Here is a 115,343-nt window from a genome sequence, read left to right on the forward strand (position 1 = left end):
ACCTGTTTCGGTGCTATGCGCAAAATCAATGGTGTGTGCATTGATGGGAAAAGGGCTTGCTGCAATATAATTATCGAACAGCTCAGCATGGTGCGCCAGCGTGTATAAGGTGAATGCCCCACCGTATTCCCATCCCAGGAGGGTGCGGTCTGCTGTTGTTCTGTAGTGACGGTCCACGAACGGGATTGCTTCCCTCTTCAGAAATTCAACAAGGCGGGCCGCCCGTTCGCCGCCGGGTTGCAGTTCGTCGAACCGGTCAGGGTTCTCCATGGATAATCCGATAACGATGGATGCCGGCATTTGATGCTGTTCTGCCATACGTTCAACCAGATTGTGTGTGAAAGGAAAGTACCATTGACCTTCCAGAAGAAACACCACGGGATAAGATTTGTCTGTTTTGCCGTATTCTTCCGGCACTGAAATCAGGATCTCGATCTTTCGGTCAAGAACTTCTGACTTTAGCAAATGTCCACCACCAAGCGATAACAATCGGTGTCGTTCACTTTGGCTTGCATGGGAAGAATATGCCAGAAAGATGATAGAAGCACAAAGTGCCAGAAAGGGTCGAATCTGTCGCTGCATGGTAGTTTCCTTGATCTGGGAAGGGGAACAGGAAATGTCACTAATATTTGAACTGAAGTGTACAGATCGGTACACCTTTTGGCAAGGCTGTATTTTGCACTTCACGAAACTGTGAAGATGACCCGGGTGGTGAGAAGTTTTGATCTTGATGTCAGGAGTTGGATGGTGGGCAGGTACGTTGATCAAGGGCGCATTTTACCAGATCAAGTGCCTTCTGGTTCGTCTCAGCCTGTTGTTTGCGTATGGTGGCGGCGCGGTTCTGGCGGCTTGCTTCAAAGAGTAGTTTTTGAATAAATTGTGTATCCCCAACAACGGCCCTTAAATTTGGTACGAGGAAAACTTCCCCGGTTTCGTCCTGCATAACGGTAAGAAATTTACCATTACCAGAGGTCCAGTCACCTGCACTGCTCCGGATATAGCTGAATTGACCGTCTGCCTGTTCTTTCATTGTTGCGACTGTTTGCAGGGCTTCACGTACCGACTGATCACTGATCAGGGAAAGCCTGCCGGTGGATACAAGCTCTTCCCAGGCACCCATGCGAACATCAGCGGTGGGGTAAGCGCCCCACGGCGCCAGTCGTTTGGATTGTTCGGCCAGATTGGCTTCTGATACACTATCGTCAATCAGTACAGTCGCGAGTGCATTTATATTTTTGTGGATGTGGGCGTGAAACTCGGCAGACTCTTCAAGTGATTCCGCATTATGTCGAAGATCACCGGATAGCCGCTCGAGATATGCAATTTCCAGTGCCGCGTCTTTGCGGGTGTCATTCCAGTCTGTGACCTGCATCCCAAGAAATATACCGGTGATGACGACAAGAACGTCCAGTCCCACGGCGAACCAGTTCTGGTCCTTCACGTGCTCAATAAAACGGCGTAAGATCACAGGCTGTCTCCCTCCCTGATGTGGGAGGGATAGTATCACAGATTTATCCCGTTTACCCTGCTATTGTTTGCTGTCCTGCTCTGGTGTAGTGCTCGTGCGAAGGCTTGGGATATAGGTTTGCAGTACTGCATCTTCTATCTCCTGTGTCTGAGCGCGGTAGCGATTGACAAACACAAGGGTCATCAGTCCTTCGTCGGGGAAACGGCGGAAACGCGTGATAAAACCCGCAACCTGACCAGTATGCCACTGCGTTTTAAGCCCTTTATAAGGCTCCAGCGACCATCCCATGGCATAAGTCCATGAATTTGTACCGGTTGGAACGTCGGCGACCGTCCACATCAGTTCCTTGGATTTTTCTGACAGGACTTCATCACCATAAAGCGCTGCGTCCCACTTGGCCAGGTCAGCCGCGGAAGACAATAGTCCCCCGGCGGCGAGTGTGGACGATGTCTCCGTAGGGCGACGGTTGATTAACTGATCAACTTTATTAACCCAGTAGCCGCTTGCCCGGTGCGGGATGATTGCTTCTGGATCGGCCATGCGAGTCTGGTTCATTCCGAGGGGTTTGAAAATGCGGTCTTCAAGCACCTGCCCCAGGGGCTTTCCTTCAATACGTTCGACAATCATGCTGATCAGAAAATAGCCGGTGTTGCTGTAATACCAACCTTCACCCGGTTGAAAGTCCATTGGCCGGGAATGGGCAATCTTGATGATTTCTTCTGGAGTTAGACGAAAGCCGTACACATCATAACTTCGGATTTCTTCATAGTCCGGGATGCCGGATGTGTGGGTCATCAGCTGGTAGGGTGTAATGCCCAGCCATTCGCTAGGCACGAAAGGCAAATACTTTTGAATTGGGTCATGCAGGCCCAGCTTGCCTTCTTCCATCAGCATTAAGGCGGCGACAACAATAAACTGTTTGCTGACGGAGCCAATTTCAAAAACATTATCCTTCGATACAGGTACATTCAGTTCCACATTCGCCATGCCGTAGGTGCGCAGATCAATCATCTTGCCGCGCGACGCAACGGCTACCAACGCGCCGGGGATTGTGTGTTTAGCCAACAAGGATTCAACTGTTTCATCCAGCTTTTGCAGGTCTTCGGCTGAAGGTGTTGGAATGTCCTGATCAGCAAGTGCCTGCGGGGCAGCAAATAGTGCCAGTTGGCCAAGAAGAAGACTGCATACCCAGAATGACTTGTAACCGTAAGATAAAAATGACCTAAGGTTGCCCTGAAAAGCTTTCATGATATTCCCCCATAACATCGCTCGCAGCATGTCCTTGTGCAGTGATTAATAAGTAAAGCATTACTATATCGTTTTGGCGAGATAATGAAACTACTAAGTGTACCCAAAATCCTGAATACTTTCAGTTAGTTGGCGGGTACACTCGTTCGTTTGTTCCAAATAGCAGCGGCCTCCTCACGGGTTGTGGCAGGTGCAGTGCTGGCACCACATTTGTCTTCATCCAGGCACTCGGCCCACCAAATACGCAGGTCCGGATCGCCGTCTAAGTTGGAGACAAGCTGGCAGGTGCTACCACAAAAGGGGCAAGGCAGGCATACGGGAGTTGTCATGGATATATCCTTCGTTTGCTGAAATTCCACTTGGTAGGACGGTCTGCAGCCCCGAGACCGTAAATTTTTTGATGTTTTGTGCGTTCTCTGAGGATTTCAGGGACTAAATGCGCCTGAATGTGGTTGCATTTGTCAGACCATACGCTGATGTTTAGAGAAACAGAAAGAAAGGGTGGGTATGTTAGGGTTTGCAAAATATAACAGGTTTGGTGTCGCTTTACGCATGGGGGTGTCAGCCGGGATGTTGATACTGTCCTCCCAAGTCGTGGCTGATCAGGCGACGGAATACCCTGCCGCGTTCAGTAAGGCTGTGGACAAGATATTTGCCCCTTTTGACCGCACTGATGCACCGGGGTGTGCCGTGGGTGTTATGAAAGATGGCGAGTTCCTGCATAAGGGAGCATACGGGATGGCCAGTCTGGAACTGGGCGTGCCGCTGACACCGGATTCAGTATTTCGTATTGCATCTGTTTCTAAGCAGTTTACTGCTGCGGCCGTTCTTCTGCTGGCTGATGATGGTGTCATTGATCTTGACGAGGACATCAGGCGTTATCTGCCAGACTTGCCCGACTATGCCCATACAGTAACCGTTCGGTCAATGTTAGGGCATACAAGCGGCATGAGCCGCTATGACCATATATCAGGGTCGTACGAAGGTGAAAAGCAGCCAAGTGCTGTTGATTTGCGGTCGCCGCTTGGACGTCCGTTTCGTTTGGGAAATGAAGACTATTTAACCAACGATGAATTTTATGATGTGGTGAAAAAGCTTGGTCTGATCCATGAGCCGGACACCAGGTTTGAATATAATAATGTTGCCTATTTTCTATTGTCCAAACTGGTTGAAAAAGTCTCTGGGAAAACTCTGCGTACGTTCGCGGATGAACGGATATTCGGTCCTTTGGGCATGTCTGAGACTTTTTACAGTGATGATGCCGTGGAGATTATCAAGAACCGTGCACAAGGGTATAAGCCAAAAGAAGGCGGTGGGTATATCAATGATATGACCAATCTATTTGTCGTCGGTGACGGGGGTGTGCACACAAGCATCAATGATTTCATCAAGTGGGACAGAAATTTTATAGACCCAAAACTGGGCAAAGACCCGGCCGCCTTCAAAGCCTTGATGAACACCCCGACCAGTCAGCATAAAGCACGGGGTGCACTGTATGCTTATGGCCAGTTCAGAATTGAAACGGATAGTAACGTTCGTTACGAACACAGTGGGGGCTGGCTTGGCTTTACCAGCTATTATCGCAGGATTGAGGACGAAGGCTTTTCCCTGGTAACACTGTGCAATAATGCCCAGCAAGAGGGGCTATATGAAGCGATTGATGCGGTGGTAGATCTATACTTCTCTGATAAACCCGCCGGATAAAAAAGGGGCACACTGTGCCCCTTCGTATGTTCCCCAGTGACGCTGGCGGCTTAGTATGTTTCGCCGCCACGCAGGATCGCAACACCGGACAGCGCGCCTGTTGGTGCACCATCTTTCAACAGGAAGTCACCGTTCACAAGAACATGGACTGTACCCTCTGATAATTCTTTCGGTGCTTCGTAGGTGGCTTTTACCTTGATTTTATCGCGGTCAAAGACGGCAATATCAGCCGCCTGACCAACTTTCAGATAGCCACGGTTCTCAAGGCCCAGGAAATCAGCAGCCAGTCCGGACATGGAGCGCACGGCAAAGGCCATGGAAATCATGTTGTCTTCAATCACATATTCATACAGTTTCTTGGTAAAGGCACCATACGTGCGTGGATGTGCTGATGCCTGATCAGGGTGTGGTGGGCGGCCATCCGTGCAGGTCATCATCCAGGATTGTTTGGCCAGATACCGGGTGTTGTTATCGTCATATAGTTCAAGATTCATCACAGCGGTTTTCTTTTCGCGGATGAGCTGTCTGACAGCTTCCTGCACACTTAGCCCCATGTTTTGAGCGGCAATATCCAGTGTCAGGCCGTTAATGTCAGGAGAAGGGTCAACAAGCTTAATTTTCGATGCGCCGCCACGAATGGCCAGCATTTCCATTGTTTGAACATCAAGCTGTTTGATAATTTCAGGGTCTTCGAAGCGTTTCATGATCGCATCGTAACCGCCAGCAGCAGCCCAGCGGGGCAGGGCATAAGCACTTAGCGAGCTGCGGGTTGCATTGTAGACATGCTGTGCGCCAGCCACATCAACACCGCGTGCCCGGGCTTCATTAATCAGGGCTGCTCCTTCGTTTGCACGGCCGTAATTCTGGATGCCCTGTGCATTAAAGTGCGAGAAAATGACCCGTGTTCCAGAACGCTCGCCAATCTCGATCCCTTCCTTGATAGAAGCCAGATACCCTATGCCTTTGTAGGCGGCGCCTAAATCACGGTCATGGGTATCATAGATGCCTCCGTATGGTGCAGCGACTGACGCCAGCGCAACAACCTCGTCGGTGCTGGAATAAGAGCCAGGAACGTAGAAAAGACCACTAGACAGGCCAAAAGCTCCTTCGTCCATGCCGGTTTTGACCAGACTTTTCATCTGTTTCAGTTCGGTATCAGTCGGTGCACGATCAGCATCGCCCATAACTGTACGCCTAATGGTGTTATGACCAACATAGGAAAAGAGATTGGGGCCGAAACCGGTTTTTTTCAGGCTGTCATACCGTTTTTTGATGTGCGGTGTGCCAAACCCATCCAAACCCAACGACGTTGTCGTGATACCCTGATAGATATAGGGCAAGCCTTCGCGGGCATAGTCTTCTTCTGGCGTGTTATGGGAGTGCATGTCGATGAAACCAGGCGTTACCATCAGCCCGGTAGCGTCGATAGTCGTTGTCGCATCGAAGCTTTTATCGCTTGCGGTACCAATATAGACGATTGTCCCATCCTTGATGGCGATATTGGCTGTATAGGGCTTGCCGCCGGTGCCGTCGTACAAAAGGCCCCCGGTTATGACTGTATCTACTTTCTCTGTGGATGGAGCAGTTCCCTGACCAGTGTCACATGCCGCAAGTGCAAGGCAGGCCATACCCAGAAAACCGACTTTCTTTACAAAATGTATCCCCCACATAGAAAAACTCTCCTTTAAACCCTGAAAATAACGTAGATATACGGTACCACCGTCAACAATAGAGCCGGTGAATATTGTCTTCAAATTGATTGTTTTAATGCTTACATAGGGTGGGTTTATAGTAAGCGTCGATATGGTGGCTGTGGGTGGTAAGTCACCATGATAAATGATGGGGTGCAAATACGGGGGCCGCAATGTTTGGTACACTATTTACAGCGTTGATGATGGGGGTCTTGGTCGGTGGGTTAAGCTATGCACTATTTTGGTGGGCGCACCGTGTTGGTTTAACTGATGATGACGGTACTGTAAAAAAACGCCCAAAACGGAATGAAGAAACGGGCAAAAAACAGGATCGGAAAACCGGGGACTACACCATTGATAAGTGGCTTTCTTTTGGGGGTGGGTATTATGGGGTGGTAGCCCTTTTGACCTTTATCCTTATTGAGCTTGAGCAGGCTATTGAATTTCTGACAGATTGGGATGCCATTGTACGGTATTTTTCTACTTTTGGAATCAATACCCTTGTCCAGTTTCTGATCAATCAGATTCAAAACTTTGTGCAGGCAATTATTTGGCCTGTTGAGTATATCCAAGAATATCAGCCACTTGAGTGGGCAATATTATTTGCTGTCACGTACGGTGCCTTTCGCATTGCGCAGGCGTATGCGAAACAGAAAAATCATCAAACAGGGTAATGTTTATCACCTTGGAATAGGCTGCGGGGCCGGCCTTTTTCTAACCGAACGCTAATGATTACGGCGTCATCAGTATTTCAAGATACTTGGGGTCAAGGGTTGATTTTGATCCCGCCAGGTAGATGTGGGATGCGTCAACTGTTGCGACTGGTATAACTGCTTGCTCTGAGTGTCCGAGATTTTTCAGATTATTGTTTACTTCCTTCATGTCACTGACAATAAAGTCAATGCGCCCATGCAGCAGCAGCGATTCAAAGCCTTCGGCTTTTGCTTCTGCTAGTTGGAGGATATTTTCCTCCTTAAAGCCAAATTTGGATAGCATGTCACACTGGGCAGATTCCGTTTCACACACAACGGTATATTTACCGCTGATGATGCTGTCATGGTCCAGGTTTTGGAATTCTTCTGTATTGCGCGCAATCAGCTTGTAGTCAGTGATAAGGAGTGGATGAAGCCAGTGAAAGTGCTCTTCCCGTTCAGGTGACCTGATCAAGCCAATAATAAGCCCGTTTTGCTGGGTTTCGGCATCGCGTAAGATGCGGCGCCAAGGCTGTATTTTTATCTCGTACGGCACATCTTTGGAGCGAAGAAATTGTTTACTGGTTTTAACAATTTCACCAAATCTGGAAGCACTGCCATCGTGAGTTGTGAGAGACACAGTCGAATCAAGGAACAGCACAACAGGCGTTTTAGGGGCCGCAGACGCAGAATACGCCCCTAAAAAAGATGCTACAAATAGAAGTCCTAGCGAGAAATACCGTTTTCTAATCATTATGTGCAGGTCTGAACTGTCGCGTATTAATTGAAATCATTATAGTTAATAGATAGTAAACATGACTTTTACACAGTTTTGCCCAGCCTTTCAAGAAAACTGTGCTCTTAGGTCCTTCAGCGCGGAACCGAGCGTGTGAGCTTTTAGCATTCAAGAAAATTGTACCAATAGCAGATATCAACCCGTGATAGAATAAACAAGGAATAGTAAAGGTAAAGTCTAGTTAAGGTATTGCATAAAACATTCCGTAAAGATTGATTTTTGCGATATTCAACCTAGATTTCATTTTACTATGATTGGGTACAATGATTACTATTTTCAATCGTACAATAATGTTCATAGGGCTGTTTGCTCTTTGGCGCTAGCGTCGCTTATAATGTTGACGTCCCTGGCTTCTGCCAATGATGGCCCTGCTTATTCTGGGGGTGGCAGCAAGGCTGTATGCCTGACAGCGCGTAAATTCACCGATATTCCAGCTGTCCTTGAAGTTGTTCGGGAAGAACTTCTCAGAGAGGGATACTGTATCAACTTTATTGAGATCAGTATGGCCCGTGAAAGAGTGCTGCTGGAGCGGTTGGAACTTGATGTTGCGTTTGCACGAGAGCCGGACCTGCTACCGGCCGACAGACTTGATATGTCACAGGTAAAGCCCCACTGGTTATCTTTCAATGAATTGTTAATCTGCGGAACGTATGTGGAATGTGGTCTGGAAGTTTTGCCAGAACTGGATGTCGGATGGGTAAGCGAGAATAAATGGGCTGTTGAGTATATTGACCAGGCCCAGTCCGGCGTCAGTGTACCCAGTCATAGCCAACTGGTTGGTCTGTTTGATCGGTTTCGGGTGGACGCAGTGCTGACATCATCTGCGCGCTATATGGTAAGAGAGCAGCGGTTCACCAGGCCGCATACCTTCAAAAAGCTGAAACGCAAAGATGTGTTCATCTGGACCCAAACCAAAAGCCCAAGGCTGGTGGATGCGATGCGGCGCGTAGCGGTTCGGCTAAAGTCACGGGTGGAAGAAATGTATCCCGAATTAACCACCAATTAGAAACACCCAAAAAAATATAGACTGGCTTGGCTTATCTTATCTTAATATTCGAACCCGGTGGCTTGGAAATCTCAGTGTAACCGTTGTCCCTACGCTTAACTCGCTTGACAGGGAGACGCTTCCATCATGGAACTTCATTAATTTATCCACAATAGAAAGTCCCAGCCCCATGCCCTGATAGGTTCTGACCATAGAGGTTTCAACCTGTGAGAAAGGCTTGAGAATGGTATCAATTTTATCAGGCTCGATACCAATGCCGCAATCTATAATGCTCAGAAGAAGGTCGCCTTTGTCATCAACTGCAAGCTTGATGGTGATAGTGGAATCTTTGGGAGAGAATTTACTGGAATTACCAAGAAGGTTTAACAGTATCTGGCGAAATGCCTTGGCATCAAAATATAAATCAACATCGCCAACACTATTCTCTATGATGATTTCATGGTCGGCATAGGATGAGTTACGCTTGAACAGTGTGATAGCGCTTTCAGTGTCTTCCAGAACATCACGCCACTGTTCCTCTGATGTATATTCCCCAGTTTCTATGCGGGTTAGATCCAGAATGTCGTTAATGATACGAAGCAAGTGTTCCCCGCTTGATTTAATCAGTTCCGGGTATTCATCGGACGTTTCTTTGCTTCCTTTTTTCTCTGCTTCATCAGCCATGATTGTTGAAAATCCGATGATGGCATTTAGCGGGGTACGCAGTTCATGGCTCATGTTGGCCAGAAAATGTGACTTGGCATCATTGGCTGCTTCAGCGCGTTCCTTAGCCAGATATAGTTCATGCGTGCGCTGTTGTACCCGGTCTTCCAGGTCTGTTTTGGCGGTGGCTAATTTTAGATTTGCAATCTTTAGCTGGCGGCTGACCCGGAAAATCAGCAGGGCACCGATAATAGCTAATATGAAGACCGCTGCGATACCCAATAGCCAGTTGCGCTGCAGATTAATCAGTCGCTCTTTGGTTGCCAGACCGGCTCGCTGCTCTTCCAGTGTATTTGCCTGATCGGCGATGCGCGCTGTGTTCTCTGCGATAATTTTTCTTTGTTCAGCTGCTTCTTGCTGTGCTGCTGCTGCCGCGCGTTCAGACCTTTCTTGTGACTGCTGAATAGCGGTCAGGTTTTCAGTAGCCTCTGCGACGGCCCTTGCCCCGTCTTCTAGTTGCTGTTGCAAGATTGCTGCGGCTTGTTGTTGGCGGTTAAGCTTTTGCGTACTTTCTGCCAGTTTCTCTTCAAGTTCAGCTTTTTCCTGTTCGATGGCTCTTGTGGATGCCAGGGCTGCTTCTGACTGTTGCCGCAGGCTTTCAATGATTGCCCGTTGTTCTTTCAATTGATTACGCTGTAATGTCTGCTGACTTTTCAGCATTTCCAGATCGTTTTCAATTTCCTTATAGACTTCGGCAACATCCAGTTCAGTCCCCCCTAATCTGAGCAGACTGCGATCCAGTTGCAGATATTCATAGATAATGTTGGTTCGGTTGATCGTAAATCGTACAGTATCGTTGGGGCCACGATACAGATTGATCATGTAGCTTAATGTTTCGTCGCTCTCATCTGTTACAATAAGTGTATTGGTCCGTCTGGTGCGGGCGGCGATGGATTGCAAGTCAACCGGAGGCGACGGCGCGATATAAAGAATATGAAATCTGCTTAAATCTTCATTCGGGCTAGTAGCTGATACGCTGACAGGTCGCCCTTTTTCCTGATGGTTTTGCAAAGAAGACTGTAGCTGAACCACTATATCGGGGGCATTGCCAACGATTCCTATTTCAAATTGTTCAATGTCAGCATCGTTTTGCCAGGTAACATAGGAAATAAATTTAACAAGCAGAGCAGCTTTAATCTGGGCGACATCATATTGCTGGGCCTTCAAGGGTAGTGGAAGGCTGGTGGCTAATGTCAGTAGGAAAATTGCAAAGGAAACCAGTCGAATAGTTGTGCAGAAGCGCCGTGCGAAAATTACCCGCGGAAAGTCAATATTCAACTTGTTACCAGTTTGCGACAGCACGTGTATGGCTTTGCCTCAGTTAATTACAATTCATCCTGCTTTTCTTTGTAAAGTACTTACGCAGAGTTAAGCAACTATGAACAATTTTATCAAAATTACTATTCTTTATCGCTGACGCTGAATCTTAGAATAGAAATCTGAAACCTAGACGCATCATCCGCCGCGGCGCTGGTGTACCACGTTCAAGCCCTGCAATTTCGCTGTAAGTTACATAGGACTTAGCGAAAATATTGGACACTTCGAAAAAGACTTCAGCAGAATCTGTCACCGAATAATTGATATGACCGTTCCAGACACTGAAGCTATCTAGACTGATGCGCTCAAACGCGCCGTCACCGACCGGTAGCAGTGATGGAATGCTGCTTCTGAAAAAGCCGTTTACGTTCAAATTCCAGCGATTGTGATTATAATTCAGTGCCCAAAACGCTATGTTTTTTGGAACAGCAATATCATCATATTTCAAGAGGTGAGTGAAGCCAGCGCTGATATCCAGCCCACTTGCAAGACGACCAACGACTTCAAGTTCAAGCCCTCTGTGTGATTGCTTGTGCACATTTTGTGGCTGAAAGGAATTGAAGCCAGGAAGGATTTCTTCAACCAGCACATTTTGAATGCTGTCTTGAATGCGGTTGGTAAAAAAGGTTGCTGTGACTTTGATATTCTCAAATCGGTGCGAGGCAGAGAATTCAAAACTGTTGTTGGTTTCGGGTTGCAGGTCTGGATTGCCGACAATCGAGGAGGAGATCTCGGACCTTTGCTCAGAAATTGTTGGAGCACGGAATGCTTGCCCGAACAAGGCCTTGATAACAGTCTCAGAGAAAGGCTGGAAGACTACGCCGCCCCTGAAAGTTATTTTGCTGCCTGTATCTTCGTAAGAATCGTAACGAATGCCACTGGTCAGGGATAGTTTTTCCGCTATGGCGAATTCGTCCTGCAGATACATGTGGAAAACATTTCGGGCGTATTTTTCTAACAGGTAAATTTCTTCCCCGGTAAAGGGGGCGCCGGGGCCACCATAAAAGCCGACTGCCAGACCCGGCTCAGAAAGTGGAATAACATCAGCACCGTTGCTGTTCAGTGTTGCTAAGCCGTCGAAGTTGCCCTGAAAAGAAACTCTGCCAGTTGACTGCCTATGGACCGAGGAGCCAAAAGAAACCACATGTCTGTCAGACGGTGTCCATGTCAGATTAAGACCGGTTTCAATTTCTTTTGATGCCCGAGTATTACCGCCTATGAAGGCAAGATTTGCACCATTGGACCAAATATTTGCGGCAGAGAAATCCGCCGGGAACAGTCGTGTTGTGAAGGAATAGCGTATCCGGTGATAGGTTGCGTACGCTTCCGCATTCAAGGCATCATTGATATCCGCAACGTAACTGGCGCGCAGGAAAAGATTTTTCGTCTTTGTTCGTAGGTGATCATCAATGTAATTCAGACCACCACCCGAGACAAATCCCTTTTTATTACGGTAAAAATAGTCCGCAGTCAGGGTCAGACCCCCCGCGGCGGCTCTGCCCGATAGGTCCATCTCCGAGATCGGGTCCCGTGTCTGAAAGTTTTCCCCGAAAAAGTCATAAAAAGGATCGTATGTTTCCCCGCGGGTCTTACCGTAACGGGCTGAGGTCGTGATGGTGGTTTTACCGATCGGCTGACCCCAAAATACACCAGCATCATACGTGCCGTGATCCCCTATGATACCGTATATTTCGTTGCCGGTTGTTTTGGGCACGAGGTTAATGACACCGGACTGGGCATTGGACCCATAGAGAGCCGAACCGGGGCCGCGAATAACCTCAACCCTTTCGATGAAATTTAGGTTGATTTCGGGTGTTGTCTCGAACACGCCACCACCGACGGGGTCATTCATCCGCATACCGTCCAGCAGTACCAGCACATCTGGAGAAACACTGCCTGTTCGGCGCCCCCGGAAAACGGCACTGCGCGATATATGGTCTGTCCGGTTTGTATAGACACCGGGCACATAGTTTAACAGGTCTTCCAGCTTGTGTACCCCAAGCCTGCGAATGTCTGTTTCGCTAAAGACGGTGACAGTAGAGGGGGCTTCCGTGATTTTTTGCGTACGGCGTGTGGCAATGGAGACCTGAATTTCCATCAATTCTTCAATGGATAAATCAAGAAGCGATTCTGTCGCCCCTTTGGCAAGCGGTGTCTCTAACGCGTGAACAGCAGCCCCTGAAACCACGGTAGCAATAACACCGAGGGCAGACATATATCCAAACCATGTTGCAGCGATCGTTCGGGCCATAACATTCTCTTTGCCAGTCCCCATGTGCAGCATTGTCAGTATGGGCTTTGTGAAGAAAAAATTCAACGGGAATATGACATGACTACCGGTAAACTATACAAAAGCGATAGGAAATATCTCCTTCACTTCAGGTTAGATATACTAATGGTAATCGCACCTTGTAAAAAAGCTGACGCGACCTAGATTCTGACATGTATTTGCCACGATTGCTTTGTAGCGATCCTGCGCGTAGCCTCAATAATGGCAATCGGGCCAGTTTTCCGGTATCCTTTATTGTGGCTGTTTTTGTTACAGCACGCGTGCTGTGACAGTATTTTGTGCTCTGATCTACAGATTCAGAAGCGTTCTTATCCAAGCCGCTCGCTGTTGCGTTTCTTTCATGACCCCGGCCGGCAAAAAAAATTCCGAGACTGTTTTATGACCGTATCTACCCAACGTATCCGACAAAAACTTGGCATCTTTTTCCTCCTGATCGGAGGATGGAGCACTATTCTATCTGCCCAGCAGGCACTGCCCGTAGACGTTGCGACGCCGCTGACGGACTCTGTCACTGAATATAATGAATATACGGGGCGTTTCGAAGCACCGCAGGCCGTTGATATTCGTGCCCGTGTTTCTGGCTATATTCAGGAAATCAGGTTTCGGGACGGTCAGGATGTAGAAAAAGGGGACGTCCTTGTTGTGATTGACCCCCGGCCTTATCGGGCTGTTGTTGCTCAGGCGCGTGCTGATGAAAGCCACGCTGCTGCTATGAAAAAACTTGCGGAACTGGAAGTGGTCCGGGGCGAAAGTCTGGCCAGAACAGATAATATCCCGGTCGACGAGTTGGACCGCCGCCGTGCCAATCTGGAGGCTGCCAATGCTACGCTTGAGGCTGCTCGCGCTCGTCTGGTACTGGCCGAACTGGATTTGGAATATACCGAGGTAAAGGCACCATTTGACGGGCGCCTGTCCCGCAAGCTTGTTGATGTTGGGGCGCTCGTATCTGGTGGATCATCCCAGTCTATGCCTTTGGTGAATATCGTCAGCAAGGGCCAGGTGCATTTTTGGTTTGATGCCCCCGAGGCAGATTACATCCGTTTCATTCGTCTTGATTCTGCCGGGGAACGAGTTTCTGCCCGCTTTGAACAAAAAAAGGTCTTTGTCCGCCTGATGGATGAAGACGAATGGACACGGGAAGGGGTTCTGGATTTTATCGACAACCGGATTAGTGAAGGCGCGGGTACCATGCGCGGCCGTGCCGTATTTGATAATGCGGGCGAGCTGCTTCTTCCCGGTACGTTTGGGCGTTTGCGGCTGCCAGCTTATGGGCCGCATGAAGTTATGCTTCTGCCGGATAGTGCAATTGTGTCGGATCAGGGACGCAAGCTTGTTTATATTGTCGGCGCGAACAATATCGTAGGTGTTCGTGTTGTGGAAACTGGACCGCTGGCCAAAGGGATGCGGATAATCCGGTCGGGCATCTCCCCAGATCAGGAGGTGATTGTCGGCGGCGGTGCACGTATTCGGCCTGGGATGCAGGTATCGCCTACGCGCATAACGCTGTCCACTGATCCCCAAACCGGTTCGTAAGGAAACAGCCCATGCGATTTTTCCAGAACTTTATCGACCGGCCAATCCTTGCGACGGTTATCTCGATCCTGATTATCATTGTGGGCGGGGTGAGCTATTTTAGCCTGCCTGTATCCCAGTATCCAGATGTAGCCCCGCCGACAATCCAGATTACAGCCAACTACCCAGGGGCATCTGCCGAGGTGGTTGCAGATACAGTCGCCACCCCGATCGAGCAGGAAATCAATGGTGTTGAAGGCATGCTGTATATGCTGTCGCAGGCCACGGGGGATGGCAGGCTAACCATTACTGTAACCTTTGAGACAGGCACCGATCTGGATAGCGCACAGGTGCTGGTCCAGAACCGGGTGGCGATTGCTGAACCCAGGTTACCTGAATCCGTCCGGCGGCTCGGAGTTGTGACACGTAAGAACTCCCCCGATCTGATGATGGTTATTCACTTAAGCTCGCCCGATGGCAGCCGGGACCAGCTGTATATTTCCAATTATGCCAAAACCCAGATTGTTGACCGATTGGCGCGGATTGAAGGTGTGGGCGAAGCGCGTATCTTTGCGGAGCGTTCCTATTCCATGCGCGTTTGGCTTGACCCGGACAAGATTGCTGCACGGGGTCTGACTGCAGGCGAAGTTGTGAGTGCCCTGCGCCGGAATAATTTACAGGTCGCCTCTGGCGTTGTGAACCAGTTACCGGTGGAAAATCAGGGGGCGTTTGAATTGGGGGTCAGAACCCTTGGCCGGCTAACTGCGCCAGAGCAATTCCAGGAAATTGTGGTCAAAACGGATGATGAAGGACGCATTACACGGGTTGGTGACATTGCCCGCGTCGAACTGGGGGCACAGGACTTTTCCAACAATGGCTATTTGGGGACTGTTCCGGCATTGCCGGTAGCTATATTCCAGCGGCCTGGCTCTAACGCGCTGGAGACAGCAGCATCCCTGATCCAAACCATGCAGGAGCTGTCAGAGGATTTCCCGATTGGTGTGGAATATACCATTGCCTATAATCCCACGGAGTATATCGCAAAGTCCGTCGATGCGGTTTATGCCACTATTTTTGAGGCAGTCTTTCTGGTTGTCTTGGTGATCATGGTGTTTTTGCAGTCGTGGCGGGCTTCGCTTATTCCTGTCATTGCCATACCGATTTCCCTGATCGGGACATTTGCGGTTATGGCTGCCTTTGGTTTTTCCATTAATAATCTGACGCTGTTTGGTCTTGTTCTGGCGGTTGGAATTGTGGTCGATGACGCCATTGTGGTTGTTGAGAATGTGGAACGCTATCTGAAGCAGGGGATGTCCGCCCGTGAAGCGGCGCGCAAAACCTTGACCGAGGTCGGTGGCGCCCTGATTGCGATTGCGCTTGTTCTGGTAGCGGTCTTCCTGCCGGCAGCGTTTATCGAAGGCATCAGTGGTCAGTTCTACCGTCAGTTCGCGCTGACTATTGCAACGGCGACGGTAATTTCTGCTGTCGTGTCCCTGACATTGTCGCCGGCGCTGTCTGCCTTACTTCTAAAAGGGCATGCGGACGGAGTTTCTGATGCCGATGATGGTGAGGACGAGGCTGTGGCACATTCCAGCAGTCAATCAATCTTCGGCAGATTATCAGACCGGTTTAATGCGGGTTTTGACCGTTTGGCTGATTGGTATGGTGCGCTTACGCGCCGTATTTTGAAACGATTGTTCCTGGTTGGCAGCGTGTATGTTGCCCTGATCGTTGCGACAGGTTTGATGTTTGTGCGGGTTCCTGCGGGCTTCATTCCGCAGCAGGATCTGGGGTATTTCATAACGGTAATACAGTTGCCTCCTGGGTCGTCGTTAAGTCGTACCGATGAAGTTGTTCGCCGCGCTGTAAAACTCATTGTCGACCACCCGGCGATTGATAATGCGGCTGCTTTTGCGGGCTTTGATGGCGCTACCTTCACAAACGCCCCGAATGCAGGGGCAATTTTCTCGCCCATGAAACCATTTGAGGAACGTCTGAAAGAAGGCTGGACCATCGAGAAAGTTATGGCTGATATTCAGGGGCAGTTATTTGGCATCAAAGAGGCAATGATCTTCGCGGTTCAGCCACCTCCTGTTGCCGGAATTGGTAGTGCCGGTGGCTGGAAACTCTATGTGCAGGACCGAAACGGGCGGGGGTCAGTTGCGCTTGCGCAGCAAACCTTTGCGATGATGGGTGCAGGATCACAAAACCCTGTGCTGCAGCGCCCTTTCACCCTGTTTAATACATCAACACCGCAAATCTTTGCTGATATTGACAGGGCCAAGGCAGAAATGCTGGGTGTATCGTCTGACCGGGTTTTTGAAACACTGGAGGTGTATCTCGGCTCTGCTTTCGTTAATGATTTTAATTTCCTTGGCAGAACCTACAGGGTTACAGCACGGGCAGATAGCGAATTTCGGGATGAACCGGAAGATATTGCGCGGCTAAGGACCAGGTCCGATACTGGTGCCATGGTGCCGCTCGGGTCAGTAACCAAATTTGAAAACCAAACGGCGCCTTACCGGGTGTCTCGCTATAATCTTTACCCTGCTGCCGAATTGATCGGGGATGTGTCTGCGGGCCATTCAACCGGGGAGGCTATTCAGGAAATAGAAACGCTGGCAGAAAAAATACTGCCGGACGGGTTTGCGATTGAATGGACTGATCTGGCGTATCAGGAGAAAAATCAGGGCGATACAGGGGTGTTTGTTTTTGTTCTGGCTGTGGTTTTTGTCTTCTTGCTTCTGGCCGCCCTGTACGAAAGCTGGTTGTTGCCATTGGCAGTGATATTGATTGTTCCGATGTGTATTCTGGCCGCGATGATTGGTATTTCTATGCGGGGCATGGACAATAACATTCTCACACAGATTGGTTTGTTGGTTCTTGTAGGACTTGCGGCCAAGAACGCGATCCTGATTGTTGAATTTGCCCGCCAGCTAGAACAGGAAGGACGCTCCCGCGTGGAGGCTGCGATCGAGGCAGCACGCCTGCGCCTGCGCCCTATCTTGATGACGTCTTTCGCCTTTATCTTTGGCGTGGTGCCGCTGGTGATTGCTTCGGGTGCCGGTGCTGAAATGCGACAGGCACTTGGAACAGCAGTTTTCTCAGGAATGCTTGGGGTGACACTGTTCGGTCTGTTGCTTACCCCCGCTTTCTATGTCGTGTGTCGGTCTCTTGCACGTAAGGAAAAAGCCCCAGATAGCTCCGAAGCAGCGGATTAAACGTATCGAGTGATCGAACAACTGTGCTGCCTTATGGCTACGCCATGTAAGACGATAAAGCCCGGCGGGATTTCTGCCGGGCTTTTTTGTATCTGAAGCGGTTGAGGAAATGCGGTGGCATTGATGTCTGCATTAGATGGTTTCTGGTAGATTTCTGGGGAAGGTCAGCGTTACGGTGGTGCCGACATCTTTCGTGGATTTAATCGTGATTGACCCTTCCAGAAGCGCGGTGAATTCGTGGATTAACGGAATACCCAGACCAGTACCGGAATGGTCACGTGCATAGGTAGACTGAACCTGGCCAAAGTGAGCGCTGGCAATCGCGAGTTCTTCCGGGGTCATGCCGATACCCGTATCCTCAATCTCGATTAAATATTCAGTATCAACATTTGTCCCGCTGATACGCACTGCGCCGCCTTGGTCGGTGAATTTGATGGCATTGGACAGCACATTCAGCAGAATTTGGCGCAATATTTTTTTGTCTGTGTACATCAGCATTTTGTCTAGCGAGCAGGAAACATGCAGCTCTTTTTTGCTTGCGCTTGGCTCAAGTGTTGCCACACATTCTTCAATTTCTGCGTCCACCTCAAATTCTTCCGGGCGTGTCTGCCACTTGCCGGCTTCGATTTTCGAGAGGTCGAGAATATCGTTGATTATAGAAAGCAGATGGACGCCGCTTTCATGAATATGTTCGATATATTCTTTGTTTCGCTTGTTGGTGATGGGCTCGAAAATACCAAGACGCATCATGTCGCTGAAACCAATAATGGCATTCAGCGGGGTGCGTATTTCGTGGCTCATATTGGCCAGAAATTCTGATTTTGCCTGATTGGCTTTGTCAATATCAGATACAAAGCGGCTAGCACGTTTGAAGAATATTGCGAAGGCAGCGCTGGCAACCCCGAAGATCAACAGAAAGGGAATGGCGGTATCCATTAGAATTTCCGTTCCTGGGGTTCTTGGCTGCCATGACAGGATATAGGGTAGATCATCCGAATACACAGTTGGGAAGAAAGACCTGTCAATTGGCATATGTACCGCAGAAGGTATTTCGGTTGATGTGTGTAAATGAACATCATGAATGGAAAGCCTGTCGCCGAATGCCTGCAGGTTATCGGGCCGCATTTCCCGTATAAAGATCAGTACGGGGCGTCGTTCTGGTTTGGGCAGGGGCTCGGATTTTTCCAGAAGGTTCTGGACCATGCCGATGCCGAGTATAAAGAAACGTCCATCTTTCAGTACAAGAGCAGAGCCGGACTTGGAGCTACTATTGTCTACGGCTTCAAATGTTTGCAGGTAAGTAAGTAGATCAGGCAGAATCAGATTGGCGTCATATAGTGAAGGGTCTTCAAAATACTGGAAAAAAATCGTGTCATTCTCGTCGAGAATAATCACCCCATCAATGAAGTCGATACCATTGACGGTTTCGCCTATAGTGACTTTTGCCCACTCTAAGTTGGGTTTGTTGTAGAGATTTTCATAAGCGTCTGCCCACCAGCTATTGTCTTCTGCAATCAGGGCCAGGCTGCGTCCCAAATCCCCAACCTGTGCCTCAAGCACGCGTGCATCGGATCGGATAACTTCTTCGTCAGCGCGACCAACGGCCTCTTGCAAAATATACACAAACCCTGCAGCACAAATTAACAGGATGCTGACTACAGGTATGGTGAGTTGCCTTATGTACACAAAGCTCTCCCTAAATCCACGGCTCGTATGTGCAGTGGCTTGGTGTTTGTTCTGATGGATATCGCACGACCAGAACTAGAGAACCCCCATACTTATTTACTACCCTTAAATAGTTAACTTTGTCCTAAATTGCCCCACGTCATGTGGTAGTTTCAATAGGGTGTATTCAGAAAAGTTCAGCATGTCTGCAGGCTATATTAGGCTTACAAAATAACATTATATAACAACATACTATGGTATATTTACGCTTATTTATGTATGGGGGTCAGGCTTTGTGGTTTGCCGTAGAAGAAACCCTGAAGATAGTCAGCGCCCAGTTCTTTTACGGTTGCAGCTTCTTTGTAGGTTTCTATGCCTTCAGCGATTACTTTAATGCCTAGTGTATGGGCTATCTGTATCAGATATTTCACGATTGTTTCTTTGAAGATATCCTGCTCAATGCCGTGGATCAGGTCCATGTCAATTTTGATGTAATCGGGCCGCAGTTTGTCCAGCAGGTTCAGCCCGGACCAGCCAGAACCGATGTCATCAAGGGCGACACCAAACCCTGCCTGCCGGTAAAAGGCGATAATACCTTTTAGGTGGTTAATGTCTTTTGCCTGATGTGTTTCGGTAACTTCGAAGATAATATCTTCGGGTTTATAACCCAGTTCATATATCGCTCGCTGGGTTGTGCGCAGGCAGTAAGCCGGGTCGTATATTGCACTTGGATTGAAGTTGATGAAAATTTTGCCTTTCAGGTTTGCTTCCGAGGCACAGGTTACAGCGGACCGGCGTGCTGCCAGATCTAATGGAAACAGGAGACCTGCATGCTCTGCTTCTGTGAAGACGGCATGGGGCGGGATTATACCACCGGTGTCATCCCGTAATCTGAACAAGGCTTCATGTGCGAAGACATTTGTATCATTTTCTGCATGGACTATTGGTTGATACCAGCTTTCATAACTATTCTTTTCCAGTGCTTCAATAAGCCATACCCCTTTGTATCTGTGCACCAATACATCAACGAGGGCGACCCGGTTTACATCTTCAGGGGTGATTGTGTCCTGTTCTACACTGGTTGTGATAACTTTAGTTTCGCCCAGTTCAGGCCCTTCAAGGGTACCCGGAAGGTTGACGAGAAAAGCATCCAGTGAGCTTCTGGGCACGTTAATTGTTATAATTTTGGGAGAATGAACTGTAAAATCCAGTTCTGTCTCGGTCGCTAGACTGGAAAGTTTCTCTGTGGTGCCTTCAAGGGCGCCGAAAAACCAGAATTTGGTTGTAGCAAAGAAATAGTCGTCGATAGTTTCACACTCTGTACACTGCATGATATGCTCCTTCAGGTGTGATACGAACTTCTGGTAAGTGTGGATTACCTAAAATATTTTGAAAGCAAAGACTGTGTGTTTATAATGCTGCATGGTTGGGCTTGTTTCAACCGACACGACACATTAAATATGTGCGTATCTTAATTGTCCCTGAAAGGTCTCAATGACTCTCCTTCTTTTCTATTTATTTTTGGCGCTGCTTGTTTCGTGTTTCTGCTCGGTCGCGGAAGCGGTTCTTTTGTCTGTACGGCCATCTTTTGTGACTGCCCTCAAAAAGCAGGGTAAGGCGAGCGCACAAACGCTGGAGCATCTGATCGAGAATTTGGACCGTCCACTGGCGGCTATTCTGACGGCTAATACCATTGCCCATACTATTGGTGCAGCTGGCGTCGGTGCGCAGGCTGCTGTGGTTTTTGGTAATGAATACCTGGGTATCACCTCGGCTGTATTGACGTTGTTAATTCTTGTGCTGTCGGAAATTATTCCGAAAACACTGGGTGCGACTTACTGGCAGCAGTTGGCGCCGGTTTTCGCACCGATGATTAATGGCCTTACAAAGCTATTGCTGCCGTTTGTCTGGATGTCGGAAAAATTAACCCGTGTGCTATCGCGCGGTAGTGACGAAGGCTTCACATTCAGCAGAGCAGAAATGCAGGCGATGGCAGAAATCGGTGCCCGTGAAGGCTTGCTGGACAGCAAGGAAGAGAAGATTGTCAGCAATCTGATGCGGCTCAGAAAACTGTCTATCCGGGTTATTATGACCCCGCGCACCGTGGTTTTTTCAGTACCGGCAAATATGACGGTGCAGGATTTTTTCAACGACCACGCGACCCAACCTTTTTCCCGTATTCCGCTCTATGATGAAAGCCGGGATGAAGTAGATGGTTATGTGTTGCGGGCTGACCTTCTGATGGCACAGGCACGGGATGAGTTTGCTAAGCCGCTGTCTTCGTTCAAGCGTCCATTTCTGATGATTTCCACCCATGCGTCTGTGTCTGAAACTTTCGACAGGCTGTTGCACGAACGGTCCCACATTGCGCTGGTGATTGATGAATATGGAACGATGCAGGGAATTGTAACCCTTGAAGATGTGCTGGAAACCCTGATCGGGCTTGAAATCACAGACGAACTGGATGCAGTTGAAGATATGCAGAAGCTGGCAAACCGCCGATGGCGCGACCGCATGTCTGCAATGGGAATCGACCCGGATAGCCTGAAATCCTGAGGGGCGAAGGATAAGTAACCAGCGAAGCGATCGTTAAATTGCGCGGCCAAGGCTCAAGAGCTCATTCAGGCCGTGCAAAATTTCCTTATGCTTGGGAATGAAACGGAAGAATTTTTCGATACTGTCTTTGACCGTTTGCGTTGCTTCCATCGCTTCGTCCGTGTCTTCGACAGATCGCAGATGATCGATCTGATATTGTTCGTTTACATACGCCATCTCGGCACCTGTAATCACAATAGAAAAGCGGCTTTCGTTGGCGCGTTCAGTGTTATCAAGAATACGGTGCATTTCATCGCCGTGTAGCTCTTGGCTGAGCTCCCCCATAAGTCCGTCTACCAGTTCCAGAAGATGCCGTATTTTGGCGTATCGCCTGTGATCCGTTTCCAGCATAACGGCTTTTGCTCTGAAAGCTGTGTGGATGGTGTCAGTGAAGGTGGTCCACTCTGCTACCCATTCTGAGTTTTGAAGGTCAAGATTCATGATTATCCCCCTTTTGCAGCGACGTGCCGGGACAAACTATATCATAAATAAAGGAGGCTCTCAATTCGGAGCAATCAACGGGAGAGGGGGAGTGAAGACCTGATAGTCTTCACTCATTTTCTTCAGTCTGCCAGTAGCAGACGCAAATATCTGTGTATTATTTTAGTTCCAGGTTTTCGGCAGATGATTTGCCGCGAGCCTTATCAACAACAACTTCGTAAGAAACTTTGTCATTGTCATTCAGACCGTTCAGACCTGAACGCTCTACTGCGCTGATGTGTACAAATACATCCTGGCCGCCATCATCAGGTGCGATGAAACCAAAACCTTTAGTTGGATTGAACCATTTTACTGTTCCTGTAGCCATGTTATTTTTCCCTTCATATATAAAATAACGATTAGTGATAGTTATAGGCAGAATACTATGGGCTAGTAGTCTGCGTACGTTGTGTGTTTGCATTGCTGAGAATGCGCATTAGTCCGCTTGTTGTGTTGTCGGCCTGGGCCGGTTTCCTTCTGTCGGTCTCTGACCGTGTCTTTTTAGGGTGACCCCGTTTTGCGCCATTACTATGGGGCTTTCGGTGTGCTTTCTTGCCAGATACTGATATGTTTTCGCCCTGATCCCCGCTAGGGTCGCTAGCCTGTGATCTCTTTTGCGAATTGTCTTTTGATTTGCTGCGTGCTTTTGACCTGTTAGCACTTTTCATCTGCTTCGGCGTTTTCTGTCGATTTTCTTCAGACGTTTTAGAGGGGTTTCTCCTCTCGTCCGAAGATGGGTCAAGATTTTTGCCGATCAGTTTTTCAATATCCCGCAGCAGTTTGATCTCATCAGAAGCGCACAGGGAAATGGCAATACCACTTCGGCCTGCTCGGGCGGTCCGTCCAATTCGGTGGACATAGGATTCCGGTACGTTAGGCAGTTCAAAATTGATAACGTGCGAAACGCCGTCAATATCAATGCCGCGGGCTGCAATATCTGTCGCAACAAGAATTTTTGTCGTGCCAGCCTTAAAACTTGCGAGCGCTTTTTCCCGCTGGGACTGGCTTTTATTGCCGTGAATAGCAAGTGCGCTAAGGCCTACTCCTTCGAGGTGTTTGGCCACTTTGTTCGCACCGTGCTTGGTCCGGGTGAAAACGACCGCGCGTTCAATATCCTTTGCCGACAATATGTCGCACAAGACCGCGCGTTTTTCTGCTTTTTCCACACGTCGGATGCTTTGTTCAATCCGTTCGATTGGCCGTGATGCAGGCGCGACAGATATCTCGGTTGGTTTCTGCATAAAGTCCTTGGCCAGTGAGCGAATTTGATCCGGCATTGTCGCCGACATTAAAACGGTTTGTCGCTTAGAGGGCAGAGCCTTCATGATCCGGCGAACAGACGGCAGAAAGCCCATATCCATCATTTGGTCTGCTTCGTCAGCGATGACAATCTGGGTTGCGCTCAGGTCGATGGCATTTGTGCTCATATGGTCCAAAAGCCTGCCAGGCGTTGCCACCAGAATATCTAGACCACGTGCGCAGGCTTTGATTTGGGGGCCGGGCTTGGTGCCGCCTACAACAACGGCTGTTCTGACCTGCATAAACTTACTATAGGTATGAATATTATCAGCAATCTGTGCGGCCAATTCACGCGTCGGGGTGATAATCAGTGCACGGCAGCATTTGCTTTGCGGGCGCATGGGGGCCGTTGCAATCTTATTTAGGATTGGCAATACAAAGGAAGCAGTTTTACCGGTGCCAGTCTGGGCAATGCCGATAACATCCTGATCTGCCTTACAGGCAGGTATGACCTTTGTTTGAATGGGGGTTGGTGTTGTGTATCCTGCTTCCAATATGGCTTTCAGGATTGGCTCGGCCAAGCCGAGGGTATTAAATGATGTCAATCAATCTCTTCAATCAGCCGTCTGTCATTAACAGCTCATACTGTAATAGCGGCGTTATTTTTTCGGAGCCTGCGTAGATAAACTGCCGTTTGTTATTGTGCCATTTGTTGGCTATTCAGGGCAGTAATCATGGGATCAGTGACGAGAACATTTTTGCCGCTGATTGGTATCATCTACACGCGGCGAGTGCTGCACACAAAACACACATTGTGCGTAATAGCAAGCAGAAAACATTTCCTTTGCCAGTTACGGTGCAAGCTTATACAGTGCTCACAGAGTATAAATTTGCACGATGAAAACTGGAAATTATTTTCAGTACAATGAGTTAGCTGTTGGCTGTTGGCCAATTGAAGGCTTGCTTTCACTGGGGGCAAATTTTTGAAAATTACGTTCAGGTTGGGAGAAGACGATGATGCGTCTGTGGGTTTTGTGCATGCTTTTTGCGGGATTACTGTCCAGTTTTTCGGTACGGGCTGATTCTGTTGAGGTCGACGATATGGACAAACTTTCTGTCCCTATTTCGGCAGCAGAAATAGATGCTTTGGTGGAACGGGCTTTGGTGGAATTTAACGTTCCGGGCATCGCGCTTGGCATTATCAAAGACGGACGTATCATCCATAATAAAGGATACGGTGTCCGCAATCTTGAAACTGGTGCACCGGTGACGGCGGACACACTGTTTCAAATCGCGTCTAACAGTAAATCCATGACAGCAACCGCGCTTGGGCTATTGGTCGCTGACGGCAAGATTGACTGGAATGACCCTGTTAGTAAGCATCTACCGAAATTTCGGCTGGAAGATGAATGGGTCACCCGCAATTTTACAATATTGGACATGCTGACCCACCGCAGTGGTTTGCCGCTTGGCGCGGGGGATTTGCTGTTTTTCCCGGATCCCACGGATGATATTGACCGTGTGTACCGCGCGCTGGCAACCATTCCCGCGGTTTCCAGTTTCCGCAGCAAATATGATTACGACAATCAGCTATATACACTGGCGGGGCAAATCATTGAATCTGTGTCTGGCATGACCTACGCCGAGTTTATCGAAACCCGTATCCTGACGCCTATGGGCCATCCGCAGTGCAAGGGCACGTGGGCAAATGTCCCAAAGGGCGCAAACTGGGCCACACCCTATACGTGGACGGGTTCCCAATATGTTGAAAATGATCCGAAAACAACCACACTTTCTGCGTCAGCAGGCGGCGTGAACTGCACCACAGGCGGTGTTTTGTCGTGGCTGCAAACACAGATGAATAAGGGTAAGGCGCCCAATGGCACCACGATCTATTCGGCTGATTTGCAGAAGGAATTATGGACGCCACGGACAATCATTACCTCTGGTCTTAAGGATGAACCTTCGCTCCGGATCAGTACGACTATGTATGCGCTTGGCTGGCGCATTGCAGAATATCAAGGCAAGCAAACAATCGGGCATACGGGCGGCCTGAACGGTATGAAGACATTAATGTCAATTATGCCGGAATATAACCTGGGTATTGTGATCCTGACCAATCAGGCAAGCGGCTTTGCCCGCCCGGCGATTTTATCGACCCTGCAGGAAGCTTTCACCGGGATAAAAGCACCACAAACCTTTGATGATTTTGTCCGGGATTCACAGCAAAACTCTTCCGGGGCAGAGGAAGAAATGGCGGCTGCGTGGGCTTCCCGCAATAGCGCGCTGAAACCCAGTTTACAGGCAGACGCCTACACCGGGCTTTACCGGGATGAATGGTACGGTGACATTCAGATTGAAGACCAGGCAGGGACAATGCGGTTCCGGTCAACATGGGGGCCGCGCCTGAAAGGCGACATGCGTCACTTCGAAGGGGACACATGGATTGTTGTGTGGGACGATAGAACCATGAAGGCCGATGCAAAGCTGACTTTCGTCATTAAGGACGGCCTTGTGACGGGTATTCGCATGCTGCCTTTTGACCCAAGGACGGATTTCAGCTTTGATTTCCAGCATTTGAATTTGCGGCCTGTCCGATAAGTGGGGGCTCTTTTCCTGAAAAGCAGTATAGGTATAGGCAGAGACTATTATGAAGCCATTGGTGTTGTTTGATGTTGACGGTACGCTCGCTGATATAGCGCACAGACGCCATTTTGTGCAGAACGGCAAGAAAGATTGGCGTGCCTTTTTCAAACATATGGGGGACGATACCCCCAATGCGCCTGTGGTTGGTCTCTATCAGGCATTGCAGGCGTCGGACCGGTACGATCTGGTTATTGTCTCTGCCCGCCCTGACAATTACCGCGAGTTGACGGAGCAGTGGCTGGTCTGGAACGGTATTTCCTTTGATCGCCTGATTATGCGCAAGGAAACTGACAACAGACCCGATACAGAGGTAAAGAAAGATATTCTTGATATGCTGTTGGCTGAGGGACGGGAGATCGCGTTTGTGGTCGATGACCGTGACTGCGTCGTAGACATGTGGCGTCAGAACGGTATCGCCTGTCTGCAGTGCGCACCCGGCGCTTTTTAACGCACCGTCTCTGTCCCGGCATCAGGGTCTATGGACTTTCGCAAACTTTTTGCAACATTGGTGCTGACGGTGTGGTCGGGACAGCCAGACACAGGGATTATGCCGCCCATACGCGGTTCGGGCGAGGGAAATACTAACATTTTTCAGCCCGTATTTTCCATAAGGGGTATGGCTCCAGAAGCTGTGATGGGCATTGGAAGCAAGTCGTAACTTGTTTCACACTCTGTATTGTCGAATAGACTGATAGTTTACCGGTTTTACCGGTGAATACGCCCTGTTTGACGTCCGCATGGGAATTCTTTTTACATTTATTGAATAATTCGATAATACCTATTGAATATATTCGCTATTCAAAAACATGAAACAGGCTCAAAGAGAATTACAGGCCCTTTGTAAGGTATAGGTATGAGCCGTTTTTCATATGTCGATGATTCCATAGGATTTGAGGATGAGGATTATTCCTCTGACCGTTTCCGTTTGTCGTGGCCGCTGAACGAAGTTGCGCTTTTCTCTGCGCTGAACAGTTATATGACGGTTGATGATATTGCAGAAGAATATGGTGTCTCCACGGACGATGTGATTGAGCTGTGTGAACGCTACCAGCTTGATTGGGATTGACCTTGTACCTGGGGCCAGAACATGGCCAGCAACCACTGACATTTGCAGCCGTGGCCCAGCCATCCCTGAACCTTGATCCAGTAATACTCCGTGATTTTCTCTCGCCACAAGAATGTAGCCTTATGCAAGAAGGTGCGTTTGCAGAAGGCATGAAGGCAGCAAAACTTGCGGGTGGTACGGCTTTAAAGTCGGTTAGATCAGCAGAAAGTTGCTGGATTGATCTGGAAGCGTACGCTTGGTTCGAACGCAAAATGCTGCGGGCCTTGTCTGAAATTACCCGAACATATTTTCCTTTTGAAATTGACGGTTTTGCTGAAGGCATTCAGGTCCTGCGCTATGAGGGGGCTGCTGTGACCGATGGGGCGGCTAGCCAGCCCGGTGATTTTTATGATTGGCACAGCGATGTTGGCAGCAGTGGTTCGACCCGGTCAAGAAAACTGACATTTGTGATCCAGCTTAGTGACCCATCCGATTATTCTGGCGGGCAACTGGAGGTAAATACCACCGGTGATGCGTGCCCTTTACCAACGGAGCAGGGTACACTTGTAGCCTTTCCGGCTTTTGCCCTGCACCGTGTTACACCGGTCACCCAGGGGACGCGATGGTCCCTGGCCCTTTGGGCGCATGGTCCGGCATTTAGGTAGGGACGAACAAACTAGTTATTGAAATCTATTGTTCTTTAGTTATCCCTATCTTGAGAAAATCATCAGCCCATCCATCGAAGCCCCCAATGGCCATTTTATATTCAAGTATGATATCAACATCATAAGATGGAATTTGGGTGCGATGGAAAGTCATTTTTCCTTCCCATGCTTTGACGCCAGTTGCAGGGCCTTTAAATTTGGCACCTGATAAGCAACTAATCGTATTGAGGATATTATTCTCAAAAAACTCTGTGGAGGTATTCCCCATCACCCATTGGCAAAACCGCTGCGGTCTTGGGTCAGTTTCACTGGTAACACACCACTTGACAGAATCAACAAGCCATCTGCCATGACGGCCATATTTGAGCTCAATGGTTTCTCCAGCATCTAGAGTTTGCGCGATTTCTTCAATTGGAGTGCAGAAGTCATTTCTCTGAAAGGTGGATTGATCTTTTGTGCACGCTGTCGTTGCCACAGCCACAGCCAACATCAAGCCTGTTTTCAGCATTGATAATTCCCTCTTTCAAGATTGATTGATGCTAATATTTATCTTTGGTTGAGTCCAGACAGTTTCTTGGTATGAAAAAGCAGCGCAAAGGGTGGGCAGGATTAACACCGCGGTGATACCTGCCGAGAAAGCAGACGTGAATGGGGCCACCAGATACTATGCCCGGAAGACAGTGCTCATAACCCTCTGTTGACGCCGGTTGGCTTCACAAACTGTTGTACAGTATGTGAGTTGACCGATCGGTACACCTTCTTATATCCAGTGAAGACAAACCCGTCTAAACACTTGAAATCAGTATATAGGAAGTACCCATGACAAATTTTACCACATACACGATTGACACAGCACCAGTGAAGGCGAAGCCTTTTCTTGAGGGGGCGAAGAATGTGTACGGCTTTGTGCCAAACCTTCTTGGCACAATGGCAGAGGCACCAGCCCTTTTGGAAGGATATCTGACACTTGCAGGTATTTTTGACAAAACCAGCCTGACTGAGACGGAGCGTCAGATCATTCTGATGACGAACAATCGGTTGAACGGCTGTACTTACTGTATGGCGGCGCACACTACAATTTCGCAAATGGCGAACGTGCCAGCAGATGTTATTGATGCCCTGCGCAGCAACACCCCAATTGCGGACGCTAAACTGGAAGCGCTTCGTGTATTTGCTGGTGTGGTAACAGAAACGCGCGGCTGGCCCGAAGAGACTGACATCGAGGCATTTCTTGCCGCAGGCTATACCCGCCAGACGGTGCTGGAGGTCATTCTGGGCACTAGCGTGAAGGTCATGTCCAACTATACAAACCATGTGGCAGAGACCAAACTTGATGATGCTTTTGCCCCGAATGCCTGGTCGGAAGCTAATCTGGTAGCCGCAGAATAATCCGCATTTTTACTGTTTGCCAGCTATGTTCGGATTTCTGAGTTGTACCGAGTAACAGAAATTGGAATGTAGCTGGCATCTCTCCCTCCCTACAGGTGCCTAATCTTTCTTGTCTCGTCTCTCCGTTTCTATCTTTTCCTCGTAAATCTTAGCCGAGTTTATCATCCCTATCCGCTAAGTGTGAATAGTGTCGTCCCAAGAGAAGATGCGCAGACACGCGCGCGGTGGCCCTTGCTGTGCAAAGCAGCATATGGGCGGACAATAACATAATCGGACAGCGAGGAACGATATGCAAATAACGGTAAACGGCAGAAGTATTTCTATCAACGAGGGGCTAGATGGGGAGATGCCTCTTTTGTGGTTTGTGCGTGATTTCGTGCAGCTTACAGGGACAAAGTTTGGTTGCGGTATTGGTCAGTGCGGTGCCTGCACGCTGCATGTAAACGGAGATGCCGTACGGTCATGCAGCTACCCGGTGTCTGCCCTGTCTGAGGGGGACGCGGTCACAACAATCGAAGGCATTGCGGACGGGGAAAAACTGCACCCGGTGCAGCAGGCGTGGAAAGAATTTGACGTGCCTCAGTGCGGTTACTGTCAGGCAGGACAGATGATGGCCGCCATTGATTTGCTGAAACAATATCCAAACCCCACTGATGAAATTATTGATCAGAACCACGATAACCTGTGCCGCTGCGGTACGTATGACCGTATTCGCAAGGCGATCCACCGGGCAGCTGACCTGATGGCAGGTAAGGGGTAATGCACATGACAAAAGCACAAACCCGGGGCGGGATCACACGCCGTTCTGCCATACGTGTGTTCATTGGGGGCGGCGCGCTAATAGCGGCTGCGCCGTCGCTGACCTTGGCGGCGCCGAGCTCATCTGACAGGGCAATGACAATCCGCGATCTGTTTGGCGGTGACATTGGCCCAATGGTGATTATTCATCAGGATAATATAGTCACGCTGGAGGCCCCGATCCCGGATATGGGAACAGGGGTTGAAATGGCGCTTCCGATGATCCTTGCAGAGGAACTGGATGTCGATTGGCAGCAGGTTAAAATCGAGCGTTTCAAAGCTAACTCTGTCCCGAATGCAGAGGGGCAGCGGATTCAAAATTATGTACACCAAGGGTCTGGCGGTAGTGCATCGGTTCGTACCGCCTGGCCGCAACTACGCAAATGTGGTGTGATCACCCGGCGGATCATCCTTACCGCCGCTGCGGTGAAACTCGGCGTACCCTATGACCAGCTGTCAACTGATAAGGGGTTTGTTGTTACAGGCGGCAAACGGTTTCCGTATGCCGATTTTATTGACGATGCGTTGATGCAGGACGCGGGGCTGGTCAAACAGAAATTCACGGCGGTAGATAATCCGCATGAAGTGCCTACCTACGAGATAGATATCGACGGGGATTTCTGGGCGGTAAAGCCGCGACAGGAATATGCTGTAATCGGGAAGGACGTTGCCTCCCCGCGGCTTGAAACATTACTGCGCGGCGAAGAGACGTTTGGCATTGATCATAATCTTCCCGGCCAGCTTTATGCGTCAATCGAGCGCTGCCCCTATATCGGTGGTGACGTAAAGTCATTCCGTGCAGAGGAGGCAAAAGCCCTCGCCGGTGTTGTTGACGTGATTGCAGTGCCCGCGGTGACTGCACCGGACAGCGACTATGAATTCAACACGCCCGGTGTTGCTGTACTCGCGACTAGTTACTGGGCAGCCTATAAAGCCAGACAGCTGTTAAAGATTGAATGGGACAAGGGCCCGCAGACCCACGAGAACACAGCCTGGCAGTATGAAAACAGCATCACGGCCTTTGATCAGGATGATAAACGGGATCTGCACAACTCGGGCGATGTGGAAAAGGGGCTAGCGAGTGCGGACAAGGTCCTGGATGTCCAGTATCAGGCCCCGCACTTTGCCCACCTGACGATTGAACCAATGAACTGTGTCGCATCTGTCACGGATGATGGGTGTGTTTTTGGGGCAGGGGTGCAATACCCGAATGGCGCTATCCAGTTTATCAGCGATATTTTCGGTATCCCTGTCGACAATATCACGCATCTGACGTGCAAGCTCGGATGTGGTTTTGGACGCCGGGCGCGCGATGACTATCTGGCGGAGGCTGTGTATCTGTCAAAAACCGTCAAGCGGCCGGTCAAGGTTATCTGGACGCGCGAAGATGATATCCAGCATGATTTTTTCAACCCCATGTCCGTTACACGGATGCGCGGCGGTGTAGACAAAGACGGCACTATCAGTGCGTGGGACTGTCTGTTTTCATCGCAGGGCGGTACAAACATGCAGTCTTTTCCAACGTTGTTGATCCCGAATATGCGGATCAGACACACAAGAAACGCCAGCAAGGCAAAGCTGGGTGCCTGGCGGGGGCCGGGTCATAATCTGGCAGGTTTCTACGCAGAAGGATTTCTGAACGAACTGGCAGAACTGGCGGGGCGCGATCCATACGAGTTCCGGATTGCACTGCTGGGGGGCGACCGTGGCCTGCCCTACACCGGGTGGTATCCGCAGCGGCCTGAAAACCCGACGATCAGCACAAAACGCAACAAAGCGGTTCTGAAAGCAGTGGCTGAAAAAGCAAACTGGAAAGGCGGCAATCCGGCACCAGGTAAAGGCCGGGGCATCGCAAGCCACTATACGTTTGGGGCCTTTGCCGCGATGGTGGTTGATGTAACGGTAGACCAAACCGATGGCACTTTTCAGGTTGACCGTGTTACGGCCGCAATTGATTGCGGGCTGGTGGTGCATCCCTCAGGCGCGCGCGCCCAGATCGAAAGCGGTATCATCGACGGCCTGTCAGCGGCCGTGCACCAGAATATCCAGTTTGACGAAGGGCGGGTAACAACCCGAAATTTCGATGATGTGTATTTGACACGGATGGACACAAGCCCCCGTCATATTGACATCAGCTTTGTCGGCGAGGATGCGGAGCCATTCGGCACGGGCGAGATCGCATTGCCTGCCTTTATCCCGGCGCTTGCAGCCGCACTTTACGACGCAACGGGTGTCCGCATTCGCAAACTGCCCATCGGTGACCAGCTTAAAAAGACATAGGGTGCGTGCGCACACACCCGCCTTGCATTTCAGGGGGTATGCAGGGCGGGAGCAGTTTGTCTTGAAGGATGGTATTTCAGAAGGGTGGGGGTGGTGATCCCTGCTGGACTCGAACCAGCGGCCTACAGATTAGGAATCTGTCGCTCTATCCACCTGAGCTAAGGGACCGTTCAATGACTGCTATAAAGCGCATGCCTTTTAACATGAGCTTGAAAGAGCTTCAATACAAGGAATGGTCGATCTAGTATGGAGCAATAATCTCTTCAAAAATATCAGATTGAAAATCCCTCAGAAGGTTGGGTTCGACATCATTAAGTAGGTTTGTAGGGGTTGTTCTATAAAGCTTGCCATGCTCACTGTATACTAGGGTCTCGCCTTCGACTTCTGCCCATTCCCAATCGGGCAGAATCTTGAGAAAATTGTGTTTATTGTCAGTAAGGACATGCTCATCCCAATAGCAGCCTTTTCCATCACCACTATCGAGCTGACTGTGAGCGATTTTTTGAAGGGAAAGTTCATCGCCACACTTCTTGTGGAAGCTTGATTCGTGATGCCACCGGCCAAGTTCGTTTGTTTGGTCGACGGACCAACCGTCTCTGATCAATCGATGGTAATAGATACCAGGGCATTCATTTCCATAGATTTGGCTGGAAAAATTGCTGTGACCGATTTTGAGTCTGGAGGTTCTTCTGATTTCAAAATGCTCTCGGCTAGAATGGGCGAAAATCTCAATGGTGTTATTATCACTAAAAAGGCCTCCGCCATTCCAGCAATCGCCTTTGCCATAGAGGTCAAGGGCTTTCAGCCACGGAGTACGGGAGACTGCCGTCCATGAGCCCTTGGGTTCACTGCTCCATTTGCCATTCATGGCAAAGTAACTGATATGGCTTCCATCCGGTGAAATATCGGATCGACGCTCATATATGCGTCCTTTTAACCATTGGCCTTTGGTAAAGGTGTCCGTTGCCCGGTCCCAGTGAAAAGTACAAACTCTTTTGGAAGGGCCTCGGCGAAATATAACTGCATCATTAGTGTCGCGAGCAAAGATTGCGTGAAGGCGTGGTGGAAATTCGGTTGTAGCTGTACCTGTTTTGTTTTTCACCTGTTGCGCCTCTCATCAAAATTGGGGAACAGCCCGCCTGATTCTTGAACCGTATCATGGCCGAAGTCACGTTCAAATATTTCCCTGACGGTGCGGGTAAAAGTAGGGGGCAGAGTATTCAAGCAAGAAGTTATGGCTCAGGACTGTGTCACACGTATTTTGGAAAAAGGACCGAAACGGTTATATTTTGTTAAGGGGTAGCACACTATAGTCTGGTTTATGAAGTGGTTCAGATCATACATAGCAGGGTGCCTGTTTGCGGTGATGGTTGCCGGTAGTACCATTTCTGCCGCGCCGTCAGAGACTGAGGAATACGGCTGGATGCCGGACCGGCTGCGCGTTAGCATCGGGACTGTCCCATATATCGTGGACCCCGATAATGACAGCGTTTATTCCCGCATTATTACTGAGGCTTTATCCCGCCTGGATGTGGCCGTGGCAACGCAGTATTTTCCGCTGAAACGGGCGATGCTGAAAATGAAAGCGCAAGAGTTCGACTGTTTTACCGTTGGGTTGCGGGATTCGCCTAACTGGGCAAAGCTGGGCATTGACTACAGCAGCATGCAGTTCATTGGCCCGATCAACACCATTACAATCAAAATGTATGTGCATGAGGACGATCAGTTCCATTCCGTCGAAGACTTCATTGGTGAGTTGGTTGCGGTGGACAGCAGTATTTTAAACTTGCGGGAACTATATCCGCCTGCGGTTCAGTCTTATTCTTTGATCCATACAAAAAGTTTTGTGGAGTCTCTGGAGCTGGTCGCCAAGGGGCGGGCCAAGGCAGCCCTTGTGTATGATATTGAATATCAGGCCCTGCGCAGTTTAAGGCCCGGCTATTTTGGGAAAATCCGGCCGAATGGGTTTGATCTGAAAAGCTATGACGTAGGGTTTGTCTGCAAGAAAGATAAAAGCCTCAGTAAGCATACTGCACACCTGCAAGTCATCCTTGATGACATGAGAGAGACAGGCCAGATTGACCGGATCAGCGGATCGAAATAGGGTACCGGTTCGACTGAGTATTCTATCCCCTATCTGTAGCCGGAGTTTTCCTATGTCTGATACTAGCACGCATGAAGTTTTCAATCAGGTTCCTGTGTACGGGGACATTAACCTGTATGAAAGCGATAGGACGCTGCAGGCTGCGGTAAAAGCCGAAGGCGGCGCCTGGGGGCAGGCAGAAATATCTGCCCTGGGTCAGACATTGGGGACGGTCGACAGTTTCCATCAGGGGCATTTGGCGAATGTCTACACGCCACAGCTTCATAGTTTTGATCAGCGCGGGTATCGCAGTGATCAGGTAGAGTTTCATCCTGCATATCACCAGTTTATGTCCCTGTCGAAAGCCAGCCGCATTCATTGTGGCGCCTTTGATTATCTGGCGGCAGATACAAGGGAAAAGGGTCAGGGCATTGGGACTGTGCGTGCCGCCAAACATTTCATGATGGGACAGGTCGAGGCAGGCCATGTCTGCCCCATTACCATGACCCATGCAGCCATCCCAACCCTGCAGATACAAGAGGAGCTGGCGGATCTGTGGCTGCCCAAGATGCTGTCTACTGAGTATGACCCCGCGTTCAAGCCTGTGGCGGAAAAAGCCGGGGTGACAATCGGCATGGGGATGACGGAAAAGCAAGGCGGTACGGACGTGCGGGCGAACTCCACCACGGCTACCCCAGTTGGGCAATCCGGCCCCGGTAAGCCCTATCACATCACAGGGCACAAATGGTTTATGTCGGCACCGATGTGTGATGCATTTCTGGTGCTGGCGCAGGCAGAAGGGGGCTTGTCTGTGTTTCTTGTCCCCCGGTTTCGGGCAAGTGGTGACATCAATGGTCTTCAATTCCAGCGTCTGAAAAACAAGCTGGGAAATAAATCCAATGCCTCCTCAGAGGTAGAGTTCCGGAACGCAGAAGGATACCTGATCGGTGAAGAGGGCAGGGGTATCGCCAATATTATGACGATGGCCAATTATACGCGGCTTGACTGTGCGCTGGGGTCTGCCGGGCAGATGCGGCAGGCTTTGGCGCGGGCCCACCACCATGTAAGCCACCGCACGGTTTTTCAGAAAAAGCTGATTGATCAACCGATGATGACGTCCCTTATCGCAGACCTTACACTTGAATCAGAAGCAGCAACCCATTTGGCCATGCGCTTAGCCGGGGCCTATGAGGGCCAGTATCGGGGCAGTGAAGACGATACGGCATTCGCCCGCGTAATGACCCCTGTAATCAAATACTGGGTAACCAAACGGGCCCCAGGCTTCGCGTATGAGGCCATGGAATGCCTTGGCGGGAATGGGTATATCGAGGATGGTATTATGGCCCGACTGTACCGTGATCTGCCGGTTAATTCGATTTGGGAAGGATCCGGCAGTGTCATGTGCCTTGATCTGTTGCGGGTGCTGATGCGCGAACCCGGTGCCGTGCAGTCTGTCCTGAAGTGGTTACAGGCTGGAAGAGGTGGTTCGCAGGCATATGATACCGCGCTCGGCGCGCTAGTGGAGATGCTGTCCACGAGCGCGGTGCGGGAAGCAGATGGCCGAATTCTGTGTGAACGTCTTGCAACGCTTGCTGCATCCCGGATCATGGCCGAACGGTCACCGGCGGTGATCGCATCTGCTTATACGGCTACCCGCCTTGATCCACATGGCAAAACTGGTGCGTATGGTGCTTTGCTGGCCACTATTGATGGTCGGGAAATCATCCAGGCAGCATTCGGTACATAAAAACGACAAAATTTGTCATAATTAATATGCGGTGGAATCAATATGTTATCTGCTGCAGATATCTTGCTATCATGGAAAAGCGACTCTTATTGCGGGACTTTTGTCGTAATCGGCCTATATCAAAAGGTATCTGGTGAGGAGTTTTCAACACTAAGATAGCAGGAAAGCACATGTCTTCCTATTACTCCAAAATGAATCAAGTCATTGAGGGGCCAGCCTTTAAAAACGGTGTTTGTAAAGAAGACAGATGGGGGGCTTTTGTTTCTGAACTGCCAAGCCCTCAAAGTCGACAGGTGGCCAATCTATGGAAAAAACTTTGCGCTGAAACGCGGAGCATGCCGAAACGTCATGCCTTGACCTTGCGCAATCTGTGCGGAAATGCGCTTCGTGTTATGGTGATTGACAACCCTATGGATCGTAACGAATGTGTCATCAAACTTTACGGCTCTGAACTGTCGGGCAAGGTAGGGGCCAATCTGACCAACTGGCGGCTTGAAGATACGGCGCTGGACGACGTGCAGGCGGATTTCTGGTTTAAGAATTTTGAAATGTTTCAGGAACCGCGTCCCTATATCAGCATTTACCAGCAACGTGGTTTTGGTGTGGCAGATAAATTATCATACACATTGAACTTGCCGGTGCAGATTGAAGAAGGGCATGTCGCTGGTTTTCTTTATCAGTCCTTATACCGGCTTACCGACTATTACACCGTGAAAGACGGCTCAGCCTCTGACCGGCATAGTGGTGGTTCCAAAGGTGGGGGTAACGATGATCCGTCGATATCTTCCTTCCGAGGGGACGGCGCTGTGGTCAATCTTCGCACGTTTGGGTCGCTGCGCACCTTCCATTAGGATATGTGTCGTCATCAGGGACATATTACGCGCCTTACTAATCACTGCGTCCCGCTCAAAAAAGGAAGTCGCAAAGAAAAGGGCGCCGGAGATATCCAGCGCCCTGTCGTTCTTTTAGGTTACTACGCGATTAGTTGATCGCAGGTACCTCTGCGCCCGGTGTCCAGGGTGCATCCACTGCTTCCAGTGCCTTTTGGAAGGCTGGAACAGTTTCCTGCGACAGAACGTTCAGGCGTTTCTGGACGGAACCGAATGCATCCATGGCGTAGCCAAACTGCTCACGGTGCGTCTTCGTCGGGCCGTACGTGCTGGATGCACCTAACATCGCATGGAAGATACGGCTTTCGATCGTTGCAGGCGTCGCGCCCTTACGTTCGCGGGACTTCTGGCCGCCCAGTGCTTCTTCAATAGCGAACAGTTCAGCACGCATTGCTTCCCACTGGGTGTTCAGTGTGTCATCAGCCACGAACGAACGATCAAGCGCAGTGCGAAGCAGGCCAAGCTGCTTGTGCAGATTACTGATTGTTGCATTCGCACCGGATACAGCCCGCATTGCATTTGCTGTCTTGCGCGCAAAGGCTGCGACTTCCTGTGGGGAAGACCCCTCAAGTGCACCAGAACGCATCACTTCCACATCAAAACTAACGGGACCAGCAAGCTCTGTCACTGCACCGTTTACACGGCTGTATAGAGTTGCCGTATAAGTGCCAGGCGCGGCGAGAGAGCCGGAGTTGCCCAGGAAGTAGTTGTCATTAGACTGACCATTGAGTGCAGAGTGTGCCGGGTACCGCAGGTCCCACGTTACACGGTGAATGCCCTTGGACGTTGGACCGTTCACACGGCGCACAACGTTTCCTTCGCTGTCTTTGATCAGCAGATAGGCAGCAGGCTTGGATTCGCGGTTTTCTGCTTCCAGAACATCCCATGCAGGATAAAGGGTACCCTTGCCGTCTTTTACCAGCTCCTTGTCCGCTTTCACCCGCTTATCTTTTGCAGTCATCAGGCTGTCTTTCAGATAATAGGTCATGGTCGCACCAAACTCAGGGTTTGGAGCTGCGAACTGATCATCGCCCTGACTGTCGCTGTGAAGCGTGCTTGGGATATACCAAGGCGCCGTGCGGGACGGGAACAGCAGAACGTCTTTTTCAAGGTCTTCAGCCGTCATGTCACGCAGTGGCGTATAGTCATCAAGGATGTAAATGCCCCGACCAAAGCTACCTGCAACCAGATCGTTTTCGCGGCGCTGGATTTGAACATCGCGGAACGAGATTGTTGGTACGCCGCCTGTCAGTTCAACCCACTGTTTTCCGCCGTCAAGCGTGAAGAAGAGACCAAATTCGGTACCGATAAACAGCAGGTCTTTGTTCACATGGTCCTGCACAATGCGCCACACCAGATGCTTGTCCGGTAGGTTGGATGCAATGGATTTCCAGGTTTTACCGCGGTCCGTACTTTTGATCAGATACGGTTTATAGTCACCATATTTGTGGTTATCGAGAGCCGCATAAACCGTGTCTTTGTCGAAAAGGTCTGCGCGGATGTCATTGACATAGGCAGTCGCAGGGATGCCTTTGATCTTGCCAATCTCATAGCGTTTCCATGATTGACCGCCGTCCTCGGTTACCTGAATCAGGCCGTCGTCAGTACCAACATACAGAATGTTTTCGTCTACTGCAGATTCTGCGAAGTTTGCGATGGTATTATAGTTGGACATCGCATAGAGATCCCAGCCTGCTTCCTGTGACCATGTGCGGTCCATAACAGGCATGTGCAGACGGTTTTCATTGCGGGTCAGATCCGGTGAAATTGGTGTCCAGCTGTCACCACGATCATCAGAGCGCCATACACGCTGGGAAGCGTGATAGATCCGTTTTGGATCATGCTGCGAGACATTGATCGGGGCATCCCAGTTGAAACGCTCCGCAGGTTCGCCGGGACGTGCCTGTGGCTGAATGATAACGATTTCACCGGTCTTGCGGTCATGGCGTGCAAGGCTGCCCTGCTGCCACTGTGAGTAGAGAATGTCAGGATTGCCAGGTTCGGTTGCCGGCTGGTGACCATCTGCAAACAGGGTCAGGAACCAATCAGAGTTTTTAATGCCTTCCGCACGGTCTGTACGGGATGGGCCACCCTGAGTGGAGTTATCCTGACTACCACCGTAAACATTATAGAAGGGCTTGGCGTCATCGACTGCAATTTTGTAGAACTGGGTCAATGGCAGATTAGCAATGAAGCGCCACTTCTTCATGCTGTCGTTACTTTCGTAAATACCACCGTCCGAACCAATCAGAATGAAATCAGGGTCTGTTGGGTGGAACGCCATGGCGTGATCATCAACGTGCTTGTTTTTATTGTTGATCGGTATCCATGTTTTACCGCCATCGTTGGAAACTTTACTATAGTTGCTGCCGATGTAGACGCGGTCAAAACGGTGTGGATCAGCCCAGATTTCCTGATAGTAGTGTGGGCCGGTACCGCCGGATACTTCATCAGACATCTTAGTCCAGCTGGCACCGCGATCATCAGAACGGTAGAAACCGCCTTTTCGCTCGTCCAGTTCAATCACGGCATATACTACATCCGGGTTAATCGGCGAGATAGCCAGACCGATTTTACCCATGTTGCCTTTTGGCAGGCCATTGGACAGTTTCTGCCATGTCTCGCCACCGTTATCAGACGTATAAATAGCCGTGCCCGGCCCTGTGCCGACATAGGACGCAACAGTTCTTTGACGTTGCCACGTAGCAGCATACAATTTGTCAGGATTGCGGTTATCAATCACCAGGGACGTCACGCCAGTCCATTCGTCAACTTCAAGTGTGTTGCGCCAGGTCTTACCGCCGTCTGTTGTTTTATACAGACCGCGCTGGCCGCCTTTGGACCAAAGCGGACCTTGTGCCGATACCCAGACAGTATTGGAATCGGTAGGGTGTACGATAATGTCCGAGATATGCTCAGACTCTTTCAGGCCCATGTTTTTCCAGGTTTTACCGCCATTGTCTGACCGGTACACACCGTCACCAAAACTGATATGACGACCACCATTGTTTTCACCTGTCCCAACCCAGATAATATTTGGGTTAGATGGGTCCATAGTGACATCGCCTGTTGAATAAACGGCTTCCTTGTCAAACAAAGGGGTCCATGTGGTACCAGCATTTTCTGTTTTCCAGACACCGCCAGAAGACACAGCAACATACCAGGTTGCAGGATCATTTTGATCAACTTCGATATCAGAAATCCGACCTGACATATATGCAGGACCGATATTTCTTAATTTCATCCCACTGAAAGTAGCGCTGGACATCGCATTCTTTGCATCATCGGCGGCAAGGACTGCCGACGGCAAAGAGATGGACGCAGCAAGCGCAAGTGCTGCTATGAGCCTCATAAGCGTCTCCTCGTTTATAGATTTTGTGTAATCCGTACTTGATAACATCCAAAAGAATGAAATAGCAAGTAAATGCGGTTCCTAATGGTTGTAAATGCACAGGTGTTTGGATCATGGGATGGCGGCAAGCATTGTTTCCCCCAAGCGGTCCATATTCCCTGTAATGATTCTCATGAAAAAAATACAAAAGGTGCAAAAACCTCCATGCAATTTAGGAATGTGGGCATTCTGTCCCTCTATAAGAGGACAGCATCTTTTGGTAATCGCCTTACTATAACGCTTTGGGAATAAGTGGAATTTTCTTTTTTGTTAGAAGAAGACAGCATTTTTTTGGAAATATTTAATTGACTGATTGGTCGGTCAATGATCAGATGCTGTGAAATTTATGGAAACTTTTTCCTGAATTTGTGGTGGAGACGGTCGATATTTCGATCAATTTTGAACAAATATATCAATGTACAGCACCGCGGGTGATGAGAGCGCCCATTAAGGTGTAAAACGCTGAACCGATTAGAGAGAGTAGGGGAGAGCAATGAAGAAATATTTGATGTCAGTGTCCGCGATGGCACTGGGAGTTAGTATGTCGTCGGGTGCGGTTCTCGCACAGGATGAAAATTTCAAGCTTGAAGAGATTACAGTAACGGCACAAAAGCGGTCTGAAAGCCTGCAGGATGTGCCGATCGCGGTAACTGCCATTAGTGGTGAGGAACTGCGCAAAGGTAATATTGCCAGTCTGCAGGATGTAGGTAACAGAACACCGGGTATGGTGTTTGCTGCGTTCAGCCCTGGTCAGCCTGAAATCGCAATTCGCGGTATTGGTACCAAAGAAGACGGTGCGTCCGCTTCTGACTCGACAGTAGTATCTATTGACGGTGTTTATATCGCAGCTCGAACGGCTCAGGTTTTCGATATCTTTGATCTTGAGCGGGTCGAGGTTCTGCGCGGACCACAGGGAACTCTGTACGGTAAAAACTCTATCGGTGGGTCTATTAACTTTGTCACTTCAAAACCAAGCGAAGTAACGAAAATCCGTTTCCGCCAGACGGTTGGTAACTACGGCACGCTTGATACAGGCGGTATGCTTTCCGGTGCTATTTCCGATACCCTGTTCGGTAAGATTGCCTTCTCCCGTCGGGACCGCGATGGTTACATTAAAAATGTCCTGCCCGGTGAAAATTTCGGTGAAATGTGGGGCGAACAGGAAACCTTCGCATGGCGCGGCCAGTTGGTTTGGGCACCAAACGATCGGTTTGAAGCTCTGTGGTCTATTGACGGTGCTGATGACAGCATGGGCGCGACTAACCGTGAACCTATTGGTTCTGCAGGTCCACTTCATGATGGTGGCCATGCATCTGACCCTGTTGCAGTCAACGAAGCACTGGGCGGAGCAGGAAGCCCATGGGACACACTGGCAGAAACCGAAGGTTACACAGAGCGTGATGTCTTTGGCACCCATTTGAAGCTTGAGTATCAAATGGACTTTGCAACGCTTACATCGATCACGGCGTACCGCGAAAGTGACTTTGACTGGCTCGAAGATTCTGAAGGCCTGCCACCTTATCCGGGCTTGATTGATCTGACAGGGCAGTCCGGGAACCCAGGTCCTCTGCTTGTAGATGATGCGTCCAAGGGCTTTACCTTCGATATTAACGATAGTGCCATTGAAACGTCCGAGCAGTGGATGCAGGAACTGCGGTTAACGTCTCCGGGCGGCGAAACCTTTGACTGGCTCGTAGGTGCTTTCTTCAGTGATGAGGAAATCGAACGTTCAGAGACATTCTTCTTCCCTACTCTTGGTGGCCCAGATGGCTCTGACGATGAAACATCATACCAAACGCACGAGGGCAAAAGTTGGGCGCTGTATGGTCAGGGAACCTATAATATCTCCGATCAACTGGGTCTGACACTGGGGCTTCGTTACTCCAATGACAAGAAAGACGGTACGGCAGAAGTGGTGCTGGACCGGGGTATTGGTCTCTTGTTGAAACCATTCGATGAAGTTGCCTTCAGCGAATCCTGGAATGACCTGTCCTGGCGTATTGCCCTTGATTATCGGGTCAATGATGACCTTCTTGTTTACGCCAATGTGTCTACTGGCTTCAAAAGTGGTGGTTTCACCGGTTCTGCCTCTACGGCGGCGACAGCTGCGACACCGTTCGGTCCGGAAGAAGCGACAAACTATGAGTTTGGTTTCAAGTCCGACCTTTTTGACAGCAGACTGCGTTTGAACGCGACTATGTTCTACACGGACTATAAAGATCTGCAGGTTACACGCTTCTTCCAGCCAGTGGGCAGCGGCTTTGGTGAATTTATCACTGAAAACGCAGGGGAAGCAGAAATCAAAGGTCTTGAGATCGAATGGACGGCTCTGTTGACCCGTTCGCTCGTATTCGGTGGCTCTTATGCGTATCTTGATGCCAAATACACCAAGTTCCAGGGGACTCCTTCTGCGGCAGATCCTGATGCAAACTTTGACGGTAACCGTCTGCGTCAGGCCCCAAAACATAGTTTCAATGCCTATGCAGAATATACCTTTGACCTTGGTGACAAGGGCGAGATCGCTGCCAAGCTTGATTGGCGCTATCAGGGCCACAGCTTCTATGATGCCGACAACAATGACCTGGCTACCATCCCGTCTTACGATATCTGGGATGCGCGTGTGGCATGGATGTCTGCTGATGGACGGTATGAGCTTGCTGCGTGGGGACAAAACATCGGCAACGAGAAATATCGTACCCATGTGTTTACCCAGCGTGGTTCCCGCATTGCCTTTGCGCAGTATGGTATGCCGCGGACATATGGTCTGACGTTCACATATAACTACTAATCCCTCCCTGGGGTGAACCCACAGTCGGGAGTGTAGCGCATTCATTATGTGCTATACTCCCGATGTCATGTGGGGACAGACTGATTTTAATGTGTCGAATTGTGGAGGGTTATACGTGTCACACGAAACTTTAACGCCAAATGAAACCATGCTGCAGGAGAAACTGGCGCCGATTGTCAAAAGACGGTTGCGCGTGTCGGGATATTTGACAGCATTTCTTCTGGGGCTGTATGCATTTTTCGCCTATCTGCTTTCTACCGGGGAAGAGGTGGCGGGCGTCCCAGTAAGCGGGGAACTTAATCTGGTGGTGATGACTGCCATTTTTGCGATTGTCTCTGGTGTGGTTGTCTCAGGGTATTACAGTTGGTGGACCAAGAAAAATCTTGATCCTGTAATGGAAGAAATTCGGGAGTTGGTCACCAATGAATAAGCTACAATCTGTTTATGCACGCGGCACAAGCGTGTACGCGCTGGGTCTGGGGCTGGTGTTTGCGCTTTTGATTTCGGCTTTTGGCAGCCTGCCGGCTCTGGCGGACGGGATTGATACCAGCGCGGTAGAGAAGCAGGCCCTGAACCCGATTGCCATTGGCACCTTTCTTCTATTTGTAGTGTCTACACTGGCTATTACCTGGTGGGCGGCAAAGAAAGTTCATTCCCGCAGTGATTTTCTGGTTGCCGGTGGCGGTTTGAAGCCGTGGCAGAACGGCATGGCGATTGCGGGCGATTTTATGTCGGCTGCAACTTTCCTTGGGATCACCGGTGCGCTCTATTTTAACGGCATCGATGCCTATATTCTGGGCGTTGGGATTATGATTGGCTGGCCAATTATCCTGATGGTTATTGCGGAAAGGTTTCGGAACCTTGGCCGGTATACCTTCATTGATGTGGTGATAAACCGGCTGGAGGAACGCCCGGTACGGATCATGGCATCCTGTATCTCGCTTGGTATTATTACCTTTTATCTGATCGCACAAATGGTAGGTGCAGGAACACTGATCCAGATTTTGTTCGGCCTGGAATATGTCTGGGCTGTGATGATTGTTGGGGTTCTGATGGTTGTTTATGTGGCCTTTGGCGGCATGGTCGCAACCACATGGGTGCAGGTGATCAAGGCTACGCTTTTGTTGCTTGGTGGCAGCTATCTGGCGATTGCAATTCTCGTTCAAACCGGTTTTTCATTCGACACACTCGTGATGAAGGCAACCGATGCCAGCCCGCATGGTGATGGTCTATTGTTGCCCGGTCACTGGTTCGGGCGCGACCCAATTGCCATTGCAACGGTCGCTCTGACCATGACATTTGGTGTGATGGGCCTGCCGCATATTCTGATGCGTTTCTTCACAGTGAAGGACGCAGCAGACGCCAGAAAGTCTGTATTTTATGCAACATCTATCATGGGATACTTCTACATCCTGATTCTGATTATTGGGCTCGGGTCTGTGTTTGTACTGGCGGGTGATCCGTCAATCCTGACTGACACAGGGGCACTGAAAGGTGGGGCCAACATGGTCGCTGTGCATGTGTCGCGCGCACTGGGCGGTGATATTATGTACGGCTTCATGGCCGCTGTCAGCTTTGCTACCATTCTGGCCGTCGTGGCTGGTCTCACTCTGTCGGGTGCAGCGACAATCGCCCACGATTTGTATGCAAGTGTGCTGGCGCACAAGAAGATCAAGGAAGGGACCGAGGTAAATGTCACCCGCTATTCGACTATTTCCATCGGTATTATTTCCGTTCTTCTTGGTCTGGCGTTCGAAGGGCAGAATGTTGCGGTAACAGCAGCTATTGCCCTTGCCATTGGTGCCAGTGTTAATTTCCCGATTATCTTGCTGTCGCTTTACTGGGGTGGGCTTACTACGCGCGGCACACTTTGGGGTGGTTATATTGGCTTGATCGTCTGTATCTTGCTGATATTGATCAGTCCAGGTGTGATGGTTGCTGTTCTGGGCTATTCGGAAGCGATATTCCCTTACACCTATCCAACGATTATCGCGATGCCGGTCACGTTTGCCGTGATTATTCTGGTGTCAAAGTTTGACAGGTCAGACCGTGCCCGCAAGGACAGAAATGGTTTTGCCCATCAGTCGTTGATATCTGAGCTGGGTAACGAAGTGGAAGGCGCTTCTGGTCATTAATGTGCGGGTGGACTTAGTGCCAATAAATGTGAAATAAAGGGGACAGCCTTACGGGGCTACTCCCTGATGAGCAGGGACCAGCAACTGTGTGATGGATGATCAGCGAATGAACCAGCAATCGGAACTTGGTGATCTGTTTCTCAAACACCCTGCGCTTGGGGTGTATTTCCGGTCTATTGCTGGTGTTGTGCAAGCACTTGGGACCCCAGACTTTGAAGAACGACTGATGGCATTTCTGTCAGACGTTGTGCCGGTCGATCACTGCGCCGTTTTCACCTACTCAGAAAAAGGCGAGGCAGGCCATCTTTTCACCCACAGCCGGATGCCCGACCGGGAGGCAGAGGAACTTGCCCGGGATTATGTGGAAAAATTTCATGCGCAGGACCCTAATTTTCAGGAGATGAAGGATAAGGCGCTTGATGACAAAGTCTATTACCGATTCAGCAGACGGGGTATGTCGGAGGGGTACGATCCAGCCTATCAGAACCATTTTTTCGATCGCAGTGGTCTGATTGACAAGGCATCCACCATTGGCAGGATTGAGAACGGTCAGGTGTACTGCAATTTCTACCGCATGAGCGACTCTACCACATATTCTGCCGAAGACTGGGAAGCGCTTAAAGACCTGATGCCCCTTGCTACTGCCCTTGTTGCCGCGCATTATGATCTTGCACGGTCCCGTGGGCATCTGTTCATGGATAATGGTAGCGAAAACATTGTCCGGAAAAGTATCGTTCATAACGTTATTTCAAGCGATAATCCCCTGTTCAGTGTATTGACGGATCGGGAACGTCAGGTGTGTGAACGTATTCTTCTTGGGTTTACGACAACGGGGATCGGGCTTGATCTGAACATCGCGCCGACAAGTGTGGCGACATACCGGAAACGGGCTTACAGCAAGCTTGGCATTAGTTCCCAGAACGAGCTTTTCAGTCTCTGTCTGCGTGCTGCGGAAAATTCCCCAATAAAATCATAAGCCTGCTCGAAGTGTCCCCCTTTCAGGGGACAGTCAATAGAGTAGTGTTGCAGTAATGTTTTATCCAAGCAAAGTATAGGCAATCAGGAGAGAAGTATGTCAAAGGCATTTGCCTCGTCCGCAGATTTGGGCGAGAAGAAAGAAACTTTGGAAGTATTGGCCGACGGTGTGTATGCACTGACAGCTGAAGGGGATCCAAACATTGGGGCGATTGAGGGTGAAGATTTTCTGGTAGCCTTCGAAGCGCGTGCAACGCCGGTCGCGGCAGCTGACTGGCTTAAAAAGCTGCGTGAACATACGCAGAAACCTATTAAGTATCTTGTCTTATCGCATTATCACGCGGTGCGGGTTTTGGGCGCTGCGGCGTTTGAGGCAGAGTCCATCATCGCGCATGAGAAAACCCAGTTTCTGATCAATGAGCGCGGCAAAGAAGATTGGGACAGTGAGTTTGGCCGTATGCCGCGCCTGTTCCGCGAACCGGAATCAATCCCTGGTCTGACGCACCCTGATATTGTTTTTAATGACCGGCTGGAAATTGATCTGGGCGGGGATCGCGGCAATCTCATCCTGGAATATTGTGGTCGTGGTCACACGGCGGGCGATATTGTTGCATGGCTGCCTAAACAGAAAATTTTGTTCGCTGGCGATCTCGTAGAGGCCGAAGCGGCTCTCTACACCGGAGATGCTTTCCATAAAGACTGGTCAACAGGGACGCTTGATAAAGTCAAGGCATACGGTGCCGAAGCAGTCATTGGTGGGCGCGGTGCGGTTGCCCGTGGTCGTGAAAATGTTGATGCAGCGATCGAGCAAACGCGCGAATTTCTGTCCGTAATGATTGACAAGGTAGGGACAGTTCACAAGGCAGGCGGGACGCTGAAGGAAGCGTTTGAGGCAACCCACGAAGCCTTGGCGCCAAAGTTTGGGACGTGGCCGATTTTTGAACATTGCCTACCGTTCAATGTGCAGCGTCTGTGGGACGAATTTGATGGCCACGACTGGCCGCGTATTTGGACTGCCGAACGTGACCGGGAAGTCTGGGACAAGCTGCAAGGTTAATTGCTAAACCATATTTGGGGAGGATAATGGCATGGTGTATGTACCACCGTCGTTTGAACCAACTGTGCCTGATGCTGTCGCATCGGGCCAAGTTGACAAAGTTCCTGTAATTGTTGTCGGGGCAGGGCCTATAGGCCTGTCTATGGCGCTTGATCTGGGACTGCGCGGCCATAATGTTTTGGTTCTGGATAAGGGAACCCAGTTATCAGACGGATCGCGGGCTATCTGTTATGCCAAGCGGCCTCTGGAAATCATGGACCGACTTGGGTTCGCAGCGCCGATGCTGGAAAAGGGCGTAAGCTGGAACATCGGGCGTGTGTTTTTCAAGGATACACCTGATCCGGTTTACAGTTTTGACCTTCTGCCTGTGAAAGATCAGAAGTTCCCCGGCATGATCAATATTCAGCAATATTATAATGAAGAGTTCAATATCGCTGAGCTGGAGAAGCTTGATAATGTGGAGCTGCGCTGGGGCAATGCTGTAACCAATGTGGACAACCGCGACGACGGTGTGACCGCCACGGTGGAAACAGATGCAGGTACATATACGCTGGAAGCGGACTGGTTGATTGCCTGCGACGGCGCGCATTCTCCGGTGCGGAAAATGCTCGAGATGGGATTTGAGGGGGAAACCTTCCGTGATAATTTCCTGATCGCGGATGTAAAATTCAAACATGAACGCCCAACCGAACGGCATTTCTGGTTCGATCCACCTTTCAATCCCGGTCAATCCGTTCTGCTGCATAAACAGCCTGATGATGTATGGCGTATTGATTTCCAAGTAGGCTGGGACATTGACCGCGAGGAAATTGTCAAACCGGAAAATGTAACACCCCGCATTCAGGCGATGTTCGGCGATGATATCGAGTTCGAATATGAATGGATATCGGTCTATACGTTTAACTGTCGTCAGGTTGAACATATGCTGAATGGACGGGTGGTATTTGCGGGCGACAGCGCCCATCTTGTATCGCCGTTTGGTGCCCGCGGTGCCAATACCGGGTTTCAGGATGTTGATAATCTTGGCTGGAAGCTTGATTTGGTCATAAAAGGCTTGGCGGGTGATGGCTTGATGAAAAGCTATGATGACGAGCGGTCCCATGCTGCCCGTATCAATATCCTTAACTCGACCCGGTCAACGGATTTTATTACGCCCAAAAGCAAGGTCTCTTCCCTGTTCAGGGATGCTGTTCTGGAATTGGCGCACGATGTTGAATGCGCGCGCGGTTTTGTCAATTCCGGGCGTCTGTCGATGCCGGTACCGTATCCAGACTCAGCCCTGAACACGCCGGACAGGGACGATTGGACCGGCGGCGTTTGTCCCGGGACCAATTCTGTTGATGCACCTGTCATCCACGACGGCGCTGAAGGCTGGTTTATTGATCACCTTGGATGGTCCTTTACGGTGGTTGTTTTCGCGGATGAAGACGGGATTTCACCTGAAATGCGGAAACACCTGCAGGCATTCCTGCAGTCTGATGTTGCATCCAAGGTGCTGGTTATTTCTGACCAGCAGGACCCTGAATTTGAAACGCTTTCTGATTGTAAAGGGTTGTTGGCTGAGCGACTTGGCGCTGTGGCGGGGACTGCGTATTTATTTCGGCCTGATCAATATGTGGCAGGTCGTTGGCAGCAGGCCGTCAGTGCACGCGACTTGATTGCGGCGCGCGACAGGGCTCTTGGAATAGTGGAGGAAGCAGCATGACCGATCGTTTGAAAAAACAGGCGAGTTTTGACAGTCCCGATGATGTGTATCAGCTGATTATTGATATGCATAAAGGCTTGTCCGACGAAGAAAGTCAGCTTGTGAATGCCAAGATGATTGTACTGTTGGCGAACCATATTGGTGACGCAGCAATAATTGCAGAGGCAGCCCAGCTTGCGCGCGATAACACGTTATCCCGTCATGCAAAGGAGACAGTCTGATGAATATTCAGAAAATTCACCATGTGGCGTATCGGTGCCGGGACGCGAAGGAAACGGTTGATTTTTATAAGCGGGTCATGGATATGGATCTTGTGCTCGCGATTGCAGAAGACCTTGTGCCGTCCACGAAAGAGCCAGACCCCTATATGCATATCTTTCTGGATGCCGGGATGGGCAATGTACTGGCGTTTTTTGAACTGCCAACAAAGCCTGATATGGGGCGTGATGAAAATACACCAGAATGGGTACAGCATATTGCTTTCGAACTTGAAAGCCTGGATGCCCTTCATGCCGCGAAAGCGCAGGTGGAGGCCGAGGGCATTGAAGTAATAGGCCCCACTAATCACGGTATTTTCAAAAGTATCTATTTCTTTGACCCTAACGGACACCGGCTTGAACTGGCGGCCAATACACACCAGCCCGGTGATCTGGAACGCTTACATGAAGTGGCCCCCGCGATGATTGAGGAATGGGCGCAAACAAAGAAAGCACCACGCCATGCAGCCTGGCTGCATGAACGCGAGTTTGGAGACGCTTAATGAAACTGGCAACGATGAAAGACGGTACCCGCGATGGCACGCTGGTGGTCGTATCACGTGATTTAACACGGTATTTGCCCGCAGGCGATACAGTCCCGACATTGCAGGCCGCACTTGATGCATGGGCAGAATGTGTGCCGCATTTGCAGCGGCTCTCTGATCAATTGAACAGCGACGCAGCTGTGGGTGACACATTTGACCAGGAAGGCTGCGAAAGCCCGCTGCCCCGCGCCTATCAGTGGGCAGACGGTAGTGCGTATGTCAACCATGTGGAATTGGTGCGTAAAGCTCGCGGTGCTGAAATGCCCAGTAGTTTTTGGACTGATCCGCTTATGTATCAGGGCGGCTCCGATAGTTTTCTCGGGCCGCGGGATGATATCAGAATGGGGTCTGAGGACTGGGGGATTGACTTCGAAGGTGAGATAGCGGTCATTACAGATGATGTCCCGATGGGGGCATCCGCCGAGACCGCTGCCTCCGCAATTCGTCTCCTCATGCTCGTGAATGATGTGTCGCTGAGGGGACTGATACCGGCTGAACTGGCCAAAGGATTTGGTTTCTTTCAAAGTAAGCCATCAAGTGCCTTTTCACCGGTAGCGGTAACGCCGGATGAGCTGGGTTCTGCCTGGGATGGGGGTCGTTTGCACCGCCCGCTTCTGGTTCAATATAATGGTTCGGCGTTCGGGTGCGCGAATGCAGGTGTTGATATGACCTTTGATTTCCCCACCCTGATTGCGCACGCTGCGAAGACTCGTCCGCTTGGGGCGGGCGCGATTATTGGCTCGGGCACCGTGTCCAATAAGGATAGTGATGGCAGCGCTGGCAAGCCGGTTTCTGAGGGCGGATTGGGCTATAGCTGTATTGCTGAAATCAGGATGATTGAAACGATCAAAAACGGGAAGCCGTCAACCGGCTTTATGGCTTTTGGCGACCGTGTGGCTATTGATATGCTTGATGAGGAAGGTGTCTCGATCTTTGGCAGGATTGATCAGGGGGTGATCAAGGCCTGACGGACATGATACTCCGTCATATTGTTTGAATACAGGGGTGGGCCTACAGTGGCTTGCCCCTTTTTTTTGTCTTGAGCTTTAGGCAGTATCCGCTTCGCAGGTTTTAAACGCAAAATTTCCCGCAATATAGCAGCACCGCACAATAGGTATGTTTGTATGTTGCCAGATTGAAGCGCATCATGTTTTAGCTCGATCAACCAGATGATCCTTGTCAGAGGATGCCACGGTTCTTTTTCTCCTTGCACCATTAATGGCCGAAGAAGTTTGTCTATATCGCGATGTGTCAAGCAGGGTGCAAGCCGTCTGGCATGCTGCCAGTATAAACGGACATAAGTGGCACGATTTTGCCGTGTGGGGAGGGAGGGAGAAGATTGGCAAGTTGAAAGGCGTTCCATCTTATCTCCTTTGCTGCACCCTGCTTTTGATCACCATGAAGGTGATTTTTTCCCTGAAAACATATGGCGAATAGTGCCAGTTGTTGTTCGGGGCGTATCTTCTCTGGATCTGCCATAGCACCATCCGTTCTGAGAAGCCGCTGTCTGAGGAAGTAGCATCGACCTTTGCCAATTGGCTTGGGTGATAGGGCCGCTTCAACGATGCGATAATTAATAAATACAAAAAACGTAATTAAATATCAAGAAGAAAATAACGAAAAACATAAAAATAGACTTGAGCAGATTTTGTGCCTATCCTTTAAGGAAGGGTGCCAAGGCGATAATCAGCTATGGCACGCTTTGGGGTAGAGCGACAAGAGAACGAGCAGGCGCATCAGGCATCACCGAAACCCGGAGAGGTAAAGGCAGTATAGTTTTGAGTCAGAGTATTCAGGGTTTCAAAGCTGAAAAGAATGTGGTTTTGGGGGTAAAATGCAGGATAAGCATACGAGTGATGCACACAGTTTGATACATGTGCGAGGGCAGGGAAACACAAGGAGGCAAAGGGAAAAGCGGCACAAGGCCGGAGCAGTAACCAACAGTGAAAGATTGCACGTTAGTCGGCGTTGTAGCGTCGATGAACCCACAACACGCCCAGAGAAATGTCGTCAGTGTGTAAGATTTTTTGACCACCGTTTCTTTTGCCCCGTGTGGGGAACAGGGAAAATGGCCAGGCCTGATACGCAGGATTAGGCTTTGAAGGTAGTGGGATCAGCCAGTCTTCGCCTGTTGCCGTCTGGTGATATAGTCTGGGTGCAAGTCTGTCGTCACCCAGATTCATCAGAAATATGGCGCCGGGTGTCATGGGGAAGAAGTGCTTTTTGGGGTCAGCAGCAATGATGATGCTTCCCTTTTTAATTTCCTGGTCCAGGCAGTCGTCGCCCATGATAAAGCAGTGTAAACCGTCACGTGATTCTGCGTCGGGGGGTATCGGGATGGATTTGAAGGGGAAGTCCTTCGGAATTGGCAGAATACTGCCGTCCCCCATCAGTTGTCCAGCGACTGCTAGGCGGGACTGTTGTTCTTCATCAAGTTCTACGAGAATGCCCTTTTCCAGGCTTTTTAAAAGTGACATGGCAGAGATGCCCAGCAGGTTTGATAGCGGGATAATTTCATCGCTTTGTACCTCGCGCGTACCCTTAAGGATATCTGTAATACGCGGGGCAGGCACGCCCAGAACCTCTGCAACGTCCTTCAGCTTTCGTCCTTTGGACTTTAGCAGTTTTTTTATCCACTCTTGCTTACGCATATTGTTATTTTAGTGACAAATAATCTTTTGTCATTACCGAAAATGGTAATTATTTTCTTGTCTAATAATAACAAAAAACGTAATAATGGGGAGCCGTTTCTTCTGTGGGGTGGAAGTGAGCCAATTGAGTTAGACAGCGGTTGCCCTCATATCATGTGGGAGCTGCATCCGGGTAGTTTGCAATTTGCCTAATCAGTGCTCTGCTGCTTTTGGTCGTCTTACTTCTTTTGGAGAAAAGGACATGAAACTATGGAAAACATACAGACTAACTCTGCGGTCACCAGTGCATTGACCCATTTTGCCGATGAATTGCCTGTGTGGTCAAAAAGCAAAGAAGGACCTGACCGCATGCGTGCATCAATGACTGTGTCAGACAGGTTTCACACGCCGCTGACAGGGCAGCCACGGACTATAGCTGACAGGGAGGTGCGTGCCCATACGGATGATCGGTCCTGTCTGTCAGATTTTGTCGAACATCGGTTGGTTGAAGCGACATGGACACTGCGACGGTTACCGGACAAGGAGGCGGGCTTTCTGTATTCGCGACGGGTTTTATGGCCCGAGACGGTTTCAGGGCCGGAAGACTATCCAAACGGGTCCCTGTCGCTGTTGGAGGCGCGCAAACATATGCGGTTATCAGCCGCACAGATTGACAGGATGGAACCAAGTCTGGATATTTTGCGGTGCTTACCCGATAGGGAAGATCGACGAATTGTCTTTTGGGGTGCCTGGCATCAGGACGGCGAACAACAGCCCAGAATTCCCTGGGCAAAAGTTAGAAGATCGCTGGGATCGGACCTATCAAGGTGGACACTGAAACGTCGCTATCAAAACGGGTTGGACTGGCTAGTGGCAAACATCCTTACAAAGGTAAACGCGTCTGCGGCTAACTGACTGATTTTTGTAAAGGATTTATGACGGAGTATAAAAAGTGGTGAAAAAAGTAAAAAAAAGCTTGCACCCGAGCCCCCAATAATGCACCTTATATGAAGCCATAGTGACCGAATGTGCCCGCCACTGGGGATTATCCCCGGGGCGGGTTTTCTTTTGTCAAATGGTTGTATAACTCTCTGATAAAACATCATTTTATAGACTCTGATGCCCCTTACTTGCGTGGCACCGGATGTCTGCGTGTGCCTGCGTCTTATTCGAAGGCGACGCTCAATGGGCGCTGTGACCGCCTTTATCCCATTACTGACAGGAACCTGCGTATGCCCTCTGGTACGTCGAAGGACTTTGCGCCCAGAGCGGCGAAGAACCGCTTCTTGAAATGCCTGGAACGTGGGGGATCAGTTGCCGCTGCGGCAAAGGCAGCGGGGGTGGCAAGGTCAACATGCTATGACTGGCGGCAGCGAGATGCCATGTTTTCCCGTGAGTGGGAGCGGGCAGTAGAGACCGGCACGGATGCACTTGAAGACGAGGCAGTCCGTCGGTCCTATGAAGGTGTGGACAAGCCTGTTTTCAGAGGCAGTGAAATAATTGGTCATGTGAGGGAATATTCAGATGCAATGTTGATGTTTTTGCTGAAAGCACGGCGCCCAGAAACCTTCAGAGACAGTAAGAAGTCTAAGACAACCGAATTGGACCTGAAAGGGATACGGAATGAACTTTTCCGCAAGTTTCCTGCGAGCGCAGCCACAGGAGAAGGTTCAGGCGTTTCTGACGGGGCTGACGGATGAAGAAGCAGCAGTTCTGTTTTATGATTGGCAATTTTGGGCACGGAAGGATCAGATCCCACCCCCAGGCGCCTGGACCCACTGGCTGATATTGGCGGGTAGGGGTTTCGGTAAGACACGAACAGGTGCTGAATGGGTCAGATCCCTTGTTGAGGAGGGAGCGGTCAGGCGTATCGCGCTTGTGGGGCCAACCTACCGGGATGTCAGGGCAACAATGGTGGAAGGGGAAAGTGGACTTTTAGCTGTTTCGCCACCATGGAACCGCCCAACTTTCGAGCCTTCAAAATTTCGGGTGACATGGCCATCCGGTGTTCTTGCGTCGCTCTATAGTGCAGATCAGCCGGAACGACTGCGTGGTCCCCAACATGAAGCCGCCTGGTGTGATGAGCTGTGTGCCTGGCGATATGATCAGGAAGCCTGGGATCAGTTAATGTTTGGTCTGCGGTTGGGGCCGTTTCCGCGAACCTGTATCACCACAACACCTAAGCCAACACCACTGTTAAAACGCCTGATGTCGCAGGCGGATGTGCATCTAACGCGCGGCAGTACATTTGATAATCTTGCCAATCTGGCGCCGTCCTTCGCAGATACAATCATTGAACGTTACAAAGGTACTCGGCTTGGCCGGCAGGAACTTGACGCAGAAATACTGGAAGATACGGCTGGGGCGCTTTGGTCGCGTTCAATGATAGAAGATGCCCAACACCAGGGAGAAAGGCCAGATTTTGTCCGGGTGGTTGTGGGGCTTGATCCGCCGGCAAGCGCTGGCCCCGGGGCTGATGAATGTGGTTTGATTGCCGTTGGGCTGGATGCCCGGTCTTGCGGGTACGTTATTGCCGATAGCTCATCACAAGGGTTAAGCCCGCTTGGATGGGCAGAGGCTGCGGTTAATCTTTACTACGAAGTAGAAGCAGACCGTATTGTGGTGGAGGTTAATCAGGGGGGGGCGATGGTCCGCGCGCTTCTGGAGCAAATAGATCCATCTGTGCCCATCAGAGAAGTATATGCAGCGCGCGGAAAACGGGTCCGGGCTGAACCGGTTGCCGCCCTTTATGAACAGGGCAGAGTAAAACATGCGGGCGTATTCCCAATACTTGAAGATCAATTATGCAGTTACACAGGACTGGCCACTTTTGGGGCTGGTTCAAATGCCAGAAGTCCGGACAGGATGGATGCGCTCGTTTGGGCAGTATCGGACTTGATGCTGACCCCGCACAAGACCTTGAATATCAGGAAATTATAATGAAATTTTTTGCACGATTACGCCAGAACCGTTCGGACGGCCCTGTTGCTCAGAAATCAGATATACCAGCGTCTACTGGCAGGGCAGCTCGTCCAAAATATGCCCCTGTGGGGCCGGAGCATGCCGTTACCACACCGCGTCGTTATGACAGGCTGGCAGCAGAGGGGTATCAGCAAAATGTGATCGCATACCGGGCGATTAACCTCGTCGCGCGCGGTGTCTCGTCTATTCCACTCCGGGTTAAAAAGGGGCAAGATACACTTGCAGAGCATCCGCTTATCTCTCTATTGCAGGCACCAAACCCACAACAAAAAGGGCCAGGATTTCTTTATAATCTGGTTGGGTTTCACCTGATTGCAGGAAATGCATTTATTCTGTCTGTTGGTAGGGATGGTGCACCGCCGCAGGAATTATGGTTGCTGCGGCCTGATACTGTCTCGGTTTTGAAAGGTCGGGATTGTCTGCCCCTTGGTTATATCCAGCAAAGTATGGGGGCCAAGCGCCGGTTTACCGCAGAATCAATTCTGCACTGGAAAGCGTTTAATCCATTAAACGACTGGTACGGTATGGCGCCGCTGGAGGCCGCTGCGATGGCCGTGGATGCGCACAATGAAGGCAGTCGCTGGAACCTTGCTCTTATTCAAAATGGGGGTACACCATCGGGTGTTTTGTATCAGGAGGATAGTGATGCCCATCTGACAGATAGCCAGTTTCGCGCGCTTAAAGAGCAGGTTGAAGATCATTATACAGGTGCCGTGAATGCCGGACGACCGCTCCTGCTGGAAGGGGGGCTTAAATGGCAGTCGATGGGCTTCAGCCCCAAAGACATGGACTGGCAGACCGGCAAGGATATGTCAGCCCGTGAAATTGCGCTGGCTTTTGGGGTGCCGCCGCAGTTGCTGGGGATCCCTGATAGTCAGACCTATTCCAATTTCTCAGAAGCCAGACAAAGCGTTTGGGAAGACACGATCATACCGCTGGCTGTAGACCTGATTGCAGAACTGAATGGCTGGCTGGTGCCGCTATACGGTGATGATGTTCATATTGTTGCAGACCTTGATGATTTACCGGCACTGGAAGCAAAACGGCATAAGAAGTTTGATCGTCTGACGCGCGCAACATTTTTAACCGATGATGAAAAACGGATCGCCCTTGGCTATCCCGCAAAAAATAGTGACGCATCATCGCTGCTTAACACCCCTTAAAGGACACATGGAATGACATTAACGGAAGCAGAGACCGTATCGTTACCGCTTGAAGTAAAGACAACGGGGGCGATCGGAACGTTTGAAGGATACGGCGCCATTTTTGGCAACGTGGACCGGGACGGAGATCAGATACTGCCCGGTGCCTTTGAGCTTAGTTTGAAAGAGCGCACACCAGTGCTGTTATGGCAGCATAATAGTCAGGAACCTATCGGACGGTTTGATACTGTTCGGGAGGATGCGCGCGGTTTATTTGTCAAAGGGCGCTTGTTGCAGCATGGGCGGGGGCTTGAGGCCTATGATCTTCTGAAAATGGGGGCACTGGACGGACTATCCATTGGATTTGTTGTCAAGGAAGCATACCGGCATCCGAAAACCGGCGTACGCCAGATCAAGCGGGCAGACTGTATGGAAATATCGCTGGTGACTTTTCCTGCGAACGATCTGGCCCGCGTCCAGTCAGTTAAGTCCGTTGCGGGGGTTAGGACGGAGAGAGACTTTGAACGCTTTCTAAGGCTGCATGGTTTTTCGAAAAAACAGTCAAAAGCGATTACAAGCAGGGGTTTTCGCAAAAGTATAGCAGAGGAAGTAGAGGATGCAGGACTTGTTTCGCAGATGCATGACCGGCTTCGAGTGCATAGACCGCAAGCACACTGATGCTCAGACAGCGATAATTCCCCAGAAGCGCAAACAGAATACATAGAAAGATGTAGTATGACAGGGACCACATACGACAGCGGGTATTTACAGACCAAGGTCAGCGGGCTCGCAGGCGGCGGTGACGATCGGTCTGTAATGGAGGCAGGAAAAACGGTTCTGGAAGCCAGTATGCTTTTGCAGAAAACAGGATCGTATCTGGCTTCTGGCGGTAAAACAGTTTTGACCGGTGGAGGGCTTCATACAGTCTCAGCCAGTAATAGAACCAGCAGCACGCAGGCTCTACCATCCGTGAGGGCAATTGAAGATGCCTTCAGACAAGCCGCCCGCGGTATCCGACTGGATTTTGATGACCTTGGCGGGTCGGTTCAGAACATCTTTCGGGATGTGGCACAGAATATTCTTGGGTCTTTGACTTCAGTTGTTAATCAGTCGGTTGGTGGCGGCTTTCTGGGGTCAGTTTTTTCAGGACTTATGCCGGTGCTGGGGTTTGCCGGGGGCGGTAGGGTTCAGGCAAACAAACCTATCCTGGTGGGAGAGCGCGGCCGCGAGATTGTGGTACCATCAAGACCTGCAACCGTGATGAATGCAGCGGATAGCCGTCCTGGATTCGGCCCTGTAGCCCCGGTGGTCCATATTACCAATCACTTTGATCTTACGCCGTCCCCCGCGATTGCGGCCATGATTGAAAATGCAGCACCTGCGATCCGGGACGCAGCAGTTGCCAGCACAATCAATGTGTTACGGCGTGGAGGATGAAATCCACGCTAAAACGTGTCCCAAAATGGGACAATTTTCTCTTTTTTAGCCTAATTCTTGTCACATTCAGCGGCGAAGCCAGTGGTCGAGAATATTGGTGCAGTGCCTGACTGGGGTGGGACTGCGATAGGCAAAGGAGTGATAATTGACGAACCCGGTGTATGGATTCCGTTCTTGGTCGGTGTACCAGAACCCCCTATTGAGGGTGGTCGCAACTAAGGTTAAGAGTTTTCAGCAATCAGTATGGGGGATTTATGCCGTTTGATCCCCGTGTTCCTGAGTGTGAGTTTAAGTCTGTCCCTGCTAGTCCCGCTCAATTAGGGCGGTTAGAAGATGGGCTTAATCAGTTTTTGTTTGTAAAACCAAAAGCCGTGTCTGTGCATTTTTCTGTCCTGGGTTTGCCCGATGACCCCATGGATATTCCAGCGATTAAATCATTCATTGCCTCCCTGGTCGTAAACCACCGATCCCGCAGGCGGCAGGTTACATTCCAGCACCGGATCCAGATTATGTGGGACAACTGCCCCTTGACCTTAACCATTACGGGGTCATTGCAGGCACTGCCCGAGACCTGGAAGCTGGACGCTTATATTTCGGCGCCGGAACAAATGCTTGAGCGCGCCCCCAATGCCCTTGCCGAAGGGAAGTGGCACAGGTTTTTCCGACTTTGTTCCATGTTGCTGAAGGGCAGGAAAAAGCAGCCCTACAGTGTGCATTTCGAAGGCGGCAAACGATACAGGCTGGAATTGGACCGGCTGTAGACACGCTCTGCTAGTGCAAATTTTTGATAAAGCCCATGCGCGAAGCATGGGCTTTTTTGTTTGGTGGTGGGATGCCGCTTTTTTCATAAGCAGTCTGACTGGTACGCCTCCATTTTGGATGCCAGCACTGCACGTATTTCCTCTGACGCTAACAAGGATAATTTCATGGAACTTACGGAACTAAAGGCAGCAGTTGACACATATGCAGATGCATCAGAAGCAAGCATAACAGCACTTGATGGGCGATTGGCTGCGCTAGAAACAAAGATGGCCCGCCCAGAGGCATCTGCCGATTATACACTGGAACAGGAGGACAGCGGTGCCCTTGCTTATAAAGGGGCGTTTTTGGATGATTTTATTCTGAAAGGGGACGAAACGCAGGTGCGCAAACTTGCGGCCCGTTCCCTTGAGGAAAAAGCCCTCAGTACCTCTTCTGCCACGGGTACTCTGGTCCCTGAAGACATTGATGGTGAGATTGAGCGGCAGCTTTTGGCACAGTCTCCTCTGCGTTCATATTTGAAAGTAAAGGCCATTGAAACCGGCAGCTATAAACGCCTTGTCTCCACCGGTGGTACCGCGTCTGGCTGGGCTGGAGAAGAGGACGCACGTACGGAGACAACCGCGCCGGGGCTGCGCGAAATTGTGATCGACACAGGGGAACTATATTCGAATGCGGCCGCGACCCAGCGCGCACTTGATGATATGCAGTTTGATGCCGAACAGTGGTTGATGGAGGAAGTTGCGGATGAATTTGCAGCCAAGGAAACTGCTGCGATTATCAGCGGCAGCGGCGTTAATCAGCCACGCGGTATTCTGTCGGGCGGCATGTCGGCGGATAGTGACGGGGCCCGGACCTTTGGTTATCTGCAGTATCGCCTTACAGGGGTTAGTGGCGGATGGAAGGCCGCAGACCCCTCTGACGATTTGATCGACCTCGTTCATGATCTGAACCCCCGATACCGTCAGGGAGCCATCTTTGTTATGAATTCAAAAACCCTGGCGGACGTGCGCAAGTTCAAAGACGCAGACGGCAATTTCATTTGGCGACCCGGTTTGCAGGACGGACAGCCAGACAGGCTTCTTGGTTATCCGGTGATTGAGGTGGAAGATATGCCGGATGTGGCCGCTGATAGTTTCTCTGTTGCCTTTGGTAACTTTGAACGGGGGTACACGCTCGTAGAACGGACAGGCACACGGGTTCTGCGCGATCCATACTCTAACAAGCCCTATGTGCATTTTTATGCCACCAGACGGGTTGGCGGTGCGCTCATCAATGATGCGGCGATTAAGCTCCTGAAATTCGGCACGACGTAAAGCTTAAATACGGAACTTGAATGGTGCCTTAGGTTAATCTTTTCACAGTAATGGGGTCAGTACTGGAAAGCATTACTGACCCTACAGAAAAGGAGTAATGTTTTATTTTATAAAAGTCATGGATTCTGAATGGGTGGCAGGGCTGAGAAGGAAGGAATAGGTTACAGCTTGTGCATAATTGATTGATTTTTAGTTATCCACATTTTTCTGTACTTGTGGAAAGAATCTGATGTGTTTTATCTTGACACATATTACGCAAGACCATTGCACATTGTGATTAAGTGTGTATAAGATGCCCTTGGTTGAGTAAAGCTGGCAGAAAATAAAGGGTTTTCACTTATATGTGATCCTGATTCACAAGCAAGTGACCTTGAATTTGCCGTAATCTTAACTACTTATAAAGGGTGCCAAGGTACTTTTTGCTTATCTTGAAAACCTTGATTAAAAAGCTTTTGCTTTTTCTGGAGGAAAACATGCCAACTGCATTGCGTGATGATTCATATGACGTTAAAAACTACAAGGCTTCTTATAGTAAGCCTCAGCCAGTTTGTTATGATGAGGACATCACTGAAGAATTTATCGAGGCTGTAAAAGCTTTAGCTGCTGAGGAAAATGACCCTGAGCGGAAACGTATTGTTGTGGATGGGCCTGCTTGGTAGAATATGTCAGGTTGGCGTTATTATCCAATATCAAGTTTACCATCGGCATTAGACGTAGTCTGGTGCCGATTTCCTTTGGAAGAGTATCCAAGCGTTCCTGCTTCTAAATGCCGTCCTGCACTCGTGAGGCAAACAGCAGTAAGTGAAGAAGGCGGTAAGCCTGAAATTGAAATCGTCTATGGCACTTCAAAACTATTGAAGGATCAATATCCTTTCGACTTATTTGTTGAACACGTAAGAGATATGAATGAAGCTGGGTTGTGGCAGGCCACACGGTTTGTTCTTGGGAAAAAGGCATGGCTCCCATGGAGTGAAGATTTTTTTGTTCCCGGGGTCGGGTGCCCCACCCCTGTTATTGGTAGACTACCGGCCACATATTTGAAAAAACTGGAAATAATTATGCGATTTAGGGACAGACTTCAGATTGACGATCAATTGTCTCTCGATGTGAGATAAGTTTCTTTTACGATCACTTGAATAGCTAACTTAAAAATAAGGGGCCTGACGGTCCTTTTTTCGTATCAGCCTCGCTTTAGCGGGGCTTTTTTTTATGGAGAAAGAAATGACAACGAATGTGAAATCCTACATGGAAGGGATAGCGAACCAGCGTACCTTGTACCGGGAAGGGATGGCGCTGTGTGATCAGTTGGATAATCTTCTTGGTCGCGCCGCAGAAGGTCGCAGCCGCATACAAACAAGCCTGCAGACGGCGGATGGGATATATACGGCACAGGACTTGGTGAATGCGGACCTGTTGATTGGGGAAGTACGTACCCGCTTGCTAGGGGTTTCTTCTGGCATTGATACGCTCATGGGCAGCTAGCTATGGCGACCTTGCGGACCCTGCATATTGGCGCGGGACAAGGACTGGTGCCCGGTGTCAGCTATCCTACGTATCAGGCATTCTTTGATGATATCGGGACCGGGCTGCCGTCTGACCTTGTAGGTGCGGACGAGGATTGGTTGCTCCTGTTTTATGGGGACGGTGTTACGCCTTTGACTGTATCAGGCGTTCACCGATTTGACAGTAAACTGACCGGTGCAAGCGGCAGAACTGTTACCTTTTCCCCGGCAGTGGGGCATGGTTTTTGGGACACATATGATCCGGCAACAGACCCCTTGACATATCATGGAGCGTCCCGCGGGGTGACCCTATCCGTTGGTGCCTGGTCAAGTTTTTGTGGTTCAGGAAGTGCGGGCCTTGGTCTGCGAACTGTTGTTACAGCGGGGTTTCAGTTTCTGCTGGCGAATAATGGCGCCCGCATTCTGGACGGTAATACGGGGGTCCTGAATTCGCTTGATGGCTGTCTTGTCTATGATATGCGGCAAGGCAATTATAGTGATATAGTCCGAACCAGCAGTGGTGCCGGGGATACGGCCCATGTTGAAAACTGTATTTTCTTTACGCGGGGCGGGCGGGTTATCAATGCAGCGTCCCTGAGCGGCACCAGTCGTGTTTCCAATAATATTATTGTCTATATGGGGGCGGGCACAAATCTGTCACCTGCGGTTTATTCGGACCACGGTGTCAGCCCGGGGGACAAAGAGTTTTATAATACCATCTGTACAGGCTACCAGACGGTATATTCCAATAATCAGACCTCGAAACTTGCCTGCTGGATCTCGGATGGGATGGCTGCGGATAACCCGGCGGTCGCCAATACCGCCGGGTCGGAGTTTGGTATATTGCCTCAGGATGTTTTTACCCTTTGGCCCGCAGACCCGGTCGTTGCAACCGCAGTAGACTTTGATCTGCGACTAAGAGCAGAGGGACCGGCAATCGGGTCCCATGTCGCTAGTGTGGAAAATACTTTAACGGATGCAGCGGGCGGCGTGCGACAGGGGCCACAAGATGCAGGGCCGCTCCTGTCGCCGTTTGTGGCTTCGGATGGAGGGGCGCCGTTTCGGGAGGTACTGAATGACAGCTTGTGGCAACGCTATTCTGCGACGGCAATCACCCCGGATGGGAATGGCTGGTTTGATATAACGACCAGTTATGACAGCCTGCTTCGGGGCGCGCATCCGCTTGCCCACATGCAGATATTTCCATCAGGATTATATTTTGCATGTGAATTTCAGACGTCAGCCCCCTTTGGGACGACACGCAACCGTCTATTTTCGCAAGGGGCCGTTCATATTGATTTGCTGCAGTCTGGCGGGGTCGAGGTCACATTCGTGCACGCATCCGGGCAGGTGGTTCTGACATCATCGGGTTCAGTTCCCGCGGTGGATGATGGGTCTCCTCATAGTCTGAGCGTTACCTGGGACGGCACGGCACTGCCAGATAATGTACAGATTAAAATTGATGGCAGCACTATTGGAACGGGCAGTTTTGTTGACGGCCCTCTTCTCAGCACGACTGCCCCTCTGACACTTGGCGCGGCACTGGACGGGTTTCAAGGCAAGGTGCGCAATATCCAGCTTGCAAACAGGCCTGTTGTACAAACTGTATTGTCTGATTGGGCCGGGTCTGGTGTGCATACTGATTGTCTGGCATCAGGAAATTCGGGGGCGGTAAGCCTGGGGGCGATTTTACAGCTGACAGAGGGTGGCGGTACATCCCTTCTTGGCGTGTCTGGACGAACCGGCGAGTTACTGACGGCAAAAGCAGTGCGCCCCGTGGGTAATGGGGGATACCTTTTCCTGCACGCAAGTCTGGGCAGCCTTGCCGCTGACTGTATAGCGCAGGGTAGCGGACAAGCGCACCTTGTCAGTGGTAATGCCGGATGGGGCATGTTTTCAGGGGGTACGTACCAGTATGCGTCCGACCGCCAAACCTTCGTTCGGTCAGGTTCGCGGCAGATACAGGCCTGCGGGCACATCAGTGTGCCCCGCCGCCTATACAGAGCAAGTGATAAGAACACCGACCGGACCCGCTAATTGGCGCGGCATCTGTTGGCCAGTTTCGCAGCTTGCTGCCTTCTACTTACATTAATCTAACATGGAGAATATTATGACGGTTGGAAGTTTTCAGGTTTTCGACAAGACGTTGGAGGCCATGCTTCTTGGTACACTGGGTAGCCTTGATGGGGCGGTGCTATCGGGGGTTCTCCTTGGTGCGTCTTACAGCCCAGATGTTACGCTGCATGCGACATACGCTGATATAGTGGCGTTGGAGATATCTGGCGGCGATTATGCGCAGTCTGCTGTTTCGTCTGCCGCGGTAACAGACCTTCTGGACGGCGTTGGGTTTTCGACGGCGGATGTGTCCTTTGGCAGTGCGGTAACGATCAGCGGAGCCAAGTATCTTGCCCTCGTGGTCGGCAGTGCGGGGCTGTTGCAAAATACCGATAGGATACTTGGGGTGCAGGATTTAAATACTGACAGCCCAGTGGCAACTGTTGCCAGCACAAATGGTGAATTTACAGTGCAGACACCTGTCGGTGGCTGGTTCGTTTTGGCAAGGTCATAGCAATGGGAGTTTATCTGAAAGACCCGTCCGCTACGCTTGATTACAGCGTTGACTGGGCCGACACGCTACTCGCGGGCGAAACAATAGTTTCTGCCCAGTGGTCAGTTACACCAAACGGTGCAGAAGACCTGCAATTGGGGCAGGAATATATAAACGGTTCTGTCTATTCTGTCTTTGTGGCCGGAGGGTATCCTGGGGCGCAATATCGGTTGTCCTGCCGTGTATCAACGGATCAGGGGCGGACGATGGAACGCAGTTTTTGCCTAAGAATTGGGGAGACCTGATAATGCGGTATGACTATGTATCCGAGGCGGTGAATATGCCGCTTTTGCTTGAGGATGTGAAAGACCATCTGCGCATAAAAAATCATGCGGAAGATGCGTATCTGACCGGACTGGTGATGTCCGCACAGTCTGCTATCGAAAGTCGGTTCGGGCTTTGCCTGCTTACCAGGAATATCCGTTTTTTCCTGAATGATTGGGGCGCAGAGCGCAAGACTTCGCGGTGGTGGTCAGGGGTGAAAGACGGTGCGACTTCTGATGTCCCGGCCTCGGCACGGGCAATTGCACTCCCGGTCAGACCGCTGAAATCGGTGGTCACTGTCACCGTGGACGGTGGTACTGTTCCCTCAGGTTTGTATGATATTCAACCGGGTGAGATGCCGTGTTTTTACGTCAGGGGTGGTTTACCGCGACCACAGGCACCGTGTGATGGAATTCGGATTGAGGCGGTTGCAGGGTACGGCGACAGTTGGAACGATATTCCCCCATTGATACGGCAGGCACTGTTGCAGGTGATTGCCTATCTTTATGGCCACAGGGGGGATGACCCGCATCAAGCCCTCTCGGGATCCGGGGCTGTTTCCTTGTTATCCTCTTTAAGGCGCTTCAGCCTTTAATGTGATCTAGCGCCTTTAGGCGTTCATATTTTTACAAAGGAATTATGATGACCAGATTTGCCGCAGGCCCCCTGCAGGCGGGGGTGCGTGATGTGTTGCAGGCCTCTTTGCCTGTGATGGAATCAATTGCCAGTCTTTATGACACTGTGCCCGAGACTGCTGTCAGCCCCTATCTGTATTTTGGGGCATCGGAAGAGGTTGCAGAGGATACCAAAACCCTAACCGGACGATCGATCACCTTTGATCTGGGCATAGTCGCGGGCAGCGGGGGCCAGTGCACGGTGAAATCCCTATTCAGTCTGATTGACACCGCGCTCAAGGATGGCGGGTTGGCCGTTTCCGGATGGTCGCTTGTTTCCCTTTCGCTCGTTAGTGCCCGTGTGGATGCCAACCAAAAGACGCTTCAGGGCACAATCGCCCAAAGAACGACGGAAGGTGTTCTTCGCTACAAGGCTCTTTTATTTCAGCAGCAAAGCTGAATATCGCAGTTAAAATCAACAATATTGGAGACAGAGAATGTCAGCACAGGCAGGCAAGGATATGATCCTGAAAATGGATATTGCCGGTACAAAAACGATCATTGGCGGATTTCGGTCGAACAGCTTCAGGCTGAACGGTGAAACGGTAGAGGTCACAAATAAAGGGTCAGGTGGCATGCGGGAATTCCTGGAAGGTGGCGGTGTTAAGTCCTTGTCCACATCCGGGTCCGGGCTTTTTGTAACTGACGATCATATGGTGGCTGTTCAGACGGCGTTGTTGACCGGCAGTTTGGTAGACTTTGATATTCTCATTCCCGGACACGGAACGTTTTCTGCACACTTTGCAGTCACGAATCTGGAGATGTCCGGCGAACATAACGGGGAAGTGACATTTTCCGTTTCCCTTGAAAGTTCTGGTCCGATTGCTTTCGCAGTATGACTATTGGCCTAAAGGATAATATGCCAGTGGACGTCCCTGATGAAGCTGCCTTGATAGAAGGCTACAGGGAAGTAACGGCAGCCTGTCTTGCAGCGGCGACTGATCTTCAGGGTGCATTCAGGGACACGATACGCAGGACCAGGGCGGGGTTTGAGGGGCTTGGCAACAGGGCCACCGCCGTACCCAATTCACCCAGCATGTCAGTCGGCCATAAAGAGGCTGGGCCAAATGACGGCTTCCTGCAGCCGTTCGCACGGAACTATACTGGCAGCAGGGACATGCCAGACGGTACAGTGGATGCCAAGCCAATTGCCCGGCATAACAGATACGCGCTGTATCCTGCGCAGGATCACGGTGTGATGGTCCTATCTGCGCTTCCCATGGTCAGTCAGTCTATTGAACAGGCGTTGGGGCACTATGCCTCTGCACAGCACCGCTGACGGTCAGACACTATCAGATACTTTCAAATCAACAGGATACGAACAAAGCATGGCTATACCGCTATTAGGGGAGAAGACCCTGCCGTGGTCGGATGGGGCGCTTACCCTCCGGCTGTCGATTGGCACTATGATGGAACTAGAAGACCATATGAATATGGGGTTGATGACGGCACTGCAAACCCGTTTTGCTGACATGACCATCCGTGACTTGGTGATGTTACTGCTGGCGATGACGGGGCGCGATTTTCGTGACCCTCAGCTTATCAGGAACGTTGCGGCAGAGCTTCCCCGAAACGACATTGCACAGACTATGCTGGCCGTGGCTGAATGTCTGCAGGCTAACCTTGCGCCCCAGCTTACGCCGCTTACCCAAGGGGACGACAGTGCCGCACAACCATGACAGTGATCTCGCTTGGGCGCTTGAGGCCGGGGCTGTTCTTGGCTGGACTTTGCCGGAAACATTAACCGCAACCCTGCCGGGGCTGCTGATCGCCTTGCGTGGGTATCAGCGCCGGTACGGCATTGACCCGGACGCGGCCAACCCTGCGGTCACACAGCCTATGACACGGGATGATCTGGATACCATGATTACATCGCTGAAAAAGGAAACAGAATGACACTGGTTTATCCGCTTAATATGCCTGCCAGCCCCAAGCCCCTTGATGCATCCATTTATATTGAACGCAACCAAACGACTGTAGAAACATTTGCCAGGAAAAAGCAAATCCACCGCAATCCAGGGGACAGGTGGATTGGGAAAATCAGCCTGCCGCCGATGTCAGCATCAGATGCGGCAGACTGGCTGGGTTTCTTTGACGCACTGGACGGTTTTGTTGGCACCTTTTCAATGCCGCATCCTGATTATCATATGCCAAGGGGCTCTGCTTTGGGCAGTGGTCTTGTGGATGGCGGAGGGCAGCGCGGCACAACGCTTCAAACCCGGGGCTGGGGCGTGTCGCAGTCAGTTTTATTCAAGCGGGGTGACATGCTGGAAGTAGGAGGGCGACTAAAGCGTATTGTCGTTGATGCAGCATCAGGCGCAGATGGTTCTGCCGAACTGACGATTATGCCCGCACTGATAGAAAGCCCGGCGGATACAAGCCCGGTCATCGTGACTAACCCCACCGGTATTTTCAGTCTAAGTGACGGCTTTGTTGCCCCGACATCAGACCACCTTGGCCATCACAGATTCAGCTTTGCTGTAGAGGAGGCACTGTAATGACAACGGATACGATTGTTTCAACCACGGTGCAAAATGCTCTGACAGGCAAATCCCTAATGATCCTGCCACTAGTGAAACTGGAACTGGGCGACCGGACAAGCGAACAGGATTATGTCCGGGTATGGGGCGGGGCAACGAATCTTATGTGGGATGGGCAGACTTGGCAGGGTGTTGGATCACTTGGACAAATCGAGGCGGTTAAAGCAGACGCCAGAGGGGCGCTGCATGGCTTGTCTCTGACACTGAACGGTATCCCGCAAGATCTTTTGCAGGATGTAAAATCCGTTGGGTACAGAGGACGTCTGGGCCGTGTATGGATCGCGGCCTTTGATGATGCCATGTCCCTGATTGATAGACCGGTCCTGATTTTTGCTGGCGAGATATCTGCCATGATCCTGAAGGATGGACGCACAAACCGGTCTGTGGGGGTGGAACTTGAAAGCCGTATCTCTGTCCTGAAGCGGGTTATGCCTGCCCTGCGCACCGACGAAGATCATCAACGCCGGTATCCGGGCGATAAATTTTATGAATTCGTCCCCAACGTTCTGAATAAAACCCTCTATTGGGGGCTGAAGTCGCCGTCGACTGCCCGCAGTGTGGGAGGTGGGTTTGGCGGATCGTATGGCAGGGGCAGCAGCGGCTATCCTTTTCTTGAGCAGTTTTAATAGGACGGCATATACCATGAAACGATTTTACGACTGGCCCGAACGGCTTGATGCTGCTGTTCGGGGGCGCCTGCGCATGCCATTTGCGTATGGCCAGCATGATTGCTGCATGGCGGCGGCGGATCTTATTCATGCGGTGACGGGCGTCGACCCTATGAAAGCATACCGCGGTCAATATCACAGTGCAGCATCAGCCGTTCGGTTGTTCCATTCTGCCGGACACAGCAGTCTGGTCACTGCCGTTGATAGCGCGCTTACTGCCCACGGTGCACATACCATCCAGGTTCTGCAGGCAAGTATTGGCGATCTGGTTATCGCCCAAACAGCTTTGCCGGATGCGCTGGGATCTGATGCCTGCGGTATTGCGGTCGGCGAACGTGCCTTATTTCCCAGCGACGTAGGCTGGATTTCGCTGCCTGTCAGGCAGGCTCACACAGCATATAGAATAGGACATCAGCATGGGTAAGGTTGTTAAATCGGCATTGGCGGTTGCCGCGATTGCGGTTGTGTCAGTGGCGCTTCCCGGCAGCACGGGCATATGGGCGTCCTTGGGGGCAAGCGTTGGAACCGCCCTGGGGACAGGGCTGGCCGCTGGTGCCGCGCTGGCGGGGGCTGCAATCGGTGCCGGGATAGGGATTTTATCGTCTGTGCTGGCACCGCGTCCATCCGATATGGTGCAGCAGGCAGGTATTAAATTGCCTGTGGTCAACTCGCTCGACACACGGAAAATTCTTTACGGCACCGTACGTGTTGGCGGTACCGAGATATTTATCGAGGAATATGATGCCGCTGGTGGCGATAATGTGCCCAATGATACGCTGGTATTTGCACGGGTCCTTGCGGACCATCCAGTATCAGGATTTGGGGATTTTTATCTGGGGGACACTAATCTGGGTCCGGTCAGTGGCGAGACAGTCGCCGGAGAGTATGCAGGCAAGCTTCATATCAGACAGTATGACGGGCAGCAATCGCAAGCAGATAGCTGGCTTTCTGCTGCACATCCAGATTGGGGCGCAGGACACCTTGGAACTGGTCAGGCATACTATGTTGTAAAGGCAGGCTATGATCCTGAGCTGTTTCCGTACGGAGCAGGTGAACTGCGCCGCTGCAGCCTCGAAGTCGTCGGTAAAGCCGTCTATGACCCAAGAGACAGCCAGCAGGATATGCATGCAGCAGATACCTGGCTTTTTTCGACCAATCCGGCCTTATGCATTCTGGACTTCCTGCGGGATGCGGTGCTGAACAATCCCGTTCGGGATGACGAGATTGATTTCGATAGTTTCATAGCGGCTGCGAATGTTTGTGATGAACCGGTCACAGTGAAGGGGGGCGGCACGATCAAACGCTACAGTCTGAACGGCGTGGTAGACTGTGCTCGGTCCAAATGGGAAACGGTCCAGATGATGCTGACTGCTATGTCAGGCAGAATACTGTGGACAGGTGGGAAGATCAGGGTGCTGGCCGCGGCCCACCAGACAGACCTGAAACTGTTGAACAGCGAAGATATCATCAGTGCTGTCTATACGCCTGCCCCGCCCACCGGGCAGCGGTATAATGAAGTTCGCGGCACCTATATTGACCCAGCAAACGGGTATGAACCGCGCGACTTTCCAGCGAAAAGATTAGCAGCCGATCAGGACGACGAAGGGCAGGTTATCTTCACCCTGAACCTGCCGTTTTGCACCGACCACAGAGAAGCCCAGCGACATGCAAAAATTGCGCTTGGACAGGTGCGACAGCCGCTATTGCAGCTGGAGACTTTGCCAATTGGCCTTGCCTTTCAGCCGATGGACGTGGTGGTGATAAGTCACGAAACACTGGAGCTTGTAAACGAACCTTTCCGTGTGGTGGAGCAGACGATCTCCCCTGCCGGGAATGGGGAACCGCTCAAGGTACAGCTGGGGCTCGTGAAGGAAGATGCGTCCATATATTCCTGGTACCCGGATACAGAAGAGTTTGATCATGCAGCACCGCCCTTACAGTCACAGGGAACGGGCCGCGAAACAAATATGCCGACCGGGGTTGGAACCATTCCCGTTGTGATGACGAATACTGACGGTACAGAAACCGCTGCCTTGCAGATATTCTGGAGCCCACCGGCGGTACAGGTTGCGAGTACACTTGTTGACTACCGACCCACCGGGACAGTGTCTTGGGTGCCTGCGGGCAGCGCACTTTATCCCGATACAGAGGTTATTCTGCCACTGCCGGAGAAAAGCGAAATTGATATTCGCGTACGGCATATCCACGGCAATGGAACCGTCAGTGCGGCTGTTGTGATAACGGCGATCAGTCCCGATGTTGCCGGGTCAGGCACACTGACATGGGGTGATATTACCGGCGACGGCAAGCCGGAAGATTATGCCGATGTAACCGCAGACGCGATGATGGAACTTGGTGCACGCTGGGCCTTTAACGGGTCGGATGATGGATGGACCACCGAAAATGTTAGTCTGTCCGTTGCTGACGATTATATCAGTTGTACGACCACGGCCGCGAACAATTCAATTACCAGCCCGGCGGACCTGAACATTGACGGATCAAAATACACCCGTGTCATATTTAAGATGCGGCGGACCGCTGCCAGTGGCGGTGTTGATTATGATACGCCGGTTCTGTTTTATGCGACTACGGGCCACGGGATCTCTACCAGTTACCGCAAGGCCGTTACCCGTCCTTTCAAGCTGGGTGAGTGGGTTATCTTCACCTTTGACATGACCAAGCTGACAGCGGGCGGGACAGACTGGACCACCAGCACCATTACGCAGCTAAAGCTTGATTTATCGTTTCAAAGTGGGGATGGGTTCGACATTGATTATATTGCGCTTGGTAAGCCGGGAATGCCGTCTTCTGGTGTTGAAACACCAAACCTGATTGATGATAAATATTATACCAGCTTCCCTGCGTCGGATACTGACAGCCCGTCTGAATATGCCTATGTCACACTTGAAGATCTGGGGCTGAAAGTCGGGGACGTTATCAGTGCCTCGATTGAGGTGCAGACACAAGGCGCGCGCCGCGGCAGGGTCGGCCTGTTTTTCGCACAGTCTAACTGGACGCTGGTAAAAACGCCCGGTGGCGGGTTGGTATCCACGGGGGCGTCTGAATGGAAGGTTGCCAAACTTGAAGGCTACCAAATCCCGCCACTGACCCACTATGTTCGGATAATCGGCGGCAGGGAAAACGGCGTTTCTGGGGCTGTAGCCTTTCGCCGGCCTGTGATAAATCGCGGTGCTGTTGCATCGAGACCCGCAGGCACCCGCCCGGACGTGGAAGAAGGGGCGACCAACACCACCAACACCAACCAGCTTGTAGACGGCGCAGGGCTTGGCCAGACCGCCACCTGGTCAAATATAACAGGCACTGGCAAGCCAGAGAATGATGCAACAAAAAATACAGGGGTACTCGCTGACCGCAATACGGTCGCAGAGGCACATATTGATGATTATTCCACAACAAAGGTTGGCGGCGGCGAAGGCCCCGGCGAAGTGTCTTTCACTGTTGATAGTGGTAGCGGCCTGAACAGGACGATTATCAGTGCCTCTAACCTTACGGGCAATGACACAGGGCGCGAGGTGATGGTCTCCGCCCGTGCGCAGCTTAGGTGCGGGTCAGCTAGCACAGAGTTTTTTATTCGTATCGTCAGGAACGGCAACACCGCCGCCCCTTTGATTGACGAGGTTGTCACCGTGCATACCAGCTACCGGGGATTTTCCCTGATGGTGGTGGACGAAAACCCCGGCACCAATCCCGATTATTCGTTCGTTATCAGATACAGGGACACAAACAGGACCGTATGGCGCCAAAACGCCCACATTACCGCAGTGAGTTTCAATCGATGAATTACGCCTTTACCTATGACAACGCTACGGGCCGGATTACGCATGTCGCCTATGGTAGCGCGCCTGCAGTTGACTTGTCTGCCGGACTTGATGTGCAGCCGGGGGAAACTTTGGTCACGGGGATAAAGCCGCCGCTGGATGCCCACCTTTACACCGTGACGGAAATAGAAAGCACAATCGAATTTACCTATGTCGGGGCAAGCGAAAGCCTGGAAAGTGCGAAGCTATCTGCCCTGTCGGTCATTGAAGGTGCGCATGAAAGCGTGGCCCACGAATATTTGTCTGCGGGCGAAGCAAAGAAGCTTATCTACCAGCGTAAGGCAGAGTTGATGCGGGACTGGTTTAGCGAGGTCTCTCCCGACCCTGCTGACCCCAAATACGCCATGATCAAGATGGAAGCAGACGCAACCGGACAAACGGTAGCAGAGCTGATGACGACTATTCAGGGCAATGCAGTCCTGTGGGAACTGGTCGCCGGGCATCTTGAGGCAGCACGTATGGCAGCTAAACAAGCCATAGAAAGCGCGGCAACCGTGGCAGAGGTTGAAGCGGTATTGAGCGGCCTTGATTGGTATCAGGCATTACAGGCCTGATACCAATACAGTCACCGTAACGAACTAAACACATACCCGCGTTTAAATGGCGTGGAAATCACAAACATATTTCAGGAGATCATCATGAAGATTGTTCCCTTTTTGTCGGGAGCATGCCGGCCGGTGTGCGCCCGTGTCTACCAGTTGGTATGGACCGACTATTTTCTGCGGATTTTTGTCTGGATCAGTCAGGGGCTGAACACCCTGTTGGGACCTCTGTTCAATGCTGTACTGTTCCTTGAAGCAGCACTGCGCGGCAAGGTGCCGACAGTTTTGGCGCGTTTTGGATTTCCCGATGAAACACTGTCGTCGGTGTTTGGCAAGAACCGACAAAGAAGTTTGTGGTGCGCCTGGGCGGCGGCTTTCCTTGATTTTATCGACCGGGGCCATGCCGCAGAGGCGATAGAATATGATGAGGGCAGTTACTGGAAAACAGGGGCGACTGATGATTGATACAGCATCTGACGCCGCGAATGCTGCGCTTTTAAAGGCAACGCTCGCACTGGACCGGATAGCCCGGCATGAAGAAACCTGTGGTCGGCGCTGGGCCATGGTCATGAAACTAATGTGGGTTTTGGTGATGAAAATGGCAGTGCTGTTAGGGGTGTTGCTGGCAGACAAAGTGGGGGTGCTTCATGACATATGACCCGACTTACCTGCTGTCACCGCATTTTCGAAAAACCGAGTTCGCAAGAAGCAAAACGGCTGAAAAATACGGCATTGATAACAGTATTACAGAGCCGCATATCATTGCCAACCTGCAAGCCCTGTGTAGTTTGGTGCTGGAGCCTATTCGCACCAGATGCGGGCGACCGGTGATAATTTCAAGCGGTTATAGATGTGAGGCACTGAACAGAGCAGTTGGCGGTGCAAGGGAAAGCCAGCATACGTTCGGGGAGGCTGCCGACTTTTATGTTCGCGGAATGCCAATGGAAGATCTGGCGCTGACGATCAGCCATTCGGACGATATTCCGTTTGATCAGCTTATTTATGAAGTTCGCTACCGGAAGAACAGCACGCCTGTGCGGTGGATACATGTTTCCCATAAACGCCACGGCAGAAACCGACGGGAGTGTCTGACAGTCTCGACTGCCTGCGGACAACGACAGACGGTCACAGGTATTCAGACACCGGTATATGGAGACAAGGGAATGACACATCATTTCCGGAAGATTTCGGAGGGTAGTCATGGCAATTCCTTTCATTGATTCGGTGCTGGATATTATCAGGGGACCGCTTGATAAACTTATTCCGGATAAGGACCAGCAACGCGCTTTCGCGCATGAACTTGAAATGACTATCCTGCGGTCCGGGATGGGGCAGCTGGAGGTAAACAAGGCAGAAGCATCGCACCCCAGTTTGTTTGTGTCAGGGTGGCGGCCTTTTGTGGGGTGGGTGTGCGGCGTTGCTCTGTTTTGGCACTTTATCGGCTTTGATCTGCTGAATTGGGTGCGCGGGCTATATTGGCCGGACTTACTACCGCTACCAGTGCTTGGAGGTGCTGACACATTGGTGACCGTTCTACTGTCGATGCTCGGACTGGGTGGTTTGCGAACCGTTGAGAAGCTGAAAGGTGTGGACCGGACATCCTGGCCTCGGAATTAAGGTATGTAAGTATGTCTGCAACTTATAGGATATGCTATGGGGGTGCGCCTGTTTGAGGGCAGTAAAAAATTTAGAATTCTTTAAAAAATAATTACTGGAAATTGTCCCGAATAAGCATATTGCAGATGCCTTAAAATGCCTGCAAAGCAAGTAGTTATGTAGGTTTTATGCATAATTTCCGATAAAATTTTACCTGAATTATCCCTCAATTGAATCCAGTTTTTAAATCCTGCTTAAACATCGCTCTATAGGGTCAGAATCAAGTGTTGCAAGTACTGTGATGAAACAGATAAAGGGCTGTTTGGCGCTATGGCATATTTGATAAAATTATGGTCTGCAACGATCGCTTTGACTGCGGTCTATTCTTCCGCAGTTCTAGCCGCAGTCGCAGAAGATACGGCAAGTGCTTCTGCGGCCTCTGAAACCAGTATAGGGACTGCATCCCAGGGCTGGTTCAATAATTTTGTCGGGTTTGAAACCGGCCTTCTTTTAATCGGCGGCATAGCTTTGATTTTTTTAATCCAGCGCAAATTGCCGACAGAAGAAGATATGTATTCATAACAACAATGTTTTCATGACCTTTTTCCGAGGGTCGAAGACTGGGCGCCCCTGAGTAGTCGGGGGCGCCTTTTTTCTGCAATATGATACTTTCTTCCAGCCCCGGTCTGTGGCATGAGTTTTAGTCATGGGACAGGTAAAAATTCAGATCGCAAAGGCCGGCAATAGTCCGGCACATGCAGCACTTCTTTCGGGGGCAGAACGCGCGCGCCTGCAAGCGATGACACCTGAAAACAGACCTGCATTTATGACGGCGCGGGGGCTCTTGCGTATTGCGTTGGGGCGTCAGCTTGCCATGAAGCCGGAGGATGTGCCGCTTCTGCAGGAGGGGGCAGGCAGGGTTACCCTTGGCTGTCGTGGTGCACAGTCCCCCAGCTTTTCCGTGTCGCATACACAAAGTGGCATGTGCGGCTTTGTAGCGGTTGCCGTATCAGATGCCGCCCCGATTGGTGTAGATATTGAAGCAACGGACAGGCAGTTTGATTGGCGGAGGCTGGCGTCAAGGCGCCTGTCAGAGACAGAACAGGTCTGGTTTTCCAAGTGTTCAGACAAGGAAGGCAGAGAAGCTTTTTTAAAACTCTGGACGCTGAAAGAAGCTCTGGTCAAATTGTGGGATGATAAATTGCTGCGGGTGCTGGCGGAAACTTCACTTGACCTAGGTGCTCTAAGCAAGTGCAGGAAGGGTGCAGCCCTGTTGCATCCGAGTGTGTTAGTACCCTTGGTCCAGCCAAAATTGCCGCCGGGCGCTGGTGTTTCTCTTTGTTCGGGTGAAATCACAAAGCCACAGTTATATCTGGGACTGGCAATACAGGCTGACAAAGAATTAGATATTGACATAGAGTATCTATGAAGGGATTACGGGCCGGTGTGTTATCTCTGTCCCCAATGTCAGATAAATAGTATCAGACAAACACTATAGTGAGGAAACCTATGATCCGCGATGTCGCCATTGGCTCTGAAATCCGAGTCAGCAATGAAAGACCTTTTACACTGTTTGGCGGTATGAATGTCCTTGAAAGCAGGGACCTGGCGCTGGAGATATGTGACCATTTCGTCAAGGTTACTGACAAGCTCGGCGTACCCTATGTATTTAAAGCGTCCTTTGATAAGGCGAACCGGTCTTCTATTAAATCCTTCCGTGGGCCGGGGCTGGAACAGGGGCTGGAGCTTTTGGCAGAAATCAAGGCAACCTACGGTGTCCCTGTCATCACGGATGTGCATGAACCAGCGCAGGCCAAAGCGGTTGCAGAGGTGGTGGATGTAATCCAGTTGCCAGCCTTTCTGGCGCGGCAAACAGATTTGGTAGTTGCCATGGCAGAAACCGGGGCTGTGATCAATATTAAGAAACCGCAATTCCTTGCCCCGCATGAGATGACCCACATCATCAAAAAATGTACTGATACCGGCAATAAGAATATTCTCTTGTGTGAGCGTGGGAGCTGTTTTGGCTACAACAACCTGATTGTTGATATGCTTGGCATGGATTTGATGAAATCCATGGCGCCGGTAATTTTTGACGCAACGCATGCCTTACAGCGTCCCGGTGGGCGCTCCGACAGCGCCGACGGACGCCGCGATCAGGCCACGGCACTTGCGCGGTCTGGAATGGCTCTTGGGATTGCCGGATTGTTTATCGAAGCACATCCCGATCCGAACGAGGCTAAGTGTGATGGCCCGTGTGCGCTGCGCCTTGATCGGCTTGAGGCATATCTGGCGCAGATGAAAGCACTGGATGATATGGTAAAAGCCTTCGATACGGTAGAAACGGACTAGTTTATGAAAATCAAAATGCTGGCACTGGACGTGGATGGTGTCATGACAGACGGATCCATTTACTACACGCGGGAAGGCGAGGAAATTAAAGCCTTTCATGCACAAGATGGTATGGGGATAAAATATCTGCGCAAGTCTGGTGTGCATGTTGTTGTAATTTCAGGCCGGAACAGCCCGCCGTTGCTGCGTCGTCTGAAGGATTTGGGTATCCGGCACTATCGTTTGAAGTGCGGCAACAAGGTCGAGGCACTGTGTGATATTTGCGATGACCTTGGGATTGATCTATCGGAAACAGCCTTTATGGGAGACGATCTGATTGACCTCGCTGTCATGCAGGCGGCAGGCTATGCCATTTCCCCTGAAAACGGCTGTAACGAGGTTAAGGCAATCGCGAATTTTATCACGCCGCGGTGTGGCGGCCATGGTGCCGTTCGGGACGCGTGCGAACATGTCGCCGATATGAACGATATCCGTTTGGTTGATTTGGTTGATGGGAAACACAGGGTGTAGCCATGATAGTTGTCATCCCCGCTCGCTATAGTTCTTCACGACTGTACGGCAAACCGCTCGCCATGATCGCAGGCAAGCCAATGATAGAGCATGTATGGCACCGCGCGGTTAAGGGTATTGGTGACGCGGGCAGGGTCTATATTGCGACCGATGATGACAGGGTACTCTCTGCCGCGGCGTCTTTTGGGGGGCAGGGTATTAAAACCCGGTCTGATCATCCGTCAGGTACGGACCGTATAGCCGAGGTGGTGGAAATCCTGTCCCTGCCGGATACTGAGATTATTGTCAATGTTCAGGGGGATGAACCAATGATCCCGTCTGATCTGATTAATCTGGCTGGTTCCTTATTGGAGGAAGACCCAGCGGCAGACCTGGCAACACTTACCTGTCCTATCACGACCCTTGAAGACGTCCTGAACCCCAATATTGTCAAAGCTGTGCTCGATGCTAGTGGCTATGCCAGCTATTTTTCGCGTGCGCCGGTCCCTTTTGACCGGGACGGTAACATGGAGCTGGGTTTGCAGAACGGGATATATCAGCGTCATATCGGCCTTTATGCCTACCGGGTTGAAACCTTGAAACGTTTGACTGCCCTTCCGCCTGCGCCGACAGAGCATCTGGAGCAACTGGAACAGTTGCGTGCCCTATATAATGGTATGAAAATTGGTGTTGTCCCGATACCTGAGGCCCCGCCACACGGTGTTGATACACAGGAAGATCTGATCGCAGTACGCCGATTGTTCGGGGAAGGCTAGGCTGTGACAGTATATGCAACATCATCAGGGATCTTGCGGGATGCGGTGCTGCCCCTGTTGTTGCAGCAGCAGATAAAACCTTTGCACGAGGTAAAGGCAGACAAGGTCGACGACACAGATATAGTCGTTGGATGGGGGCAGAAAGACAACACCCAAAAAGCACGGGAAAGCGCTGCCGCCCGCGGTATGCCGTATGTGGCGCTGGAAGATGGTTTTTTTAGCTATCTGTCACATCCTTCAAAAGATACCAGAAGACTGTCGATCGTCATGGATAGATCAGGCATTTATTATGATGCACACAGTTCCAGTGATCTTGAAGATTTGCTGAATACATCTGCCGACTGGATGACGGATACACTGCGGCAACGTGCCGCTGCGGCTATATCCCGTATCATTCAGTGGCGGCTGTCGAAATATAATCAGGCGTCCTGGTCGTTGCCCGGTGCGGTCAGTGACAAGATTGATGCGCCTGATGTCAAAAAAGTGCTGGTTGTTGACCAGACCGCAGGGGATATGTCTATCCGGCTTGGGCTGGCTTCCCAGAATAGCTTTTCTGCAATGCTGGATGCGGCGCTTGATGAAAACCCTGATGCCCGGATATATTTGAAAGTGCACCCGGATGTCTTGCTCGGCAGGAAAAAGGGGCATTTCAATCCACACCAGCTACCAGACCGGGTCACGGTGATTGCGGACCCCTGTAACCCGCAGGCTCTGATCGCCGAAATGGATCATATTTATGTGGTCACCAGTCAAATGGGGTTTGAAGGGTTGCTTGCAGGCAAATCTGTTACCTGTTTCGGTATGCCTTTTTATGCTGGTTGGGGCCTGACGACCGACCGGGTCACATGTGACCGCAGAACTGCACGCCCGGATTTGGAAACACTTTTTGCGGCTGCCTGCATCCGGTATGCACGGTACCTTGATCCGTACCGTTTGCAGCTGTGTGAACTGGAAGATGTTCTTGATATTCTGGTTGCCGACAAGCAGACCGACAGGCCTGTTGGGCCACGCGCCGTAGCTGTTGGCTTTTCCTTATGGAAACGGGGTTTCATTCCGGAATTCATTGGCCCGGGCATCCAGAAGGTACAGTTTGTTGCTGCCAGAAAACTTGGGGCTGTTAAGTGGGAGACTGGCGACTGCGTGGTTCTGTGGGGGCGTAAGCATGACCATTTAACGGACCGGATTCCGCCGCATGTGCCCGTGTGGCGTATGGAGGATGGATTTCTGCGCTCGGTTGGACTTGGCAGTGATCTCAGGCGGCCAAGTTCGCTGGTGCTGGACCGGCAGGGTATCTATTATGATGCAGGACAGGTCTCAGACCTTGAAGCTTTCCTGCAAACCCATGACTGTACTGATCGGGAGCTTGCCAGGGCATCCAGATTACGCACCCAAATTCTGGCAGCGCGGGTCAGTAAATATAATGTTGGCGCACACACGGCCCTTGATTTCAAGGCGAAGGCAGCGGGACGGCAGACTATTCTGGTGCCGGGTCAGGTGGAAGGCGATGCATCACTTGCCTACGGCTCCCCGGCATTTCAGACCAATAGCAGGCTTTTAGAAAATGTGCGCCAGGAGTATCCGGATGCCTATCTGGTGTTCAAGCCGCACCCTGATGTTCTGTCTGGAAACCGTAGTGGGGGCGTGCCGGCACCCATACTGGATATGGCTGACGAAATAGTCACCGACATTGATATTATCGATTGTCTTGATGCTGTTGATGCAGTTGCTACTATGACCAGTCTGACCGGCTTTGAAGGACTGCTGCGCGGCAAAAAGGTGATTTGTTTCGGCAATCCATTTTATGCGGGCTGGGGACTGACCGAGGACAAGAACCCTCTGAGCAGGCGCAGTCGGCATTTGTCGCTAGATGCCCTGATCTACGGTGCTTTGATTGTGTACCCGCGCTATATCCGCTGGCCCGGGGGGCAGGCGTACGGCCCTGAAGCCCTTGTTGATGATATTGCCCAGCATGCAAACGGCGATAGATCCGTTGCAAGTACGGGCTTTGATCAGAGGGTGAAGAAGTGGATCAGGAAAGTTAGCTATCTGGCAGCAGCCTTGTTTCGCTAGTCTGGCGTAAAGCATTTCTACAGTATTTGCCTAGTTTTTTTAGCTTTCGCAGAGTTTGATATATGGTATGTACCCTCCCATATTGATGTGTGACTAAACTACGTTACGCCAACTTAATTATTAAGAATAAGAAATTACATGACAGACCTGACACACCTGAAACGACTAGAAGCCGAGAGCATTCATATCATGCGCGAAGTGGCAGCCGAGGCGGAAAACCCGGTTATGCTATATTCCATTGGTAAGGACAGCAGTGTGATGCTGCATCTGGCGATGAAGGCCTTTTACCCATCCAAACCGCCATTCCCCGTAATGCATGTGGATACCACATGGAAGTTTCGTGAAATGATCGAGTTTCGGGACAAACTGTGTGCTGATCTGGGCCTTGACCTGATTGTTCATATCAATCAGGAAGGTGTAGATCAGGGCGTCGGTCCTTTTTCGCACGGCAGTCAGGTTCACACAGATGTTATGAAAACGCAGGGTCTGAAGCAGGCGCTGAATAAATACGGCTTTGATGCTGCTTTTGGTGGTGCCCGTCGCGACGAGGAAAAAAGCCGCGCAAAGGAGCGTATCTTTTCTTTCCGGTCAGCGCAGCACCGCTGGGACCCCAAAAGTCAACGCCCAGAGCTGTGGTCCCTGTATAACACACGCAAATCACAGGGCGAAAGCATCCGTGTCTTCCCTTTGTCCAACTGGACTGAGCTGGACATCTGGCAGTATATCCATTTGGAGAATATTCCAATGGTACCGCTCTATTTTGCCAAGGAACGCCCTGTTGTGGAACGGGATGGTCAGTTGATCATGGTTGATGATGACCGGATGCCGCTGCAGGACGGTGAAAAGGTCGAAAACCGTATGGTGCGCTTCCGTACACTGGGCTGTTACCCGCTGACAGGAGCGGTTGAATCGTCTGCGGCCACCCTTACGGACATCATTCAGGAAATGCTGCTTACACGGACGTCAGAGCGTCAGGGTCGTGTCATCGACCATGATGCCGCCGCCAGTATGGAAAAGAAAAAACAGGAAGGATATTTCTAATGGCACACCAGTCCGACCTGATTGAAAAAGATATTGATGCGTATCTGAAAGCGCAGGAAGAAAAGTCACTGTTGCGGTTCATTACCTGTGGCAGCGTGGATGATGGCAAATCGACCCTGATTGGGCGTCTTTTGTATGATTCTAAGCTGATTTTTGAAGATCAGTTAAATGCGCTCGAATCTGACAGTAAGAAAATGGGCACACAGGGCGAAGATATCGATTTTGCCTTGTTGGTGGACGGTTTGGCTGCAGAGCGGGAGCAAGGCATTACCATTGATGTGGCGTACCGTTTCTTTTCGACTGACAAACGCAAATTCATTGTGGCTGATACGCCGGGGCACGAGCAATATACGCGCAATATGGCGACCGGTGCGTCGACCGCTGACCTGGCAATTTTATTGATTGATGCCAGACGCGGCGTGCTGACACAGACACGCCGTCACAGTTTCATTGTTTCGCTTCTGGGGATTAAGAATGTTGTCCTCGCGGTGAATAAAATGGACCTGGTGGATTATAGTCAAAAGACCCTGAATGATATTGAGCTTGAATACCGGGAGTTTGCAAAGGGGTTGGGCATAGACGAGATCATGTCTATCCCAATTTCTGCACTGAAGGGTGACAATATCCTGACGACCAGTGAAAATATGCCCTGGTACAAGGGGCCGACCCTGATGCAGTATCTGGAAGACGTTCGCGTTGAGGATGCCCGGAAGCTGGCTCCTTTCAGGATGCCGGTTCAGTGGGTAAACCGCCCTAATCTCGACTTCCGCGGCTTTTCAGGGACGATTGCCGGGGGCACGATTGCACCAGGTGATACGGTTAAGGTCCTGCCGAGTGCGAAGGTATCCAAGGTTAAATCCATTGTGACATATGATGGCGATCTGGACGCGGCAATCGCAGGCCAGGCAGTTACCATCACCCTGGAAGATGAGATTGATATTTCGCGCGGCGATGTGCTTGCCAGCACGGATCATCCACCGGAAGTCGCCGACCAGTTTGAAGCGAAAATCATCTGGATGCATGATGATGCCATGCTGCCGGGTCGTCCCTATTTGATCAAGACGGCAAACAAGCAGGTTCCAGGCGTTGTGACCGCCCTGAAATATAAGGTTAATGTTAATACGCTTGAACATACCGCGGCGAAGAAGCTGGATTTGAACGAGATTGGTGTGTGTAACCTGTCGCTTGATAGTGCGATTGCGTTTGATGCCTATGCAGAAAATCCTGAGATGGGTAGCTTTATCATTATCGACCGTATGACCAACACAACGGTGGGTGTCGGTATGATTGATTTTGCCCTGCGCCGCGCATCAAATATTCACTGGCAGGCAATGGAAGTCAGTAAAGAAGCGCGGTCGGACCTGAAGATGCAGACGCCTGCAATTCTGTGGTTCACAGGCCTGTCGGGTTCAGGGAAGTCAACGGTCGCGAATATTGTCGAGGCACGTCTTCTGGGTCGGGGCAAGCATACATATACGCTGGACGGCGATAATGTGCGCCACGGTCTGAATAAGGATCTTGGTTTTACAGACGCTGACCGGGTGGAGAATATCCGCCGAATTGGGGAAGTGTCCAGACTGATGGTGGATGCAGGGCTTATGGTCCTGACCAGCTTTATCTCTCCTTTCCGTTCAGAACGGCAAATGGTACGCAAGTTGGTTGAAGACCGCGAGTTCATTGAGGTGTTTGTTGACACCCCGATCGAAATTTGCGCCGAGCGTGACCCTAAAGGGCTGTACAAAAAGGCCAAGGCAGGGGAGATCAAGAATTTCACCGGCTTTGATAGCCCGTATGAAAGACCAGAAAACGCTGAAATCCATCTGGAGACGGATAAAATGTCTGCCGAGGAATGCGCTGACAAGGTTATCGCATATCTGGAGGACAATAACTATCTATCCAGAAATGGTGGCTAAGTTCGGCGAGAGCACTGCCACTTAGAGAAAACGAAAAAGCCGTGACGGTGATGTGACTGAATGCCAGTCTTCCTGTCACGGCTTTTTTTCGGTCTGGCGCTGGCTAGCCTGCCATGTGTGCAGTCCAGCATGAAAGCATCTGGGAAATCAGGTGCGGAGGGTTTTCAAAAGGAAGTCACCAAACGCTGTGATATCCATTCGGGACACGCCGTCAACAGGCTTGTCAGAGTGCCAAACAAGATAGTTGGTTGCAATGTCTGAAAACCCTGCCCGGTCGAACGCAGGACCAAGTGCAGGCATATGATCTCCATACATGGCAACGAGACGAGGGCGGTCCGTATGACTGGACTGTATGGACAGCCTGTCAAACATCCCCATCAGATTATCCATGTGAACCTGATAGAGGCTAAATTCCTGATCATCTGACGGCGTGGCCTGCATGGCGGCCGCTTCGTCGATATGCTCAGCCAATCGACCCGCAAGCCAGGGGCCGTGGCTTTCGATTGAGATGGCAAAAATAAAAATAGGCTGGTCACTGTTTTGTCTTAGCCCGGATATAACTTGCTCGATAGTGTCCGTCAGGCATGCATCACTTACGTAGGGGCCAAAATACTGAGGATCGCTGATTTCCTGCAAGTCGATGAACTCGTCAAACCCCAGATTGGGGATCACGGTATCCCGACGGTAAAATTCTTTTTTTGCAGGGTGAATGCAAACTGTTTTATAGCCCATGGCTTTAAGCTTGTGGGCAATGGACTGTACCGGGGTAGAGGCAGTTCGGATGTACGGATTTAAAAAATCGACACCCAGAGTTTTAATTGGGCATCCGGTCAGGAAGGAAAATTCCGTTTGCATGGTATAGGCACCCCATGCTGGCACATCGACAGCTTCAATATGGACACCAGCTGCAGCTAATCGGTTGAGTGTTTCCCAGCTTTCGCCCGAGCCCACATGGTCAGTTGAAAAATACCGGTTCAGATCAAAGAATGACTCGCCCTGTATGGCGATCAGGTCTGCAAGTTTTTGTCCGTTGTTTTCGTACTGGCTCGATGCAGGCAGCACATCTTCATCTTGTTCCTTGGGGGCGGGCAGTTTTTTGTGCGGTATGAACCAGCACAGACCATATAGAAAAAGTGCACCGTACATGCCGTGTCGGGCGACATCGCGGCAAGGGTCCAGTGTCAGATCAAACATCTCGGGCGTTTTGTTCTGCATCCATCTCAGGAGAGCATTGCGGCCTACTTTGACACTTACCCAAAGTGCACCAATCCCCAGACCCCACAAGGCTACAGGGGGTATGCTTGACTGCATGGCAGCATAGGGCGTTTCAAGCATGTAGGCGGCGATGACAAGACCAGCGAACAAGAGGCTAAGGAAAATCAGGATCGGTGACCCGACATAAGCGATATAAAATTCCGGATAAATGCGAAGGTGCCTTAGGTTTTCAAAATCATGCAGCACAAAAGGCATCTTTAACACCCGTTCTTTGGTGTTCGAGATGGCTGCAAAGCCTGTGAATATCAGCAGATAGAGCGCAAGACTTAGAAGCGGTAAACTGGTGATCAGCGCGAAGATTGTATAGAGCGCAACGGAAACAAGCGGTGTCAGGATATAAAAAGCGCGAGAACGGGTACAGTCGCCGTAACTGGTCCGGATAAAAGGTTCCTGCAAAAACGGAAACAGGATCAGGAAAATAAAAATGGCGGCAATCATAGCGATATGTCTGCCTTCTGCTGATCTGTTATTTGCAAGGATTGCCTGTCAGCAAGCAGTCTGGTTACAGCAGCGTCGGCAGCGACTGTAAGCCCTTCGTGCGTGAATAAATCACCGGGGATTTGTGTTGTTGCAATGACGACTTTCATAAAGTCCTTGATATCCTCTTTTGCAGGGGCAGTCGCACTGGTCCAGAATTCATCAAGTGTGCCGCTGAATGTGATGTCTGCCATGTCGTAGAACGCACGGCCTGTAACTTTCACAGGCTTTAAATGACGTAAAGCTGCAAACCCTGTGGTGCTGTTGACTAGCACAACACCTTTGCAGTTGGATAGAATTTCTTCAAGATTGCCACCAATTAGAAAATCAACCCTGTCAGAGATGCCGTGTGCTTTTGCATGCCTTTGAATGAAGCGGGCGTAATTGATGCGGCCATTGTCAAGGGGATGCAGTTTAATAAGGAGCCTGTCCTTCCCCTTCGCATGTACTGCGAACGACTGCAAAATCTCCTCTATAAAATCGGTCACAGATGCATAGGAGGAGTTCGCCCGTATCTGGTAGTCTGAGTTCAGTTGGAGCGGTACAAGAAAGAAGTCTGTTTCCGTTAGTTCATACCGTTTTGCCAGTTGGCTGTGATGGTTTTTTATGAACGGAGCATTTGCCAGTTTTTTGATCCAGCCCCATGCTTCCTGTGCTTTTGTCTCTGGCCGATGCGTTTTGTAAGCCGGATACAGAACTGGATTAAGAAGGCTGGCGGCGATATTCATCAGGTCCATCCGTACCCGCGCTGGCATCGGGTTGCCGTAGGTGCGCTGTGGGTTAAAAACGTCAATATGGGCAAGGCTGTCACCCAAGTCGTTTTGAGCGTTTGCCTTCTCTTGCGTACGCGTTAGAGTTTGAAGGATGGCTCTGATACCTGTCAGGGTGCGGGGCATGTTTGATTTGTTATTACTGCCGCCTTTTTCAAAGGTAATCCAGCCTGGACGGATATAGCCTTCTTCACAGACGTAGAGCGTTAGCCCGCGTTGTTTGGCTTCTTCAATAGCAGGCAGGTGGATTTCGCGGCAGTCTCCAAAAAGGATAAGCGTGTCTACTTGATGCTGGTCGATAATGTTGCGGTAGAACCCGGCAAGAGTATCTGAAGTGCCAGTGAAACGGGTTGCAGGCAAGTTACGCCAAAACAAAGCATCCCCGGCAGTATAGTGAACTTTGTGTACATGGTGACCAGCACGGGCAAGTCGATCCCCGATTTCCTGAAAAAAGGGTGTTGGCATCCCCTGCAGAAACAGGAAAGACCTGGGGGTATTTACGGTAGGATGTGCTGGGTCTGACTTTATGGTCACGGCTGATTGTTCCACCATAGTGTGGGTTTTGTGATCTGTATCAAAAGCAGGCCTTGGGTTCAATTTGTTTCCTGTGTGCACGGTGACTAATTGCGGGTGTGCTTACGCGCTGTAGGGTTAAACTGTTTCATTTGAGCCATACTATTGCCACTATATGTTGGGATCAGAGGGGTAAATCCCATGTGAGCCGTTGACGGATTGGATGCGATTCTCTATTGGTATTTGAATTGGGGTTACGGCGTTCATCTTGTGTACATGTTTCGTATTGCAAAAGGTCGACGTGTCGTGTGGCAAGCGACAAGTCACTAAGTCGTGGATCTGTTTTTGCGTAGGAGTGAAGACTAAAATTTGACAGGATAGTTGTACCACTAAGGTGGGTGTGCTACTTTCCCGGAAATTTTTTGCCAGCCTTCAGGCGTCATTTTTACAATGCTGGAATTATATTTTATTTCAATGCGTTGTTGGTAATAAAGCAAAGATAAAAATACAATTGAGGACAGTTTATGAAGACTTCTTCAGACACTAATGTTCTAGAACTTCCAAATACTGTTAAGGCAGATCTGACAGAAACCATAAATAATATAGGCGCAGCCTTCCTGAAGCAGGGTCAGGCGCTTGAGAGACTTTCCCAGACATTTGATGAAAATGCGTACCGCGAGGCAATCCGCCTGTCGCTGAACACGCATGGTCATATGATTGTCATCGGCATGGGGAAATCGGGACATGTTGCCCGCAAGATCTCTGCGACGCTTGCTTCCACGGGTACACCATCCTTCTTCCTGCATCCGGCGGAAGCATCGCACGGCGATCTGGGTATGGTAACCAAGGACGACTCGCTTCTTTTGATTTCTTATTCTGGCGAAACGTCCGAGATTATTCAGTTGCTGCCGTCCCTGAAGGCGTTCGGTAACAAGATCATTGCTATTACGGGTGCGAAAAGTTCCACATTGGGGCGGGCCGCTGATGTTGTTTTGGAAATTCCAATCGCCGAAGAAGTGTGCCCGAACAATCTGGTGCCGACGACATCCATTGTGGTGACAACAGTCATGGGCGATGCGCTTGCACTCTCCCTGATGCAGCTCCGTCAATTCCATGCCAAGGATTTCGCCCGCTATCATCCAGGCGGCTCGCTTGGTCGGCGTCTGTTGAAGAAGGTGGAAGACGTTATGCTTTCCAACTCTGTCCCAACGGTACCGCCCACGATGGTGCTTTTGGAATTGGCGGCGGAAATGGCGGGTGGTCCTGCCGGTGTCGCGGTTGTGGTGGACGAACAGAGAAAGCCTGTGGGTATCGTTACCAAGGGTCAATTGGCCGTTGCCCTGCGAGTTACGCGCCGTATTCGCGAAGTATCTGCAAGCCAGTGTATGAGCCAGGATTTCTCAATCATTAAGCGTGGTCAGATTGTTGATGATGCAGAAACAATGCTTCGGTCTGATGAAGTGAAATTCCTAGTGGTTGTGAATGAAGACGGAACTTTTGCGGGCCTTTACAAGCATGAAGAAGAAGCCTAGGGTCTAACCTTGGACGGAATTTCCGGTTAGAGTAGGGACACTCCATGCGCGCAAGATCCACTCTTGCAATCCAAAAAGATGTTGTGTTCGCCATTTTCCTTCGGGAAATGAGCGGCCGCTTTTCCGGATACACTTTTGGCAATATTTGGTTGGTGCTTGAACCGCTTCTGATGATGGGGGTTTTCATCCTCTTGTTCGGTGCGCGCGGACGGGGCGAATTTGGCTATGCCGAACCGCCAATCTTTATTTTTGCCGGTTTCCTGCCGTTTAGGCTTTTGTGGAATTCAACCATGCGCAACAATATGAATGCGCTGGGGTCTGCCAAACAGCTGATCGGGTTTAGGCAGGTAAAACTGTTTGATGTGTTTCTTGCCCGGACCCTGTCCGAAGGGGCGCTTTTCTTTGTTGTGGGAACTATTATCGGGTTGATATTCCTGTGGCTTGGGTTTGATCCGGTTCCAAAAGACTTTTTGGGTGTGTTTGGATACTGTTTTCTTCTGTGGCTATTTGCAGCAGGGTTTGGCATTCTGGCATGCATTTTATCCGAAATTACGCAGGAAATTCAGAAGGTCATATCGCTTATCAGTATGCCGTTGATGATTTTGTCGGCTGTGTTTTTCCCGATGTCAACTATTCCGGAGCCGTACCGTTCGTGGCTGGCGTATAATCCGCTTGTTCATTTTAATGAATTTATCAGGGAACATTGGTTGCAGGCCTACACCAGCCCGGTAGCGGATATGGAATATCTATTGGCCTGGACAATCGGTATGCTGACAGTCGCGCTGGCCACCTACCGGTTACGCTGGAAGAAGGTTCTGGCCACATGATCCATCTGGAAAACCTTACAAAATATTATCCTACCCGGTATGGCCCCAAATATGTATTTAAGGATTTGAACCTGACATTGCCCGGGGATCGGGACATCGCAATTCTGGGGGAAAACGGCGCAGGGAAGTCAACACTACTGCGTATTATCGGGGGAATTGATTTTCCGTCTAAAGGTAAAGTGCGGTCAGAGCGCTATATCTCCTGGCCGCTTGCCCTCGGGAGTGGTTATCAGCGCAGTATGACGGGGCGGGAGAATGTCCGGTTTGTGTGTCGCATTCACGGGATTAAAGACACGCGCGCGATTGAGGAATATGTGAAAGAATTTTCAGGCCTGGGACAGAACTTTGAGTTGCCGGTAGCCGGCTATTCTTCCGGAATGCGTTCAAAATATAATTTTTCTGTCAGCATGGGCCTTGATTTCGATACCTATCTTTTGGATGAAATTATGTCGGTTGGTGATGTTTCTTTTCGTAAAAAGTGTGAAGAAGCCCTCGACGCGAAAAGAGAATCTGCCAACATCATACTTGTGTCACATTCTATGAATGTAGTACGCCGCCATTGCAATGCCGCTATTTTGCTTGCATATGGAAGGGCAGAATTTTACGAAAGTATCGATCGTGCGATTTTCAGGTATGAAAATCTGTAGATACAAAATGGGGTCTTAATGCAGACAGGGTTGGAAAAATTACGCAGTGCCGTAGCCAGTAGATTTTCAGAATCTACAAAAGGTTCAAGGCAGTCCGGATTTATGGGCATGCTCTCCAGCCTTGGTGGGTATCGCTATGTGGTATTTACGGTTCTTCTGGCCGCTTTATATTACGGGGTTTATGCATCTGACCGGTATGCAACCGTTACGCAGATTTATGTCAAACAGGTCCGTGGTGGTGCCATGCCCGTTTCCGCGCTGACCAGTCTGATGGGTGCGTCCAGCGAACGACAGGATGCGCTTCTGGTCCAGCAGTATATTTTGTCCAAGGATATGCTGGCACACCTCGATGCGAAAATTGGTTTGAAACAGCATTTCAGCGCCAAGGACTGGGATATTGTTTCCCGTCTTGATGATGATGCAACGGATGAAGACTTTCTGGAATATTTTCATAGTCGGTTAAAACTAACCCTGGACCCGGAAAGTTCTATCCTGACGGTGGAAGGGCAGGCCTTTACCCCGGAATATTCCAAAATGCTGATCGAAGAGATTGTCAGTGAGTCAGAGACGTTCATCAACCGTATCAGCCAGCAGATCGCCGAGCAGGAGACAGAGTTCGTTACCCGTGAATTGACCCGGAGTAAGGATGCGCTACATGCGGCGCAGCAGGATATCCTGAAGTTTCAGAATACATATTCCTTGCTTGATCCGGAACAAACAAGTGCCGCCGTGCAAACTGTTGTTAATGAACTTGATGCAGAGCTGGTGCGTTTGCGGGCCGAGGAAAAGACGCTGTTATCCTATATGAACCCCGAAGCATCAGATGTCGTGGTTGTTCGAGATAGAATTGACGCAGTGGAAAGACAGCTTAGCGAAGAACGCAAGCGCATGACAGATGTCATGGATGATCAGGCTCTCAGTGATTTGAACGCAATGTACCGGGAAAAGGAATTGTCGCTGCAGTTTGCCACAGACTTATACCAGACGACGCTGGCGGGGTATGAGCAGGCGCGGGTGGAGTCATTTCGCAAAATCAAACATCTTGTCGTAGTAGAAAAGCCGGTTACTGCAGACGAGGCGTTATATCCAAGAAAGCTTTATAATCTTGCTACTCTGCTGGTTATTTTAAGTTTGATATACGGAATTATGGTGATGACTATCGCAACTATTCGGGAGCATCGGGATGCGTAATTTATTCAATGGGGTAAAACAAATCTTCCGTGTGCTCGGACTTTGTATGCTGGTCTTCGCGGGCCTGGCCGGCTGGTCAACGGTTTCGGCACAGAGCACCCCGCCGGAGCAATCTCTGGACTTGCCATCAAATCAGCCGGTCCAGATTGATGATCAGAAGAGCGATAGTGTTTTTGGCGACAGTATCTTCACAGGGCAGTTCGCTAATCAGTCTTTCATCGGGTTTAACCCGTCTTATGAAATCTCTGTCGGTGATACGCTGCAGCTTCAGATGTGGGGTGGCTTTGAATTTGCTGGCCAGTTAACGGTTGATGCGCAGGGAAATGTTTTTATCCCAAGGGTAGGTCCTGTGCAGGTTCAGGGCGTCAAAAACGGCGATTTGAACAAAGTTATCAGTAGTTCTATCACCAGCGTGTACAAGAAAAATGTTGGCGTTTATGCGAGTCTGGAAGGGGCAGAGCCGGTCAAAGTTTTTGTCACCGGTTTTGTGCGCCAGCCGGGTCTTTTTGCGGGTCATTCCTCTGACAGCGTTTTGTTTTTCCTGGATCAGGCAGGCGGCATTGATCCGGCCAGAGGGTCATTCCTGGATATCAAGGTTATCCGTGGCGGTGAAACATTCCGTACGGTCAACCTCTATGATTTTATCCTGACCGGAAAAATGCCGGTATTCCAGATCCTTGATGGTGACACGATCGTTGTCGGGCGGGTCCAGTCACAGATCGGTGTGTTGGGGAATGTGCATACGCCAGCAATATTTGAATTTGAGTCTGACTTTATTGAGGCGGGCAAACTGCTTGATATGGCGGGGCTCAAGCCGTCTGCCACTCACGTCAGAATTTCCAGAAATAATCTGAAGAATACACGTGTTGATTATTTGCCACTGGATCAGGCGTATAAAGTGGCCGTGTATCCTGGGGATGTTCTCGAAGTAACGTCTGACAAGCAGCCGGGTACTATCTCGGTTCGTGTGGAAGGGGAGCATCTTTCCGATCAGGAATTTGTTCTACCCTACGGGGCGCGTCTTGGAACGCTCTTGAATATGATTGAATATGGCCCCAATGCACAGCCGGAAGCAGCCCAGCTGTTCCGGGAAAGTGTGAAGGCAAGACAGAAAGAAACATTGTCGGCGCAGTTGCGGGCACTGGAAAACAGTGTTTTGACGGCCAGATCAGAAACAGAAGGCGAAGCCAACCTCAGGGCACAGGAAGCCGAACTGATTATGCAGTGGGTGGACCGTGCACGGCAGGTGGAGCACACAGGCCAGGTTCTCCTTGGTACGTCGTCCCGCAAAAATGATATTTTGCTGGAAGCTGGCGACATCATTAAAATACCACGTCAGAGCAATCTGATCATGGTTCACGGTGATGTCTTATTCCCAACCGCCATGGCATTTAAACCGGGTCAGACGGTTGAGGATTATATCAAGGCCTCTGGTGGGTTCACGCAGAACAGCCGGTCTGCCAATGTCCTGATCCTGCACCGGGACGGTACCTTTGTGAAGGTGCGCAATGGTGATCTGGACAGTAAGCGTATCAAGCTTGTTGAAGGGGATGAGATATTTGTCCTGCCTCGGGTTGCCACCAAGAATATCCAGATTGCGTCCGAGATTGTTTCAATTCTGTATCAGCTGGCCTTGTCAGCAGGTGTGGTCCTTAATCTCTAGAAAGACCGGGCAGAAATGGCGCGTGCACTTCGTAAGCTGAAGAAACTCTTTCAGAGCCCATTGGCGTATCTGATAGACAGCCGCCATGCTTTTCTGTCTGATTTGGGGCGTTCGTTGCTTGAGCGAGAGCGGCAGCGCCTTATGACGTTTGGTCATACGTGCGCTGATGACAAAGTAACCGTCATAATGACTGCCTACAACACGGGGCCGCATATTGAAAAAGCGGTCAGGTCCGTGATGGCACAAAGCCACGCCAACCTGACTTTAATGGTCATTGATGATGCCAGCACAGATGAAACACCGCAGATCCTCGCAAAGCTGAGACAGGAGTTTGCGGGTCGTATGCGGGTTTTCCAGTCCCCGGTTAATCATGGTACCTACTGGTCAAAAAATTGGTGCATGCGTCATGCTGACGGTGAGTTTATTGCATTTCATGACAGTGATGATACATCCCACCCGGACCGTATATTACTCCAAATGGCGGCAATTAAATCCCGGCCACACCGTATGGCAACAACGGTTCAGTGGCGCCGTGTGTTTGAAGATGGACGGACGGCACTTATTGGCGGCAGAGAATTTCGCATGGCCGCGATCAGCCTGATGATTAGGCGGGAGCCTGTTCTGCGGGATATGGGCTATTTCGATAGCGTACGGATATCGGCAGATTCAGAATATTTAGGAAGACTACAGGCGCTGTATGGGCCGCGGGGCCTCTATGCTATGCAGCACTGGTTATATACGGGTCTTTTGCGGGACAGTTCACTAACCCGTGAAACCGGGTCTGGTATGAGCTGGCGACAGCAAGAGCGCAGCGACGATAAAATTGACTATGCGATAGAAACATCGGGCGACAGGCAGGCGTATATGCAAAGTGCGAAAGCGTGGCACGCCAGAATATCGCAGGGTGACCGCGGTAAGGGGGCTCATATCCCGTTTCCGCAGACCGGCCGCCATTTGTATGCTAGTGAAAATCTATGCCGGGGCTGCGATGATCAGGCAATAGATCAGATAGTGGAAATCACGTAAGCAATGTGCCACAGTCGGCAGCGTTCGTTTAGAAGGAAAAAGAATGCCCAAGAGCGATGATAGCTTGTTCAAGAAACTGGTTTTCAGTTTCGATTGCTGGAAATGGCCCACCCTGATCAAACGGTTCGAGGATACCGACGTATTAGTGATGGATCAGGTGCTTTTTGATCATCTGCCTCTTGATGCCGACACACTTCAGGCCCGGCATGTGACGCCGGATGCTGCGCTTTCCTCGCTGCCAGAAGGAATAAAGCGTGTTTTTGTGTTCGCCTTGCACGGTGAATGGGCACAGGTGAAAGCCCTGCGTTCGGCCTACCCGGAAGTCAGTGTGTATTCCATGATATATCAGCTTGGGCCATCTTGCGCACAGCGACCGGTGAAGGTGCCGGTTTACGCACATTCAAAAATAAAGAAACGCGCCCCGATCGTTATTCTATCTACACCGGGTAGTGATGTTGAATTCCTCGCGCGAACGATGGAGGCCAACGGCCTGCCGTATCCGAAAGAATATTTTGGCAAGGCACTTATGAATCTTGTGCCTGCCATGGATCATTTTAATGCCGCGCGCTATTTGGATGAAGTACTGGCGCAGTCTCCGGGGCAGCGCGTTTCCATGATTATACAGACAGACGTCTGGAAACTTCTGCAAAAGCAGACCAGTCTGTCAGCCAGACGTATGCAGCAGTGGCTGAAAGAGACAAATGCCAAGGTTATCTATTTTAGCCGTCGCGATAAAATGATGCAGGCTGCGATCCATAATCTTATGGCGCGGCAACCAAGCCGTTCGCCGTGGGACATGATCCCAAAGGAACGTAAAGAGCTGAAAATGCGGCGCAAGGTCAATTTCCATGCTGCCAATCTTGTTATGCACCGAATGGTAACAGTGGAAGAGCGTCTCGAACGTTTCACGTCGACATTGCCGCATGTAAAAATGATCTCACTGGAAGAGCTCGTCGAAAGTCCAGCAAGGGTAATAGAAGGTATCGCTCAGTTTATCGGGCAGAAACCTGCCAAAGAACTGAAAGAACTGGATTACGGCGAACACTATCGGTCAATTCCTAACCTGGAATCGGCCGCGCTATCCTACAGACGGGAACTGATTGACCGACTTGGGCTGCATGTGAATATGAGTGGATCGCTTGTCACGAAATCAGACGAACTGATCCACAAGGGAAAGAAATAATACAGAATGCCGGCCATTGGTGCCGCGTTATTGATGCGGTTCTATTTTGATCCTGGAAACACCCAAACTGACATGGGGTGATTCTTCACCGCTGGATAGTTTGGCATGGCCGGGACTTTCAAAACGCAGCAGATGAAATGCTGTTTTGTCGGAATCTAGCGCGGGTATATCGCCGGTAAATTGCCAACTGGACAGGCCCGTGCGTTTTACCGTGCCGGTAACTGGGTAGTCATCCATCCAGATGGTTAGTCCTTTCAGAAAACGTCTGCGTTTGACTTTAAACCCATCAATTTGAAGCCTACCCCCCGCTGAGAGTTGATTATAGACCATCAGGGTTGCGACACGTCCCATCCAGCGGTAGGGCGTATGGGCGCGGCCATAGGCTACGTCAGACCAGCCGAATCCTCGAAAGCTATCAAATTCAACATCATAACTGGAGGATGATGGTTTTGCCGGCAGGGCGAATCGTGTCGCTCTCTGATCCCGTAAGGCCGTAGTGGCGCTGAACAGTTCTGCTTGTGCCTCAAGGAGCGTATCCACATAGTCTATGGCGGCTTTGGAAAAGCCACTTTTTGCACTGATTGGTGAGTTCTGTTTCTGAGCCATGCTGGAAATTACTCCCGGTACCATGCAAGTTCAAGGGGACTGGTCGTGAACAACTGCAGAAGTTCACGCGGTGAAAGCGGTTTGCCTGTGATGCGGTCGGTTGCGGATAGACCGAACGATAACAGGTCGTGTGGACCTTTGGGCACTATTATCGGCTGCCCTATTTCCAGAAGCTGCGAATGGCTACCGTTTTTTACCACAATAGAGTGACTTTCCAGCCCAGTCTTTATCGTGATGTGGCTAAGGCCAGCCATCAAAAAGACGGTATCCAGTTGATGGGCAAGAAAGTTTAAATGCCAGGCGGCGCCAATGGATGCATCAAACCCCATAAGCCGATCAAAATCGGCAAGTGCGTCACTTTGAAATCCAAATGTTGTTTTGAAACAGGGAGCGGTGGTTGATTCGGTCTTGGGGTGGGCTATGTCGTCCTCGTCCCCCTTTGGCAGCATGTAAACACAGTTCCCATGGCCCTGAAGGAAAGGTAGAAACGGGGACAGGTCGTTTATGTCTTGAAGTAGGCAGCTTTCAAACCCCAATCTTTGCGGCAGTAGCGGTGCAGGAAAACGCAGCTTCCTGCTTAGGTGCCACGCTGCGGCTGCGGGCAAAAATATTGCACAGGAAGACCAGTCAATATTGGGCCAGACCGCCATAAGAATTGACCGTCCAGGCAGGGTGCCAACAAGGATGGCTTTCCCGTCAATTGTATCTGGCGAGAGAGCGGCACTGGGCAGGCTGTCCAGCGACAAAACATCAGGTTGGATCGGTGGACTGATCAGGGGGGTAACAGGCGCAGACAGATTGTGCAGACAATTCAGCCAGCGATCGGTTGCTTTTTCGGTCTCTTCTTCCACAAGGGATGGTTTTGCAAAATAACGATAAACATCAGGCTGAGTTGTCAGTACGCTTAACGCAGCGGTTAGTGCATGTACGTCCTCAGCAGATCGCAGTTTAATAGCTGCAGCCGCACTGATATCTGCGGCCCAACCGGCGCAATGACAAATTAGCGGAATGCCGTTTCGTCTTGCGTGATTGGCAAGTAGGCCAAAGGCATAGGTAGTAGCATCTGTGAAATCAATGATAATATCAGGTGTTGGTATTTCTGTCACAGAAGGCGGTAAACTGCCTACGGGTAGCCAGATCACATTCATATGCACACCAAAGGACAGTAGGGCCTTTGCGGACTGTTCAATCGTCCGGACAGACTTGCTGTCGCCCCGTGCCCAAACAGTCCAGCTTCCCTGCGCGCTTTGTGGGGCTTTGGTCTCAGCACAGCGAACAGCGGGCAGGGTCATGTCTGAATAGATGAGTGCAGGGGTGCCGTTCGCGCCGTAATCCAGCAAAGCGATCTGGTCAGACGTGAAGGTTGCAATAACTGCTGTTTCAGGCAGAAGCGACAAGCCGGACATCATACTATCTGATGTTTCCGCATAGCGTTTATGGTTTTCAAGAGTTGTCGCAAGTGCATGTGTCGCCGCAGTATCCAGGGATTTTAACCACTTGGTATAGGCAAGAGGCCATGTGGCATCCTCGCGCATTTTCTGGCGGAAAGTTTTTAAAAGCGACACGGCCGCAAGAACTACAAGGCAAGGGCTGTCGTCCAGATAGTGCAGGCAGTCAACACTGTGGTTGCTGTCGCCCAGGATGAACAGACGTTTGGCGGTCTGTAATGGATGGTCCGGGTCCGCAAGAACCGATACGTCTGTGAAGTGAACGCCGTCGGGGCCAATTGCAGAAGCATCATTGCCGCCGCGATATTGATGGATATCGCAGGTTTGGTCTATCAGCCAGTGCACGGAGTAGTGGCGCACAAAAAGACCGGACAGGATATGAGCAATTTCGGCCTCTGCTGATTTACTATCAGGTGGCGGTGCAAAAATGATAATTGCTTCTTGATCAGCCATGCGCTTTCCCCGTCGTATCATCGGATGTGTCGTCCTGAGGAAAAAGCCGTCTGAGTGTTGAACGCTGTTTTTCCTGATAGGCAAGAAACTCTTGCCGGCCAGCGGCGTTTAAGCCCGATAGAATTGAGGGGTCGCCCGCGATTTCAGAGAGCGCCTTACAAAAAGACTGCATGTCAGGGACCTGGTGCAGACGGTGCGTGGTCGGGATGCCGATCATGGCATCTTTGGTTGCAATCAGTGGGCGGCCAAAGCCAAGTGCTTCTACCGATTTTATTTTCAGGCCGGATCCCCCCATGTTGGGGTTCAGAACTAGATCCATATCTGCATAAAAGGCCGCCTGGTCAGCGACAAAACCGTGTTTGATAAATGCAGGGTGGGCTGTTTCTTCACACGAACAGATTGCCCCGGCAATATGGAAGTCATACACACTGTCCAGTTCAGGAAATTCTTTAAGTGCAGAGCAGAGATCAGCCATCGTGCGTCTGTTGATGGCATTATCGCTTGCCATAAAGCCTGCTTTCAGCTTCTGGCCTTTGGTCGCACCGTATGGACGGTCGATAAACTGTGCATCCAGGAAATGGCCGACCACATCAACTGGCACAGGGCAGTAAGATTCGAAAACTGCTGCTTCCTCTTCCTGAATGGCGAAAATTCTGTCTGCGCGGGCAAACCCTTTTGCCTCTTCCTTTTTGGTTGTGCTGAACCAACTGGGAGCGATCCCGTCCGCCCGCAGTTTTTCGTGTCGGTCCGCAAATCGGTCGTGGCTGTCGATGTATTTGATGATCGACGGCGGTACTTTCTCCAGATGCTGGGAAAACCATGCATAGTTGGCAAGCACTGCGCCGATATTCCACCTGCTTAAAATAGTCTGGACCGTGTCAGTGACTTCCGGGATAAACCATTCGTCAATCATATGGGGGCGCGATCCGTCCTGCTGCCGTTTTTTGGGCTTGTGCGGCAAGACATACACAAAGTCCCATTCCGCCCGCATTGCCAGTTCCTGTCCCTGCGTCAACCCTTCAAAACCCGCATACAGAAAATGGATCGCATGCCCTTCTCTCTGCAAGGCCTGGCAGAGCTTGAAGACACGGGATCTGTTGCCGTGGTTCTGTGGATGGCTTGGGATGGGGGACGTGACAAGAATATGCATAATCGTAGCGGTGACCCTATCTGTGCCCTGCACCGGCTTTTTCAGCCATTTTGCTTTGATAGTAAGGAGCAAGGTAGGCCCAGGCATCTGCCGCGATGGTCGCAAGGTCTGATCTGAAAGCCTGCCAGCCCAGAATTGATTGCGCGCGGGTGGGATCAGCAACCAGTGTAGACGGATCGCCTGCCCGGCGTTCTGCTTCTGTCACAGTAAAGGATGCCCCAGAGACAGCACGCACCGCGTCAATCACTTCCCGCACGGAATAGCCGGTTTTGGTGCCAAGGTTAAAGGCGTCAAAAAAACCAGTTCCTGCAGGCCCATCCAGTTTTCTGAGGTATTCGAGCGCACAAACATGCGCCTCAGCCAGATCACATACATGGATATAATCCCGGATACAGCTGCCGTCCCGGGTAGGGTAGTCTGTACCAAAAATCTTAATGTCAGAGCGCATGCCGATGGCCGCCTGAATAACAAGGGGAATCAGATGCGTTTCCGGATCGTGCCGTTCCCCGATGTGACCAGCGGGGTGCGAGCCTGCCGCATTGAAGTAGCGCAGCGCAATCGCCCGCAAACCGTATGCAGCGGCGCAGTCCTGCAGTATGTGCTCTGCAGCCAGCTTGCTTTGCCCGTACGGATTAATCGGTGCCTTTGGGAGTGATTCCACGAGCGGCTCAGTACCAGCCGGCTCCCCGTACACGGCCGCAGTGCTGGAAAAAACCATGTCACGTACGCCGTGTTTTTTCATCGCCTGCAACAGGCTTACTGTGCCGCCCACATTATTGTCGTAGAACGTCAGGGGGTCCTTCACGCTTTCCCCAGCCTCGATAAAGGCTGCGAAGTGCATCACGGCGCTGATGTCAAAACGGCTAAAGGCGTCGTCAAGCGCTGCTGCATCGCGGGTATTGCCTTCGATCAGGATAAAATCCTCCATACCGTCCTTGTGGCCATTGGAAAGATTATCAAACAGAACCGGGGTATATCCGGCATCGCGGAGCGCAGTACACGCATGGCTGCCGATAAATCCTGCACCGCCGGTTACGAGTATATGTGTCATCTGGTCCTGACCCTGTCGTTTAATCTGTCTGTTATGACGGTTTGTTACACTGAAATCCCGCTATTGTCTTCTGATATCGGGACATAAGCGGGTGTTCCTATGTTGATTGCCGGGTGAAAGTAGGCTAACAGCGGTTGCAGGATAACAGCGCGTAACATGGTGGGATTGATTTATGAAGGCTCTTTTTGTCCACAATAATTTTCCAGGGCAATATCGGCGTATTGTGCCGTATCTACATAGAACCGGCAAATATGAGATGGCAGCAGTCACGCTTGAAACAAACAAGCAAAGCTTTAACCTGCCTTCCGTCCGGTTCAAGCCGCACCGCAGCCCCACAAAGGGTATTCACCCCGGTCTGGTCTACACAGAAACAGCGGTTATTCAGGGGCAGGCACTGTATCAATCACTTCTAAAGGTGAAAAAGAAGCTGCCAAGCCCGGATATTATCCTGAACCATACGGGCTGGGGATCTTCGATGTTTTTGCGGGATGCTTTCCCGAATGCAAAGATCCTTACTTACTATGAGTGGTATTACCATGCGCATGATTCGGACGGTGAATGGATCAGCCGTAAACGCAATGACCCAAACGCAGAAATGCGGATCAGGTTAAAAAATACGGCGATCTTACATGATCTTGCTGCAATGGACTGGGGGCAGTGCCCAACCAGATTCCAGCACAGTCAGTTCCCGGACATTTTCAAAGACCGGATTTCTGTGCTGCATGACGGGGTCGATACAGAATTTTTCACCCCGAACGAGGAAGCAACCCTGACCATTGGTGATACGGTCCTGACCGCAAAGGACCAGGTGATTACCTACATCGCTCGCGGGATGGAAGAATATCGCGGCTTCCCGCAATTTATGGAAACTGTGTCAATCCTGCAGAAGAAATACCCGGCGCTGCAGGTTGTTGTCATCGGCGAAGATAAAGTTTCTTACGGTAAAAAACGCTCAGACGGCAAAACATGGAAACAGTGGGCGCTCGATACTTTCAAATTTGATATGTCGCGTCTGCATTTCATGGGGCGGCAACCGCTATCGGTCCTCAGGGATGCTACCCAGATCACGTCTGCGCATATCTATCTTACGGCGCCCTTTGTGCTGTCCTGGTCGATGATGGAAACCATGGCTACGGGGGCTTTGATTGTCGGTTCAGACACCGATCCGGTGCGCGAAGTTATCGAAGACGGCAAGAACGGTGTTCTGGTCCCGTTTTGGGAGCCAAAGGCAATCGCCAAGAAAATCGGCCATATTCTTGATAATAAAGAAGACTATAGAGAGATTCGCAAAAATGCCCGTCAAACGATCCTGGATCGCTATGATGTGAAAAATCTACTGCCAAAATATAGACAATTGATCGAAAGTGTGGCAAACGGGTCACATCCCGTAGTAGATTAACGGGATAGGATTAAGAATTATGCATAACTGGGGATGTTTTTTGGATTTCCGTGTGTTTTCTTAGGAATATGTGGGTGCATGTCACTTTTTTAGTGTTTCATGCGTTGACAAACGAGGTGCATCATATAAATATGCGCTTTACATGACTGGGTGTATGCCCGGTTGCGAGGGGTTCGAGGGCTCATAACCTTTGGTCGCGCCTCGGAAATTTAGAAAAGCATGTTGCTTTTTCAGGAGGAAACTATGGCAACTACGACAAATGATTCTGGTTTTTCCAGATTTGATTTTGAAGATTATGATTACGAAACGGTCGGCACTAATGCAGATGAGACGTTGACCAGTTCGGATCTGGGTGATGATGATATCGACGGCGGTGCTGGCAGTGATGTAATCTCTGGCGGTCAGGGCGGCGAAGTCCTTTGGGGCGGTGAGTCAACCGGTACTCAGAATGACGGCGATGATGACATCTACGGTGGTGAAGGCGACGACACGATCGGTGGTGGTGATGATGCTGCTGGTACCAACACGCTCGACGGTGCTGCTGGCGATGACCATATCGAAGCAGGCGCTGGTGGTGATGACATTCTCGGCGGTACTGGTGCTGACGCGATCTTCGGCGGTGCTGGTGATGACACTGTAGACGGTGGTGTTGGTGCAGACGACAGCGTTGCTGGCGATGCTGACGAAACTATCGATACATTCGTTGTTGAAGATTCAGTAGCAGGTGCTGCTGACACTGGTAACATTGCTCAGGTTGGTGGTGTTTGGACTTTGACGTTTACTGGTACTGGTACAGATACCGTAACTAACGTTGAAGCACTGCAGTTTGATAACGTTACGCTGATGCTTGATGGTAGCGACCAGTTGAACTTCACTGGCAATGCTTTCGTCGGTGATGATGGTGGTTATGATTCTGGTGGTGAGCAAAACGTTGTTGGTGCAAACGTTGGTGATACGCTCCGTTCTTTCGCGTTCGATCTGAATGATGAGCTGTTCACTTTCGATGGCGATCAGGTTCTTGCTGACGCTGCTGCTACTGATTACGGCTTAACAAAAATCTGTGCAACAGAAGATAGCCCAATCGCAAGCGTTGTTGATGGTGACGGTGAAGCAGTTGCAGCAGAAGATGATGGTTCATATCTCGTTGACGACGATTATGTTGTCACGTTTGAGAGTGGTTCTGTCCTTACTGTAGTTGACGCTTCTGTAGGTACGGTTTCTTGGGTTGCAGGTCTTGAGTTTGTTCAGACGGCTGCGGCTGACGGTGACACTCTTGAAGTAACTGTAACTGACGGCGTTCTTAGCAAAACTGCGGTTGTCTCTTTCCAGGAACAAGATGCCGACCAGCTTCTCTATTCATTCACTGGTGAGCATAAGGTTATCGGTGATGCCTCTGCTGAAACACTTTATGGTTCTGACGACATTAACGACCGTATCGAAGGTAACGACGGCGACGACGTTATCGAAGGTAAGGCTGGTAATGACAAGCTGAACGGTGGTGACGGTGCTGATTTGATCACTGGTGGTGAAGGCGACGATAAAGTCTTCGCTGGTGCAGACGATACTGGTAACGATACTGTTCGTGGTGGCGAAGGTCGCGATACACTGAACGGTGGTGCTGGTAATGACCTCCTGATCGGTGGTGGTTCTGATGCTCCTATCTTTGAAGACTCTGTCGGTGGTGATGATCTGCCAGCTGCTGTTCTTCCAGGTGATGGCGGTGATAGCTCAACTGATGCGCGTGCCGGTTCTGACAAGCTGAACGGTGGTGAAGGTGACGATATTCTGGTTACTGGTCACTGGGTAGACGGCGATACGGATGGCGTTTTTGACGGTCTTACTGAAGCAAATGACACGCCTGGCGAATCTCCTGATCAGGCTTGGGCTGGTCTTGGTAATGATGCTGTCTACGGTGCTGGCGGCAACGACAAGCTCGGCGGCGGCGACGGTCAGGATACTATCTATGGTCAGTCTGGTGACGACCGCATCTACGGTGGTATGGACGCTGACACTGTTGCTGGTGGTAACGAAGATACCCTGAGTGGCGGTGCCGGTGATGACCAGATCTTCGGTGGTTCTGACAATGACGAAGTCTATGGTGATGCTGGTGATGACCGTGTATTCGGCGGTGACGGCGATGACAGTGTCAACGGCGGTGACGATGACGATGAAGCATACGGTGGTGCCGGTGACGACTTCGTAAACGGCGGCGACGGTGACGATGATGTCTATGGTGGCGACGGCGATGATAATCTCGACGGTGATGCTGGTAACGACATGGTTGATGGTGGTGCTGGTAACGATCTTATCGACGGTGGTACTGGCGATGATTATCTAATCGGCGGCATTCAAAACGATACTATCAACGGTGAAGATGGTGATGATACTATCGACGGCGGCGACGGCGAAGAAGATATCTCCGGCGGTAATGGTAATGATGTTATTGATGGCGGTGATGGCGATGATAGCATCGACGGCGATGCTGGTAACGATACAATCGACGGCGGTGACGGTGACGATTGGATCCTTGCTGGCGCGAATAATGACGTCGTAGACGGTGGTGCAGGTGACGACTCTATCGAGGGCGGTACTGGTAACGACCTAATCGATGGCGGCGCCGGTGCTGACAGTATCTTCGGTCAAGACGGCGATGACACAATCGACGGCGGTGCTGGTGATGACTCACTTCATGGTGGCCTTGGTGCTGATACCTTCGTGATGACTGCTGGCGGTGATCGTGATGTGATCCTCGACTTCGACAAAGCAGAAGGTGATATGATTGATCTGTCTGGTGCTACTAAGACGTTCAACACACTTGAAGATGTCTTGAACTCGATTACTTCCAACACGGGTGATCTTACGATCTCTCTTGGTGGTAACGATGTACTGGTCATCAACAACTTTTCTGCAGACGATCTTACTGCGGACATGTTCGGCTTCTAAGCCAGACATATCATCAAAGAATTGGGAAGGAGGGCTTTTGCCCTCCTTTTTCTTTGGTCTGACACGGAACATTCCAGCATGTACGGTAGAACGTCACAGTGAAGTGGCTGTGTACTGCTATACAATTCACCTTCGCCAATATCAAAAGGTGACAGGCGGGGTTCAGCTATGCTAAAGCCTATTGCCTGTATAGAATTTTGGGGAATTCTGTTGCCAGCCTGTACATTGGGGGTATTGTTCGCAGGTGGGCCGGATAGGAATATTTATGTATTTGATAGAAGACTACAAGCGCATCAAAGCCGAGTTTACGGCCTCCCTAAAAAAAGTTGCACTTTATAGCCTTGCTGCAAGTTTCAGCATGCTGGCTATGCCTGCTTTTTTGTTCCAGGTGTATGACCGGGTTTTGATGTCCAGAAGTGTTGAAACGCTCGTCGCTATGCTGATCATTGCGCTTGTGATCCTTGGGGGATACGGCATTTTTGAAGCCGTGCGTCATGCGATCCTTGCCCGCGGTGCTGCAAAGGCAGAAAGTGAATTGATGGGCGAACTGCTGGCCGCAGAATTGCACCGCGAATCTGATGCCCGTCTTACAACAATTCAGGATGTGGTCACTGTCAGGCAAACACTGACATCACCGGTGTTCGCAGCAATCTTTGATCTGCCGATGATGCCGCTGTTTACCATCATCGTTTTCCTTGTGCATCCCGTACTTGGGTTCTTGCTGGTGATCGCAGCAATCGTTCTGTTCTCCCTGACACTCTACACAAACAAGAAAACAGCCCCTATTATCCAGTCAATGGGCGAAGCAGCGACGGATGCCAACAAGACGTTGGAAAATATCCTGAAGAACCACGAAGTAGTGCGTGCCAACGGTATGTACCGCGAGGTGGTTGACCGCTGGGGGCAGAAACATGGTCGTTTGCTGCAGGAATTCAGTGAAAGCCACACGACGACCCAGTCGTATGCAGCTACCTCAAAAACGGTGCGTCAGGTTATTCAGATTGCACTGATTGCGGCTGGTGCTGCACTTGTTCTGGCTGATCTGGCAACGCCCGGTATTATCTTTGCGACATCTATCATCGGCTCGCGTGCGCTTGCACCGATGGATGCCTTGCTTGGCGGATGGCGCCAACTGCGTCAGGGCCAAAATGCGCTGAAACGTTTGGAAGCCCGTCTTGAAGAACTATCACTGCCTGATAACCGCACGCCGCTACCGGCTCCAAAAGGACGTATGGTGCTCGAACGGATTATCTATACGCCGCAGCCAGGGACGCCGCCAATTATTCGCGGTGTTTCTGCGACTATCGAAGCCGGGGACCGGGTGGCTATCATCGGCCCGTCTGGTGCCGGTAAGTCTACGCTGGCCCGTATTCTGTGTGGGTATCTGCCGCCAAGTGCCGGCAAAGTAACGCTGGATGGTCAGGCGCTAATGTCCTGGGACCCGGTGATGCGGGGCCTTTATATGGGCTACATGCCGCAAGAGCTGAGTTTCTTTAACGGGACAATCCGCGAAAATATTGCGCGTCTTCGCAATGATGATCCTGCACTTGCGATTGATGCGGCGAAGATTGCAGGGGTGCATGAGTTTATTGTTTCGCTGCCCAAGGGCTACGATACGGAAATATCGCGGGAAGGCTTCTGGCCGTCTGGTGGCCAGGCTGCTTTGATTTGCCTTGCACGCGCCTATTATGGCCGCCCCAAGGTCCTGATCCTTGATGAGCCGAATGCCTCGCTTGACACCGAAGGCGAGAAAATGTTCCACCAGTCCCTGATGCGTGCGGGTAAGCTGGGTATGACAGTTATTCTGGTTACACACCGACCTGCGCCAATGCCGTTTATGAACAAGGTCATGGTAATGGAAGCAGGCCAGATCCGTGATTATGGTCCCAAAGAAGATGTAATGAATAAAACGGTTAGCGTTGCTGGTCCGGACGGGAAAATTAAACCCAATGCGGCGGCTTCACCAAAACCGGCGACTGGTGCGCAGGGTAAGCCTGCGACGAAGGCGGGCACGGCAAAGGCTGCGCCGTCTGCATCTGCGTCAAAGAAAGCGGCCAAACCCGCCACAGCTAAAAAAGAGGCTGATACACCATCATCTACAGATGAGGGAGCCGGATCATGACCGATACACCTGAAAAACAGAAAAATGAGGCTGTAGCACAGCCACAAACAGGTACCAGTTTGGTGCTGCGGGACGGTTTTGACCGCAAAGATCTGCAACACTGGAACCAGAATATGACCGATAGCAGCACGGGCCACCGGCGCGTTGCTTTTATCGCGTTCCTCAGCATTTTTGTCTTTGGCGGGCTTTGGGCGGCATTTGCTGAACTTGGCGGGGCCGTGATCGCCAGTGGCCAGATCATCGCCAAGGACAGAAATATCATTATCCAGCATCTGGAGGGTGGTATCATTGAGGAAATAAATGTTCGCGAAGGTGAAACTGTTACCGAAGATAAGGTACTCGCACGGCTGCAGGATACGCAGTATGGCCCCCAATTACGGGCAAATAAATTGCGCCGCGCCATCCTTCGGACAGAGCTGGCACGGTACCGTGCTGAAATAGCCATGGCTGAGACTGTGACCTTGCCTGCATCCTATGATGCAGAAGTTGCAGATGATCCGCGCCTACATGAAGCGCAGGCAAGTCAGATCGCCGAGTTTGAGGCATCTCGCCGTGTGTTGCAGTCGCAGTTGACGATTTCCAAGAACAGAGAGAATGCAGCCGCTGGTCGTGCTGAAGGACAGCGCGAAGTTCTGATCTCTGACTTGAAGGCAGCTGAGCTTTTTGCCAAGGAGCTAGAGGGCCGCAAGCAGCTATATGAACAGGGGGACCTGGCACAGCCGGTCTATTTCCAGACCCAGCGCCAAGCCGCGCAGGCACAGGCACAGGTGGCAACCAGAAAGCTGGAGATCAAGCGGGCTGAGGATGAAATCATCAGCTACCAGAACCAGCAGGAACAGATCATTGCAGATTACCTGCGGGATGCGAACACAGCAATTGTTCAGCTGCAAAAAGAGCTGAATGAATTGTCGCAGCGCGTGGAACGCATGGAAGATATTGTGGACCGGTTGGAAATCCGGTCACCGTCCAAGGGGACTGTTTTCAGAATTGCTAAACGGTCGATTGGAGAGGTGGTGCGTCCGGGGGAAGCTATCTTTGAAATATTCCCGATCACGGATACCTATACGCTTGAAGTGAATGTCAACGTAACGGATATCGAGCAGGTTTATAATGGTCAGCCGGTTGATGTGGTTTTCCCATCCAACAGGGAGCGGGCGATGGTACCGGTGCCGGGCAAGATTATTTATCTGTCGCCGACAACTATCACCAGCGAACAGTTCCCGATGGGTACATATATCGCGCATGTTGAAATTGATCCGGACCAGCAGGATCAGCAGATTCTGCCAGGTAACGTTGCACAGGTATATATCAAGACCGAGCCACAGACACTGCTTGAAATTCTGGCGCGTCCGATTACAAGATTCCTGTATAATTCCTTCAAGGGTTAGAGATAGACAAGGCTCTATGCCAGAAAGGCTTTCAGGCTGATGACAGGTGTAAGAGTATCCAGACAAGCAAGCAGTGCGCTTTTTTCCTCAGCAGGGTTTATTGTTGGGGATAAAGCCTCTGTGCGGCAACTGGATAAAGCAGGCACGATACCTTTTGATATTTTCCTGATCACACCGGAGGGTGTGATCGTAACCACGGATGCACCAAAACAGGCAGTAGACGATGCTATCGAGCTGACTGTGCTGCCAGTTGGACTGCGCGGAGTGCTACTTGGGTGGCGATCGCAGAAGCTGGCTGATGCTTTTGGGAGTCTGATTGCCAAAACCAAACCGCATATGCCGCCAAAGGTACATGTTTTCAAAGGCCGTCCTGGCGCTGCGGCAGTGATGGGCCAACTCATGAATATTGTAACAGCTGTACACCAGGATACTGTGCAGCAGTTAGCAGCACGCGAAGAAGAGGTTGCCGGCTTGCGGGAAAGCAAGCAAAGCCTGCTTCTGGGGGTGGAGCGTGCCAGACGAATGATGGCTGCCCTTGGTTGCGATAGTAGACGCATTGTTGCTACGATCCCTCATAGTGCCGACACAGCGGGACCCGGCGGGGACCTGGACTGTTCAGCCCTTTCGCAGATACTACCGGTGGACAGCGTGGGCATCACCGTTGTGTCCCTCTATGTAGCAGACCGCAAAGTCACTGCCAGCGGCGTGCTGCGGTGCAGTTTGGTCAGCTGTCAGTCGGGCACCGTGGTTGCCACAACGGCCAAAGAGTTCAGTGATCTTAAGGCTGGCTGGACAGACTTTACCTTTCCCTATGTCCATGACGACTATCTGGGCGATGCTGAACTGCGCCTTGCGTGGGAGCAAACTAGTGATGGTGACGCGCCTCTGGTAGCACTTAGTGATATTCTGCCGGACCGTTTTGGCGGTGTTGACGGCACAGCCCGGTCGCTTGCTCTTAAAATTGCGAAAGGGTTGATTGACCCGGCACACTATGCTGGCCAACCAAAAGAGCAACATGCTGTCTCAGGTTTCTCTCTCGCGGGTACTATCACTGGTTTTTCAGATATTGGTGACCATGCGGCCCTTATAGAAAAAGCTGGATTTGATCCCGTTAGTGTATCGGACGACTGGATCGAAACACGGGCTGTAAAAGGCTGTGTTACGGGTGTTGTGACCGACACATGTGTACCGATAGGAGCGCAGTCGGTGTCGGTGCAAGTCAGTATCAATCATGCCAAGATCGGGCTTGTGGATTATCTTTTTGCGCTTCTACCAATGGATGTGTACCGCAACGGCGCACCATCTGACTGGCAATCTGAATTATTTGCAGTTCGGGATACGGACGGAATAACAGCCACAGGTATTCGCTACTGTGTCCGCACGCTTCATAGCAAAGATGCGCCCCTGTGGATGACACTGAATGCAGGCGGTGCAACAACACAGCCCTGTGTGCCCGTGATGATGGTTCGCCCGATTGGGGACGGAATGGACTACGGCAGATGTCGTTGGCAGAAGCTTGTTTGGGACATGCCCGTTGAGGATGATAGTTTCAGACTATTTGGCGGTATGACTGGCCTGAATGAAGATGGGCGGCCCTCTTTGCAGGTGTCTTCCATCCGTTTCCCGGAGGTAAGTTCCCAGATATCCTTCTTATACGGTCGGGAAAAATTGGATAACTATATCAGCAAGCTGGGTTTCAGCCCGGTGATGGTGAATGACGAACTGGGGTATCTGCAAACGCATCCTATTCAGAATGACATAAGTGCTGCGTTTATTCCTTACTGTGTTCCGGGTGGAACAACCAAAGTATCAGCGAGTGCGAGGACCGCACATCCCGCTGCGCCCGCGTCACATTATATGGTGATGGTGGTAAAAGATACTACTGCAGACGTTGGTGAACTTGTCCGGCAGATCGCCTTTGGGGATGCAGCGGAAAATTGTGGGGAAACAGACAGCGCCAGCTGGGTCATTGAAGAAATCCCCGCAGCGGTCGACAAAGAACTGTCTTTGACACTAGACAAGCCGCTAGTGCGAACAGGACATGTTGTACTGGCCGTTGTAAACACCAAAGGAGACACATCTTTTGGCTGGTGTCGCTGGTACGGCCTGCAAATGGTTCTGGACAAGTCACAGATGACTGCAGGGGAATAGGGGCTGGTCCAATGACAGAAGGTTCCTCCAAATTGCCCCTTGGTATTGTGATCCCCGGGTACGGTCATCCAAAGTTTTTGGCCGAGGCAATTATCAGTGCCTGCACGCAGGAGATTGACCAGCCTGTGAAGGTGGTTGTGGTGGACGATGGATGCAGATTTAAAGAAACTGCTGATGTTGTCCGCAATCTGATGCCCCGCTATCCAGGAACACTGCATTATATCAGGCAGGAAAATACGCGGTTGCCCGGTGCCCGGAATACAGGGATTAAATTTCTTCTGGACCATTTTCCAGACATGGATGCCATTTTTTTCCTGGATGCTGATAACCGGATCAAGCCGTATGCACTGGCAAGTTATAGGCGGGCGCTTGGGGATGATCCGGCCGTTGGTTGGGCATATCCGGATATCACATTTTTTGGACTGAACAGAACCGATGCCGGATATGACATTCGGGAGACTTCACCGCAGTATTCTGTCCTGCGGCATATGGTTGGTAATATTTCCGAAGCAGGATCGATGGTGCGTGCAGATATGCTCCGCCAGGGCGTGTTGTTTGACGAAGACATGAAATTCGGGTTTGAAGACTGGGATTTCTGGTTATCGGCAATCGCAGCGGGCTTTGTGGGAACACGGGTGAAAGATCCGGGTTTTATGTACCGCAGACGTCCTGAAAGCATGCTGTCAGATGCAAGGCGGGGCGAAGATGCCCTGCTGGCGACCATGTATAGCAAGCACAAAGCCTTGTTTAACCCGCGGTTTATATCCCATCAGGCACATTTGGATGCTCCTGCTTTTGCCATTGTCGAAATTGATACAGGTGTGGTGGAACTAACAGGCGACCCATTGGTCGAGGGTAAAAAACTCTGGCGCGATGACTTTCTTGATCTGCTGCGTAATTATGAACGCTGCCCAAGGGAGTATTTTATTCCGGATCAGGTTATTTTTCTGACCTCGGCAATGCGGCAAGCCTTGCAGAAGGAGATGTCTTATCTCCGGTGGATCTTCTGGAATCTATCCGAGGAAAAACTGGATGTCCGCGCCTGTTCAGTTGTTCCGGGCACTGGCATGTCCAAGGTGACGCATCCGCGGGAGAAGCTTAATCAGGATATCGTATTTTTAGCCGCAACGTCCGCCGCTGTTCTTAGTAAGTCCGACAAGGTGGAACGCTATAAGAAAACTACAGATATGATGCAGAGTGCCTATATATTGCCCAAGGCACTGCCGGATATTGCCACGCTTTCTGATGATGGGACTGCTTTGTTATCCAGTTTCCATGACCTTCGGGCAGATATTGGGGCTATTCGTCAGCCTATCCGGCATTTTGCCCGTCGGTTTGCAGGGCCGGCCAAACAAGGTGTATGCGAAAAGCTACTGGAGCCTTTTTGTAGCGAGGAAGGGCGTCAGCCGTATCCGCTTGCAACATCTGTAAACAGACAGCGTCTCAGCATTGTGGTTAGTGAAAATTTCCTGGATATGGCGAACGGTGTCAGTGTGATAGCCAGTGATGCTGTCAGGATTCAAGAGGCTCTTTTCCCGCAGTCTGACCTTCAAGTAGCTATTGAATTTGACCGGCCGGCAACACTGAATAGGCTTGTTGGTCATTTCGAGAAGATACAAAATACGGATATTCTGCCGTTCCCAACTGATAAGGCGGAAGGTGAGTATTTACTGTACCTAGGGTCCCGAATTGAAAATAAATTTCCGCTGCATGAGAAGGAAAGCGCATCCATTGCAGCGCGTTATTCAGATATTCTGATCATTCTTGGCCCCGGCGAGCATTTAGGACAATTGGGGGAAGCCAGACATTATGGGGTGAAGGGAGTTCTGTTTCTTGATGGTTCCTACCTTGACCAGGCGAAAGTCACAGCGTCCCTGCCAAAGATATTGGCTTATGAACATGCGATAGACACCATTGTCTGCCATGACAGGGGCTTCATAAGCCATCTTACAGCCGAAGGGGTGCCGCCGGGGAAAATCATGTCCCGGCAACAATTTTTTGACAAATTTCATAGCTCAATATGCTAGGACATCCACAGATACTGCTAGCAAAGCAAAGGTAGAGATAATGAAAAAATGGCAGCCTGAAGGTGGGTTTGTATTCATTGTTACATATGGACGTTCAGGATCAACGTTGCTGCAAACGGTTTTGCAGTCCATTGATGGATATTTCATCCGCGGTGAAAATAATAATGCCTTGATCCCTTTGTTCCGCAGTAGCAAGCGGCTGGGCGAAGCCAAAGAAAAACATGGGTACCGTGAAATTCCAACCTTTGGCCCATGGTTCGGTGCTGATAAATTCGATGAAGAGGCGTATGCATCGGCTTTATGTGATGTCTTTGTCGAACATGTCTTGATGCCACCGGAAGACGCACGCGTGATCGGCTTTAAGGAAATTCGCTACCCGGAAGTTATGGGGGATGAATTGTTTGGCCTGCTGGATTTCATGGCCAAACATTTCAAGCCGGCGAAGTTCATTTTTAACACCCGTGACTGGCAGGATGTTTCCAAATCCGGCTGGTGGGCGGATCAGAAGAAAGAGCGCGTACAAAAACAGGTTGAGAACGCCGATCGCCGTTTCAAAGACTATGCAGAAAAGCATCCTGACACATGCTACATGATCAAATATGAGGATTATACGGCTGATCTGGACCAGTTACAGGGCTTGTTCGACTTTTTAGGTGAATCGTTTGACCGTGCGGTCCTTGAAGAAACGCTCAGTCGGAAACTGAAACATTAATGCTGCAGGCTTGTCTTAATCAGCCCGTTGGCACTGCAACTTAAATTCTGGATGCATTTAAAAAGAAAGTGAGAACTGATGAAGGCCCCTCGCCAGATAATCTTGTGTGCGACCCAGCGGTGTGGCTCTACCATCGTGGTGGAGGATCTGCGTAATACGGAACTGCTTGGTATGCCGCAAGAAGCCTTTATCCCGTGGTCGCCTTCGCGGGAAGGCGTGGATTTTTCGGAGCGTCTTCAGCGTATTCAGGAGCGTGATGCAACAGACAATGGTGTATTCTCTGTCAAGGTGATGGCGCGGCAATTACCTGTGATCGAGAAATGTCTGGCCTTGTCCCCGATGCCGGTTAGAGATGATGTGCCTGATATATCTGACAAGGTCTTTCCGTATGTTTCATCGGCGTTTAAGGATGCAACCTTTGTCTGGATTCGTCGCCGTGATACTATCAGGCAAGCAATTTCACGGGTTATGGCACGCCAGACAGGGGTGAACCATGCTGTTGGTGACAAGAATGATGAACATTTCGCTGGGAAAGTTCTGAAAGGCTATAGCCAGAAGTATAATCAGAATGCCGATTATCGTCAGAATGCGATCCGCGGGGCGATGAAGCAAATCCAAAAAGAAGAGTTAGTGTGGCAACGCTTTTTCCGTGACTGGGATATCAAGCCGATTATGGTTGACTATGAACAGTATGTGGACACTTGGGAAGAAAAAGTACGTGAGATAGCAGCCGCTGTTGATGTGACCCTTCCGACAGAGTTGAAACAGCGCAAACTGGTGAAATTGTCTAACGCTGTTAATGACGAATGGTTCAGACGTTATACAGATGACGTGATCGCGGAACTGTCGGAAAACATCTAGCCTGAACATTATGGGTTCTGAAGGAACTACTCAAACATTCCTGTGATATCGTCTGTACTGCCTGCCAAATAGCCTTGGATATGCGCGGCATTCAGTGCCAGCTGTTTTTCAATATCCTCCTGAGGCATGTTCACAGACTGCCCATAGGCCTGATCGCGTTCATTCAGTGCAGTCAGTGCTTTTGCCGCTTTTTCTTCATCTTCGACCAGAATGTACCCAAAGAAATGGCGGAAGAAGGCAGCTTCCGTGCGGCTACGTTCATAGGTTTCGTCTGCATTATAATCGTGGGAGTGATAGACAGTCGCCTGTGGTACATACAGTTTACCATGTCCTGCCTTGATAATATCGTCTGCCCAAACCTGATCTTCTCCGTATTTGATCGACCGGTACGGTATTTCGTTCCAAACACTGCGCCGCATGCAGCTATTATTGTCACTATAGAAATGTAGTAATTGTCGCCAGCCTGGGTCAGCAGCATTGTAGCGCTTCTCATTTGTATCTTTGCTCAGAAGCAGTGGATGTTCTTTCAGGCCTTTAAAGTGCCCCAACAAGTCTCGCTTGGTGAAGGCACTGGCTTCTGGCCACGGAAGATGGTTGCCAAAGGCTCCGGCAGCGGTTTCGTGGTGTGCGAGAGCGCTGACCAGATTATAGAGCCAGCGTTCATTTGCCGGTTGTGCATCATGGGTCAGAAACGCAATGAAATCCCCGGATGTCAGCTCAACACCCAAATTACGGGTGCCGCCATGATTGAACGTCGCAGAGGGGATTTGGTGTAAGCGAATTGTCGGGAAATCTGCAATGATTTCCAGTGTTTCATCTGTGGAACCACTGTCGATTATCAAGACTTCATAGGGCCACGGCGCAATCTGGTTCGTTACGCTTTCGAGCACAGTCCGGAATCTCGGGCCGGCATTGAAAGTCGGGATAACGACGGATGCGGTTGGTTTGCTATCTGTTTGAGCGAGCTTGATAGTTTCGGTGTCTGCAAATTCCTGCAGGCGCGACACCAGTGCATCTTCCACTTTGTCCGCGGCCGTATCCCACGTAAATTGCCGTATCCATTCCAGGCCGGCTTTCCGCTGTATGCCCCGGCGGTCAGGGGTATCTATCAAATGTGATAAAGCATCTGCAATCGCATGAGGGTTCGGGTCAGCCAATGTGACTGTATCGTCGGGGAAGATGCTTTCTGTGTTATCACCTTTCAGTTCAACAAGAGGCAGGCCACTTGCCATCATTTCCTGCGGAACAAGGGAATAGTTTGTCGCCGAGAAAACAAGTCCGATATCAGCTTGCTGAAACAGACTTGCCAGAGCTTCCGGGCTGGCTACACCGTGATCGGTATATGGGAACGGTGCTTCGGCAAACTCCATAGGGGCGCCGAAAAAATCGACGGTAAAGCGCACATTCCTGGCCGCAAGGTCTTCAAGTGCAAGGAATGCCAGTTCAACGGCCCGGCGTGCTGTGAAATGACGTGCATATACGGCAATTCGTGCGGGTCTATCACTGAGATCATCCCGCGGGGCGGGCCCTAATGGGCGATACAGCGATTGGTCAGCTGCCAGATTGAAATGTCGTGCCCAAAGGCCATATTTCTCTGACATAAGTTTGGCAAGCCATGGTCCGGCACAGATACAGTCCAGTCCCTTTTTGTAGGTTTGCTCTGCCGCCAGATAATGGGACCCAATCGGAAAGAAGCCAGGTTCGAAGTCCTGCACGAAATAAAAACGGCGAACGAAGTTTGGTGCCCCCAGCGCCGGGTAAACAGACCAACAGTCTGTTGCTATGATGGCATCACCGGCAGTGTCGGGGAAACTGTCATCGACAAATTTCACGGTGCCGGTGAAATGCTGAAAATGCTTGTTGATGGTCTCAAACGCAGCCGCAGGTGTTCGGTGGCTGACAGGCTTGTTTATCCAAACCGTTTGCTGGTGGCCTTTCATTTCAAGGCGGCTGATCATCCGAAAGATGGTCATGTGCCCGCCGGACCCTTCGGAAAAGTCAGGCATGATCCAGTGAATATCTAACCGTGCGGGATTGATAGTTTTTCTGTCGGTACTAAGAGGGCGTTCCGGGAAACGCATCATCTGGCGCAAGGAGGAATCTACCGGCAGTTTTTTGGTTTGAGCAACTGCGGCAGTATCTTTTTTGTCAGCGCACATGTGTGCGATGAGATCATCAGGTGTGCTAACACTGTCCGGTTTTTGCAAGGCGATGAAATGGGACAGCGGGTCTTCAACCGCCCAGTCCACATCCGGGAAACATGCCATATAGGTTTCGCTCGGGAATTTGGGCGCGGGATCGTACCCTAGACGGTAGCCTTTGTGCATATAGTGTATGACGGGTAATTCTTTGGGACCAATTTCCCGCCAGTGACTGCGCTGGTAAAAGGCGGTGTCAAAGAATGGGTTTGGGCTAAGGCGTTCTTTGCGGCCATGTGCCAGGAAATGGTTGATGCACTGGCTGAATGTGCCTGGCTCACCGGACTGAGTTGCGCTGTACCACGGTGCATCGAAGATGTTTTTTTGTACCATTTCCTGCACGGCGCGAACTAATGGCAGCTGATGCTTGCCTTCAAACTTGCTTGGGAAGGCGACATATTTTTGGTGTTGGCCATACTGCAGAAAATGGCGCAGTGGTTCCGCGCCGGAATCCTTCACTTCCTTGTAACTGTCAAGATACAGTCTGACAGAAAAGTCAGGGGAAGGATTAAGGCCTTTGGTCCATCCTTTGCGGGCATAATGGTTTATCGCCAATCCGGAATATGTT

The 115,343-nt window shown here is 50.7% G+C and carries 101 protein-coding genes and 1 tRNA gene (2 of these 102 cut by a window edge); 77 read left to right on the forward strand and 25 right to left on the reverse strand.

What is annotated here, in order from left to right:
* The 4 genes from IE181_RS05165 to IE181_RS05180 all read right to left on the reverse strand — a co-directional run.
* Positions 1 to 582: the 5' portion of an alpha/beta hydrolase-fold protein gene (locus IE181_RS05165; RefSeq protein ID WP_191250489.1), read on the reverse strand. 711 nt of this gene lie to the left of the window's left edge; the window shows 582 of its 1,293 coding nt (coding positions 1-582); its start codon is at positions 580 to 582; its stop codon lies off the left edge, out of view.
* 151 nt (positions 583 to 733) lie between these two features.
* Entirely contained in the window at positions 734 to 1,468 is a 735-nt protein-coding gene (locus tag IE181_RS05170; protein WP_191250491.1) for a hypothetical protein, read from the reverse strand.
* A gap of 60 nt (positions 1,469 to 1,528) precedes the next feature.
* A complete protein-coding gene (locus IE181_RS05175; RefSeq protein WP_191250493.1) occupies positions 1,529 to 2,716 on the reverse strand; it encodes a serine hydrolase domain-containing protein in 1,188 nt (395 codons plus the stop codon).
* Between the two features lie 125 nt (positions 2,717 to 2,841).
* On the reverse strand, positions 2,842 to 3,045 hold the full coding sequence (locus IE181_RS05180) for a Lar family restriction alleviation protein (RefSeq protein WP_191250495.1): 204 nt from the start codon (positions 3,043 to 3,045) through the stop codon (positions 2,842 to 2,844).
* A gap of 178 nt (positions 3,046 to 3,223) precedes the next feature.
* Here IE181_RS05180 and IE181_RS05185 point away from each other — a divergent pair, with 178 nt between their 5' ends.
* Entirely contained in the window at positions 3,224 to 4,420 is a 1,197-nt protein-coding gene (locus IE181_RS05185) for a serine hydrolase domain-containing protein (RefSeq protein WP_191250497.1), read from the forward strand.
* A gap of 50 nt (positions 4,421 to 4,470) precedes the next feature.
* Here the strand turns inward: IE181_RS05185 and IE181_RS05190 are convergent, their stop codons facing one another.
* A complete protein-coding gene (locus IE181_RS05190; protein WP_191250500.1) occupies positions 4,471 to 6,090 on the reverse strand; it encodes an N-acyl-D-amino-acid deacylase family protein in 1,620 nt (539 codons plus the stop codon).
* A gap of 194 nt (positions 6,091 to 6,284) precedes the next feature.
* Here IE181_RS05190 and IE181_RS05195 point away from each other — a divergent pair, with 194 nt between their 5' ends.
* Positions 6,285 to 6,785, forward strand: a complete 501-nt coding sequence (locus IE181_RS05195) for a hypothetical protein (protein ID WP_191250502.1) — start codon at positions 6,285 to 6,287, stop codon at positions 6,783 to 6,785.
* Positions 6,786 to 6,843: 58 nt separating this feature from the next.
* Here the strand turns inward: IE181_RS05195 and IE181_RS05200 are convergent, their stop codons facing one another.
* Positions 6,844 to 7,557 carry a transporter substrate-binding domain-containing protein gene (locus IE181_RS05200; protein ID WP_191250504.1) on the reverse strand — a complete coding sequence of 238 codons (714 nt, stop codon included), beginning with the start codon at positions 7,555 to 7,557 and terminating at the stop codon, positions 6,844 to 6,846.
* A gap of 376 nt (positions 7,558 to 7,933) precedes the next feature.
* Here IE181_RS05200 and IE181_RS05205 point away from each other — a divergent pair, with 376 nt between their 5' ends.
* The gene (locus IE181_RS05205) at positions 7,934 to 8,605 is read left to right on the forward strand and encodes a hypothetical protein (RefSeq protein ID WP_191250506.1); all 672 of its coding nucleotides are present in this window, start codon (positions 7,934 to 7,936) and stop codon (positions 8,603 to 8,605) included.
* Between the two features lie 36 nt (positions 8,606 to 8,641).
* Here IE181_RS05205 and IE181_RS05210 read toward each other — a convergent pair whose 3' ends face one another.
* Together IE181_RS05210 and IE181_RS05215 are read right to left on the reverse strand one after the other, a co-directional pair.
* Positions 8,642 to 10,609, reverse strand: a complete 1,968-nt coding sequence (locus IE181_RS05210; protein WP_191250508.1) for a YfiR/HmsC family protein — start codon at positions 10,607 to 10,609, stop codon at positions 8,642 to 8,644.
* Between the two features lie 124 nt (positions 10,610 to 10,733).
* Complete coding sequence (locus tag IE181_RS05215) at positions 10,734 to 12,875, reverse strand: TonB-dependent receptor plug domain-containing protein (RefSeq protein WP_191250510.1); 2,142 nt, start codon at positions 12,873 to 12,875, stop codon at positions 10,734 to 10,736.
* Between the two features lie 417 nt (positions 12,876 to 13,292).
* Between IE181_RS05215 and IE181_RS05220 the strand changes: the two genes are divergently transcribed.
* Both IE181_RS05220 and IE181_RS05225 read left to right on the forward strand, forming a co-directional pair.
* Entirely contained in the window at positions 13,293 to 14,447 is a 1,155-nt protein-coding gene (locus IE181_RS05220; protein WP_191250512.1) for an efflux RND transporter periplasmic adaptor subunit, read from the forward strand.
* Between the two features lie 11 nt (positions 14,448 to 14,458).
* Positions 14,459 to 17,647: an efflux RND transporter permease subunit gene (locus tag IE181_RS05225; RefSeq protein WP_191250514.1), complete on the forward strand. Its 3,189-nt coding sequence runs from the start codon at positions 14,459 to 14,461 to the stop codon at positions 17,645 to 17,647.
* 132 nt (positions 17,648 to 17,779) lie between these two features.
* Here the strand turns inward: IE181_RS05225 and IE181_RS05230 are convergent, their stop codons facing one another.
* Both IE181_RS05230 and IE181_RS05235 read right to left on the reverse strand, forming a co-directional pair.
* Positions 17,780 to 19,270: a sensor histidine kinase gene (locus IE181_RS05230; RefSeq protein WP_191250516.1), complete on the reverse strand. Its 1,491-nt coding sequence runs from the start codon at positions 19,268 to 19,270 to the stop codon at positions 17,780 to 17,782.
* 311 nt (positions 19,271 to 19,581) lie between these two features.
* Entirely contained in the window at positions 19,582 to 20,643 is a 1,062-nt protein-coding gene (locus tag IE181_RS05235; RefSeq protein ID WP_191250518.1) for an EAL domain-containing protein, read from the reverse strand.
* Between the two features lie 163 nt (positions 20,644 to 20,806).
* Between IE181_RS05235 and IE181_RS05240 the strand changes: the two genes are divergently transcribed.
* Positions 20,807 to 21,868, forward strand: coding sequence for a hemolysin family protein (locus IE181_RS05240; RefSeq protein ID WP_191250520.1), 1,062 nt, complete (start codon positions 20,807 to 20,809; stop codon positions 21,866 to 21,868).
* A gap of 33 nt (positions 21,869 to 21,901) precedes the next feature.
* Here IE181_RS05240 and IE181_RS05245 read toward each other — a convergent pair whose 3' ends face one another.
* The 3 genes from IE181_RS05245 to IE181_RS05255 all read right to left on the reverse strand — a co-directional run bounded on the left by IE181_RS05245 (position 21,902) and on the right by IE181_RS05255 (position 24,231).
* A complete protein-coding gene (locus tag IE181_RS05245; RefSeq protein WP_191250522.1) occupies positions 21,902 to 22,348 on the reverse strand; it encodes a hypothetical protein in 447 nt (148 codons plus the stop codon).
* Between the two features lie 157 nt (positions 22,349 to 22,505).
* Positions 22,506 to 22,715, reverse strand: coding sequence for a cold-shock protein (locus IE181_RS05250; protein ID WP_191250524.1), 210 nt, complete (start codon positions 22,713 to 22,715; stop codon positions 22,506 to 22,508).
* A 55-nt stretch (positions 22,716 to 22,770) separates the two neighbouring features.
* The gene (locus IE181_RS05255) at positions 22,771 to 24,231 is read right to left on the reverse strand and encodes a DEAD/DEAH box helicase (protein WP_191250526.1); all 1,461 of its coding nucleotides are present in this window, start codon (positions 24,229 to 24,231) and stop codon (positions 22,771 to 22,773) included.
* A gap of 409 nt (positions 24,232 to 24,640) precedes the next feature.
* On the opposite strand from IE181_RS05255, the gene IE181_RS05260 reads away from it, so the two are divergent.
* The 4 genes from IE181_RS05260 (at position 24,641) to IE181_RS05275 (ending at position 27,982) form a co-directional block, all read left to right on the forward strand.
* Positions 24,641 to 26,227: a serine hydrolase gene (locus IE181_RS05260; RefSeq protein WP_191250528.1), complete on the forward strand. Its 1,587-nt coding sequence runs from the start codon at positions 24,641 to 24,643 to the stop codon at positions 26,225 to 26,227.
* A gap of 49 nt (positions 26,228 to 26,276) precedes the next feature.
* Positions 26,277 to 26,720: a phosphatase domain-containing protein gene (locus IE181_RS05265; RefSeq protein ID WP_191250530.1), complete on the forward strand. Its 444-nt coding sequence runs from the start codon at positions 26,277 to 26,279 to the stop codon at positions 26,718 to 26,720.
* Between the two features lie 405 nt (positions 26,721 to 27,125).
* Positions 27,126 to 27,338, forward strand: a complete 213-nt coding sequence (locus IE181_RS05270) for a hypothetical protein (RefSeq protein WP_191250532.1) — start codon at positions 27,126 to 27,128, stop codon at positions 27,336 to 27,338.
* Between the two features lie 2 nt (positions 27,339 to 27,340).
* Positions 27,341 to 27,982, forward strand: a complete 642-nt coding sequence (locus IE181_RS05275; protein ID WP_191250534.1) for a 2OG-Fe(II) oxygenase — start codon at positions 27,341 to 27,343, stop codon at positions 27,980 to 27,982.
* Between the two features lie 25 nt (positions 27,983 to 28,007).
* Here the strand turns inward: IE181_RS05275 and IE181_RS05280 are convergent, their stop codons facing one another.
* On the reverse strand, positions 28,008 to 28,490 hold the full coding sequence (locus IE181_RS05280) for a hypothetical protein (RefSeq protein WP_191250536.1): 483 nt from the start codon (positions 28,488 to 28,490) through the stop codon (positions 28,008 to 28,010).
* 311 nt (positions 28,491 to 28,801) lie between these two features.
* Here IE181_RS05280 and IE181_RS05285 point away from each other — a divergent pair, with 311 nt between their 5' ends.
* The 3 genes from IE181_RS05285 to IE181_RS05295 all read left to right on the forward strand — a co-directional run bounded on the left by IE181_RS05285 (position 28,802) and on the right by IE181_RS05295 (position 32,449).
* Positions 28,802 to 29,371: a carboxymuconolactone decarboxylase family protein gene (locus IE181_RS05285; protein WP_191250538.1), complete on the forward strand. Its 570-nt coding sequence runs from the start codon at positions 28,802 to 28,804 to the stop codon at positions 29,369 to 29,371.
* A 289-nt stretch (positions 29,372 to 29,660) separates the two neighbouring features.
* Entirely contained in the window at positions 29,661 to 30,131 is a 471-nt protein-coding gene (locus tag IE181_RS05290) for a (2Fe-2S)-binding protein (protein WP_191250541.1), read from the forward strand.
* A 5-nt stretch (positions 30,132 to 30,136) separates the two neighbouring features.
* Positions 30,137 to 32,449 carry a xanthine dehydrogenase family protein molybdopterin-binding subunit gene (locus IE181_RS05295; RefSeq protein WP_191250543.1) on the forward strand — a complete coding sequence of 771 codons (2,313 nt, stop codon included), beginning with the start codon at positions 30,137 to 30,139 and terminating at the stop codon, positions 32,447 to 32,449.
* A gap of 91 nt (positions 32,450 to 32,540) precedes the next feature.
* Here IE181_RS05295 and IE181_RS05300 read toward each other — a convergent pair.
* Both IE181_RS05300 and IE181_RS05305 read right to left on the reverse strand, forming a co-directional pair.
* Positions 32,541 to 32,617: transfer RNA gene (locus tag IE181_RS05300), tRNA-Arg, on the reverse strand.
* Between the two features lie 73 nt (positions 32,618 to 32,690).
* On the reverse strand, positions 32,691 to 33,551 hold the full coding sequence (locus IE181_RS05305) for a hypothetical protein (RefSeq protein ID WP_191250545.1): 861 nt from the start codon (positions 33,549 to 33,551) through the stop codon (positions 32,691 to 32,693).
* A 219-nt stretch (positions 33,552 to 33,770) separates the two neighbouring features.
* Here IE181_RS05305 and IE181_RS05310 point away from each other — a divergent pair, with 219 nt between their 5' ends.
* The 3 genes from IE181_RS05310 (at position 33,771) to IE181_RS05320 (ending at position 37,130) form a co-directional block, all read left to right on the forward strand.
* Positions 33,771 to 34,553, forward strand: coding sequence for a substrate-binding periplasmic protein (locus IE181_RS05310; protein WP_191250547.1), 783 nt, complete (start codon positions 33,771 to 33,773; stop codon positions 34,551 to 34,553).
* A gap of 52 nt (positions 34,554 to 34,605) precedes the next feature.
* On the forward strand, positions 34,606 to 36,279 hold the full coding sequence (locus IE181_RS05315) for an acyl-CoA dehydrogenase family protein (RefSeq protein WP_191250549.1): 1,674 nt from the start codon (positions 34,606 to 34,608) through the stop codon (positions 36,277 to 36,279).
* Between the two features lie 170 nt (positions 36,280 to 36,449).
* Entirely contained in the window at positions 36,450 to 37,130 is a 681-nt protein-coding gene (locus IE181_RS05320; RefSeq protein WP_191250551.1) for a hypothetical protein, read from the forward strand.
* Positions 37,131 to 37,260: 130 nt separating this feature from the next.
* On the opposite strand, the gene IE181_RS05325 is transcribed toward IE181_RS05320, so the two are convergent.
* A complete protein-coding gene (locus IE181_RS05325) occupies positions 37,261 to 40,521 on the reverse strand; it encodes a VPS10 domain-containing protein (RefSeq protein WP_191250553.1) in 3,261 nt (1,086 codons plus the stop codon).
* A 532-nt stretch (positions 40,522 to 41,053) separates the two neighbouring features.
* On the opposite strand from IE181_RS05325, the gene IE181_RS05330 reads away from it, so the two are divergent.
* The 9 genes from IE181_RS05330 (at position 41,054) to IE181_RS05370 (ending at position 50,990) form a co-directional block, all read left to right on the forward strand.
* Positions 41,054 to 43,348: a TonB-dependent receptor gene (locus tag IE181_RS05330; RefSeq protein ID WP_191250555.1), complete on the forward strand. Its 2,295-nt coding sequence runs from the start codon at positions 41,054 to 41,056 to the stop codon at positions 43,346 to 43,348.
* 115 nt (positions 43,349 to 43,463) lie between these two features.
* A complete protein-coding gene (locus tag IE181_RS05335) occupies positions 43,464 to 43,778 on the forward strand; it encodes a DUF485 domain-containing protein (protein WP_191250557.1) in 315 nt (104 codons plus the stop codon).
* Positions 43,771 to 45,483, forward strand: a complete 1,713-nt coding sequence (locus IE181_RS05340) for a sodium:solute symporter family transporter (protein WP_191250559.1) — start codon at positions 43,771 to 43,773, stop codon at positions 45,481 to 45,483. The genes IE181_RS05335 and IE181_RS05340 overlap by 8 nt, the downstream gene beginning before the upstream one ends.
* A 106-nt stretch (positions 45,484 to 45,589) precedes the next feature.
* Entirely contained in the window at positions 45,590 to 46,459 is an 870-nt protein-coding gene (locus IE181_RS05345; protein ID WP_191250561.1) for a helix-turn-helix transcriptional regulator, read from the forward strand.
* Positions 46,460 to 46,555: 96 nt separating this feature from the next.
* On the forward strand, positions 46,556 to 47,515 hold the full coding sequence (locus IE181_RS05350; protein WP_191250563.1) for an MBL fold metallo-hydrolase: 960 nt from the start codon (positions 46,556 to 46,558) through the stop codon (positions 47,513 to 47,515).
* Positions 47,516 to 47,546: 31 nt separating this feature from the next.
* The gene (locus tag IE181_RS05355) at positions 47,547 to 49,220 is read left to right on the forward strand and encodes an FAD-dependent oxidoreductase (RefSeq protein WP_191250565.1); all 1,674 of its coding nucleotides are present in this window, start codon (positions 47,547 to 47,549) and stop codon (positions 49,218 to 49,220) included.
* Complete coding sequence (locus tag IE181_RS05360) at positions 49,217 to 49,441, forward strand: DUF2783 domain-containing protein (RefSeq protein WP_191250567.1); 225 nt, start codon at positions 49,217 to 49,219, stop codon at positions 49,439 to 49,441. The genes IE181_RS05355 and IE181_RS05360 overlap by 4 nt, the downstream gene beginning before the upstream one ends.
* Positions 49,441 to 49,980, forward strand: a complete 540-nt coding sequence (locus IE181_RS05365) for a VOC family protein (protein WP_191250569.1) — start codon at positions 49,441 to 49,443, stop codon at positions 49,978 to 49,980. The genes IE181_RS05360 and IE181_RS05365 overlap by 1 nt, the downstream gene beginning before the upstream one ends.
* Positions 49,980 to 50,990, forward strand: a complete 1,011-nt coding sequence (locus tag IE181_RS05370) for a fumarylacetoacetate hydrolase family protein (RefSeq protein ID WP_191250571.1) — start codon at positions 49,980 to 49,982, stop codon at positions 50,988 to 50,990. The genes IE181_RS05365 and IE181_RS05370 overlap by 1 nt, the downstream gene beginning before the upstream one ends.
* A 990-nt stretch (positions 50,991 to 51,980) precedes the next feature.
* Here the strand turns inward: IE181_RS05370 and IE181_RS05375 are convergent.
* Entirely contained in the window at positions 51,981 to 52,673 is a 693-nt protein-coding gene (locus IE181_RS05375) for a helix-turn-helix domain-containing protein (RefSeq protein WP_191250573.1), read from the reverse strand.
* 249 nt (positions 52,674 to 52,922) lie between these two features.
* Between IE181_RS05375 and IE181_RS05380 the strand changes: the two genes are divergently transcribed.
* The 37 genes from IE181_RS05380 (at position 52,923) to cysN (ending at position 83,162) form a co-directional block, all read left to right on the forward strand.
* Positions 52,923 to 53,567, forward strand: coding sequence for a hypothetical protein (locus IE181_RS05380; protein WP_191250575.1), 645 nt, complete (start codon positions 52,923 to 52,925; stop codon positions 53,565 to 53,567).
* Between the two features lie 239 nt (positions 53,568 to 53,806).
* Positions 53,807 to 54,352, forward strand: coding sequence for a terminase small subunit-like protein (locus IE181_RS05385; RefSeq protein ID WP_191250577.1), 546 nt, complete (start codon positions 53,807 to 53,809; stop codon positions 54,350 to 54,352).
* Complete coding sequence (locus tag IE181_RS05390; protein WP_191250579.1) at positions 54,276 to 55,592, forward strand: DNA-packaging protein; 1,317 nt, start codon at positions 54,276 to 54,278, stop codon at positions 55,590 to 55,592. Before IE181_RS05385 ends, IE181_RS05390 begins: the two co-directional genes overlap by 77 nt.
* Complete coding sequence (locus IE181_RS05395; RefSeq protein ID WP_191250581.1) at positions 55,592 to 56,797, forward strand: phage portal protein; 1,206 nt, start codon at positions 55,592 to 55,594, stop codon at positions 56,795 to 56,797. Before IE181_RS05390 ends, IE181_RS05395 begins: the two co-directional genes overlap by 1 nt.
* A 12-nt stretch (positions 56,798 to 56,809) precedes the next feature.
* Complete coding sequence (locus tag IE181_RS05400; protein ID WP_191250583.1) at positions 56,810 to 57,454, forward strand: HK97 family phage prohead protease; 645 nt, start codon at positions 56,810 to 56,812, stop codon at positions 57,452 to 57,454.
* 57 nt (positions 57,455 to 57,511) lie between these two features.
* Positions 57,512 to 58,213: a phage tail tape measure protein gene (locus IE181_RS05405; protein ID WP_191250585.1), complete on the forward strand. Its 702-nt coding sequence runs from the start codon at positions 57,512 to 57,514 to the stop codon at positions 58,211 to 58,213.
* Between the two features lie 254 nt (positions 58,214 to 58,467).
* A complete protein-coding gene (locus tag IE181_RS05410; protein WP_191250587.1) occupies positions 58,468 to 58,974 on the forward strand; it encodes a hypothetical protein in 507 nt (168 codons plus the stop codon).
* Positions 58,975 to 59,040: 66 nt separating this feature from the next.
* Complete coding sequence (locus IE181_RS05415; RefSeq protein WP_268245728.1) at positions 59,041 to 60,288, forward strand: phage major capsid protein; 1,248 nt, start codon at positions 59,041 to 59,043, stop codon at positions 60,286 to 60,288.
* A 473-nt stretch (positions 60,289 to 60,761) separates the two neighbouring features.
* Positions 60,762 to 60,947 carry a hypothetical protein gene (locus IE181_RS05420; protein WP_191250591.1) on the forward strand — a complete coding sequence of 62 codons (186 nt, stop codon included), beginning with the start codon at positions 60,762 to 60,764 and terminating at the stop codon, positions 60,945 to 60,947.
* A 3-nt stretch (positions 60,948 to 60,950) separates the two neighbouring features.
* Positions 60,951 to 61,403, forward strand: coding sequence for a hypothetical protein (locus IE181_RS05425; RefSeq protein WP_191250593.1), 453 nt, complete (start codon positions 60,951 to 60,953; stop codon positions 61,401 to 61,403).
* Positions 61,404 to 61,509: 106 nt separating this feature from the next.
* Entirely contained in the window at positions 61,510 to 61,770 is a 261-nt protein-coding gene (locus IE181_RS05430) for a hypothetical protein (RefSeq protein ID WP_191250595.1), read from the forward strand.
* Between the two features lie 2 nt (positions 61,771 to 61,772).
* Complete coding sequence (locus tag IE181_RS05435) at positions 61,773 to 63,827, forward strand: LamG domain-containing protein (RefSeq protein WP_191250597.1); 2,055 nt, start codon at positions 61,773 to 61,775, stop codon at positions 63,825 to 63,827.
* A gap of 73 nt (positions 63,828 to 63,900) precedes the next feature.
* Positions 63,901 to 64,359 carry a hypothetical protein gene (locus IE181_RS05440; RefSeq protein ID WP_191250599.1) on the forward strand — a complete coding sequence of 153 codons (459 nt, stop codon included), beginning with the start codon at positions 63,901 to 63,903 and terminating at the stop codon, positions 64,357 to 64,359.
* A gap of 2 nt (positions 64,360 to 64,361) precedes the next feature.
* Complete coding sequence (locus IE181_RS05445; RefSeq protein ID WP_191250601.1) at positions 64,362 to 64,643, forward strand: phage fiber-tail adaptor protein; 282 nt, start codon at positions 64,362 to 64,364, stop codon at positions 64,641 to 64,643.
* 2 nt (positions 64,644 to 64,645) lie between these two features.
* On the forward strand, positions 64,646 to 65,257 hold the full coding sequence (locus IE181_RS05450; RefSeq protein ID WP_191250603.1) for a phage head-tail connector protein: 612 nt from the start codon (positions 64,646 to 64,648) through the stop codon (positions 65,255 to 65,257).
* A gap of 44 nt (positions 65,258 to 65,301) precedes the next feature.
* Positions 65,302 to 65,736, forward strand: coding sequence for a DUF3168 domain-containing protein (locus IE181_RS05455; RefSeq protein WP_191250605.1), 435 nt, complete (start codon positions 65,302 to 65,304; stop codon positions 65,734 to 65,736).
* A 37-nt stretch (positions 65,737 to 65,773) separates the two neighbouring features.
* Positions 65,774 to 66,175, forward strand: coding sequence for a phage major tail protein, TP901-1 family (locus IE181_RS05460; protein WP_191250607.1), 402 nt, complete (start codon positions 65,774 to 65,776; stop codon positions 66,173 to 66,175).
* Positions 66,176 to 66,201: 26 nt separating this feature from the next.
* Positions 66,202 to 66,615 (forward strand): hypothetical protein, encoded by a 414-nt coding sequence (locus IE181_RS05465; protein WP_191250609.1) that lies wholly within the window; start codon positions 66,202 to 66,204, stop codon positions 66,613 to 66,615.
* Positions 66,593 to 67,015 carry a GTA-gp10 family protein gene (locus IE181_RS05470; RefSeq protein WP_191250611.1) on the forward strand — a complete coding sequence of 141 codons (423 nt, stop codon included), beginning with the start codon at positions 66,593 to 66,595 and terminating at the stop codon, positions 67,013 to 67,015. Before IE181_RS05465 ends, IE181_RS05470 begins: the two co-directional genes overlap by 23 nt.
* Entirely contained in the window at positions 66,999 to 67,232 is a 234-nt protein-coding gene (locus tag IE181_RS05475) for a hypothetical protein (protein ID WP_191250613.1), read from the forward strand. Before IE181_RS05470 ends, IE181_RS05475 begins: the two co-directional genes overlap by 17 nt.
* Positions 67,229 to 67,834 carry a hypothetical protein gene (locus tag IE181_RS05480; RefSeq protein WP_191250615.1) on the forward strand — a complete coding sequence of 202 codons (606 nt, stop codon included), beginning with the start codon at positions 67,229 to 67,231 and terminating at the stop codon, positions 67,832 to 67,834. Before IE181_RS05475 ends, IE181_RS05480 begins: the two co-directional genes overlap by 4 nt.
* On the forward strand, positions 67,834 to 68,502 hold the full coding sequence (locus tag IE181_RS05485; RefSeq protein WP_191250617.1) for a hypothetical protein: 669 nt from the start codon (positions 67,834 to 67,836) through the stop codon (positions 68,500 to 68,502). The genes IE181_RS05480 and IE181_RS05485 overlap by 1 nt, the downstream gene beginning before the upstream one ends.
* Positions 68,503 to 68,518: 16 nt before the next feature.
* Positions 68,519 to 68,968, forward strand: a complete 450-nt coding sequence (locus tag IE181_RS05490) for a DUF6950 family protein (RefSeq protein ID WP_191250619.1) — start codon at positions 68,519 to 68,521, stop codon at positions 68,966 to 68,968.
* Entirely contained in the window at positions 68,961 to 72,344 is a 3,384-nt protein-coding gene (locus tag IE181_RS05495; protein ID WP_191250621.1) for a phage tail protein, read from the forward strand. The genes IE181_RS05490 and IE181_RS05495 overlap by 8 nt, the downstream gene beginning before the upstream one ends.
* On the forward strand, positions 72,299 to 72,937 hold the full coding sequence (locus IE181_RS05500) for a hypothetical protein (protein ID WP_191250623.1): 639 nt from the start codon (positions 72,299 to 72,301) through the stop codon (positions 72,935 to 72,937). The genes IE181_RS05495 and IE181_RS05500 overlap by 46 nt, the downstream gene beginning before the upstream one ends.
* 84 nt (positions 72,938 to 73,021) lie before the next feature.
* A complete protein-coding gene (locus IE181_RS05505) occupies positions 73,022 to 73,390 on the forward strand; it encodes a hypothetical protein (protein ID WP_191250625.1) in 369 nt (122 codons plus the stop codon).
* Positions 73,383 to 73,583, forward strand: a complete 201-nt coding sequence (locus IE181_RS05510) for a hypothetical protein (protein WP_191250627.1) — start codon at positions 73,383 to 73,385, stop codon at positions 73,581 to 73,583. Before IE181_RS05505 ends, IE181_RS05510 begins: the two co-directional genes overlap by 8 nt.
* Positions 73,573 to 74,145: a D-Ala-D-Ala carboxypeptidase family metallohydrolase gene (locus IE181_RS05515; RefSeq protein WP_191250629.1), complete on the forward strand. Its 573-nt coding sequence runs from the start codon at positions 73,573 to 73,575 to the stop codon at positions 74,143 to 74,145. The genes IE181_RS05510 and IE181_RS05515 overlap by 11 nt, the downstream gene beginning before the upstream one ends.
* Positions 74,126 to 74,542: a 3TM-type holin gene (locus IE181_RS05520; protein ID WP_191250631.1), complete on the forward strand. Its 417-nt coding sequence runs from the start codon at positions 74,126 to 74,128 to the stop codon at positions 74,540 to 74,542. The genes IE181_RS05515 and IE181_RS05520 overlap by 20 nt, the downstream gene beginning before the upstream one ends.
* Before the next feature lie 309 nt (positions 74,543 to 74,851).
* Positions 74,852 to 75,103, forward strand: coding sequence for a hypothetical protein (locus IE181_RS05525; RefSeq protein ID WP_191250633.1), 252 nt, complete (start codon positions 74,852 to 74,854; stop codon positions 75,101 to 75,103).
* A 124-nt stretch (positions 75,104 to 75,227) separates the two neighbouring features.
* Positions 75,228 to 75,950, forward strand: coding sequence for a 4'-phosphopantetheinyl transferase family protein (locus IE181_RS05530; protein WP_191250634.1), 723 nt, complete (start codon positions 75,228 to 75,230; stop codon positions 75,948 to 75,950).
* Positions 75,951 to 76,030: 80 nt separating this feature from the next.
* Positions 76,031 to 76,873: a 3-deoxy-8-phosphooctulonate synthase gene (gene kdsA / locus IE181_RS05535; RefSeq protein WP_191250636.1), complete on the forward strand. Its 843-nt coding sequence runs from the start codon at positions 76,031 to 76,033 to the stop codon at positions 76,871 to 76,873.
* Between the two features lie 3 nt (positions 76,874 to 76,876).
* Positions 76,877 to 77,383 carry a KdsC family phosphatase gene (locus tag IE181_RS05540; protein ID WP_191250638.1) on the forward strand — a complete coding sequence of 169 codons (507 nt, stop codon included), beginning with the start codon at positions 76,877 to 76,879 and terminating at the stop codon, positions 77,381 to 77,383.
* 2 nt (positions 77,384 to 77,385) lie between these two features.
* Positions 77,386 to 78,138 carry a 3-deoxy-manno-octulosonate cytidylyltransferase gene (gene kdsB / locus IE181_RS05545; RefSeq protein ID WP_191250640.1) on the forward strand — a complete coding sequence of 251 codons (753 nt, stop codon included), beginning with the start codon at positions 77,386 to 77,388 and terminating at the stop codon, positions 78,136 to 78,138.
* A 3-nt stretch (positions 78,139 to 78,141) separates the two neighbouring features.
* On the forward strand, positions 78,142 to 80,208 hold the full coding sequence (locus IE181_RS05550) for a capsule polysaccharide biogenesis protein (protein WP_191250642.1): 2,067 nt from the start codon (positions 78,142 to 78,144) through the stop codon (positions 80,206 to 80,208).
* 138 nt (positions 80,209 to 80,346) lie between these two features.
* On the forward strand, positions 80,347 to 81,249 hold the full coding sequence (gene cysD / locus IE181_RS05555; protein WP_191250644.1) for a sulfate adenylyltransferase subunit CysD: 903 nt from the start codon (positions 80,347 to 80,349) through the stop codon (positions 81,247 to 81,249).
* Positions 81,249 to 83,162 carry a sulfate adenylyltransferase subunit CysN gene (gene cysN / locus IE181_RS05560; RefSeq protein WP_191250646.1) on the forward strand — a complete coding sequence of 638 codons (1,914 nt, stop codon included), beginning with the start codon at positions 81,249 to 81,251 and terminating at the stop codon, positions 83,160 to 83,162. The genes cysD and cysN overlap by 1 nt, the downstream gene beginning before the upstream one ends.
* A gap of 147 nt (positions 83,163 to 83,309) precedes the next feature.
* On the opposite strand, the gene IE181_RS05565 is transcribed toward cysN, so the two are convergent.
* Both IE181_RS05565 and IE181_RS05570 read right to left on the reverse strand, forming a co-directional pair.
* Positions 83,310 to 84,875, reverse strand: coding sequence for an LTA synthase family protein (locus IE181_RS05565; RefSeq protein ID WP_191250648.1), 1,566 nt, complete (start codon positions 84,873 to 84,875; stop codon positions 83,310 to 83,312).
* Complete coding sequence (locus IE181_RS05570; protein ID WP_191250650.1) at positions 84,872 to 86,281, reverse strand: capsule polysaccharide biogenesis protein; 1,410 nt, start codon at positions 86,279 to 86,281, stop codon at positions 84,872 to 84,874. The genes IE181_RS05565 and IE181_RS05570 overlap by 4 nt, the downstream gene beginning before the upstream one ends.
* Before the next feature lie 440 nt (positions 86,282 to 86,721).
* Between IE181_RS05570 and IE181_RS05575 the strand changes: the two genes are divergently transcribed.
* Genes IE181_RS05575 through IE181_RS05605 form a run of 7 tightly spaced genes read left to right on the forward strand, consistent with a single transcriptional unit; the run spans position 86,722 to position 94,266 of the window.
* Positions 86,722 to 87,729, forward strand: a complete 1,008-nt coding sequence (locus IE181_RS05575; protein ID WP_191250652.1) for a KpsF/GutQ family sugar-phosphate isomerase — start codon at positions 86,722 to 86,724, stop codon at positions 87,727 to 87,729.
* A 44-nt stretch (positions 87,730 to 87,773) separates the two neighbouring features.
* On the forward strand, positions 87,774 to 88,556 hold the full coding sequence (locus IE181_RS05580) for an ABC transporter permease (RefSeq protein ID WP_191250654.1): 783 nt from the start codon (positions 87,774 to 87,776) through the stop codon (positions 88,554 to 88,556).
* On the forward strand, positions 88,553 to 89,203 hold the full coding sequence (locus IE181_RS05585) for an ABC transporter ATP-binding protein (protein ID WP_191250656.1): 651 nt from the start codon (positions 88,553 to 88,555) through the stop codon (positions 89,201 to 89,203). The genes IE181_RS05580 and IE181_RS05585 overlap by 4 nt, the downstream gene beginning before the upstream one ends.
* A gap of 18 nt (positions 89,204 to 89,221) precedes the next feature.
* Complete coding sequence (locus IE181_RS05590; protein ID WP_191250658.1) at positions 89,222 to 90,394, forward strand: KpsE/RkpR family capsule polysaccharide export protein; 1,173 nt, start codon at positions 89,222 to 89,224, stop codon at positions 90,392 to 90,394.
* On the forward strand, positions 90,387 to 92,057 hold the full coding sequence (locus IE181_RS05595) for a polysaccharide biosynthesis/export family protein (protein ID WP_191250660.1): 1,671 nt from the start codon (positions 90,387 to 90,389) through the stop codon (positions 92,055 to 92,057). The genes IE181_RS05590 and IE181_RS05595 overlap by 8 nt, the downstream gene beginning before the upstream one ends.
* Before the next feature lie 15 nt (positions 92,058 to 92,072).
* Positions 92,073 to 93,083, forward strand: coding sequence for a glycosyltransferase family 2 protein (locus IE181_RS05600; protein ID WP_191250662.1), 1,011 nt, complete (start codon positions 92,073 to 92,075; stop codon positions 93,081 to 93,083).
* 43 nt (positions 93,084 to 93,126) lie between these two features.
* Positions 93,127 to 94,266, forward strand: a complete 1,140-nt coding sequence (locus IE181_RS05605) for a hypothetical protein (RefSeq protein ID WP_191250664.1) — start codon at positions 93,127 to 93,129, stop codon at positions 94,264 to 94,266.
* 27 nt (positions 94,267 to 94,293) lie between these two features.
* Here IE181_RS05605 and IE181_RS05610 read toward each other — a convergent pair whose 3' ends face one another.
* The 4 genes from IE181_RS05610 to galE are packed head-to-tail and all read right to left on the reverse strand — an operon-like array spanning position 94,294 to position 98,974.
* The gene (locus tag IE181_RS05610; RefSeq protein WP_191250666.1) at positions 94,294 to 94,872 is read right to left on the reverse strand and encodes a hypothetical protein; all 579 of its coding nucleotides are present in this window, start codon (positions 94,870 to 94,872) and stop codon (positions 94,294 to 94,296) included.
* An 8-nt stretch (positions 94,873 to 94,880) separates the two neighbouring features.
* Positions 94,881 to 96,773 (reverse strand): hypothetical protein, encoded by a 1,893-nt coding sequence (locus IE181_RS05615; RefSeq protein ID WP_191250668.1) that lies wholly within the window; start codon positions 96,771 to 96,773, stop codon positions 94,881 to 94,883.
* Positions 96,766 to 97,923, reverse strand: coding sequence for a glycosyltransferase (locus tag IE181_RS05620; RefSeq protein WP_191250670.1), 1,158 nt, complete (start codon positions 97,921 to 97,923; stop codon positions 96,766 to 96,768). Before IE181_RS05620 ends, IE181_RS05615 begins: the two co-directional genes overlap by 8 nt.
* Before the next feature lie 16 nt (positions 97,924 to 97,939).
* Entirely contained in the window at positions 97,940 to 98,974 is a 1,035-nt protein-coding gene (galE, locus tag IE181_RS05625) for a UDP-glucose 4-epimerase GalE (RefSeq protein WP_191250672.1), read from the reverse strand.
* A gap of 172 nt (positions 98,975 to 99,146) precedes the next feature.
* Between galE and IE181_RS05630 the strand changes: the two genes are divergently transcribed.
* From IE181_RS05630 to IE181_RS05665, 8 genes are all read left to right on the forward strand, one after another.
* Positions 99,147 to 100,373 (forward strand): glycosyltransferase, encoded by a 1,227-nt coding sequence (locus tag IE181_RS05630; RefSeq protein WP_191250674.1) that lies wholly within the window; start codon positions 99,147 to 99,149, stop codon positions 100,371 to 100,373.
* A 243-nt stretch (positions 100,374 to 100,616) separates the two neighbouring features.
* Positions 100,617 to 103,316 carry a calcium-binding protein gene (locus IE181_RS05635; RefSeq protein WP_191250676.1) on the forward strand — a complete coding sequence of 900 codons (2,700 nt, stop codon included), beginning with the start codon at positions 100,617 to 100,619 and terminating at the stop codon, positions 103,314 to 103,316.
* Positions 103,317 to 103,581: 265 nt separating this feature from the next.
* Entirely contained in the window at positions 103,582 to 105,438 is a 1,857-nt protein-coding gene (locus IE181_RS05640; RefSeq protein WP_191250678.1) for a type I secretion system permease/ATPase, read from the forward strand.
* Positions 105,435 to 106,826, forward strand: coding sequence for an HlyD family type I secretion periplasmic adaptor subunit (locus IE181_RS05645; RefSeq protein WP_191250680.1), 1,392 nt, complete (start codon positions 105,435 to 105,437; stop codon positions 106,824 to 106,826). The genes IE181_RS05640 and IE181_RS05645 overlap by 4 nt, the downstream gene beginning before the upstream one ends.
* A 39-nt stretch (positions 106,827 to 106,865) precedes the next feature.
* Positions 106,866 to 108,977, forward strand: a complete 2,112-nt coding sequence (locus tag IE181_RS05650; protein ID WP_191250682.1) for a DUF6212 domain-containing protein — start codon at positions 106,866 to 106,868, stop codon at positions 108,975 to 108,977.
* An 11-nt stretch (positions 108,978 to 108,988) separates the two neighbouring features.
* On the forward strand, positions 108,989 to 111,004 hold the full coding sequence (locus IE181_RS05655; protein WP_191250684.1) for a glycosyltransferase family 2 protein: 2,016 nt from the start codon (positions 108,989 to 108,991) through the stop codon (positions 111,002 to 111,004).
* A 40-nt stretch (positions 111,005 to 111,044) separates the two neighbouring features.
* Entirely contained in the window at positions 111,045 to 111,716 is a 672-nt protein-coding gene (locus IE181_RS05660) for a sulfotransferase (protein WP_191250686.1), read from the forward strand.
* A gap of 78 nt (positions 111,717 to 111,794) precedes the next feature.
* The gene (locus tag IE181_RS05665; protein WP_191250689.1) at positions 111,795 to 112,577 is read left to right on the forward strand and encodes a Stf0 family sulfotransferase; all 783 of its coding nucleotides are present in this window, start codon (positions 111,795 to 111,797) and stop codon (positions 112,575 to 112,577) included.
* 26 nt (positions 112,578 to 112,603) lie between these two features.
* Here IE181_RS05665 and IE181_RS05670 read toward each other — a convergent pair whose 3' ends face one another.
* A protein-coding gene (locus IE181_RS05670; RefSeq protein ID WP_191250691.1) for a rhamnosyltransferase WsaF family glycosyltransferase crosses the window boundary here: on the reverse strand, positions 112,604 to 115,343 show its 3' portion. 233 nt of this gene lie beyond the right edge of the window; 2,740 of the gene's 2,973 nt are visible here — the last part of the coding sequence; its start codon lies off the right edge, out of view; the stop codon is at positions 112,604 to 112,606.

The sequence above is a fragment of the Kordiimonas sediminis genome (genome assembly GCF_014656395.1).
Taxonomy (GTDB): domain Bacteria; phylum Pseudomonadota; class Alphaproteobacteria; order Sphingomonadales; family Kordiimonadaceae; genus Kordiimonas_A; species Kordiimonas_A sediminis.

Bases quoted from the DNA above. Each gene is read 5' to 3' on its own strand.
- IE181_RS05175 (WP_191250493.1), bottom strand. From the start codon at position 2,716: ATGAAAGCTTTTCAGGGCAACCTTAGGTCATTTTTATCTTACGGTTAC.
- IE181_RS05180 (WP_191250495.1), bottom strand. From the start codon at position 3,045: ATGACAACTCCCGTATGCCTGCCTTGCCCCTTTTGTGGTAGCACCTGC.
- IE181_RS05185 (WP_191250497.1), top strand. From the start codon at position 3,224: ATGTTAGGGTTTGCAAAATATAACAGGTTTGGTGTCGCTTTACGCATG.
- IE181_RS05190 (WP_191250500.1), bottom strand. From the start codon at position 6,090: ATGTGGGGGATACATTTTGTAAAGAAAGTCGGTTTTCTGGGTATGGCC.
- IE181_RS05195 (WP_191250502.1), top strand. From the start codon at position 6,285: ATGTTTGGTACACTATTTACAGCGTTGATGATGGGGGTCTTGGTCGGT.
- IE181_RS05200 (WP_191250504.1), bottom strand. From the start codon at position 7,557: ATGATTAGAAAACGGTATTTCTCGCTAGGACTTCTATTTGTAGCATCT.
- IE181_RS05205 (WP_191250506.1), top strand. From the start codon at position 7,934: ATGTTGACGTCCCTGGCTTCTGCCAATGATGGCCCTGCTTATTCTGGG.
- IE181_RS05215 (WP_191250510.1), bottom strand. From the start codon at position 12,875: ATGGCCCGAACGATCGCTGCAACATGGTTTGGATATATGTCTGCCCTC.
- IE181_RS05220 (WP_191250512.1), top strand. From the start codon at position 13,293: ATGACCGTATCTACCCAACGTATCCGACAAAAACTTGGCATCTTTTTC.
- IE181_RS05225 (WP_191250514.1), top strand. From the start codon at position 14,459: ATGCGATTTTTCCAGAACTTTATCGACCGGCCAATCCTTGCGACGGTT.
- IE181_RS05235 (WP_191250518.1), bottom strand. From the start codon at position 20,643: ATGCAGTGTACAGAGTGTGAAACTATCGACGACTATTTCTTTGCTACA.
- IE181_RS05240 (WP_191250520.1), top strand. From the start codon at position 20,807: ATGACTCTCCTTCTTTTCTATTTATTTTTGGCGCTGCTTGTTTCGTGT.
- IE181_RS05245 (WP_191250522.1), bottom strand. From the start codon at position 22,348: ATGAATCTTGACCTTCAAAACTCAGAATGGGTAGCAGAGTGGACCACC.
- IE181_RS05250 (WP_191250524.1), bottom strand. From the start codon at position 22,715: ATGGCTACAGGAACAGTAAAATGGTTCAATCCAACTAAAGGTTTTGGT.
- IE181_RS05260 (WP_191250528.1), top strand. From the start codon at position 24,641: ATGATGCGTCTGTGGGTTTTGTGCATGCTTTTTGCGGGATTACTGTCC.
- IE181_RS05265 (WP_191250530.1), top strand. From the start codon at position 26,277: ATGAAGCCATTGGTGTTGTTTGATGTTGACGGTACGCTCGCTGATATA.
- IE181_RS05270 (WP_191250532.1), top strand. From the start codon at position 27,126: ATGAGCCGTTTTTCATATGTCGATGATTCCATAGGATTTGAGGATGAG.
- IE181_RS05280 (WP_191250536.1), bottom strand. From the start codon at position 28,490: ATGCTGAAAACAGGCTTGATGTTGGCTGTGGCTGTGGCAACGACAGCG.
- IE181_RS05285 (WP_191250538.1), top strand. From the start codon at position 28,802: ATGACAAATTTTACCACATACACGATTGACACAGCACCAGTGAAGGCG.
- IE181_RS05290 (WP_191250541.1), top strand. From the start codon at position 29,661: ATGCAAATAACGGTAAACGGCAGAAGTATTTCTATCAACGAGGGGCTA.
- IE181_RS05295 (WP_191250543.1), top strand. From the start codon at position 30,137: ATGACAAAAGCACAAACCCGGGGCGGGATCACACGCCGTTCTGCCATA.
- IE181_RS05310 (WP_191250547.1), top strand. From the start codon at position 33,771: ATGAAGTGGTTCAGATCATACATAGCAGGGTGCCTGTTTGCGGTGATG.
- IE181_RS05315 (WP_191250549.1), top strand. From the start codon at position 34,606: ATGTCTGATACTAGCACGCATGAAGTTTTCAATCAGGTTCCTGTGTAC.
- IE181_RS05320 (WP_191250551.1), top strand. From the start codon at position 36,450: ATGTCTTCCTATTACTCCAAAATGAATCAAGTCATTGAGGGGCCAGCC.
- IE181_RS05325 (WP_191250553.1), bottom strand. From the start codon at position 40,521: ATGAGGCTCATAGCAGCACTTGCGCTTGCTGCGTCCATCTCTTTGCCG.
- IE181_RS05330 (WP_191250555.1), top strand. From the start codon at position 41,054: ATGAAGAAATATTTGATGTCAGTGTCCGCGATGGCACTGGGAGTTAGT.
- IE181_RS05340 (WP_191250559.1), top strand. From the start codon at position 43,771: ATGAATAAGCTACAATCTGTTTATGCACGCGGCACAAGCGTGTACGCG.
- IE181_RS05345 (WP_191250561.1), top strand. From the start codon at position 45,590: ATGAACCAGCAATCGGAACTTGGTGATCTGTTTCTCAAACACCCTGCG.
- IE181_RS05350 (WP_191250563.1), top strand. From the start codon at position 46,556: ATGTCAAAGGCATTTGCCTCGTCCGCAGATTTGGGCGAGAAGAAAGAA.
- IE181_RS05355 (WP_191250565.1), top strand. From the start codon at position 47,547: ATGGTGTATGTACCACCGTCGTTTGAACCAACTGTGCCTGATGCTGTC.
- IE181_RS05360 (WP_191250567.1), top strand. From the start codon at position 49,217: ATGACCGATCGTTTGAAAAAACAGGCGAGTTTTGACAGTCCCGATGAT.
- IE181_RS05365 (WP_191250569.1), top strand. From the start codon at position 49,441: ATGAATATTCAGAAAATTCACCATGTGGCGTATCGGTGCCGGGACGCG.
- IE181_RS05370 (WP_191250571.1), top strand. From the start codon at position 49,980: ATGAAACTGGCAACGATGAAAGACGGTACCCGCGATGGCACGCTGGTG.
- IE181_RS05375 (WP_191250573.1), bottom strand. From the start codon at position 52,673: ATGCGTAAGCAAGAGTGGATAAAAAAACTGCTAAAGTCCAAAGGACGA.
- IE181_RS05380 (WP_191250575.1), top strand. From the start codon at position 52,923: ATGGAAAACATACAGACTAACTCTGCGGTCACCAGTGCATTGACCCAT.
- IE181_RS05390 (WP_191250579.1), top strand. From the start codon at position 54,276: ATGAACTTTTCCGCAAGTTTCCTGCGAGCGCAGCCACAGGAGAAGGTT.
- IE181_RS05395 (WP_191250581.1), top strand. From the start codon at position 55,592: ATGAAATTTTTTGCACGATTACGCCAGAACCGTTCGGACGGCCCTGTT.
- IE181_RS05400 (WP_191250583.1), top strand. From the start codon at position 56,810: ATGACATTAACGGAAGCAGAGACCGTATCGTTACCGCTTGAAGTAAAG.
- IE181_RS05405 (WP_191250585.1), top strand. From the start codon at position 57,512: ATGACAGGGACCACATACGACAGCGGGTATTTACAGACCAAGGTCAGC.
- IE181_RS05410 (WP_191250587.1), top strand. From the start codon at position 58,468: ATGCCGTTTGATCCCCGTGTTCCTGAGTGTGAGTTTAAGTCTGTCCCT.
- IE181_RS05420 (WP_191250591.1), top strand. From the start codon at position 60,762: ATGCCAACTGCATTGCGTGATGATTCATATGACGTTAAAAACTACAAG.
- IE181_RS05425 (WP_191250593.1), top strand. From the start codon at position 60,951: ATGTCAGGTTGGCGTTATTATCCAATATCAAGTTTACCATCGGCATTA.
- IE181_RS05430 (WP_191250595.1), top strand. From the start codon at position 61,510: ATGACAACGAATGTGAAATCCTACATGGAAGGGATAGCGAACCAGCGT.
- IE181_RS05435 (WP_191250597.1), top strand. From the start codon at position 61,773: ATGGCGACCTTGCGGACCCTGCATATTGGCGCGGGACAAGGACTGGTG.
- IE181_RS05440 (WP_191250599.1), top strand. From the start codon at position 63,901: ATGACGGTTGGAAGTTTTCAGGTTTTCGACAAGACGTTGGAGGCCATG.
- IE181_RS05445 (WP_191250601.1), top strand. From the start codon at position 64,362: ATGGGAGTTTATCTGAAAGACCCGTCCGCTACGCTTGATTACAGCGTT.
- IE181_RS05450 (WP_191250603.1), top strand. From the start codon at position 64,646: ATGCGGTATGACTATGTATCCGAGGCGGTGAATATGCCGCTTTTGCTT.
- IE181_RS05455 (WP_191250605.1), top strand. From the start codon at position 65,302: ATGATGACCAGATTTGCCGCAGGCCCCCTGCAGGCGGGGGTGCGTGAT.
- IE181_RS05460 (WP_191250607.1), top strand. From the start codon at position 65,774: ATGTCAGCACAGGCAGGCAAGGATATGATCCTGAAAATGGATATTGCC.
- IE181_RS05470 (WP_191250611.1), top strand. From the start codon at position 66,593: ATGCCTCTGCACAGCACCGCTGACGGTCAGACACTATCAGATACTTTC.
- IE181_RS05480 (WP_191250615.1), top strand. From the start codon at position 67,229: ATGACACTGGTTTATCCGCTTAATATGCCTGCCAGCCCCAAGCCCCTT.
- IE181_RS05485 (WP_191250617.1), top strand. From the start codon at position 67,834: ATGACAACGGATACGATTGTTTCAACCACGGTGCAAAATGCTCTGACA.
- IE181_RS05490 (WP_191250619.1), top strand. From the start codon at position 68,519: ATGAAACGATTTTACGACTGGCCCGAACGGCTTGATGCTGCTGTTCGG.
- IE181_RS05495 (WP_191250621.1), top strand. From the start codon at position 68,961: ATGGGTAAGGTTGTTAAATCGGCATTGGCGGTTGCCGCGATTGCGGTT.
- IE181_RS05500 (WP_191250623.1), top strand. From the start codon at position 72,299: ATGGCGCCAAAACGCCCACATTACCGCAGTGAGTTTCAATCGATGAAT.
- IE181_RS05505 (WP_191250625.1), top strand. From the start codon at position 73,022: ATGAAGATTGTTCCCTTTTTGTCGGGAGCATGCCGGCCGGTGTGCGCC.
- IE181_RS05510 (WP_191250627.1), top strand. From the start codon at position 73,383: ATGATTGATACAGCATCTGACGCCGCGAATGCTGCGCTTTTAAAGGCA.
- IE181_RS05515 (WP_191250629.1), top strand. From the start codon at position 73,573: ATGACATATGACCCGACTTACCTGCTGTCACCGCATTTTCGAAAAACC.
- IE181_RS05520 (WP_191250631.1), top strand. From the start codon at position 74,126: ATGGCAATTCCTTTCATTGATTCGGTGCTGGATATTATCAGGGGACCG.
- IE181_RS05525 (WP_191250633.1), top strand. From the start codon at position 74,852: ATGGCATATTTGATAAAATTATGGTCTGCAACGATCGCTTTGACTGCG.
- IE181_RS05530 (WP_191250634.1), top strand. From the start codon at position 75,228: ATGGGACAGGTAAAAATTCAGATCGCAAAGGCCGGCAATAGTCCGGCA.
- kdsA (WP_191250636.1), top strand. From the start codon at position 76,031: ATGATCCGCGATGTCGCCATTGGCTCTGAAATCCGAGTCAGCAATGAA.
- IE181_RS05540 (WP_191250638.1), top strand. From the start codon at position 76,877: ATGAAAATCAAAATGCTGGCACTGGACGTGGATGGTGTCATGACAGAC.
- kdsB (WP_191250640.1), top strand. From the start codon at position 77,386: ATGATAGTTGTCATCCCCGCTCGCTATAGTTCTTCACGACTGTACGGC.
- cysD (WP_191250644.1), top strand. From the start codon at position 80,347: ATGACAGACCTGACACACCTGAAACGACTAGAAGCCGAGAGCATTCAT.
- cysN (WP_191250646.1), top strand. From the start codon at position 81,249: ATGGCACACCAGTCCGACCTGATTGAAAAAGATATTGATGCGTATCTG.
- IE181_RS05565 (WP_191250648.1), bottom strand. From the start codon at position 84,875: ATGATTGCCGCCATTTTTATTTTCCTGATCCTGTTTCCGTTTTTGCAG.
- IE181_RS05575 (WP_191250652.1), top strand. From the start codon at position 86,722: ATGAAGACTTCTTCAGACACTAATGTTCTAGAACTTCCAAATACTGTT.
- IE181_RS05580 (WP_191250654.1), top strand. From the start codon at position 87,774: ATGCGCGCAAGATCCACTCTTGCAATCCAAAAAGATGTTGTGTTCGCC.
- IE181_RS05585 (WP_191250656.1), top strand. From the start codon at position 88,553: ATGATCCATCTGGAAAACCTTACAAAATATTATCCTACCCGGTATGGC.
- IE181_RS05590 (WP_191250658.1), top strand. From the start codon at position 89,222: ATGCAGACAGGGTTGGAAAAATTACGCAGTGCCGTAGCCAGTAGATTT.
- IE181_RS05595 (WP_191250660.1), top strand. From the start codon at position 90,387: ATGCGTAATTTATTCAATGGGGTAAAACAAATCTTCCGTGTGCTCGGA.
- IE181_RS05600 (WP_191250662.1), top strand. From the start codon at position 92,073: ATGGCGCGTGCACTTCGTAAGCTGAAGAAACTCTTTCAGAGCCCATTG.
- IE181_RS05605 (WP_191250664.1), top strand. From the start codon at position 93,127: ATGCCCAAGAGCGATGATAGCTTGTTCAAGAAACTGGTTTTCAGTTTC.
- IE181_RS05610 (WP_191250666.1), bottom strand. From the start codon at position 94,872: ATGGCTCAGAAACAGAACTCACCAATCAGTGCAAAAAGTGGCTTTTCC.
- IE181_RS05615 (WP_191250668.1), bottom strand. From the start codon at position 96,773: ATGGCTGATCAAGAAGCAATTATCATTTTTGCACCGCCACCTGATAGT.
- IE181_RS05620 (WP_191250670.1), bottom strand. From the start codon at position 97,923: ATGCATATTCTTGTCACGTCCCCCATCCCAAGCCATCCACAGAACCAC.
- galE (WP_191250672.1), bottom strand. From the start codon at position 98,974: ATGACACATATACTCGTAACCGGCGGTGCAGGATTTATCGGCAGCCAT.
- IE181_RS05630 (WP_191250674.1), top strand. From the start codon at position 99,147: ATGAAGGCTCTTTTTGTCCACAATAATTTTCCAGGGCAATATCGGCGT.
- IE181_RS05635 (WP_191250676.1), top strand. From the start codon at position 100,617: ATGGCAACTACGACAAATGATTCTGGTTTTTCCAGATTTGATTTTGAA.
- IE181_RS05640 (WP_191250678.1), top strand. From the start codon at position 103,582: ATGTATTTGATAGAAGACTACAAGCGCATCAAAGCCGAGTTTACGGCC.
- IE181_RS05645 (WP_191250680.1), top strand. From the start codon at position 105,435: ATGACCGATACACCTGAAAAACAGAAAAATGAGGCTGTAGCACAGCCA.
- IE181_RS05650 (WP_191250682.1), top strand. From the start codon at position 106,866: ATGACAGGTGTAAGAGTATCCAGACAAGCAAGCAGTGCGCTTTTTTCC.
- IE181_RS05655 (WP_191250684.1), top strand. From the start codon at position 108,989: ATGACAGAAGGTTCCTCCAAATTGCCCCTTGGTATTGTGATCCCCGGG.
- IE181_RS05660 (WP_191250686.1), top strand. From the start codon at position 111,045: ATGAAAAAATGGCAGCCTGAAGGTGGGTTTGTATTCATTGTTACATAT.
- IE181_RS05665 (WP_191250689.1), top strand. From the start codon at position 111,795: ATGAAGGCCCCTCGCCAGATAATCTTGTGTGCGACCCAGCGGTGTGGC.